General features: G+C 35.2%; 116 protein-coding genes and 9 pseudogenes. 34 read left to right on the top strand and 91 right to left on the bottom strand.

All coding sequences use genetic code 11. The annotated features are described in order from the left end of the window. Positions 1–52 precede the first annotated feature (52 nt). Positions 53–2,152, bottom strand: a complete 2,100-nt coding sequence (locus tag U860_RS0107970) for a vWA domain-containing protein (protein WP_025148098.1) — start codon at positions 2,150–2,152, stop codon at positions 53–55. Between the two features lie 273 nt (positions 2,153–2,425). Beyond that, complete coding sequence (locus U860_RS0107965) at positions 2,426–2,761, bottom strand: hypothetical protein (protein WP_002172863.1); 336 nt, start codon at positions 2,759–2,761, stop codon at positions 2,426–2,428. A gap of 136 nt (positions 2,762–2,897) precedes the next feature. On the opposite strand from U860_RS0107965, the gene U860_RS0107955 reads away from it, so the two are divergent. Then, the gene (locus U860_RS0107955) at positions 2,898–3,254 is read left to right on the top strand and encodes a hypothetical protein (protein ID WP_025148097.1); all 357 of its coding nucleotides are present in this window, start codon (positions 2,898–2,900) and stop codon (positions 3,252–3,254) included. A 39-nt stretch (positions 3,255–3,293) separates the two neighbouring features. Here U860_RS0107955 and U860_RS0107950 read toward each other — a convergent pair whose 3' ends face one another. The 10 genes from U860_RS0107950 to U860_RS0107905 form a co-directional block, all read right to left on the bottom strand. Then, on the bottom strand, positions 3,294–4,013 hold the full coding sequence (locus tag U860_RS0107950; protein ID WP_025148096.1) for a class I SAM-dependent methyltransferase: 720 nt from the start codon (positions 4,011–4,013) through the stop codon (positions 3,294–3,296). A 115-nt stretch (positions 4,014–4,128) separates the two neighbouring features. Then, complete coding sequence (locus tag U860_RS0107945) at positions 4,129–5,832, bottom strand: peptide ABC transporter substrate-binding protein (protein ID WP_025148095.1); 1,704 nt, start codon at positions 5,830–5,832, stop codon at positions 4,129–4,131. A gap of 307 nt (positions 5,833–6,139) precedes the next feature. Further along, positions 6,140–7,843 (bottom strand): peptide ABC transporter substrate-binding protein, encoded by a 1,704-nt coding sequence (locus tag U860_RS0107940; protein WP_025148094.1) that lies wholly within the window; start codon positions 7,841–7,843, stop codon positions 6,140–6,142. A 403-nt stretch (positions 7,844–8,246) separates the two neighbouring features. Then, positions 8,247–9,956, bottom strand: a complete 1,710-nt coding sequence (locus U860_RS0107935; protein ID WP_025148093.1) for a peptide ABC transporter substrate-binding protein — start codon at positions 9,954–9,956, stop codon at positions 8,247–8,249. A 349-nt stretch (positions 9,957–10,305) separates the two neighbouring features. Further along, positions 10,306–11,568: a dicarboxylate/amino acid:cation symporter gene (locus tag U860_RS0107930; RefSeq protein ID WP_025148092.1), complete on the bottom strand. Its 1,263-nt coding sequence runs from the start codon at positions 11,566–11,568 to the stop codon at positions 10,306–10,308. A gap of 204 nt (positions 11,569–11,772) precedes the next feature. After that, positions 11,773–12,810: an LCP family protein gene (locus U860_RS0107925; RefSeq protein ID WP_025148091.1), complete on the bottom strand. Its 1,038-nt coding sequence runs from the start codon at positions 12,808–12,810 to the stop codon at positions 11,773–11,775. A 17-nt stretch (positions 12,811–12,827) separates the two neighbouring features. After that, entirely contained in the window at positions 12,828–13,826 is a 999-nt protein-coding gene (locus tag U860_RS0107920; protein ID WP_025148090.1) for a hypothetical protein, read from the bottom strand. Positions 13,827–13,838: 12 nt separating this feature from the next. After that, positions 13,839–14,372 (bottom strand): sigma-70 family RNA polymerase sigma factor, encoded by a 534-nt coding sequence (locus U860_RS0107915; RefSeq protein ID WP_025148089.1) that lies wholly within the window; start codon positions 14,370–14,372, stop codon positions 13,839–13,841. Positions 14,373–14,578: 206 nt separating this feature from the next. Continuing rightward, positions 14,579–15,385: an ABC transporter permease subunit gene (locus U860_RS0107910; RefSeq protein WP_025148088.1), complete on the bottom strand. Its 807-nt coding sequence runs from the start codon at positions 15,383–15,385 to the stop codon at positions 14,579–14,581. Beyond that, the gene (locus U860_RS0107905; protein WP_025148087.1) at positions 15,378–16,271 is read right to left on the bottom strand and encodes an ATP-binding cassette domain-containing protein; all 894 of its coding nucleotides are present in this window, start codon (positions 16,269–16,271) and stop codon (positions 15,378–15,380) included. Before U860_RS0107905 ends, U860_RS0107910 begins: the two co-directional genes overlap by 8 nt. A 155-nt stretch (positions 16,272–16,426) precedes the next feature. Here U860_RS0107905 and U860_RS0107900 point away from each other — a divergent pair, with 155 nt between their 5' ends. Further along, a complete protein-coding gene (locus U860_RS0107900) occupies positions 16,427–17,029 on the top strand; it encodes a TetR/AcrR family transcriptional regulator (protein ID WP_232298954.1) in 603 nt (200 codons plus the stop codon). Positions 17,030–17,055: 26 nt separating this feature from the next. Here U860_RS0107900 and U860_RS0107895 read toward each other — a convergent pair whose 3' ends face one another. From U860_RS0107895 to U860_RS0107860, 8 genes are all read right to left on the bottom strand, one after another. Continuing rightward, the gene (locus U860_RS0107895; protein WP_002172876.1) at positions 17,056–18,087 is read right to left on the bottom strand and encodes an oxidoreductase; all 1,032 of its coding nucleotides are present in this window, start codon (positions 18,085–18,087) and stop codon (positions 17,056–17,058) included. A 224-nt stretch (positions 18,088–18,311) separates the two neighbouring features. Further along, positions 18,312–20,735: a DNA topoisomerase IV subunit A gene (gene parC / locus U860_RS0107890; RefSeq protein WP_025148086.1), complete on the bottom strand. Its 2,424-nt coding sequence runs from the start codon at positions 20,733–20,735 to the stop codon at positions 18,312–18,314. A 1-nt stretch (position 20,736) separates the two neighbouring features. Then, positions 20,737–22,701: a DNA topoisomerase IV subunit B gene (parE, locus tag U860_RS0107885; RefSeq protein WP_025148085.1), complete on the bottom strand. Its 1,965-nt coding sequence runs from the start codon at positions 22,699–22,701 to the stop codon at positions 20,737–20,739. A gap of 375 nt (positions 22,702–23,076) precedes the next feature. After that, positions 23,077–23,490, bottom strand: a complete 414-nt coding sequence (locus U860_RS0107880) for a CoA-binding protein (protein WP_025148084.1) — start codon at positions 23,488–23,490, stop codon at positions 23,077–23,079. A 79-nt stretch (positions 23,491–23,569) separates the two neighbouring features. Then, on the bottom strand, positions 23,570–24,811 hold the full coding sequence (locus U860_RS0107875) for a trypsin-like peptidase domain-containing protein (protein WP_025148083.1): 1,242 nt from the start codon (positions 24,809–24,811) through the stop codon (positions 23,570–23,572). Positions 24,812–25,014: 203 nt separating this feature from the next. After that, a complete protein-coding gene (locus tag U860_RS0107870; RefSeq protein ID WP_002172881.1) occupies positions 25,015–25,692 on the bottom strand; it encodes a response regulator transcription factor in 678 nt (225 codons plus the stop codon). 18 nt (positions 25,693–25,710) lie between these two features. After that, the gene (nrdG, locus tag U860_RS0107865; protein WP_025148082.1) at positions 25,711–26,163 is read right to left on the bottom strand and encodes an anaerobic ribonucleoside-triphosphate reductase activating protein; all 453 of its coding nucleotides are present in this window, start codon (positions 26,161–26,163) and stop codon (positions 25,711–25,713) included. Further along, positions 26,160–28,016: an anaerobic ribonucleoside triphosphate reductase gene (locus U860_RS0107860; protein ID WP_025148081.1), complete on the bottom strand. Its 1,857-nt coding sequence runs from the start codon at positions 28,014–28,016 to the stop codon at positions 26,160–26,162. Before U860_RS0107860 ends, nrdG begins: the two co-directional genes overlap by 4 nt. A gap of 225 nt (positions 28,017–28,241) precedes the next feature. On the opposite strand from U860_RS0107860, the gene plsY reads away from it, so the two are divergent. Next, positions 28,242–28,838 carry a glycerol-3-phosphate 1-O-acyltransferase PlsY gene (gene plsY / locus U860_RS0107855; RefSeq protein WP_025148080.1) on the top strand — a complete coding sequence of 199 codons (597 nt, stop codon included), beginning with the start codon at positions 28,242–28,244 and terminating at the stop codon, positions 28,836–28,838. A gap of 108 nt (positions 28,839–28,946) precedes the next feature. Further along, a complete protein-coding gene (locus tag U860_RS0107850) occupies positions 28,947–29,237 on the top strand; it encodes a HesB/YadR/YfhF family protein (RefSeq protein ID WP_025148079.1) in 291 nt (96 codons plus the stop codon). 27 nt (positions 29,238–29,264) lie between these two features. Here the strand turns inward: U860_RS0107850 and U860_RS0107845 are convergent, their stop codons facing one another. Beyond that, complete coding sequence (locus U860_RS0107845) at positions 29,265–29,684, bottom strand: thioesterase family protein (protein ID WP_002172886.1); 420 nt, start codon at positions 29,682–29,684, stop codon at positions 29,265–29,267. Between the two features lie 109 nt (positions 29,685–29,793). Between U860_RS0107845 and U860_RS0107840 the strand changes: the two genes are divergently transcribed. Beyond that, on the top strand, positions 29,794–31,086 hold the full coding sequence (locus U860_RS0107840; protein ID WP_025148078.1) for a glycosyl hydrolase family 18 protein: 1,293 nt from the start codon (positions 29,794–29,796) through the stop codon (positions 31,084–31,086). Between the two features lie 31 nt (positions 31,087–31,117). Here the strand turns inward: U860_RS0107840 and tlp are convergent, their stop codons facing one another. From tlp to U860_RS0107815, 5 genes are all read right to left on the bottom strand, one after another. After that, on the bottom strand, positions 31,118–31,315 hold the full coding sequence (gene tlp, locus U860_RS0107835) for a small acid-soluble spore protein Tlp (protein ID WP_025148077.1): 198 nt from the start codon (positions 31,313–31,315) through the stop codon (positions 31,118–31,120). A 92-nt stretch (positions 31,316–31,407) separates the two neighbouring features. Then, a complete protein-coding gene (gene sspN, locus U860_RS0107830) occupies positions 31,408–31,542 on the bottom strand; it encodes an acid-soluble spore protein SspN (protein ID WP_000527988.1) in 135 nt (44 codons plus the stop codon). 43 nt (positions 31,543–31,585) lie between these two features. Next, positions 31,586–31,729 (bottom strand): FbpB family small basic protein, encoded by a 144-nt coding sequence (locus U860_RS31285; protein WP_001254699.1) that lies wholly within the window; start codon positions 31,727–31,729, stop codon positions 31,586–31,588. Between the two features lie 131 nt (positions 31,730–31,860). Beyond that, positions 31,861–32,820, bottom strand: a complete 960-nt coding sequence (locus U860_RS0107820) for a 3'-5' exonuclease (RefSeq protein ID WP_025148076.1) — start codon at positions 32,818–32,820, stop codon at positions 31,861–31,863. A 119-nt stretch (positions 32,821–32,939) separates the two neighbouring features. Then, on the bottom strand, positions 32,940–33,515 hold the full coding sequence (locus tag U860_RS0107815) for a redoxin domain-containing protein (protein WP_025148075.1): 576 nt from the start codon (positions 33,513–33,515) through the stop codon (positions 32,940–32,942). 482 nt (positions 33,516–33,997) lie between these two features. Between U860_RS0107815 and U860_RS0107810 the strand changes: the two genes are divergently transcribed. Together U860_RS0107810 and U860_RS0107805 are read left to right on the top strand one after the other, a co-directional pair. Beyond that, positions 33,998–34,213: a hypothetical protein gene (locus tag U860_RS0107810; protein ID WP_025148074.1), complete on the top strand. Its 216-nt coding sequence runs from the start codon at positions 33,998–34,000 to the stop codon at positions 34,211–34,213. Between the two features lie 21 nt (positions 34,214–34,234). Next, the gene (locus U860_RS0107805; RefSeq protein ID WP_025148073.1) at positions 34,235–34,558 is read left to right on the top strand and encodes a YmzC family protein; all 324 of its coding nucleotides are present in this window, start codon (positions 34,235–34,237) and stop codon (positions 34,556–34,558) included. Between the two features lie 11 nt (positions 34,559–34,569). Here the strand turns inward: U860_RS0107805 and U860_RS0107800 are convergent, their stop codons facing one another. Together U860_RS0107800 and acnA are read right to left on the bottom strand one after the other, a co-directional pair. Next, positions 34,570–36,297, bottom strand: a complete 1,728-nt coding sequence (locus U860_RS0107800) for an ABC transporter ATP-binding protein (protein ID WP_081806649.1) — start codon at positions 36,295–36,297, stop codon at positions 34,570–34,572. Positions 36,298–36,365: 68 nt separating this feature from the next. Continuing rightward, positions 36,366–39,089, bottom strand: a complete 2,724-nt coding sequence (acnA, locus tag U860_RS0107795) for an aconitate hydratase AcnA (RefSeq protein ID WP_025148071.1) — start codon at positions 39,087–39,089, stop codon at positions 36,366–36,368. Between the two features lie 278 nt (positions 39,090–39,367). On the opposite strand from acnA, the gene sspO reads away from it, so the two are divergent. Continuing rightward, positions 39,368–39,517, top strand: coding sequence for a small acid-soluble spore protein O (sspO, locus tag U860_RS0107790; protein WP_025148070.1), 150 nt, complete (start codon positions 39,368–39,370; stop codon positions 39,515–39,517). A gap of 36 nt (positions 39,518–39,553) precedes the next feature. Here sspO and pdaB read toward each other — a convergent pair whose 3' ends face one another. Together pdaB and U860_RS0107780 are read right to left on the bottom strand one after the other, a co-directional pair. Beyond that, entirely contained in the window at positions 39,554–40,279 is a 726-nt protein-coding gene (gene pdaB, locus U860_RS0107785; RefSeq protein ID WP_115610297.1) for a polysaccharide deacetylase family sporulation protein PdaB, read from the bottom strand. 47 nt (positions 40,280–40,326) lie between these two features. Continuing rightward, the gene (locus U860_RS0107780) at positions 40,327–40,590 is read right to left on the bottom strand and encodes a hypothetical protein (RefSeq protein ID WP_025148068.1); all 264 of its coding nucleotides are present in this window, start codon (positions 40,588–40,590) and stop codon (positions 40,327–40,329) included. A gap of 121 nt (positions 40,591–40,711) precedes the next feature. On the opposite strand from U860_RS0107780, the gene U860_RS0107775 reads away from it, so the two are divergent. Beyond that, the gene (locus U860_RS0107775; protein ID WP_025148067.1) at positions 40,712–40,855 is read left to right on the top strand and encodes a small acid-soluble spore protein P; all 144 of its coding nucleotides are present in this window, start codon (positions 40,712–40,714) and stop codon (positions 40,853–40,855) included. Positions 40,856–40,976: 121 nt separating this feature from the next. Next, on the top strand, positions 40,977–41,357 hold the full coding sequence (locus U860_RS0107770; RefSeq protein WP_002172898.1) for an Hsp20 family protein: 381 nt from the start codon (positions 40,977–40,979) through the stop codon (positions 41,355–41,357). A 58-nt stretch (positions 41,358–41,415) separates the two neighbouring features. Here U860_RS0107770 and U860_RS0107765 read toward each other — a convergent pair whose 3' ends face one another. Both U860_RS0107765 and U860_RS0107760 read right to left on the bottom strand, forming a co-directional pair. Next, a complete protein-coding gene (locus U860_RS0107765) occupies positions 41,416–42,654 on the bottom strand; it encodes an MFS transporter (RefSeq protein ID WP_002172899.1) in 1,239 nt (412 codons plus the stop codon). 84 nt (positions 42,655–42,738) lie between these two features. Next, a complete protein-coding gene (locus tag U860_RS0107760) occupies positions 42,739–43,131 on the bottom strand; it encodes a hypothetical protein (RefSeq protein ID WP_002172900.1) in 393 nt (130 codons plus the stop codon). A 136-nt stretch (positions 43,132–43,267) separates the two neighbouring features. Here U860_RS0107760 and U860_RS0107755 point away from each other — a divergent pair, with 136 nt between their 5' ends. Continuing rightward, on the top strand, positions 43,268–44,470 hold the full coding sequence (locus tag U860_RS0107755; RefSeq protein ID WP_162790994.1) for a DHHA1 domain-containing protein: 1,203 nt from the start codon (positions 43,268–43,270) through the stop codon (positions 44,468–44,470). 214 nt (positions 44,471–44,684) lie between these two features. Here the strand turns inward: U860_RS0107755 and U860_RS0107750 are convergent, their stop codons facing one another. Next, a complete protein-coding gene (locus tag U860_RS0107750; RefSeq protein WP_025148065.1) occupies positions 44,685–45,128 on the bottom strand; it encodes an NUDIX hydrolase in 444 nt (147 codons plus the stop codon). A gap of 104 nt (positions 45,129–45,232) precedes the next feature. Between U860_RS0107750 and U860_RS0107745 the strand changes: the two genes are divergently transcribed. Next, the gene (locus tag U860_RS0107745) at positions 45,233–45,805 is read left to right on the top strand and encodes a DUF6434 domain-containing protein (protein WP_025148064.1); all 573 of its coding nucleotides are present in this window, start codon (positions 45,233–45,235) and stop codon (positions 45,803–45,805) included. Positions 45,806–45,821: 16 nt separating this feature from the next. Here U860_RS0107745 and U860_RS0107740 read toward each other — a convergent pair whose 3' ends face one another. The 7 genes and pseudogenes from U860_RS0107740 to U860_RS0107710 all read right to left on the bottom strand — a co-directional run bounded on the left by U860_RS0107740 (position 45,822) and on the right by U860_RS0107710 (position 52,736). Further along, positions 45,822–46,919, bottom strand: coding sequence for an acetyl-CoA C-acyltransferase (locus tag U860_RS0107740; protein WP_025148063.1), 1,098 nt, complete (start codon positions 46,917–46,919; stop codon positions 45,822–45,824). Beyond that, positions 46,912–48,375 carry an acyl-CoA synthetase gene (locus U860_RS0107735; protein ID WP_025148062.1) on the bottom strand — a complete coding sequence of 488 codons (1,464 nt, stop codon included), beginning with the start codon at positions 48,373–48,375 and terminating at the stop codon, positions 46,912–46,914. Before U860_RS0107735 ends, U860_RS0107740 begins: the two co-directional genes overlap by 8 nt. 65 nt (positions 48,376–48,440) lie before the next feature. After that, positions 48,441–49,016: a biotin transporter BioY gene (locus U860_RS0107730; RefSeq protein ID WP_025148061.1), complete on the bottom strand. Its 576-nt coding sequence runs from the start codon at positions 49,014–49,016 to the stop codon at positions 48,441–48,443. A 123-nt stretch (positions 49,017–49,139) separates the two neighbouring features. Next, complete coding sequence (locus U860_RS0107725) at positions 49,140–50,753, bottom strand: long-chain fatty acid--CoA ligase (RefSeq protein WP_025148060.1); 1,614 nt, start codon at positions 50,751–50,753, stop codon at positions 49,140–49,142. A 169-nt stretch (positions 50,754–50,922) separates the two neighbouring features. Further along, on the bottom strand, positions 50,923–51,711 hold the full coding sequence (locus tag U860_RS0107720) for a helix-turn-helix transcriptional regulator (protein ID WP_025148059.1): 789 nt from the start codon (positions 51,709–51,711) through the stop codon (positions 50,923–50,925). Positions 51,712–51,988: 277 nt separating this feature from the next. Next, positions 51,989–52,536: pseudogene (locus tag U860_RS31280) on the bottom strand (GNAT family protein). Continuing rightward, the gene (locus tag U860_RS0107710; protein ID WP_025148058.1) at positions 52,533–52,736 is read right to left on the bottom strand and encodes a hypothetical protein; all 204 of its coding nucleotides are present in this window, start codon (positions 52,734–52,736) and stop codon (positions 52,533–52,535) included. Before U860_RS0107710 ends, U860_RS31280 begins: the two are co-directional and overlap by 4 nt. Before the next feature lie 152 nt (positions 52,737–52,888). Here U860_RS0107710 and U860_RS0107705 point away from each other — a divergent pair, with 152 nt between their 5' ends. Then, positions 52,889–53,701 carry a GNAT family N-acetyltransferase gene (locus U860_RS0107705; RefSeq protein ID WP_025148057.1) on the top strand — a complete coding sequence of 271 codons (813 nt, stop codon included), beginning with the start codon at positions 52,889–52,891 and terminating at the stop codon, positions 53,699–53,701. 171 nt (positions 53,702–53,872) lie between these two features. After that, positions 53,873–54,085, top strand: coding sequence for a CsbD family protein (locus U860_RS0107700; RefSeq protein ID WP_025148056.1), 213 nt, complete (start codon positions 53,873–53,875; stop codon positions 54,083–54,085). Positions 54,086–54,107: 22 nt separating this feature from the next. Here U860_RS0107700 and U860_RS0107695 read toward each other — a convergent pair whose 3' ends face one another. From U860_RS0107695 to U860_RS0107685, 3 genes are read right to left on the bottom strand one after another with little or no spacing between them, the layout of a single operon-like run. Continuing rightward, entirely contained in the window at positions 54,108–54,359 is a 252-nt protein-coding gene (locus U860_RS0107695; RefSeq protein WP_002018980.1) for a DUF2164 domain-containing protein, read from the bottom strand. Positions 54,360–54,376: 17 nt separating this feature from the next. Continuing rightward, positions 54,377–54,829, bottom strand: a complete 453-nt coding sequence (locus U860_RS0107690) for a peptidoglycan recognition family protein (RefSeq protein ID WP_025148055.1) — start codon at positions 54,827–54,829, stop codon at positions 54,377–54,379. Positions 54,830–54,844: 15 nt separating this feature from the next. Next, complete coding sequence (locus U860_RS0107685) at positions 54,845–55,648, bottom strand: protein phosphatase 2C domain-containing protein (RefSeq protein ID WP_025148054.1); 804 nt, start codon at positions 55,646–55,648, stop codon at positions 54,845–54,847. A gap of 145 nt (positions 55,649–55,793) precedes the next feature. On the opposite strand from U860_RS0107685, the gene U860_RS0107680 reads away from it, so the two are divergent. Beyond that, entirely contained in the window at positions 55,794–56,603 is an 810-nt protein-coding gene (locus U860_RS0107680; protein WP_025148053.1) for a YitT family protein, read from the top strand. A gap of 20 nt (positions 56,604–56,623) precedes the next feature. Here U860_RS0107680 and U860_RS0107675 read toward each other — a convergent pair whose 3' ends face one another. Then, positions 56,624–56,995, bottom strand: a complete 372-nt coding sequence (locus U860_RS0107675) for a VOC family protein (RefSeq protein WP_025148052.1) — start codon at positions 56,993–56,995, stop codon at positions 56,624–56,626. A 235-nt stretch (positions 56,996–57,230) separates the two neighbouring features. Between U860_RS0107675 and U860_RS0107670 the strand changes: the two genes are divergently transcribed. After that, positions 57,231–58,763, top strand: a complete 1,533-nt coding sequence (locus tag U860_RS0107670; RefSeq protein ID WP_025148051.1) for a BA3702 family sensor histidine kinase — start codon at positions 57,231–57,233, stop codon at positions 58,761–58,763. A gap of 143 nt (positions 58,764–58,906) precedes the next feature. Here the strand turns inward: U860_RS0107670 and U860_RS0107665 are convergent, their stop codons facing one another. The 10 genes from U860_RS0107665 to hutP form a co-directional block, all read right to left on the bottom strand. Further along, on the bottom strand, positions 58,907–59,698 hold the full coding sequence (locus U860_RS0107665) for a phosphotransferase (RefSeq protein WP_025148050.1): 792 nt from the start codon (positions 59,696–59,698) through the stop codon (positions 58,907–58,909). A 206-nt stretch (positions 59,699–59,904) separates the two neighbouring features. Next, a complete protein-coding gene (locus U860_RS0107660; RefSeq protein ID WP_025148049.1) occupies positions 59,905–60,522 on the bottom strand; it encodes an alpha/beta hydrolase in 618 nt (205 codons plus the stop codon). A 32-nt stretch (positions 60,523–60,554) separates the two neighbouring features. Then, entirely contained in the window at positions 60,555–61,493 is a 939-nt protein-coding gene (locus U860_RS0107655) for a ring-cleaving dioxygenase (RefSeq protein ID WP_029952901.1), read from the bottom strand. Positions 61,494–61,995: 502 nt separating this feature from the next. Then, positions 61,996–63,570, bottom strand: coding sequence for an FMN-binding glutamate synthase family protein (locus U860_RS0107650; protein ID WP_025148047.1), 1,575 nt, complete (start codon positions 63,568–63,570; stop codon positions 61,996–61,998). Between the two features lie 71 nt (positions 63,571–63,641). Then, positions 63,642–64,769 (bottom strand): alkene reductase, encoded by a 1,128-nt coding sequence (locus tag U860_RS0107645; RefSeq protein WP_025148046.1) that lies wholly within the window; start codon positions 64,767–64,769, stop codon positions 63,642–63,644. Between the two features lie 135 nt (positions 64,770–64,904). After that, positions 64,905–65,876, bottom strand: coding sequence for a formimidoylglutamase (gene hutG, locus U860_RS0107640; protein WP_025148045.1), 972 nt, complete (start codon positions 65,874–65,876; stop codon positions 64,905–64,907). Then, positions 65,855–67,126, bottom strand: coding sequence for an imidazolonepropionase (hutI, locus tag U860_RS0107635; RefSeq protein WP_002172924.1), 1,272 nt, complete (start codon positions 67,124–67,126; stop codon positions 65,855–65,857). Before hutI ends, hutG begins: the two co-directional genes overlap by 22 nt. A 12-nt stretch (positions 67,127–67,138) precedes the next feature. Beyond that, positions 67,139–68,797 carry a urocanate hydratase gene (gene hutU / locus U860_RS0107630; RefSeq protein ID WP_025148044.1) on the bottom strand — a complete coding sequence of 553 codons (1,659 nt, stop codon included), beginning with the start codon at positions 68,795–68,797 and terminating at the stop codon, positions 67,139–67,141. Positions 68,798–68,820: 23 nt separating this feature from the next. Continuing rightward, positions 68,821–70,338: a histidine ammonia-lyase gene (gene hutH, locus U860_RS0107625; RefSeq protein WP_025148043.1), complete on the bottom strand. Its 1,518-nt coding sequence runs from the start codon at positions 70,336–70,338 to the stop codon at positions 68,821–68,823. Between the two features lie 103 nt (positions 70,339–70,441). Then, positions 70,442–70,882 (bottom strand): hut operon transcriptional regulator HutP, encoded by a 441-nt coding sequence (gene hutP, locus U860_RS0107620; RefSeq protein WP_000926516.1) that lies wholly within the window; start codon positions 70,880–70,882, stop codon positions 70,442–70,444. 196 nt (positions 70,883–71,078) lie between these two features. Between hutP and U860_RS0107615 the strand changes: the two genes are divergently transcribed. After that, complete coding sequence (locus U860_RS0107615) at positions 71,079–72,026, top strand: class I SAM-dependent methyltransferase (protein ID WP_025148042.1); 948 nt, start codon at positions 71,079–71,081, stop codon at positions 72,024–72,026. A 13-nt stretch (positions 72,027–72,039) separates the two neighbouring features. Here U860_RS0107615 and U860_RS0107610 read toward each other — a convergent pair whose 3' ends face one another. Together U860_RS0107610 and U860_RS0107605 are read right to left on the bottom strand one after the other, a co-directional pair. Beyond that, positions 72,040–72,612: a DJ-1/PfpI family protein gene (locus U860_RS0107610; RefSeq protein WP_025148041.1), complete on the bottom strand. Its 573-nt coding sequence runs from the start codon at positions 72,610–72,612 to the stop codon at positions 72,040–72,042. Continuing rightward, a complete protein-coding gene (locus tag U860_RS0107605; RefSeq protein WP_115610296.1) occupies positions 72,609–73,196 on the bottom strand; it encodes an AAA family ATPase in 588 nt (195 codons plus the stop codon). The genes U860_RS0107610 and U860_RS0107605 overlap by 4 nt, the downstream gene beginning before the upstream one ends. Positions 73,197–73,446: 250 nt before the next feature. Between U860_RS0107605 and U860_RS0107600 the strand changes: the two genes are divergently transcribed. Continuing rightward, on the top strand, positions 73,447–73,743 hold the full coding sequence (locus U860_RS0107600; protein ID WP_025148039.1) for a hypothetical protein: 297 nt from the start codon (positions 73,447–73,449) through the stop codon (positions 73,741–73,743). A gap of 108 nt (positions 73,744–73,851) precedes the next feature. Then, entirely contained in the window at positions 73,852–74,283 is a 432-nt protein-coding gene (locus U860_RS0107595; RefSeq protein WP_025148038.1) for a DUF2621 domain-containing protein, read from the top strand. 71 nt (positions 74,284–74,354) lie between these two features. On the opposite strand, the gene U860_RS0107590 is transcribed toward U860_RS0107595, so the two are convergent. Continuing rightward, positions 74,355–74,861: a cytochrome c biogenesis protein CcdC gene (locus U860_RS0107590; protein WP_001028639.1), complete on the bottom strand. Its 507-nt coding sequence runs from the start codon at positions 74,859–74,861 to the stop codon at positions 74,355–74,357. 91 nt (positions 74,862–74,952) lie between these two features. Beyond that, positions 74,953–75,660 carry a cytochrome c-type biogenesis protein CcdA gene (ccdA, locus tag U860_RS0107585; protein WP_025148037.1) on the bottom strand — a complete coding sequence of 236 codons (708 nt, stop codon included), beginning with the start codon at positions 75,658–75,660 and terminating at the stop codon, positions 74,953–74,955. A 491-nt stretch (positions 75,661–76,151) separates the two neighbouring features. Here ccdA and U860_RS0107580 point away from each other — a divergent pair, with 491 nt between their 5' ends. Continuing rightward, a complete protein-coding gene (locus U860_RS0107580) occupies positions 76,152–77,060 on the top strand; it encodes a DMT family transporter (protein ID WP_025148036.1) in 909 nt (302 codons plus the stop codon). 92 nt (positions 77,061–77,152) lie between these two features. Further along, the gene (locus U860_RS0107575) at positions 77,153–78,313 is read left to right on the top strand and encodes a M20 peptidase aminoacylase family protein (RefSeq protein WP_025148035.1); all 1,161 of its coding nucleotides are present in this window, start codon (positions 77,153–77,155) and stop codon (positions 78,311–78,313) included. Between the two features lie 21 nt (positions 78,314–78,334). Here U860_RS0107575 and U860_RS0107570 read toward each other — a convergent pair whose 3' ends face one another. From U860_RS0107570 to alsR, 4 genes are all read right to left on the bottom strand, one after another. Then, on the bottom strand, positions 78,335–79,282 hold the full coding sequence (locus U860_RS0107570) for an ABC transporter permease subunit (RefSeq protein ID WP_025148034.1): 948 nt from the start codon (positions 79,280–79,282) through the stop codon (positions 78,335–78,337). After that, positions 79,275–80,186, bottom strand: a complete 912-nt coding sequence (locus U860_RS0107565; RefSeq protein WP_025148033.1) for an ABC transporter ATP-binding protein — start codon at positions 80,184–80,186, stop codon at positions 79,275–79,277. Before U860_RS0107565 ends, U860_RS0107570 begins: the two co-directional genes overlap by 8 nt. Positions 80,187–80,279: 93 nt before the next feature. Further along, complete coding sequence (locus U860_RS0107555) at positions 80,280–80,855, bottom strand: FtsX-like permease family protein (RefSeq protein ID WP_025148032.1); 576 nt, start codon at positions 80,853–80,855, stop codon at positions 80,280–80,282. A 261-nt stretch (positions 80,856–81,116) separates the two neighbouring features. Beyond that, entirely contained in the window at positions 81,117–82,025 is a 909-nt protein-coding gene (alsR, locus tag U860_RS0107550) for an acetoin biosynthesis transcriptional regulator AlsR (RefSeq protein WP_025148031.1), read from the bottom strand. A 152-nt stretch (positions 82,026–82,177) separates the two neighbouring features. Between alsR and U860_RS0107545 the strand changes: the two genes are divergently transcribed. Then, entirely contained in the window at positions 82,178–82,543 is a 366-nt protein-coding gene (locus U860_RS0107545) for a CidA/LrgA family holin-like protein (protein ID WP_025148030.1), read from the top strand. Further along, entirely contained in the window at positions 82,540–83,217 is a 678-nt protein-coding gene (locus tag U860_RS0107540; protein ID WP_002172940.1) for an LrgB family protein, read from the top strand. Before U860_RS0107545 ends, U860_RS0107540 begins: the two co-directional genes overlap by 4 nt. 13 nt (positions 83,218–83,230) lie before the next feature. Here the strand turns inward: U860_RS0107540 and U860_RS0107535 are convergent, their stop codons facing one another. Next, positions 83,231–83,644, bottom strand: coding sequence for an NUDIX domain-containing protein (locus U860_RS0107535; protein WP_025148029.1), 414 nt, complete (start codon positions 83,642–83,644; stop codon positions 83,231–83,233). A gap of 141 nt (positions 83,645–83,785) precedes the next feature. Between U860_RS0107535 and U860_RS0107530 the strand changes: the two genes are divergently transcribed. After that, a complete protein-coding gene (locus U860_RS0107530; protein ID WP_025148028.1) occupies positions 83,786–83,986 on the top strand; it encodes a DUF3903 domain-containing protein in 201 nt (66 codons plus the stop codon). A gap of 323 nt (positions 83,987–84,309) precedes the next feature. Here the strand turns inward: U860_RS0107530 and U860_RS0107525 are convergent, their stop codons facing one another. The 15 genes from U860_RS0107525 to U860_RS0107455 form a co-directional block, all read right to left on the bottom strand. Continuing rightward, entirely contained in the window at positions 84,310–85,062 is a 753-nt protein-coding gene (locus U860_RS0107525) for a sulfite exporter TauE/SafE family protein (protein ID WP_025148027.1), read from the bottom strand. Between the two features lie 108 nt (positions 85,063–85,170). Beyond that, positions 85,171–85,317, bottom strand: coding sequence for a BC1881 family protein (locus U860_RS31275; RefSeq protein WP_002172944.1), 147 nt, complete (start codon positions 85,315–85,317; stop codon positions 85,171–85,173). A gap of 166 nt (positions 85,318–85,483) precedes the next feature. Continuing rightward, the gene (locus U860_RS0107515; RefSeq protein WP_025148026.1) at positions 85,484–87,211 is read right to left on the bottom strand and encodes an S-layer homology domain-containing protein; all 1,728 of its coding nucleotides are present in this window, start codon (positions 87,209–87,211) and stop codon (positions 85,484–85,486) included. A gap of 220 nt (positions 87,212–87,431) precedes the next feature. After that, a complete protein-coding gene (locus U860_RS0107510; protein ID WP_025148025.1) occupies positions 87,432–88,001 on the bottom strand; it encodes a hypothetical protein in 570 nt (189 codons plus the stop codon). A 172-nt stretch (positions 88,002–88,173) separates the two neighbouring features. Then, complete coding sequence (locus U860_RS0107505; protein ID WP_025148024.1) at positions 88,174–89,208, bottom strand: nuclease-related domain-containing protein; 1,035 nt, start codon at positions 89,206–89,208, stop codon at positions 88,174–88,176. Positions 89,209–89,426: 218 nt separating this feature from the next. Next, a complete protein-coding gene (locus U860_RS0107500) occupies positions 89,427–90,473 on the bottom strand; it encodes a GH25 family lysozyme (RefSeq protein WP_025148023.1) in 1,047 nt (348 codons plus the stop codon). A 152-nt stretch (positions 90,474–90,625) separates the two neighbouring features. Next, positions 90,626–92,389 (bottom strand): ABC transporter ATP-binding protein, encoded by a 1,764-nt coding sequence (locus U860_RS0107495; RefSeq protein ID WP_025148022.1) that lies wholly within the window; start codon positions 92,387–92,389, stop codon positions 90,626–90,628. After that, positions 92,389–94,140 carry an ABC transporter transmembrane domain-containing protein gene (locus tag U860_RS0107490; RefSeq protein WP_025148021.1) on the bottom strand — a complete coding sequence of 584 codons (1,752 nt, stop codon included), beginning with the start codon at positions 94,138–94,140 and terminating at the stop codon, positions 92,389–92,391. Before U860_RS0107490 ends, U860_RS0107495 begins: the two co-directional genes overlap by 1 nt. Positions 94,141–94,265: 125 nt before the next feature. Then, the gene (locus tag U860_RS0107485; RefSeq protein WP_002172951.1) at positions 94,266–94,487 is read right to left on the bottom strand and encodes a YneF family protein; all 222 of its coding nucleotides are present in this window, start codon (positions 94,485–94,487) and stop codon (positions 94,266–94,268) included. A 78-nt stretch (positions 94,488–94,565) separates the two neighbouring features. After that, the gene (gene sirA, locus U860_RS0107480) at positions 94,566–95,006 is read right to left on the bottom strand and encodes a sporulation inhibitor of replication protein SirA (protein ID WP_025148020.1); all 441 of its coding nucleotides are present in this window, start codon (positions 95,004–95,006) and stop codon (positions 94,566–94,568) included. Between the two features lie 156 nt (positions 95,007–95,162). Next, a complete protein-coding gene (tkt, locus tag U860_RS0107475; protein ID WP_025148019.1) occupies positions 95,163–97,163 on the bottom strand; it encodes a transketolase in 2,001 nt (666 codons plus the stop codon). Positions 97,164–97,488: 325 nt separating this feature from the next. Continuing rightward, complete coding sequence (gene phnE, locus U860_RS0107470; protein WP_025148018.1) at positions 97,489–98,292, bottom strand: phosphonate ABC transporter, permease protein PhnE; 804 nt, start codon at positions 98,290–98,292, stop codon at positions 97,489–97,491. Beyond that, positions 98,292–99,086 (bottom strand): phosphonate ABC transporter, permease protein PhnE, encoded by a 795-nt coding sequence (gene phnE / locus U860_RS0107465; protein WP_025148017.1) that lies wholly within the window; start codon positions 99,084–99,086, stop codon positions 98,292–98,294. Before phnE (U860_RS0107465) ends, phnE (U860_RS0107470) begins: the two co-directional genes overlap by 1 nt. Continuing rightward, complete coding sequence (gene phnC / locus U860_RS0107460) at positions 99,083–99,856, bottom strand: phosphonate ABC transporter ATP-binding protein (RefSeq protein WP_025148016.1); 774 nt, start codon at positions 99,854–99,856, stop codon at positions 99,083–99,085. The genes phnE (U860_RS0107465) and phnC overlap by 4 nt, the downstream gene beginning before the upstream one ends. Before the next feature lie 116 nt (positions 99,857–99,972). Continuing rightward, positions 99,973–100,911: a phosphate/phosphite/phosphonate ABC transporter substrate-binding protein gene (locus U860_RS0107455; protein ID WP_025148015.1), complete on the bottom strand. Its 939-nt coding sequence runs from the start codon at positions 100,909–100,911 to the stop codon at positions 99,973–99,975. 184 nt (positions 100,912–101,095) lie between these two features. On the opposite strand from U860_RS0107455, the gene U860_RS0107450 reads away from it, so the two are divergent. Then, positions 101,096–102,679: a bifunctional metallophosphatase/5'-nucleotidase gene (locus tag U860_RS0107450; RefSeq protein ID WP_025148014.1), complete on the top strand. Its 1,584-nt coding sequence runs from the start codon at positions 101,096–101,098 to the stop codon at positions 102,677–102,679. 46 nt (positions 102,680–102,725) lie between these two features. Here the strand turns inward: U860_RS0107450 and U860_RS0107445 are convergent, their stop codons facing one another. Then, positions 102,726–102,965: a DUF896 domain-containing protein gene (locus tag U860_RS0107445; RefSeq protein ID WP_025148013.1), complete on the bottom strand. Its 240-nt coding sequence runs from the start codon at positions 102,963–102,965 to the stop codon at positions 102,726–102,728. Positions 102,966–103,010: 45 nt separating this feature from the next. Continuing rightward, positions 103,011–103,667: a recombinase family protein gene (locus U860_RS0107440; protein WP_025148012.1), complete on the bottom strand. Its 657-nt coding sequence runs from the start codon at positions 103,665–103,667 to the stop codon at positions 103,011–103,013. A 141-nt stretch (positions 103,668–103,808) separates the two neighbouring features. Here U860_RS0107440 and lexA point away from each other — a divergent pair, with 141 nt between their 5' ends. Continuing rightward, on the top strand, positions 103,809–104,429 hold the full coding sequence (lexA, locus tag U860_RS0107435; RefSeq protein ID WP_025148011.1) for a transcriptional repressor LexA: 621 nt from the start codon (positions 103,809–103,811) through the stop codon (positions 104,427–104,429). An 86-nt stretch (positions 104,430–104,515) separates the two neighbouring features. Here lexA and U860_RS0107430 read toward each other — a convergent pair whose 3' ends face one another. From U860_RS0107430 to U860_RS36800, 7 genes and pseudogenes are all read right to left on the bottom strand, one after another. Beyond that, on the bottom strand, positions 104,516–105,322 hold the full coding sequence (locus tag U860_RS0107430; RefSeq protein ID WP_025148010.1) for a DUF4097 family beta strand repeat-containing protein: 807 nt from the start codon (positions 105,320–105,322) through the stop codon (positions 104,516–104,518). Next, a complete protein-coding gene (locus U860_RS0107425; RefSeq protein ID WP_025148009.1) occupies positions 105,323–105,865 on the bottom strand; it encodes a DUF1700 domain-containing protein in 543 nt (180 codons plus the stop codon). Beyond that, entirely contained in the window at positions 105,858–106,181 is a 324-nt protein-coding gene (locus tag U860_RS0107420) for a PadR family transcriptional regulator (RefSeq protein ID WP_025148008.1), read from the bottom strand. The genes U860_RS0107425 and U860_RS0107420 overlap by 8 nt, the downstream gene beginning before the upstream one ends. Positions 106,182–106,409: 228 nt before the next feature. Beyond that, a pseudogene (locus U860_RS32950) lies at positions 106,410–106,778 on the bottom strand (ATP-binding cassette domain-containing protein); the annotation flags it as partial. A 481-nt stretch (positions 106,779–107,259) separates the two neighbouring features. Further along, positions 107,260–107,409: a Phr family secreted Rap phosphatase inhibitor gene (locus tag U860_RS32945; protein ID WP_000721300.1), complete on the bottom strand. Its 150-nt coding sequence runs from the start codon at positions 107,407–107,409 to the stop codon at positions 107,260–107,262. Continuing rightward, on the bottom strand, positions 107,406–108,494 hold the full coding sequence (locus U860_RS0107400; RefSeq protein WP_025148007.1) for a tetratricopeptide repeat protein: 1,089 nt from the start codon (positions 108,492–108,494) through the stop codon (positions 107,406–107,408). The genes U860_RS32945 and U860_RS0107400 overlap by 4 nt, the downstream gene beginning before the upstream one ends. A 389-nt stretch (positions 108,495–108,883) precedes the next feature. Beyond that, positions 108,884–109,202 (bottom strand): annotated as a pseudogene (locus U860_RS36800) (N-acetylmuramoyl-L-alanine amidase); the annotation flags it as partial. A gap of 26 nt (positions 109,203–109,228) precedes the next feature. Between U860_RS36800 and U860_RS0107395 the strand changes: the two are divergent. The 6 genes and pseudogenes from U860_RS0107395 to U860_RS0107375 form a co-directional block, all read left to right on the top strand. After that, positions 109,229–109,555: pseudogene (locus tag U860_RS0107395) on the top strand (helix-turn-helix domain-containing protein); the annotation flags it as partial. Positions 109,556–109,805: 250 nt separating this feature from the next. Continuing rightward, positions 109,806–110,285: a hypothetical protein gene (locus U860_RS0107390; protein ID WP_025148006.1), complete on the top strand. Its 480-nt coding sequence runs from the start codon at positions 109,806–109,808 to the stop codon at positions 110,283–110,285. 26 nt (positions 110,286–110,311) lie between these two features. Next, positions 110,312–111,319 carry a hypothetical protein gene (locus tag U860_RS0107385; protein ID WP_025148005.1) on the top strand — a complete coding sequence of 336 codons (1,008 nt, stop codon included), beginning with the start codon at positions 110,312–110,314 and terminating at the stop codon, positions 111,317–111,319. Positions 111,320–111,333: 14 nt separating this feature from the next. Then, positions 111,334–111,816, top strand: coding sequence for a hypothetical protein (locus U860_RS0107380; RefSeq protein ID WP_025148004.1), 483 nt, complete (start codon positions 111,334–111,336; stop codon positions 111,814–111,816). A 177-nt stretch (positions 111,817–111,993) separates the two neighbouring features. Beyond that, positions 111,994–112,242: pseudogene (locus U860_RS36980) on the top strand (hypothetical protein); the annotation flags it as partial. Continuing rightward, positions 112,187–112,669, top strand: coding sequence for an antitoxin YezG family protein (locus U860_RS0107375; protein WP_025148003.1), 483 nt, complete (start codon positions 112,187–112,189; stop codon positions 112,667–112,669). The pseudogene U860_RS36980 and the gene U860_RS0107375, both read left to right, overlap by 56 nt. Before the next feature lie 147 nt (positions 112,670–112,816). Here U860_RS0107375 and U860_RS36975 read toward each other — a convergent pair. After that, positions 112,817–112,984: pseudogene (locus U860_RS36975) on the bottom strand (N-acetylmuramoyl-L-alanine amidase); the annotation flags it as partial. Positions 112,985–113,066: 82 nt separating this feature from the next. Here U860_RS36975 and U860_RS0107370 point away from each other — a divergent pair. After that, positions 113,067–113,519 (top strand): YrhA family protein, encoded by a 453-nt coding sequence (locus U860_RS0107370; RefSeq protein ID WP_025148002.1) that lies wholly within the window; start codon positions 113,067–113,069, stop codon positions 113,517–113,519. Positions 113,520–113,595: 76 nt separating this feature from the next. Here the strand turns inward: U860_RS0107370 and U860_RS0107365 are convergent. After that, positions 113,596–113,967 (bottom strand): annotated as a pseudogene (locus tag U860_RS0107365) (N-acetylmuramoyl-L-alanine amidase); the annotation flags it as partial. Between the two features lie 25 nt (positions 113,968–113,992). On the opposite strand from U860_RS0107365, the gene U860_RS0107360 reads away from it, so the two are divergent. Continuing rightward, positions 113,993–114,475, top strand: coding sequence for a hypothetical protein (locus U860_RS0107360; protein WP_002192948.1), 483 nt, complete (start codon positions 113,993–113,995; stop codon positions 114,473–114,475). A 177-nt stretch (positions 114,476–114,652) separates the two neighbouring features. On the opposite strand, the pseudogene U860_RS36300 reads toward U860_RS0107360, so the two are convergent. Beyond that, a pseudogene (locus U860_RS36300) lies at positions 114,653–114,721 on the bottom strand (N-acetylmuramoyl-L-alanine amidase); the annotation flags it as partial. Positions 114,722–114,733: 12 nt separating this feature from the next. Then, positions 114,734–115,343, bottom strand: a pseudogene (locus tag U860_RS0107355) (N-acetylmuramoyl-L-alanine amidase); the annotation flags it as partial.

Raw genomic sequence — 115,343 nt, 5'->3', positions numbered from 1 at the left:
ATAGAAGGATTAAGAGAGCCGAGCCTCCACCGCCCCTCTTATACCCCATCTACTATTCACATTCATACCGGTAAATCTCCTTACCATATCCTCTATCAATTATTAAAATTTCATTTGGATACAATGTTTTATGCTCCATTCCCACTTCTTCCTCTGTAATAAACATCCCGTCAATAATCATCCCAACCACTTGCGATTCTTTCGCTACAAATATAGATTTCGATCCTTTTTTCGCTATTAATGTTACAGATTGCACAGTCTTTCTTTCTGCTCGAAATGGAATGCCAAAATAGTGTTTCCACCATTTATTTCTAAGTAACTCAGGTTCAGATTGGTAAAGCCAATCTTTCGCCACTTCTTGATCCCATTCGTAATATAATAATGCTTTCCGGTGAAACCTCGGACGAACAATCCATCCTAAAATAATAATTCCTACTATTAAAAGTAATAACGTGATAGGAATTACACATTTAAAAATGAGCGCATACTTCTCAAAAAACGGCGCATTTTCAATGTGAAGTGAAATCTTTTCTTTTACTTCTTGTAATTTTGAATCATTGATCGTGATGGTAGCTTCTACGGTGCCTGTATCTGTAAAATTGAATGTGTCGGAGTAATAGGGACGAGGATAAACGTAAATTTGATTACCATGCTGTTTTAATTCGTAGTTGATCGATTGATTAGATGTGACACCAGTAGATTTTAATAGTTTCTTTACAGCCTCTTCTGTCATCGGTTTATCATCTAACTGGGGCTGTAAAATAAATGGTTTACTATTTTCTAGATTTGTTACTTTTTCTTCATAATCTTTCGTAACAGTTTGAAGTGATAATTTCTGTTTTTCAGCTGTATCAATTTTGAATTCTTTCGTCTGCCTATAAAATCCCTTTATATTCATATGAACTTTCCCGCGTACTAACTCTTTTCCAACTTTTATTTCATAATAAAACACATGCCTTTTATCGTCCCACTTCATCGGATATTGTTTCCCGTCTATTTCTACTTCTGCTTCAAAATAAGAAGACTGAATTGGTAGCTCAGTAGGCTTTGCTTCAATAACTGCCGTTACACCTTCGTACATTTTCTCAACAGTTTTTCTATCTTTATCATCTTTGTCATACGTAGAAACAGTATAATTAAGTGCCGGTTCAACAAGTACTTGTAACCCTTCTTTCTCAATGTCTTGATCCACTTCTATCGTATATGTCCCTGGCTTAATCACTTCCTGATTCGCCGTACTTACATGCACTATATTTCCGAATAATTTAGCTTCTTCTGGCGCATGTATGGAAAAAGAAGATTGTAGCTGTAACGGTTTAGAGATTTGCACAACTTGATAGTTAGACAAAGAAGGCAATTGTCGTACAAGTGTCATACGCTTTAATGGAAACGGCGTTGTAATCTCCACTTTTTTTCCAGATATTTTCGTTTTCACAATCGATTCAACAGAAGAAAATGGATCGCGATTTGCAACTAATGCTGCCACTTGATTCACGCTTTTTACAATACCATCCTCTCCACTAGATGGCATCGTAACACCATTTATCTCTTTCTTCCATATTTCTTTAAAAGTATTTAGCTGCTCTTTTTCTTGCTGTCCTAAATCTTCTTCCATCGTTATTAAGACTGGATGTAAAGAAATCTTTTTTAAGTCCATTTCTTTCCTAAACTGTGCTAACTTCTGTGTAATTTGTTCTTTTCCGCCAACCTTATCTTTTTCTAAATCATTAAATGCCCCGTCAGTTAATACAATAAGCCAAAATTCACGTTTCCCATCTATATCCGCTTCCTTTTTTATTGATTGCATTGCCGTTTCTACTGCGCTAAACGGAGTATTTAAATACGTTTTCCACGCTCCAATTCCATCAATTTCTGTTTGCCTTTTATCCTTTGTTAAAGCAATATTTAGCGGATCGTTCGGTCGGCTCATTGGAACGTAAGAAAATTTATCTTTCTCGTCTAATAGTGCAACTAAACTTTGCAAAGCATAATTGGCATACTTCCAGCGATCGTTATTTCTCATGCTGCCCGAATCATCATATACAAGTGAAACGACCCTTTCCTTTGCCTCCTCTCCTTTTGCAAAAGTCCAAAAAGGATGTAACCATATAAATAGAAAAATCATGAATGTGGCACAAATTCGAATTTTCATGATGAGGCTTCGCCACCTTTGTAGACAAATTCCTATGTTTAAATTTATGAGAGGAAACAAGATATATGACTTGTATTTTAGGACAACAGTTCACAACAATAACATTATGTAATACGAGTTAAAATATTCCATTTTATATTTCGAGTTTTTTCCTTATTATATTTCCGAAATAACACATAGCTTTCATACTTTTCCCCTTATAAATTCCACCATTAAAGTTTGATTTTCTACTCAATACAAAAAATAAAGAGCACGCTACTACTAGCGCGCTCTTTATTTCTTCACATATACTTCAACAATCGGATTTTCCTTCTGATCTGCATGTAAACGTATATTCTCTTCACCCGCATTATAAATGCTAGCTAACAGCATAACCGTTAACAAATTAGGTATCTTCGCATCGCTTCCATATTTTCTTTCAAGTGCTTCCTTATATTCAAAATCTAAATCACCCTGCACATATGTATATACCTCAAAACCATCTTCCAAATTACAAACTACTGTATCTATAATATCCGCCCCGACTTGTTTCTTCATTTCACCTCGCAATGCTTCTATAAATTCTTCCCAAGGAACTTCGTACGTCTGAAATTGATCTGTAGATTTCATTTCATTTCCTCCTCACTATATATCCTTTTCATATATTTCCCCTTTCTTATAACAATTATAATAGGTAGGTCATTCATACAAGCCGCACTTGTCCCCCTTACATATCGTATTACTGTAATGCGAAGGAGGAAAGAACATGCATAGACAAAAATGTTATGACACATGCCAACGTTATTTCGGAAAAGTGGTTCGAATTGAAGATCTTGATGGTCGTATCCATTTAGGAAAAATAATAGACGTGACAAATGATTCTGTTTGGATCGAGCCAGTACAAAGGCGTTCACCTTTTGATACAGGATTTGGATACAATGACGCATATTCAGACGGTGGTTGTGATATTTGTGGCGGTCTTAGTAGATGTGACAGCTGCGGCTTCGGATTTGGCGATAGCTGGGGCGGCGGTGGTTGCGGCGGTGGTGGTTGTGGCTGGGGCTTTGAACTCGGATTTGGTTTTATTTTTGGAATTACTTTGGCTGCATTATTTTTCATCTAACATAGTAAAGAGTTGACTATCTTTAGCCAACTCTTTTTTCTATTTTTCACATATAAAAATACGATGTCCTAAAATATGTTGATACATAAGCAGTACTTGTTCGTGTTGCACCCACGCCTCATACAATTCTTCTGGAATAAACGGTGACACATTCCACTCCGGCTCTTCCATATGTCCTGCAACTGTTTCTGCAATGGTACCGCCACCCGCAATTGTAATTTTTTTAAAATTTGCTGCTTTAAATAAATGAATCCACTCATTCTCAGTTAATAATTCTTTCATCCCATATAATTGTACGATTTTTTCTTCCTCTTTTTTCTCAATATGGCTTTCGATAATCATTTCAATGACAACAAGCTTTCCATCCTGCTGCAATACACGATAACATTCCGGAATAACCTGTTCTTTATTCGTAAAAGCGAGTATAGATTCTCCGAGTACAAGCTCAAATGAATCACTTAAACATGGTAGCCATTCTACATTTCCTTGAATCAATTGTATATTCAATCCTTCAAACAACCATCTATCTTTCGCTTTTTGAATCATAATTTCATTTTTTTCAACCGCTGTTACTTTATAACCAAATGCTTTTGTCATATACGCCGCTGTTTTCCCCGTGCCGCAACCTATCTCAAGAACATTCGCTCCATGTCTAAGTGGCAATTGAGAGAGCAATTGTTTCGTTAGCGTGAAACCACCAGGATGGGCACTCCCTATTCCGTAATAAGCTAGAAAATCGATGTACGTATTTCGTTTCATGAGATTCTCCTTTAAATTTTCTATAATACATATATTCATCCATAAACAAATGGTGCGCGTAAAAAAAAGCATTCCCAAGTGCTATACCGCAACTTGAAAATGCTTTTTTCTTTTACTATTTCTCTTCTACATACGCCCATTTGAAACTATATTCCGGACTAATATTATGTTTCACAATTCCCTTTACATTTGGCTTCATAACATATGATCTACCACTTTGATATAAAGGTACGAGCGCTACATCTTCTTCAAGTAACAATTTCTCTGCCTTCCCTAACTCTGTCCAACGTTTTTTTGCATCAGCCATCCATTCTGTCTTACTTTTATTAATAATGTCATCATATTTTGAACTTGAGTAGCTCATCTGGTTCTGAGAATTTTTTGTTTCAAACATATCAAGATACGTCATTGGATCCGCATAATCTGGATTCCAGCCGCCATATGAAAAATCATAATCTTGGTCTGATTCTAATTTTAGTTTTTGCTTAAATGGCTGAAGTTTAATATTTACTGTTACACCTTTTAAATTCTTTTCAATTTGATCTTTTACATACTCCCCAACTTTTTTCGCATTACCAGTATCATAATTTAATAGCTCTATTGTCACTTGATCTTTTCCAAGTTCTTTTTTCGCTTCTTCCCAAGCTGCTGCTGCCTTTTTCGAGTCTTGTTTTAAACCGTTCTTGAATGTTTCTGCGAAATCTTTACCGTCTGGTCCACTTGCTAAACCTTTTGGTACTAAGTAATCAACTGGTTTTGAACCGTCATTTAAAATGACATTAGTTAAACCCTTTTTATCAATTGATAATGCAATTGCTTCACGTAATTTTTTGCTCTTTAACGGTGTATCTTGCCCACCACGTTTTTGATTTAAACGTAAGTAAAACGTACTTGTTTCCGAATATGCACCAAACTCCTCTTTATTGTTTCTATACTTATCAACAAATTCCCCTGATAAAAGTGCGAAATCAATTGCACTTGTATCATATAAATTCACTCTAGTAGCCCCTTCTTTTACTACACTATAATTAATTTCTTCTAATTTTACTGTCTTTTTGTCCCAATACTGATCATTTTTCTTTAATTTCCAGCCTTGCTCATGTTTCCAATCAGTTAGCACAAATGGACCATTATAAAGTGTTGTATCAGACTCTAAACCGAATTTCTTCCCTTGTTCTTTTACAAACTTTTCATTTAATGGATAGTATGAAGCGAATGCCATTAAATTCAAGAAATATGGTACTGGTCTTTCTAGTTCAACTTCAAGGGTGTAATCATCCACCGCTTTTACACCTAATGTAGAAACTTCTGCTTTCCCTTGATTAATTGCTTCTGCATTTTTAAGATAGTATGCAATAAATGCATACTCAGCAGCTGTGTTTGGGTCTACTAAGCGTTGCCATGCAAATACAAAATCTTTCGCTGTTACAGAATCACCATTTGACCATTTTGCATCTTTCCGTAATTTGAATGTATATTTTTTACCATCCTCACTTTTTGTACTAGATTCCGCTACAGCTGGGATTGGCTTATTATCTTTATCAAGACGATATAAACCTTCCATTGTGTTCCCTAAAATTTGTGAGCCAAGTGTATCTGTATTTTTTGAAGTATCCATCGTTGGAATTTCATTCGTTTCTGTACGATTCATTACTTGTTTTGCCGCATATTTAATATCAGATTTTTTCTCTTCCCCATTATTAGACGTCGTAGTCGTTTTCTTCTCCCCACCAGAAGATCCAGAACACGCTGTTAACGCCATACTCATCGCTAGCACTGGCGCTACAACCGCCGTAAACTTTTTCATCTTTTTCTTCATTCTTGTACCCTCCCCAATTATATGTACGTTACTAACTTTGAGAGATTTCTTTTTAAACTAAATTAATAGAAAATTCTTACTAATTATCATTCTACTAATTTTTCTTAATTTGTAAAGAGTTTTTATGAATATTCCGAATAATTAATTTATTCATCACGATAACTATCTATTACTACTATACGAATTCTCCCACATCTACTATATGTAAGTACCACTTTTCTTATTCTTCTCTATTTATTTAAATTTAATTGAATAGTAAAAGAGCGTTTTAAAAATAAATAATCTACTTTTAAAACGCTCTTTCTTATTATTTCCCTTCCGTTACATAAGCCCACTTAAAGCTATATTCTGGACTGATGTTATGTTTCACAATGCCTTTAACATTCGGTTTCATTACATAAGCTCTTCCTGTTTGATATAAAGGTACTAATCCAGCATCTTCTTCAAGGAATAATTTTTCTGCTTTTCCTAACGTTTCCCAACGCTTCTTCGCATCTCCCATTAATTCATTACCTGCTTTTCCTACCATTTCATCGTATTTTGGATTTGAATAACTCATTTGGTTGTATGGGCTCTTCGATTCAAACATATCAATAAATGTCATTGGATCTGCATAGTCAGGACTCCAACCTGCATAAGAAATTTCATAATCTTGCGCAGTCTCTAATTTTAACTTCTGTTTGAACGGCTGAATTTTCGTATTAATCGTTACACCTTTTAAATTTTTCTCAATTTGATCTTTAACATAATCAGCAATCTTTTTCGCAGTTCCATCATCATAGCTTAGTAATTCAATTGTAACTTGATCTTTTCCAAGTTCCTTTTTCGCTGCTTCCCAGGCTGCTGCGCCTTTTTTCGGATCATATTTCAGACCATTTTTAAATGTATCTTGGTAATCTTTACCGTCAGGTCCTGTTGCAAGCCCTTTCGGAACCAATTGATCCGTTGCTTTTGATCCATTATTTAAAATTACATTCGCCAATCCTTTTTTATCAACTGATAATGCAATTGCTTCACGAAGTTTTTTGCTCTTTAACGGTGTATCTTGTCCGTTACGCTTTTGATTTAAACGTAAGAAGAATGTACTTGATTCTGCATACTCACCGTATTCATCTTTATTCGATTTATATTTATCTACGAATTCTCCTGATAGTAATGTAAAGTCAATCGATCCTGTATCATATAAATTTACTTTTGTAGCTACTTCTTTTACAACACTGTAATTAATTTCTTCTAATTTCACAGTCTTGTTATCCCAATACTTATCATTTTTCTTCAACTGCCATCCTTGTTCATGTTTCCATGAAGACATAACGAACGGCCCGTTATACACTGTTGTATCCGCTTCCAAACCGTACTTATCTCCTTTTTCTTTTACGAATTTTTCATTTAACGGATAATATGACGGGAATGCTAGTAAATTTAAGAAGTACGGTACTGGTTTTTCTAATTCTACTTCTAGCGTGTAATCATCTACCGCCTTTGCTCCTAATTCAGTTGCAGGTTTTTCTCCTTTATTGATTGCTTCTGCATTTTTAAGATAGTAAGCGATAAATGCATATTCTGCAGCTGTGTTTTTATCAAGTAAGCGTTGCCATGCAAACACGAAATCTTTCGCTGTTACAGGATCACCATTCGACCATTTCGCATCTTTGCGCAGTTTAAATGTATATTTTTTGCCATCCTCACTTTTCGTACTAGATTCTGCCGCAGCCGGGATTGGCTTATTATCTTTATCAAGACGATATAAACCTTCCATCGTATTCCCTAAAATTTGTGCCCCTAACGTATCTGTAGATTTAGAAGTATCCATCGTCGGAATTTCTTGGTTTTCTGTACGATTTAAAACTTGCTTCGCAGCATATTTAATATCTGACTTTTTTTCGTCCCCACCACTAGACGTCGTAGTCGTTTTCTTCTCCCCGCCAGATCCAGAACACGCAGTCAACGCCATGCTCATTGCTAATACTGGCGCTACAACCGCCGTGAACTTTTTCATCTTTTTCTTCATTCTTGTACCCTCCCCAATTATATGTACGAAACTAATTTTGATAGACTTTCTAACAATTAGTTATCAGAAAATTCTTATTAATTAATATTCTACTAATTTTTCTTGTTTTGTAAAGTATTTTTGAAAATATTCTAAAAATTTATTTTTTTAATAGTAATTGTGTATTTTACAATTACTATTATACGAATTCCCCTCCATCTACCATATATAAGTACCCGTTTCCTTACGCTTATTCATTTGTTTAAATTTAATCTCATAATAAAAAAGCATTCCAAAAGTAAGTGTTTACTTTTGGAATGCTCTATCATTTTATCTTTCTATTGTGGGCAGTAAGATTCTCACTATAAAAATAAGCTAAGAAACTTGTATACACCCACTTAAAGATAGCGTTACTATTTAAAAATTATTTTCCATCTTTTTCAGTCATATATGCCCACTTGAAGCTATACTCAGGGCTAATATTATGGTGAACGATGCCTTTTGCATTTGGTTTTTGAACGTATGCATCACCACGTTGGTATAAAGGTACAAGCGCTACATCTTGCTCAAGAAGTAATTTCTCAGCTTTCCCTAGCTCTTCCCAACGTTTCTTCGCGTCACCCATTAATTCTCCACCAGCTTTTTTGATCATATCATCATACTTCGGATCAGAGAAGCTCATTTGGTTATGAGAATGCTTAGACTCGAACATATCTAAGAATGTCATTGGATCTGCGTAGTCAGGTCCCCAACCAGCATATGATAAATCATAATCTTGCTCTGTTTCTAATTTTAGTTTTTGTTTGAATGGTTGAAGTTTAATATTAACTGTTACACCTTTTAAGTTTTTCTCAATTTGATCTTTTACATATTCTCCAACTTTTTTCGCATTACCAGTATCGTAGTTTAATAGCTCAATTGTAACTTGATCTTTACCAAGTTCTTTTTTCGCTTCATCCCAAGCAGCTGCTGCTTTTTTCGCATCTGGCTTGATACCATTTTTAAATGTTTCTTGGAAGTCTTTACCGTCTGGTCCAGTTGCTAATCCTTTCGGTACTAAGAAGTCCGCTGGTTTAGATCCGTCATTTAAAATAACGTTTGCTAAATTCTTCTTATCGATTGAAAGTGCGATTGCTTCACGTAATTTTTGGCTCTTTAATGGTGTATCTTGTCCACCACGTTTTTGGTTCATACGTAAGAAGTAAGTACTTACTTGTGAATATGTTCCAAACTCATCTTTATTGTTTCTATATTTATCAACGAACTCACCTGATAAAAGTGCGGAATCAATTGCACCTGTATCATATAAGTTTACTCTTGTAGCTACTTCTTTTACTACACTATAGTTAATTTCATCTAATTTTACAGTCTTTTTATCCCAATATTGATCGTTCTTCTTTAGTTTCCAGCCTTGCTCATGTTTCCAATCAGTAAGAACGAACGGTCCATTATAAACTGTTGTATCAGATTCTAAACCGTATTTATCCCCTTTTTCTTTTACGAATTTCTCATTTAGTGGGTAGTACGATGGGAATGCAACTAAGTTTAAGAAGTACGGTACTGCTTGTTCTAATTCAACTTCTAAAGTATTGTCATCTACCGCCTTCACTCCTAATTCAGTTACAGGTTTTTCTCCTTTATTAACCGCTTCTGCATTTTTAATCGGGAATGCGATAAATGCATACTCAGCAGCTGTTTTTGGATCTAATAGACGTTGCCATGCAAATACGAAATCTTTCGCTGTTACAGGATCACCATTTGACCACTTTGCATCTTTACGCAGTTTAAATGTATATTTTTTACCATCGTCACTCTTCGTGCTTGACTCTGCTGCTGCTGGGATTGGTTTATTGTCTTTATCTAAACGATATAACCCTTCCATTGTGTTCCCTAAAATTTGAGAACCTAATGTATCTGTATTTTTCGAAGTATCCATTGTTGGAATTTCATTTGTTTCAGTACGATTTAACACTTGCTTTGCCGCTAACTTTTCTCCAGACTTACTATCTCCGCTAGAGCTAGAATTTGTACTTGTCTTCTTATCCCCACCTGTAGAACATGCTGTAAGTGCCATACTCATTGCTAAAACTGGTGCTACAACTGCTGTTAGTTTTTTCATTTTTTTCTTTTTCACTTTCTGTACCCTCCCTAATTCTTAACGATCTCATTTAAGAATTTTCTGATAATTCTGTTTTTCTTTATATATTTATCAGAAGATTCTTATTAACTATTATTCTACTAATTTTTCGAGTTTTGTAAAGTGCTATTATTGAAAATTTTTAAAAAATTATTTTTTTACAGTAATATTCATAAAAATTCCATATTCTTTTGAAATACTGTACATCATTGAATTATACGTATTGATTTAATAGTCTTTATGTCCCCAAGCCATAAAGAACCTGTAAATTATTGTTAATAAATAATGCATATCATCATAAACCTCTTTCCTACAAAAATAAAAAAAGTCAGCAAAGCTGACTTTTTTATCCGGCTATTCTCTCTCTCTTCATTTCTTCTAACACTCTCGTATACTTCTCATCATTGAATTCATTTTCACTTTTTGCAACAACTACAGTTGCAACACCGTTACCAATTAAATTAACGATTGCTCGCGCTTCTGACATAAAACGGTCAACCCCAAGTAAAAGCGCTAATCCTTCTAATGGGATAACATTCATCGCAGATAAAGTAGAAGCTAATACAATAAATCCTCCGCCCGTTACCGCTGCTGCCCCTTTCGATGTAACTAACAAAATAGCTATTATAGTTAATTGTTGGCCTAGTGAAAGATCGACATGAAAAACTTGCGCTAAAAATATTGTTGCCATAGATAAATAAATCGTTGTTCCATCTAAGTTAAAAGAGTAGCCGGTTGGAATAACTAAGCCTACTACTGGCTTTGAACATCCGAAGTCTTCCATCTTTGTCATCATACGCGGTAATACAGATTCTGATGAAGATGTTCCAAGAACGATTAATAGTTCTTCTTTAATATGCGCTAAGTATTTCCATAAGCTAAATTTATAAAGCTTACAAATAAAATTTAAAACGATAAAAACAAATAATGCCATTGTCGCATATACGCAAATCATCAATTTACCTAGTGGTATTAAAGTACTTATACCGTATTTTCCAATTGTAAACGCCATTCCACCAAACGCTCCAACCGGTGCTAGTTTCATAACAATCGATAAAATATTAAAAAATACTTTCGATAATCTTTCAAAAAAGTCGATAACAGGTTGACCGTTTTTTCCAAGCATCGTTAAACCTGCTCCAAATAAAATGGAGAAGAACAGCACCTGTAAAATATCACCTTTTGCGAATGCCTCGAACATATTAGAAGGTACAATATGTAAAAAGAAATCCATCCATTTCATTTCTTGCCCGCTTTGTACATATTGCGAAACATCACCGCCCTTTAGCTTTGAAGGATCTAACCCATCGCCAGGACGTACGACATTCGCTACGATAATACCAATGATAAGAGCAAAAGTTGTAACAATCTCAAAATATAATAACGCTTTCCCACCAACGCGTCCTACTTTTTTCATATTCCCCATACTTGCAATACCAAGCACAATTGTTAAAAAGATAATCGGTGCAATGACCATTTTAATCATATTAATGAACGTCTCACCAATTGGTTTCATTTGCTGTCCGACACTAGGCCAAATCGCTCCTACTGCAATACCACAAATAATTGCCACAATAACTTGGAATGTTAAATTCTTTACAATTTTCATTTTCAATACTCCCCTGTTTCTTTCATTTCTCCCATACTATTTCAATTAATGATAATCATTTATTCTATGTGATAGCCCCCTTGCTATTTAACTTGAACCCCTTTATTATGTTACACTATTATATAAAACTTTTAAATAGTATATAATATTTAAATGTAAATGTTATACTATTTAACAAAATAAAAAGCAGATATAACATCTGCTTTAATTTTCCTCAATTTGCTTCTCACTTAATCCAAGGTGGATTCTGAGTGTATTACTCAAATTTTGTAAGTCTGTTTTATTAGGATTATAGTAATATACACGTTGTCCATTTGGACCATTAGGTAAATATAAATCATCACCAGCTAGTTGAATCTTCTCAACAGAACAATCTAAACCATATTTATAAAAAGATAACATATCCTCCAATGCTAAATTTGTTTTAAAATCACCATCGACAGCCTCAACCATTTTCTCCAGTTTTGTAATAGACCCTATACTTTTTAATTTACTTAAAATCGCTTCAATGACAAGTTGTTGGCGCTGCCCCCTCATTGCATCACTATCAATATGACGAATTCTCGCCAAAGCAAGTGCTTCTTCTCCCGTTAATTTTTGAACCCCTTTTTTCAAGTGAATCGCATCAGGTTCATCTTTACTATTTTGTTCAGTAAATTCAACAGGGACATCTACTTCAACACCATCGAGCCCATCAACAATTTTAATAAATGACCCAAAATTAAATTTCACAAAATAATCTACCGGTACTTGCAGTAACTTTTCTACTGCCTCAACAGAAGCTTGTGGTCCTCCATCTTTTCCGTTTTTAACGAAACCACTTCCATATGCGTGTGTTATTTTATCTTTTTTCTTTTCGATTGGAACATATGTATATGTATCTCGTGGTATACTAGTTAACTTCACTGTCTTATCGTCTTTATTAAAAGTAGCTAACAATAATGCATCTGTATGAAATGCACCGTTATACTCCTTTTGACGTTCTTGATTTTCATCAATTCCCATAATTAAAATTGAAACGTTGTGTGTAATTGGCTTTACAGCTTTCTCGCGTAAATTTGATTTTTCACCACGCGCTAAATTCAAATTTGATTTTTGTACGAGATTAGAAGTCTTCATATATACATAGGTACCATATCCAACTCCGCCAAATAGTAATACTCCTAACAATACACTTATTATCGTTGTCTTTTTATATTTTCGTTTATTTTTCTTTTCTCTTGAAGGAGAGGTATTCTCCATATAATTCCCTCCGTTTTCTATTCATCTAATATGTTCTTCATTTTTTCATAATTAGCGCTATCCTTTTGAAATACATTCTCTTTCAATCCTTTATTTATTTGTATCCATTCAGTCGTAATTGAATATTGAATCATACCTTCGTGGAAACTAAGAAACTTCAACATAATCCCTGTATTTTTCTCTACAACCATTTCAAATTTCCCTCTCAAATCTTCAGATGTACTTACAGGCATTTCTATGTTTATTATCCCTTCTATTTTGTAGCAATCTAATCCAAGATACTTCGTCTCTCTATAATTCCAATCTTTATACCGAATTAACAAATCTGCAAAGTCTGATTGAATGCTATATTTGGCTTGCCCTACATACTCATCGTCGTATCGTTTTTTCTCACCTGATTTTCTAAGTAGCCTTTCAGTAGGGCTTAATTTTAATAGTTCATTATTTCTTTCTTTCGGGCTCCATCTCGTCTCTTTATACGTATTATTCTCATCATTAAACTCTTTTTTTCTGCCCTCGTTATATATAATCATTCTTTTTTTTGATAGTTTATCTTCTTTAGATGAAATACCACTTTGTTTCTCCGTATCAATCGCATATTTATATGTTGTAGCAATTCTTGTAGAGCTAGAGTATTCCTCGAATTGCCCTGAAACATTTTGGAAATGATCAATTGAATCAAGCATCTTTTGATGAATCTTTTCCTTATCTGGATAATTGACGTTCGACTTTATTTCTTCTTCATTCTCATAATCAGAAAATGCATTCTTCTTTACGTAATTAAACACCCCTCCATTTTGTGCAAAGCTCTGTATAGAAAACTCAGACATAGATACAATTGACAGCGTTAGAACAGCAGCACTAATAAACATCATATGTACTCTATAACTCTTTCTTTTTACAGGAAGATTATGAAGTGTATCATTAATTTTTTCGTTTAGTGCCTGTGGCAATACGGTATTATCCTTCTCTATTCTCTTTTTTAATTTTTCATCAAATGATTTTTCTTTATCCATTTTAACCACCTCCTACTCCATCTTTAATCGCTCTTCTAATTGTTCCCTTGCACGTGACAATCTTGATTTAACCGTGCCTTTTGGAATTTCTAAAAGCGCTGCAATACTTTCTTGATTCATATCTTCATAATAATAAAGTACGGTTACAGCTCTTAGTTCTTCCGTTAAAGACTGAATAGCATTACAAAGATCAATATCTTCATATCGATCGAACGCCACCATATTACTATCATGATCCTCAATTACAATTACTTTTCTATAAGAGCGAATTATATTGTTACACTCATTTATTAAAATTCTAATTAACCACGTTTGAAAAAACTCTTCCCTTTTCAATTTTTTTATATTTTCATAAGCTTTTAAAATTGTTGCCTGCATCGCATCCTCTATATTCGTCTCATCATGTAACATCGCCTTCGCAATGCGATACATCTTCACTTTTTCTGTATGTATAAGTGCCATGAAAGCCTCATGATCACCCTTTTTAGCTAAAGAAACATCCGTTTCTTCTTTTACAATCATCTTATATAAAGGAATTACTTTCACAATTGCTCCTCCTGTTTCAGCCTCTCTTCAAATTCAACTTTACACTTATTAGACGAAGTAGCCTATAAAAAGGTTCACTTTTTTGAATATTTTCACAAAATTAAAGGTAAGCATTCAATTTTGACTATCTACTTAGATATTACTCTAAAAAATATCCCTTTGAATTTACAAACAAAAAAGCCCACTTTCACAGTGGACTTTCTAATCTACAAAGGTAAATCCCTCTTCCTAAACACTACAATTGCTATTATAAAGAGACAGAACGCTCCGGCAGTCAAACCTATGCTTACTGGCCATATATGATACGTTCCTTCAGCAATTTCTTTCGGACGAAACAACGTAAATAATGATATATTTCTCATCCATTCTAACTTATCACTTAATTTCCCTATCATATCTAACATAAAAAATAAGATTGTTAAACTTGCTGAGTAGCTAAGTGCTTTTCTTTCATCATTACATATACAAGAAAATAAAAATGAATAGGCGCTAACTACTAAAAACACAAGCCCTCCGACTATATTTATTTTTAAAAATAACTCTTTATTTAAGTTATTATCTTTTAAAAACCATTCTGCACCTAATATACCCGCTACGTAAGTAACAAATACAATTATTAGTAGCCCCAATATGAGAACAGCCGCTTGTGTAATTGCAATTTCCACCCTAGATACAGGTGTTGCTAGCAAGTATGCCATCGCTCCTTTATCTACATGCCGAGCAATTAAATGTGTTGCAACCGTGACGCAAAAAATTGTTAAAATGATAATAAACAATAGGCTATAGTACTCACCAGCTAAAAAATCCATTACATTTTGAATTGGGCTTTCCATACCAACGATTTTTTTTACACTATCAGGCATAGCACTTATTAATTCATTTAAGCCTTTCGCTGAAACCATCGATGGAAATATCCAAATTAATAACCATAAATAAAGAGCTGCACCAGTAGCATAACTCCATATACTTTTTTGTGTTTCCTTCAAACTAGCTAAAAATAGTTGTTTATTCATGCTTTACCCCTTCTTTCTGATCGTAATAATGCATAAATAAATGTTCTAAATCCGTCGCTCTCGTTTGAAGTGCCGTTACATTATAGTTTGAAAGTATTTGTAAAACAGTTTGATAGTTTCCTTGCACAATAATTGATGCTGTTTTCCCTTTCACAGCCTCGAATTGTAAATTTGATTGTGTAAGTGACTGTACTTCATCTTGAGATGATACTGTTACATCTATTACTTGTCTTCGCATTCCTTGTAAATCGTGAATATCTTCAACCGTTACGAGACGTCCATCTTTAATAATAGCTACTCGGTCACATGTACGTTCAATTTCAGTGAAAATATGCGACGACATAAGAATCGTTTTCCCTCTTTGTTTTTCTTCTAATATTAAATCTATGAATATTTGCTGCATAAGTGGATCGAGCCCTGATGTTGGTTCATCTAAAATTAATACTTCTGGATCATGCATAAATGCAGCAACTATTCCTACTTTTTGTTTCATTCCTTTAGACATTTTTCGGATCGGTGTTTTCACATCAAATTGCAGACGCTCTATCAATTCATCGCGTCTCTTCGTTTCCTTTAACTCGCGCATACCTTGCATCAAATTTAAAAACTCTAGTCCATTCATTCCTTCAATAAAAGAAATTTCTCCTGGTAAATAACCAACTTCTCTTTGAATTTTCGCTGCCTCATCCCAGCAATCTAATCCAAAAATTGTTGCTCTACCAGCTGTCGGTTTTATAAATCCCATTAAATTACGAATAGTTGTTGATTTTCCAGCTCCATTTGGCCCTAAGTAACCGAATACTTCCCCTTCTTTCACTTCAAATGTAATATCAAACAAGCCTTTCCCATTTGAAAACTGTTTTGTAACATTTTGAACTGAAATCATAAACCCACCTCATTTTTTGAAATATTTGATTGATGATATTTCAAAGTTATTGTACTCCTCATCTTTCATATTCGCAACAACTTTTTGAAATATTTATATGTCCATATTTCAAAAATATTGTTTTCAATTATCTTTTCTTGTATATTTTAATTGAGGTGATTAAATTGAATGGCTTTGAAAAAGTGAAAGAAAAGAAAAAACGTGCCATTAAAGATGCGGCCTTCGAATTATTTTCTGAACGTGGATTTAATGAAGTGAAAATAGAACATATCGCGAAAGAAGCAAACGTCTCTCAAGTGACAATTTATAACCATTTCGGTAGTAAAGATGCCCTATTTAGAGAGTTAATTCAAGAATTTATACAAAGTGAGTTTCAATACTATACAGAGCTTGCTGATGAAAATTTGCCTTTTCACGAAATGATGCAAAAAATGATCGTAAGAAAGATGGAAACTGGCGGACTATTTCAACCTGATATGCTACTACAAGTGATGCAAAGAGACGAAGAACTTCGGAAATTTGTTTATAGCTATCAAAATGAAACTATACTCCCTTGGTTTTTAGAAATACTAGAAAAAGCGCAGCAAAAAAATGAAATTAATCCTCACCTTTCAAAAGAAATGATGCTACTTTACATTCAAATGTTTACTAAGTTAGATGATGACTTCGGAGCAAAGCTTCTTGAAGGAGATCGAGAAAAACATATACAAGATATAGTCACAATGTTCTTTTACGGGCTTTCCGTTCCCCAAAAATAAAAAAAGACACGAAATCGTGTCTTTTTTTATTTCACTGAAATTGCTCTGCCAGTTTCACTACTTTCAATTGCTAATTGAATAAGCTTAATAACTTCCAAACCTTCTTCAGCTGTTACTGGTGGCTCTGCACCATTTAATATACTATTTCCAATCTCTTTATAATACATTTCATAACAGCCGACTTCTGTTGGAATACGTTCTAACTTTTCTTCCGTTTCTAAAATAGCAAAGTTCGCTTCTTTATCTGTTCCATAACCACTATCGCCCGGCTTTATACCATTCTTTAATTGTTCTTCCTGCGAATCCATACCATATTTCACGATAGAACCTTTATCTCCATGAAGTGTAAAATGTGGGCCTGCTTGTTTTACGTAACTACTACTATGTAAAATAACGCGCTTTACTCCATAGTGAAGTACAACATGGAAATAATCATCTATCTCCGCACCTGGTCGTTGTTTTATTACATCTGCACTAATTGCATCTGGTTTACCAAATAGAGATAATGCTTGATCCATTAAATGTGAACCTAAGTCATATAAAATTCCTGACCCTGGTAAATTCTTTTCTCTCCAGCGATCACGTACATGTGGGCGAAAACGGTCAAAATGCGCTTCATATGCATATACGTTCCCTACTCTCTTTTCTTGTAATAATTTCTTTATCGTTAAAAAATCATTATCAAAACGACGATTGTGATACACACTTAAAACGACATTATGTTGCTTCGCTAATGAAATCAGTTCTTCGCCTTCTTCAATTGAAACAACGAATGGTTTTTCCACAACAACATGCTTACCGTGTAAAATTGCTTCTTTTACATATGGAAAATGAGTTGTATTCGGCGAAGTAATGACAACTAGGTCAATATCCGCTCGATTTACTAATTCATCAATTGTGCCAACAACTTCAGCATTTGGTAATGCTTGTTTCACTACTTCTTCTTTTGATGATAAAATAGCACGAATATCATATGCTTCTATCGTTTGTAATAACGGGATGTGAAATGTTGTACTAGAAAATCCAAATCCTACAATCCCTACACCTATTTTTTTCATGCTGCCCCTCCATTTATGAGAACGATTTCATTACATTATTATAACAAGATTATTTTCATATACATAATAATTTGCTTTAGAAAAAAGGAGTCATAAGGTAATCTTTTTCAAATATATCGACCGCAACTCCAAATATATCGTTTTACCGACACAAACTGACAATAACAGTAACGTATTAATAAGAAAAGGATGTTCCAAAATAACTTTTGGGACATCCTCTTCCTTTATTCCGGTCTTTTCTTCGTCCACGTTTCCACTACTTCACCAGTATCATTAACATCTAGTACTAAACTACCATTACTATACCGGTCTTTATTTCGAAACGCCTTCGGATCAATTTCTTCTACAATGTGTTTCTCTGTCTTCATGTAAACTAATTCATCATCTCGAACAATTTCAATACCGACAATGCGGTACGGATTACGTTTTAACTCTTTGAAAATAACAAGGCCTCGCTTCGCCCTCGTTGATTTCTCAATTTCTGATGCCTTTATACGTTTCACAGCACCTCGCTGCGTAATGAGAATAAGTTGATCTTTTTCACCATTTAACGGTTTACCAGAAGCAACATAGTCATCTTCTTTTAAATTAATTGCTTTCACACCAGCCGCCCTTACACCAACTGGACTTACTTCTTCTTCATTGAATACAAGTGCATATGCACCATGTGTTGCAAGAACAATATCACTTGTCCCATCTGTCGCAAATATATCAACAACTTCATCATCTTTTTTCAAGTTTACAGCAACAAACGCCCGTGAATAACGCTGAACTTTATATTGATTTAATTCTGTTTTCTTAATCATACCGTTTCGTGTAACAAATACGATAAATCGTTTTTCTTCCTCAAAGTTCGGTACGACTGTCGCCCAGATAATCATTTCATCCCGCTCGAGTGATACAAGATTCGCAACGTGTTGACCTAAATCTTTCCAACGAATTTCTGGCATTTCATATACAGGAAGATAAATATAATTTCCTTTGTTCGTAAATAAAAGAACGGTTTCTGTCGTGTTTGTATCGAAACGCTCAAGTAAGATGTCACCCTCTTTCATACCGAAGTCTTTCCCGTTCGATGCATTATGCGAACGCCAACCTGTTCGTTTCACATATCCTTCTTTCGTTACAGTAACGATGACATCTTCTTGCGGAATCATAACTTCCACATCGATTTTAATTTCTTCAATTTCCTCTTCAATTATCGCACGGCGATCATCACTATATGTTTTCTTTACTCTCTTCAAATCTGTTTTAATGACTTGAAGAAGTCTTTTTTCACTTTGTAAAATTGACTGTAACTCTATAATTTTCTTATTAAGTTCAGCTGCTTCTTGCTCTAACGCTGTAATATCTGTATTCGTTAAACGATATAGTTGCAGTGAAACAATTGCTTCTGACTGCGCCTCTGTAAATCCAAATTTCGCACTTAAATTATCTTTCGCATTACGCTTATCTTTAGACCCACGGATTGTTTCAATCACTTCATCTAAAATTGATAATGCTTTCTTTAAACCTTCTACAATATGTTGACGACTTTCTGCTTTTCTTAATTCATATTGCGAACGTCTCGTAACAACTTCTTTCTGATGCCCAATATATGCATCCAAAATCTTAGGTAATGTCATAAGTGTTGGACGACGATTATTTATCGCTACCATATTAAAGTTGTATGGAATTTGTAAATCTGTATTTTTATATAAATAATTTAAAATACCTTCAGCATTCGCTTCTTTTTTTAATTCTACAACGATGCGAAGACCTGTACGGTCTGTCTCATCACGCACTTCAGCAATTCCATCTAGCTTTTTATCTAGACGTAATTCATCCATTTTCTTAACAAGGTTCGCTTTATTTACCTCGTACGGAATTTCTGTAATAACGATTTGTTGCTTCCCGCCACGAATCGTTTCAACTTCTGCTTTTCCGCGAATAATAATTTTGCCTTTCCCTGTTTCATACGCTTTTTTAATGCCATCTATTCCTTGAATAATACCACCTGTAGGGAAATCTGGTCCTTTAATAACTGTTAACAAGTCATCCACAGAACTATTCGGTTGATCGATACGCATCATTGTAGCATCAATTACTTCTCCAAGATGATGCGGTGGAATTTCTGTTGCATAACCAGCGGAAATCCCTGTAGAACCGTTCACTAATAAGTTCGGGAACATTGCCGGTAATACAACTGGTTCTTCACTCGTATCATCAAAGTTTGACACAAATTCTACTGTTTCTTTATCGAGATCACGTAATAACTCTGATGCGATTGGTGATAAACGGGCTTCTGTATAACGCATTGCCGCTGCTGGATCCCCATCAACACTACCGTTATTTCCGTGCATTTCAACTAAAACATTACGTACTTTCCAAGTTTGACTTAAACGTACCATCGCCTCATATACAGAGGAATCACCATGTGGATGGTAATTACCAATAACGTTACCAACTGTTTTAGCTGATTTACGAAACGCTTTATCATGTACGTTTCCTTCTACATACATAGAGTATAAAATACGTCTTTGTACCGGTTTTAAACCGTCACGCGCATCTGGAAGCGCGCGGTCTTGAATTATATATTTACTATAACGTGCAAAGCGGTCACCTAACACGTCTTCAAGCGGGAGGTCATGAAACTTCTCTGCCTGCATGTTATTCCACCTCCGTCTCCATAATCATTTCGTTTTCTAAAATATTTCCTTCTTCTTGCATACCAAATTGTACATTACGCTCAATCCATTTACGACGCGGTTCTACTTTATCACCCATCAATGTAGTCACACGGCGCTCCGCTCTTGCTGCATCATCAATTTTCACTCGGATTAATGTACGCGTTTCAGGGTTCATCGTCGTTTCCCATAACTGATCCGCATTCATTTCACCAAGTCCTTTATAGCGCTGCAACATATAGCCTTTACCGACCTTTTTCGTTACACCATCTAATTCTTCATCAGACCATGCATATTCAATCACTTCACTTTTCCCTTTTCCTTTACTTACTTTATATAAAGGTGGAAGTGCGATAAATACTTTACCAGCTTCGATAAGTGGTTTCATATATCTGTAGAAGAAAGTTAATAACAATACTTGAATATGAGCTCCATCTGTATCGGCATCGGTCATAATAACAACTTTATCGTAGTTAATATCTTCAACAGTGAACTCATTTCCTACGCCGCCACCAATTGCATAAATAATTGTGTTAATCTCTTCATTCTTAAAAATGTCAGCAAGCTTTGCTTTTTCCGTGTTAATTACTTTACCACGTAATGGTAGCACCGCTTGGAAACGACGATCTCGCCCTTGCTTTGCTGAACCACCAGCCGAGTCACCCTCTACTAAATACAATTCGTTTTTCTGAGGATTACGTGATTGTGCAGGTGTTAACTTCCCGCTTAAAGTACCTTCTGATTTTTTCTTCTTCTTACCAGTACGTGCTTCTTCTCTCGCTTTACGAGCAGCCTCACGTGCTTGCGCTGCTTTAACTGCCTTTCTCACAAGAAGTGTAGCTACATCCGGATTTTCTTCTAAAAAGTAAGCTAAATGCTCAGATACAATGGCATCAATTGAAGAACGCGCTTCACTTGTACCCAGTTTCCCTTTCGTTTGCCCTTCAAACTGAAGTACTTCTTCTGGTACACGTACAGAAACGATAGCCGCTACACCTTCACGAATATCTGTACCTTCTAAGTTTTTATCTTTTTCTTTTAATAGTGAAACTTTACGAGCATACTCATTAAACACACGTGTCATCGCTGTTTTAAATCCAGCTTCGTGTGTTCCACCGTCTTTTGTACGTACGTTATTTACAAACGAAAGAATGTTTTCTGAGTAGCCATCGTTAAATTGAAATGCTAGCTCTGCTTCAATTCCATTTTGTTCACCATTAAAATATACAACCGGATGAATTGAATCTTTTTCTTCGTTTAAGTATGAAACGAAAGCTTCAATTCCTGTTTCATAATGAAAGACATCTTCTAAATCATTTCGTTCATCTTTTATTGAGATCTTCATCCCTTTTAATAAGAATGCAGATTCACGTAATCTTTCACATAATGTTTCATAATTGTAATTTGTTGTGCTGAAAATTGTTGTATCTGGCTTAAAATGCATTGTCGTACCAGATTCTTTCGTTTTTCCGATTTTCTCTAACGTCGCTGCAGGAATACCACCATTTTCAAAGCGTTGTTCATAAATATTACCATCACGCTTAATCGTTACTACTAACCATTCTGATAAGGCGTTTACAACTGATGCCCCAACACCGTGTAAGCCACCACTCGTTTTATAACCTCCTTGGCCAAACTTACCACCAGCATGAAGTACAGTTAAAATAACTTCAGGTGTCGGTTTCCCAAGTTTATGCATTCCTGTAGGCATTCCTCGCCCTTTATCAATAACACTAATACTATTATCTTTATGTATTACGACAGAAATTTCATCGCCAAATCCCGCTAACGCTTCGTCAACGGAGTTATCTACTATTTCATATACTAAATGATGCAATCCACGGCTATCCGTACTCCCGATATACATACCCGGGCGTTTTCGAACGGCTTCAAGTCCTTCTAACACTTGAATTGCATCTTCATTATATTGGAACTGATGCTTTGCCAAACTCCTTGCCCCTTTCCTAATCAAATCAGAACATATGTTTCTATTATAGAATAACGCCTCGACTATAGTTTTGGCAAGTTATCTTATCTCTTTTATATACCATTTTCAATAGAAAAATCCTTGTTTTTTTCACAAGGATTCCTCTAGGCTACTATTTCAGAAAAATAATCGTTTGTCAACGAGAAATGGATATGTATTCCAAGATTACACATTCCAAACCTTAATCATGATCCAAATGATCAATATCCAAAACGGGATAACAAGTAACAATCCCCAAAAACAGCCTTTAAAAAATCTCATGATGAACACCTCGTTCATCGGCCCTATTCATACTTATATAGGGCTGAATCAATCTTTCTATCTTTAAAATCTATACTATTTTGTCATCGCATGCTCTACTTTAATACAACGATCCATTATTACAGTATAGCCTTTTTCTTGTAAAAGTTTATATGTATCTTCATCTTGTACTCCTAATTGTGCCCAGAAAACATCTGCATCAATCTCTACAAACTCTTTTGCAACATCCATTAAAAATTCTGAGCGACGAAATACATTTACGATATCAACATGTTCTTTAATATCAGTCAGTGAAGAAACGGCCTTTTCTCCAAGCACTTCATCTACTGTTGGGTTTACTGGAATAATGCGGTACCCAGCATCTTGCATTGCTTTTGATACCATATATGATGTACGTTCTGGCTTATCTGATAATCCAACAACTGCAATCGTTTTGCTTTTCTTCAATACTTCACCAATTTCCGGACGAGTTGGGTTTTCAATTGTCATAATTAATCCCTCCTATACCTTTAGTATATCCGATAAAGAAAGTCTCTTTCAACATGAAAGAGACTTTCTTTAATTCCGGTTATTGATTCTTTGTAGCTGAATTATCTGCTAATGTAGCTGTTTTCGTCATTTTTTGACCGTTGCGGTAGAATGTAACCTCTACTTTTTCGCCTACTTTTTTCTTTTCATATAAATATTTACGGAATTGAAGTGAATTTTCTACTTTTTGATCATCTAATGCTACTACAATATCATATTGCTCTAAACCAGCTTTTTCTGCCGGAGATATTGGATAAATTTTACCTAATACAACTCCATTTGTTACTTCTTTTGGCACTTTTAATTGATTTACTGCATAAGCTTGCACATCTTCTAATGAAACTACACCGACTCCAAGTGCTGGACGTTTCACTACTCCATCTTTTTCAAGTGATTCAATAACTGGTTTTGCGATGTTAATTGGGATTGCAAAACCAATACCCTCTACTGATTGTTGTGCTATTTTACTTGAGTTAATACCGATTACCTCACCGTTTTGGTTAAATAATGCACCGCCACTATTACCAGGGTTAATCGCTGCATCTGTTTGAATAACTTGTGCTTGCCAATCCGGACGTTTATCACCATCAATATCAACTGGAATTTCACGCTCTTTACTACTGATGATACCTTCCGTTACACTTCCATCAAATCCTAATGGGTTACCGATTGCAATTGCTTTCTCACCCGCACGAATTTTACTTGAATCACCTAAACTTGCAACTTTATTCACATTAGATCCATCAATCTCTACAACTGCTAAGTCTAACCAAGGGTCCTTACCAACTAATTTCGCATCAACTTGCTTTCCGTCGCTCAGTTTAACAGCAAGTTTATTTGCACCATCTACTACGTGGTTATTCGTTACAATATATGCTTTATTTCCTGATTTTTTATAAATAACACCTGAGCCTGTACCAGCTGTTTCTTCTTGACCTGTCGGTTGCATTGCGAATGGATCGACGCTTTGCTGCATATTAATTACTCCTACAACAACATCCTTCGCACCTTCAATCATACCTGGTAAATCAGTTTCATTTTTCGCTTTATTTACAACTGGAACTACAGTTCCTTCTACTTGTTTATTAGAATTAAATGACGAAACAGCTGCACCATTATTTTGCACCCATGGCATGTACGGTGCTGCAAAACTAATTGAAACAGCTCCAACTACAGCTCCAACTAAACCTGTGAAAAAATATCCTTTTTTACTACCTGATTTTTTCATTTCTCTCATTTCACTTTGCTCTTCATTTAAATTCGGTCCGTCGTAATATCCCATGTTTTCTTTCCCCTCTCTGGTGAATTCGTACTTTTAGTATAGTCACATTTTGTGTCCTTCTTGTGAACTCATCGTGAAATCCAATTAAAAAAATACTCCTATCTACCATTGTAGACAAGAAAAGTATTTTTTGTACATTCCACCTACAAAGGAGAGTGTAAATTTGCTATATTCCCAAGCTAAAGTGCATAGTAACTTAAAGATTATTCTTCAAATTTGTAACCTACTCGAATGACAGTACCGATATGCTTTGCTTTATCTCCAAGCTTATTTCGTAGTTTTTTAATATGTGTATCAACCGTTCGATCATCACCGTAGTAGTCATATCCCCATAACTGATCTAATAAATGTTGGCGTGACAACACAATTCCCTTGTTCTCCATTAAATAAACGAGAAGCTCAAACTCCTTATGTGTCAATATAATTTCTTCTCCATCTACTAAAACTGTTCTAGATAATCGATTCACTTCTATTCCAGCTAAAGACATAGCATTTTCTTCAGCTACTCCTACCGCGCCATCTGCACGTTTCAATAACGTCTTCGCGCGAGCTACTAACACTTTCGGGCTAAAAGGTTTTGTTACATACTCATCTGCACCTAGTTCAAATCCTAGTAATGTATCATCCTCATCAGAACGTGCAGTCAGCATAATAATTGGTACCGCTGACTCTTTTCTAATTCGTCTACAAACCGACCAACCATCTATTTCTGGTAACATAATATCTAACATAATTAAATCAATTGTATGTTCAGCAAATAATTCTAGCGCTTTTTTTCCATCTTCCGCTTCGATTACTTCAAAGCCCTCATTACGAAAATAATCACTAACGATTTCACGTAATCTTCTTTCATCTTCAACAAGCAATACTGTTTTATTCATCTGACCTATCCCGCCTTTTTACTCTTGCAATCGAATAATACGTTGATTGGAGCTTCCGCGAAATGGAAGTGTTAAATCTTTTTTCTCGAGTTCAAACCTTCCATCGACCAGAACGTCCCCATAATGTAACAACTCTATCATATCATTATTTTGGGCACTCTGTATCTCTTCTAACGTATAACCTGTATAAATCCATAAGTTTTTTTTCAAATCTTTCACTGCTTTTGCTACTTTTTTCACTTCAGCGGCTTGAAAAAATGGATCTCCACCTGAAAATGTTACATCGGTTAATGGATTTTTTTCAATCTCTTTCACAATTTCTTCTACCGTCATTTCAGTTCCGTTGCAAACATTCCAAGATTTCGGATTATGACAACCGATACAACGATGCGGACAGCCCGCAAAAAACACGACTGTCCGCAACCCTTCTCCATCTACTACACTATCATGAATGATATTCATAACTTTCATTTATGCTTCACCCGATCCATCTCTTCACTACGTTTCGCACTATTCCACTTCGACATATCTCCTACAAGATATCCTGTTATACGGCGAATTCTTTCTATTTCATGCTCATCTTCATTTCCGCAGTTCGGACATGCATTCCCGATAATGCCATGATAACTACAACACTTACAACGATCAACAGGGTGGTTAATTGAACCGTACCCTACTCCATACTCTGCCATCGCTTGTACAATTTGTTTTAACGCCTTTTGATTATGCACAGCTGCACCATCAAGTTCAATATACGTAATATGTCCACCATTACAAAGAGCATGGAACGGACCTTCTAAACGAATTTTATCTATCGCTTGCACGTTGTAATACACAGGTATATGGAATGAATTTGTATAATAGTTATGATTTGTCACACCACTAATTACACCAAATCCTTCTCTATCTTTTTTCACAAACTTTCCTGATAGCCCTTCTGCTGGCGTTGCAATTACAGAGAAATTGAGTTGATGCTCTTCCGTCGCCTTATCCATTCTCTCCCTCATAAAGGAAATGATTTCATATCCAATCTTCCACGATTCTTCATCTTCTCCATGGTGCTTCCCAGTTAAAGCTACTAAGCATTCCGCAAGACCGATAAAACCAATACTTAACGTCCCTTGTTTTAAAATCGGTGCCACAGTATCCTCAGGGTGTAATGTTTCTCCACCACGCCATACACCTTGTGAATATAAGAACTGAAAATCTCTTGCTCTCTTTGTACATTGATAAGCGAATCTCTCTAATAATTGCTTAATCCCTAAATCTAAGTAATAGCTTAGTGCTTCAAAAAACGCTTCTTTTGAACCGCTGATTAGCGCTAATTTCACTAAATTAATAGAAGTAAACGATAAATTGCCTCTTCCGATTGCTGTTTCTTCCCCATGGATATTAGACATAACACGGGTACGACATCCCATATAACATACTTCACTTTCAGGTCGACCATCATAATGCACAGCATTAAACGGAGCATCTAAAAACGAAAAGTTAGGGAATAATCGCTCAGCTGTCGTTTCCAACGCTAATTCAAATAAATCATAGTTCGGATCACATTCTTCAAAGTTCACACCTTTTTTCATTTTTAAAATTTGAATAGGGAAAATTGGTGTTTCCCCTTTTCCAAGTCCAGCTTGCGTCGCCTTTAAAAGTTGTTTAATTAAAAGTCTTCCCTCTTTCGATGTGTCTGTTCCGTAATTAATTGAAATAAACGGTACTTGTCCCCCGCCCCTACTATGCATACTATTCGAATTATGAACGAAAGCTTCGCATGCCTGATACGTATCATTTTCAGTTTCTTTCCATGCAAATTCCTCTATTTGTTCTTTCGTAAGCGGATATGACTGTAATCGTTTTTTATGTCTCTCTACTGTTTTTCTCACATATGGAGCTAAATCAATATCAAAGAGTGCAAACGATTGACCACCGTGTTGCATATTTTGATTCGCCTGAAAAATAATTGAAGAAAGCGCCAACGCACTTTTAATATCTTGTGGTTGTCTCATATGTCCATGTCCAGTATGAAAACCGTTAGCAAGCATTTGTGCTAACGGAATTTGTGAACAAGTCGTCGTTCCTGTCGCATAAAAATCTAAATCATGTGGATATAATATATTTTGATCTATCGCTTTTTTCACTTGATCTGATAGTAAATTTTCGACTGCATAATATTTTGCACTCTCAGATGCGAACGTTCCCATTACGCCCATTGGAGATCGGCCATCTACATTTGCATTTTCCTGCATTAAATCTTGTTCATTGCCGTGGACAATTGTCTCAAACATTTTCATTAATTCTTCTCCACGTTTATTTTTTTGTAACATTTATAACCCTCCATCAATATATTGTTGTCTTTTAATTAGAATGTTACAACATATAGTCTTATTGTTTCTGTGAGAAATGTAACATTCCTGTGAAATTTTTTTCACGAAATAATGAATTTTTCATTTACAAAAAAGAAATGTGCTCTTTACAAATGTATGGTACAATATACGGGAAAAACTCTTTTTACCCTTTATCAACACATTTGAATAAAGGAGACTGAACTTATGGTTACTACATATCTTTTATTTATCGTTGCCTACTTACTTGGCTCGATTCCATTTGCACTAGTCGTTGGAAAAATCGGTTATGGAATCGACATTCGTGAGCATGGAAGCGGTAATCTAGGCGGAACAAATACATTCCGCACACTAGGGAAAAAAGCAGGTTTTATCGTTACAATTGCTGACATTTTAAAAGGTACATTAGCAACAAGTCTACCGATTATTTTCGGGTTAGATATTCACCCACTATGGTTCGGATTAGCAGCGGTTCTTGGACATGTATATCCAATCTTCGCAAAATTCCGCGGGGGGAAAGCAGTTGCAACTTCTGCTGGGGTACTATTATGCTACTCACCAGTTGTTTTTGTAATATTAGCTGTTGTCTTTTTCAGCCTTTTATTTACAACAAGATACGTATCACTTTCTTCTATGGTAACAGCTGTCGCTGCTGTTATTGCATCCATTGTTAGCGGGGATAAAATCTTCATTATTGCGATGTGTTTATTAGCAGGTATGGTTATTTATAAACACCGTGCAAATATCGGACGAATTATAAATAAAACTGAACCAAAAGCAAACTTTTCAAAAAAGCAAAAATAAGATCGTAACCCACATAACGCAAAAAGAAAACGTGAAGCATATTAATAGCGTCTTTTTGCGTTATTTTTTATACTTAAGAAAAAGCAATATAATTTGGAGGAACTATACATGAATCTTTCCGTAACAAAAGAAGCAGCACAATGGTATAAAGACGAGTTAAACTTACAATCAGGTGAAACACTACGCTTTTTCGTACAATACGGTGGTTGCAGTACTGTGCAAAAAGGACTTTCTTTAGGAATTCGTAAAGATGACCCTGCACATCCTGCTGTTCAAATTCAAGAAGAAGGTATTAATTTCTTTATTGAAGGCGATGATGAGTGGTTCTTCGATGGACATAATTTATTAGTTACACTTAATGACGGTGATGATTTCCCTCAATTTAATTATGAAAAATAAAAAAGCGTGGCTACTGCCACGCTTTTTTTATTTCTTTTTAATTTCCTCATATTTCGCATACCACTCAGGATATAGTTTTTTAAATGATACAGGGCGGAACCCTTCTTTTTTCGCACAAATATTCGTTGTACTTGCCGTAATACAAAGCTCACCATCGCCGTTATAAATTTCATATCCATATACAACACGAAGTGGACTCACAGTATCAATCCATGTTTTCACAATGGCCTTTTCTCCATAACGCATCGCTTTACGGTATGAGATTTGCAAGTCTAATACAGGAGAGATAACTCCCTCTTTCTCCATTTCAACATATGAAAATCCTAATTCTTGTATAAGTTTCGTGCGTCCAAGTTCCAGCCACACTAAATAGTTTGAATGGTAAACAACACCCATTTGGTCTGTTTCCGCATAGCGGATTTCAATTTCATGTTCTGCTACAAACATTTCTATTCGCCTTCTTTCACTTCTGCTGCCTTGCATACATTTAATCATAATACAGTGGAATCAAAAATAAAATAAAAACAGTGAATCTTTTATCGAAAGGGGCAAGCACATGATTCAAATCGTAACTGTTCGTAGCGGTGATAGTGTAAATAGTTTAGCTTCAAAATATGGATCTACACCTGAAGAGATTGTAAAAGACAATGGTCTAAATCCAGCCGAAACACTCGTTGTTGGTCAGGCACTTATCGTTAATACGAAAGGCAATAATTATTATGTACAGCCTGGTGACAGCCTGCATCGAATTTCTCAAACATATAACGTTCCTCTCGCTAGTTTAGCTAAAGTTAATAACCTTTCATTAAAATCTATTCTCCATGTCGGACAACAATTATATATACCAAAAGGGACAAAAAGAGCAGCAGAATCCATCGCTTATTTACAACCTTCAACAATTCCAATAAAAGAAAGTTTAGTAAGTGCTACACGTGCTATCAACCCATTTTTAACCTATTTAGCCTATTTTAGTTTTGAAGCAAAAAGAGACGGTACTTTAAAAGAACCAACCGAAACAGCTAAAATCGCTAACCTTGCAACGCAAGGTAAAACCATCCCTATGCTCGTTATTACAAATATCGAAAATGGAAATTTCAGTGCCGATCTGGCATCTGTTCTTTTACGCGACGCAACCATCCAAAATAAATTTATTACAAACATTTTGCAAACAGCTGAAAAATATGGCATGCGAGACATTCATTTTGATTTCGAGAATGTGGCGCCCGAAGATCGTGAAGCATATAATCGTTTTTTACGAAATGTGAAAACACGCTTACCTAACGGGTACACATTAAGTACAACTCTCGTACCAAAAACAAGCTCCACTCAAAAAGGAAAATTTTTTGCAGCCCATGATTATAAAGCACAAGGGCAAATTGTTGATTTCGTCGTTATTATGACATACGACTGGGGTTGGCAAGGTGGGCCACCGATGGCAATTTCTCCTATTGGTCCTGTGAAAGAGGTACTTCAATATGCAAAATCTCAAATGCCTCCACAAAAAATTATGATGGGGCAAAATTTATACGGATTCGATTGGAAACTACCGTTCAAACAAGGGAATCCACCCGCAAAAGCAGTTAGCTCTGTCGCAGCTGTTGCACTAGCTCGTAAATACAATGTTCCTATCCGCTATGATTTCACAGCTCAAGCTCCACATTTTAATTACTTTGACGAAAACGGCGTACAACACGAAGTATGGTTTGAAGATTCACGGTCCGTACAAAGTAAATTTAATTTAATGAAAGAGCAAGGTATAGGCGGCATTAGCTATTGGAAAATTGGTCTACCATTCCCACAAAATTGGCGTTTACTCGTTGAAAACTTTACAATCACGAAAAAGGGCTGACTTTCGTCAGCCCCTTTTTTTGTACATTCTGTTAAGATTCATCTTTTATTTCACTTTTAAATGAATCAATACTTTCTAAACGTCTTTGATTTTTCGCTTCAATGGCAGCACGATCTTTTTCATTAGAAAGTTCCGCTGTTTCTTTTGCTTCATTAAAATTATCAATCGTATTTTGTACCATTTCTTGTAATTTTTCAGCGTTGTCACTTCGATTGTCTGGATTCGGCATGTTATTCCCTCCTAATTATATATACTATCTTAAATTACCTATACTCCTTCAAATTTATACATAAAAAGGAGAATGCAACATTCTCCTTTTCTTTAACCGTTATCTACAATCGGCTGTTTGCCAGTTTGGTCTTGCATTTGCTTCCCTTTATTTCCACCAGCTTTTTTCGATTGTGTTCCAATTTGGTTTGGTGCAAAGTCTTTTGAATTCTTTTTCGGATTACCCATTACTATCGCCTCCTTAATACTAGTATCGTACTAGTGTTAAGAATTATTCAGCCTGCTTAAAAAGTTTCATTTCATAACGTTTTTCAATTCGCTCTTCAATTCGATCGATTGCATCACGATCGCTTAATAATTGTTGTTTATTTTCATTTACAAGTTCTTCAAACGACTTGCGGCGACTTCTTCTCATGTTGCTCACCCTTTCTCCTTCGCTTTCTTACTACATAGTATGAGCAAATGAAAAACTCTTTAATCAGATTTGTAAGAAAATTTTATGTTTTGATAAAAAATCCCATGCGCATATTTTACGCATGGGATTTTTTACACCATCATATTTAAATACTTTTTAATTTCTTCATCTGCATTTACTTTATTTGCTCTATATTCGTCCAGCGCTCGTAATACCGAATCGTATTCTTCTACAATGTAGCTCTCTAACTTCAAAATGTCCTCTACACTGTCAATCATAATTCTCGTGTTGCCAATCTCACTTTTCAATGCTGCCTCACATGTTAAGCTCGTACAAATTTCTCTTACATCGTCTTCCATTTTTTCTGTTAACACATATTTTTTTCGCCCTTTTACCTTTAACCTTATAATTGGATAAAAAGCCTTTATATCTAAATAACTCCCGACATTCATACAACGAATCCATTCAATATCACGTTTATTTCGCACAAGTATTCCTTTTACCGCTTCAAATACCGCAGTGTCATCCAGTACTTCTTTCTTTGCTTCTTTCTTTGCTTTTCTCTTTCCTTCTTCTTCAACTAATGCACATCTTTGATAAACAGCTGCACATGTAATACAATCGTCAAATGCATTATGAGAACTTAAGCGAATTCCAAGCATTCGTTTTAACGTTTCCAGTTTATGATTAGGCGCATGCTTCATATATTTTTTCGCTAAAAAGACAGTATCAATAACGTTATTTTTAGGCTCAGGTAGTCCAAGCATATTTACATTACTCTTTAAAAAACGCATATCAAAAGAAGCATTATGTGCCACAATAATATTTGTATCTAGAAATGCTAAAAATAAAGGTAATACTTCTTCAATTGTTGGTGCGTCTGAAACACGATAATTTGTAATACCTGTTAAGCTCGTAATTCGGCTTGGAATTGGACGCTCTGGATTCACATACGATACAAATTGATCAATCAGTTCATGATTACGGTACTTCACAGCTGCTACTTGGATAATTTTATCATTATAGGGATTAAACCCTGTCGTTTCAAAATCAATTACAACATAATCTAATGGTAAGGATACATTCCCCAATCCATACACTCCCTCATCTGTTATTAACGGTTATCTTTCTTTTATCATATCACGAAGTCATCACTCCATGAAAAAGAAAAGGCAGAAATGGCCAATATCCATCTCTGCCTTTTTACTTATTATTTCAATTTCGCAATCCGTTTTTCCATCTCTTTTTGTGTCATCGGTCCGATAAACTTATCTTGGATGACACCTTTTGTATCTATAAAATAAGACGTTGGGATTGTAATTACTTTATACGCTGTCGTCACATCAATGTTCTTGTCCAATAAAATAGGAAAAGTAATTCCTTTTTCCTTAGCAAAATTGCTTACCTTCTCTTCTCCCCCACCTTTTTCTGAAGGAGTATAATTTATAGCTAAAATTTCTACGTTTTCTTTATGTTCTTTATAAAAGGCCTCCATATCAGGCATTTCTTGCTGACATGGCCCACACCACGTTGCCCAAAAGTTTAAAATAACTTTCTTCCCTTTTAAATCGGATAATTTTATATTCGTTCCATCTATCTTTGTTAATTCAAAATCTGGTGCGCTCTTTCCAATTTCAATACCGTTCCTTGCGATAATCTCTTTCATAGCAGCTTCACTTTTTTCTTGCTTCCCTTGTACTGCCTGATCCTTTTTACCAAACTGTTCATACGCTGCATATCCCGCTAAACAAAGTAACACTACAATAATGGTAAGTTTCCGCCACATATTATATCACCCTTACGTGTTTATCTTCTTGTAACATAATTACCTAAATACTCTATACCTTATTTTAGCTTATACGGACAAGCTTGGAAATATTCACATTCAAAATAGTTAGAATATTTATAGCGGAGATAAAATATTTTCCTTTTTATCATATAATTAGAAATACATACAAAACCTGCGAGGTGATATGTATTTTACAACTACTTATCAACCCATTTACTTTTGTTTTCTTCACTTTACCCTTACTATGTATTTTTTTAGTTGCTTACTATACAAATTCAAATGGGCTGCTATTATTATTTCTTTTACTGTTCCACTTATATTTTTTATTATCGTCTCTGGATTTGATATATACCTAGCTTTACAAAACTTAGATGCTTGGATTGTTTATGGTGCTGTTTATTCTGTACTTTCCTATATAACAGCAGCGCTAATACGAAGAAAACTGCACATATAGAACTTTCAAAAAGGGAGGTGTTTTTATGAATTTATTCGAAAAAATACTATTATATATTCTTAGTTTTATATTTTCCCCAATCGGAATTATCACTTGGATTATCTCGCTCTTCAGTAAAGATCCTGAAAAAAAGAAAGTTGGACGTATTTGTCTCTATATCGCTTTAATCTCATTTATCCTTTTAGCAGGCCTCGGTATTCTTAGTTTCTTCACAATGACTATCACCACTACTACACAATAGTTACAGAAAGGATGATTTTTTTTGGGAGAACACCCTATTAGTAAAGAACTTCGCTATATACGAATATGTTTAGTTATTTTAGTAATCGTTCTTTTATTTTTCAACGGTGGAAGAGTCGTTGAAATTTCTACAAATCATGATTCCATAGAAAATGCTTCCACCAGTAATATGACACAGATTGCTGAAAATACATTTGCTATTCAAGAATATAATCCATCACTAAGTAGCGAACATACGATCAAAATTTTCAAATATAACCCAGATACAAATCAACTTACTTTAGTCAAAGAATTTAGTACTAGCGATCCTGAGTCTTATACGTATCAACTTAATAAGACTGAATAAAGATAAGAGCGCTACGTAGCTCTTATCTTTTTTGTTTGCATCTCTTTGAACAATGAGTTGCAATTTAATAATTCTCTAGGATTCCCACATTCCACAATAACTCCATTCTTCATTACAATAACCCGATCAGCTATCATCGCCCTTTCTACATCATGTGTCGTCACAATTTTCGTTACGTTTTCTCCCAACCCTTCAATCATATTCCAAACAGCTTGTTGATTACCTGGATCCAATCCAGCAGTCGGTTCATCTAAAATAACAATATTCGGCTCTGTTACAATCGCCCGCAGTAACGCAAGACGCTTTCTTTCTCCTCCCGAAAACTCTTCTCCACTTTTGTGCAGTACAGTATGGATTCCTTCTGATAAGTTTTTTAAGATTGTCTTCATATTTACAAGTTCGATACTTTTTTTAAACTGTTTTTCTATAATATCTTCTTGAAAATGTATATTCTCTTTTACTGTCGCCCGAAAAAAACGTGGTTCCTGCCATACAGTAGTCATACGAGCTTTCTTACCGTAATAAGCAACCATACCACTTGAAGGCTTATATAATCCTGTTAATAACTTTAATAAGGTTGTTTTTCCAGCACCACTTTCTCCCACAATGATAACAAGTTCACCAGGAGAAATTTGCAAATCAATATTTTTAATTCTATACTTCTCCTCACCGTTCTCTTGAAATGAAACATTTTTCAACTTCATTCCCATCGCTCTTTCTACATTTCTATCTTCAGCTCGTATATCTAAAAAGCAAAAAACTCGATTTGCCGATGCAACAGCAACTTGTGTCATCATTAATAAATCACTCGCATAACGAACAGGGAAAAATAACGTCTCAATTGTAGCTAATATCGCAACGAGTGATCCAACTTCCATATCCCCTTTCATTATTTTTTGTGCTCCTATAATAAGAACAACTATATATGCTCCTGTTTCTATTACCGTTCCTACTATCCCAATACAATGTTGTATCATAGTCTTTTTTACTTCCGTTTTATAAGACTTTGTTGTCACTCCTTTAAATAAGCCAATTGCCCAGCTCTCTTTTTGTAAACTACGCAAATCTTGTATACCCCTTACAAACTGTGACATCATCTCTACAACACTTGAATGATTTTTTTGAGCAATACTCGCTACATTTCTCACCTTTTTCGTCGTAACTATCGGAACAATCGTACTTAAAAATAAAAACGGAGTAACCCACCATATAAACTGTATATCGATATGCTGAAGCGCTATTAATGCCCCAATAAATTGCGCGATTGCATGAATGTATTCAATTAATATAGATCCATATAACCTTACCCAACTCGGAATATCAGAAATGACTAATGTTTCTAATTCTCCTTGTTTTACCTTCTCACTTTCTTCAAATGGTAATGACAAAAAGTGACGTAATAAATCTATACGCTTCTCTCGTAATATACGTTGACTCGCTTTTGTACTTATATAACCAAACAAAAGTGTATTCGTCCACATCAAAAACCAACTACCTGCAAATAATGCAATGTACATATACGCCCATTCTAACTCTCGCTGAATAAGGTTATCTACAATTAACCCCATTAAAAGAGGTCTAGATAAATTTAAAATAGCAGCTATTATCCCACTACATATCGCAGTAATTAACAACAGCTTTTCTTGCAACAGCGGCAACACAATTTTTCTATACTCATTCATCGTCATTCCTCCAAATTTGCATAATAAAAGGAAAAGGATGAAACCAAGTGGTTTCATCCCTTTCCTCTGTACATAAAGTAAGGAAGCTAACATATGTCAGCTTCCTTATCATTCATTACAATTATTTAGTTCGATACTTTAGACTCTTCGATTTTCTCACGAAGAACCATTTGTAAAATACCACCGTGACGGTAGTAGTCAATTTCAACTTCACTATCGAAACGAGCTACTACTTCGAATTGTTTTTCTTTGCCTTCTGCATCGATTGCAACTACTTTTACAAGATCGCGTGGTCTAACCGTTTTGTCAATTTGAATTTCAAATGACTCATTACCAACAAGACCTAATGTTTCAGCGCTTTCGCCATCTTTAAATTGTAATGGTAATACGCCCATTAACACTAAGTTACTGCGGTGAATACGCTCGAAGCTTTCCGCGATTACCGCTTTAATACCTAATAAGTTTGTACCTTTCGCAGCCCAGTCACGAGAACTTCCCATACCGTAATCTTTACCAGCAACAACTAGAAGGCCTGTGCCATCTTCTTTATATTTCATAGCAGCATCATAGATAGATGTTACTTCACCAGTTGGCCAATATGTTGTATATCCGCCTTCAGTTCCTGGTGCGATTTGGTTTTTAATACGGATGTTTGCGAATGTACCACGCATCATAACTTCATGGTTACCACGACGAGAACCGTAAGAGTTAAAGTCAACTGGTTGTACGCCGTTTTCTAATAAATAGCGTCCAGCTGGTGTATGCTTACCAATTGAACCTGCTGGTGAAATGTGGTCTGTCGTTACAGAATCACCAAATTTACCAACTACGCGTAAACCTGATAACGTTTCAACTTCACCTGGCTCTTTAGATAATCCTTCAAAGAATGGTGGGTTTTGAATGTATGTTGAATCATTATCCCAAGTATATAAAGCTTCATTAGAAGTTTGGATTTCATTCCAGCGCTCATTGCTGTTAAATACTTGCGCATATTCTTTTTTGAACAATTCAGATGTAACAACACTTTGAACTACATCTTCAATTTCTTTAGCTGATGGCCAAATATCATTGAAGTAAATAGAGTTGCCATTTGCATCTTTACCGATTGCATCATTTTTCAGATCAATATCAACAGTACCTGCAAGTGCATATGCCACAACAAGTGGTGGTGATGCTAAGTAGTTTGCTTTTACAAGTGGATGAATACGACCTTCAAAGTTACGGTTACCAGATAAAACAGATGTTACTAGTAAATCGTTTGCTGCGATCGCTTCTTCTAATTCCTCTGCTAATGGACCAGAGTTACCGATACAAGTCGTACAGCCGTAACCAACTGTTTGGAAGCCTAATTGATCTAAATACGTTGTTAAACCAGACTTATCTAAGTACTCTGTAACAACTTTAGATCCTGGCGCTAACGATGTTTTTACGTAACCAGGTACTTTAAGTCCTTTTTCAATTGCTTTCTTCGCAACTAAACCTGCTCCAATTAATACGTATGGATTTGACGTATTTGTACAGCTTGTAATCGCAGCAATTGCAATTCCGCCTGTTTTCATCGTTACTTCTTGATTTTTTAATGTAACTTTCACTTCTTTATCAAACTCTTGCTCATTGAATCCAAGTCCTTGTGTTCCAACTGGTGCTACAACAGCTTTATGGAACTCCTCTTTCATATTTGAAAGCGGGATTAAATCTTGCGGACGTTTCGGTCCAGAAAGGTTAGATTCAATTGTATTTAAATCAATTTCAACAAGATCAGTGTAGATTGGATCTTTACTGTCCGCTGTATAGAATAAGCCATTTGCTTTACAATATTCTTCAACAACGCGAATTTGCTCTTCATCTCTACCTGTTAAACGTAAGTATTCTAATGAAATGTCGTCGATTGGGAAGAATCCACAAGTTGCACCGTATTCTGGTGCCATATTTGAAATTGTTGCACGGTCAGCTAAAGGCATGCTCTTTAGTCCATTACCGAAGAACTCAACAAATTTACCAACTACACCTTTTTGACGTAGCACTTGTGTTACTTTTAATGCAACGTCAGTTGCTGTTGTACCACTTGGAAGTGTACCAGTTAATTTCACACCGATTACTTCAGGTACTGGGAAATATGAAGGCTGTCCAAGCATTCCTGCTTCTGCTTCAATACCACCAACGCCCCATCCAAGAACACCGATACCATTAATCATTGTTGTATGAGAGTCCGTTCCAACTAATGAATCTGGGTATGCTACTAAGTCACCTTCAGCATTTTTCACCGCATGAACAACTGGTGCTAAATATTCAAGGTTTACTTGGTGTACAATACCTGTTGCTGGTGGAACTGCACGGTAGTTATCAAATGATTTTTGTGCCCAGCTTAAAAATTTATAACGTTCTTCATTACGTTTAAACTCTAAGTCCATGTTGAATGCAAGTGAGTCTGCCGTACCCGCTCTATCAACCTGTACAGAGTGGTCAATTACAAGGTCTACAGTAATTTCAGGATTAATTTTATCAGGATCCCCGCCCATGTCTGCCATTGCTTTACGAAGCGAAGCCAAATCTACAACAGCTGGAACACCTGTGAAGTCTTGTAAGATTACACGAGATGGTTTAAATGGAACATCGATATCTTGAACATCTTTCGTTCCCCATTTCGCTAAATTTGTAACATGCTCTTCTGTAATTACGCGTCCGTCTACTTGACGAAGTACAGATTCAAGTAAAACTTTAACGGAATATGGTAATTGAGATACGTTGCCAACCCCTGCGTTTTCAAGCGCTTTCAATTGATAATAATGATACGTCTTTCCATCTAATTCAAAAGTTGCACGTGATTGAAATGGATTATGTTTGACCATTATGTTTCCCCCCTGTTAAACGTGACTAATTTGTCTGAATATAAAATGTAGACAAACTTTTCAATACCTTACGATAATATCTTATTACAACTTTCTAAATAAGTAAATAATAAGAAACTTATAGATTATAATAAGTTTTCTTTATCTTTCTAAATTTGAATAGTGTCCATGCTCCTTATAAATACTATTATTGTAAAGTAAAGCACTCTACTTTACGTTCATATATGTTATGAGCAACTCATGTTTCATCTATAAAAACATTATAGAGGTGAGAAAAAATGGGTAAACGAAAAGCAAATCATACTATTTCAGGAATGAATGCAGCATCTGCGCAAGGACAAGGAACTGGTTATAACGAAGAATTTGCAAATGAGCCTTTAACAGCTGCGCAGCGACAAAATAATAAGAAGCGAAAAAAGAATCAGTAACGAAAAATCCCAAAAGGTTCACCTTTTGGGATTTTTTTAATGCTTATAACGTAATAGCTCCGAAACCTTCACAAATCGATATCCTTGCTTTTTAAGCTCTGGTAAAATTTTTGCCAATGCCGCCACTGTTTGACTACGATCATTCCCCCCGTCGTGCAACAGTACAATATCTCCGCTTTTAGCATTTTTCACAACATGATTCACGATAGATTCTGTACCAGGGTTTGCCCAATCACGAGGATCTTGATGCCATGACCATAAAACAATTTGATAACCAGCTTCTTTTGCTGTTGTAAATACAGCGTCATTAATATATCCACCTGGTGGACGGAACAATAAAGGTTCTTTTACCCATTCTTTAAAATATTTTTTCCCATCTAAAATGTCATTTTTTAACTTTTCATCTGAAGAACTATTTGCATACAAATGATTCATCGTATGATTTCCGATTTCATGCCCCTCTTTTAGCACTCGCTTTACTAAGTATGGATTACGCTGAACTCGAAAGCCAATCATAAAAAAAGTCGCTTCCGCTTTATATTGACGTAATAAATCTAATACTTGCGGTGTATAAGTTGGATCCGGTCCATCATCAAATGTAATCGCAATGATTTTCTCATTATTAGGTACTTCCCATGTTACATAACCAGTCGGTTCTAACTCTTTCCTTAACAACATTTTCGCTTCCACTTTGTCCACTTGAAATATATGTACTGCACACATTAAGGAAAAAATTAAAATAAAAATTTTTCGTTTCAGCATAGTAGCGCTAAGAGTAATGGGGTTGTTGAATTCACAACAACCTTCCTTTACTTTTCTAATTGATCTACATTCTGCATAATATTTTGGAGATTACTTTCATATTCCTCAAGTTGTGGACGTTGTGTTTCTGATGCTACTTCAAGTGCATTTTGAATCTGTTCGTACGCCTCCTGAACTTCTTGGCGTAATTCTTTTAAATCATGACCGTAATTCGGATCATTTTTCACAATATTATTAAATACATTTTCCGCTTGAACAAATCCTTGCTGCGCGGCCTGAAAAGCTTGTTGCTTATTTTTATGATATGGCATAATACTTTCCCCTTTCTATATTAGTTAGTCCTACTTATCTTTACCCTTTTCTCTAAAAACATTCTCGTATAAATTCGCAAACTTCTCTCATTCTAAATAAAAAGAGGGGGTGTAAAATACAATGGGTAAAAACAATAATCAATCTAATCGTCAAAACGAGAAGAAAGGGTACCCTTCTGGGCAGCCTGAACCTTTAAGCGGGTCTCATAAAGTAAAAAACCGTAACCATTCACGCCAAAAAAATCATGCACATCATGATATGTAAAAAAACATTCACACTAGCTATATTTATCACATACACTGTTTATATTTTTCATTTATTCTTCACCCCTACTTCATTCATGCATAACATAGTATGAATTGAGCTTTTACGGAGGGTGTCGTACATGGGCAAGAAAAAGAAGAATTGTCTTTTTCATGTTGATGGTTTTGAAGAATGGATGGATCAATTTTGTTCCGATTCTTATAGTAACTTTAGTTTTCCAAATCAAATTCATATTGACCTTTGTGAAACAGAACAAGAATACATTTTGGAAACAGATGTACCAAATGTAACTGAACAGAATGTACTCATAAAAAAGATGGAGACAGGCCTAAACATTTGCATACTTCATAACAATGCTTCTTTACAGCGAATAATTCCCTTACCTGCTAATATTATTTACAAGAAGATGCTAGCCTGTTTAGAAAATGGATTTTTAACCATTCATATTTCCAAAAATGAAGTTGCTAATAAGCATGAAAAGAAAGTCTTTTTTTCGCATTAAGGATCGATATAAATACAAACAGAAGCCCGATCAAATTTTTAGTTTGCTCGGGCTTCTGTTATTTCGCATGTATTTCTATTTTAGAATTTCTAATATATCTTTTTTTCAATAAACCTTTTGTAACTAAAAGGACTGGAAATGCTACAGTTGAAAATATGGCTAATATAAAAAATACTAAAAAACCATTTTGATATCCATAGTAATCGAGGAGTATCCCGCCAAACCAAGGACCAATTACTCCACCAATTCCAGAGAAGCCCATCGCTCCAAAATATGTACCCTTTAGATTTGAAACAGCTATATCATCTATAAATACATCTGTCATTGAGAACATTAGAACTTCTCCAACTGTAAAAATAATTGTACAGATGGCAGCACCTAGTATGGATTCTACTATTCCAAATCCAAACAATCCCCCGCTCACAAACAACGTTCCGACTATAATAGACGCTAATGGCGTATACCTTTTACACATTTTAATAACAGGGTATTGAATGGCCACTACTACGATTGCATTTAAAGTTAGCATATATGAAAATAACTTTACTCCATCTTGAAATATATGTGCGTTTGCAAAGTATTGAGATACTGTCGTCGTTAAATGTGAAAAGCCACAATTACTCAAGATAATACCGACTAACGCAACTAAAAATACTATGTCTTTTCGTAAAATACGAATTGCATTTAACATCGTGACGGGCTTTTCTGTATTTATTTTCTTCTTTTCAAGTGGGTACTTCTTAAATTGCAACGCTAATATCGCTGTATATAGAATGTATACTCCAGCGGCTACTAAAAACGGAATTGTTGATTTGGCACTTCCAATTTGTAATCCAACAAGTGGACCAATCGCTACCCCAACATTTATTGCACCGTACCGTAAGTTATAAACGAGTAAACGATACTCTGGTTTCGTTAAATCTGATAATAACGCTCTTGATGTTGGTTCAAAAAATGAACGACACAATCCATTCAAAGCGTTTAATAGAAAAAAACTCAAAACATGATCTGCAACTGAAAATCCTATAAATACAAAAATCCAAACAATCATGGACCATATTATTATTATATTTCGGCCAAATCGGTCCGATAAATTCCCCCCAATAAAACTAGCAAACACTCCAACAAGTGCACTCGTTCCAATAATAGCACCAGTCATTCCAGCCGATACGTCTTTAACGGTTGTTAAATAAATCGCTAAAAAAGGAATACTCATTGAAGTGGCGAATCTCGCAAATAAAGTCCCTATAATAATTGTCATGCCTAGCGGATGAATCTGTTGTAACTTCCCCTTCATCTTTAGATCTACTCTCCCTTTTTCTACATCAAAAAAGAAAGCAAAGGATCTGCTTTCTTTTTCCTTTTTCTATACTTGAGATGTTTACACCCGAGCTGTTCTCGTTATGTCCATATCAATTCCATATGTAAACTGTAATTCTTTACAAACATCTTTAATTAAAATTACAACATTATACTTTTCATTAAATTCTAATACAATGCTTTCTACTTCTTCATATGTATACTTATATTCGCCAGTAATTACACTTTTTAAATCAAAGCATTCATTAATACATAACTGGACAAGTAATTGATCATACTTCTCTATCACATCTTCTTTTTTCCAAAGTAACTCTTTTACATATAACCGATCAAATTTCACACTTTCTCGATTACATTCCGTTAAAATCCGGGTCATTTCATTTAATTCTCGATATAATTCAGAAATATTTCTGTTTAAACTAAGCAGTTTATCTACGCCGTTATCATATAGCATTTCATTCCACCCCCGCATTTTCTTTTTCTTATTATAGCAAGAAAATTCTAAAAATAGTTTCTTTCTTCTGAAATATTAGGAAACTTATTTCGATTGCTTTACAATGAAACTAGTGAACACGAAAGGGGAAAACAAATTGGAACAAAAATTATATTACAACGACGCTTATCAGCAAGTCTTTACAACTAAAGTTATAAAACAGGATATTGATTCAGCAGGAAACTTGTACGTTGTTTTAAATGAAACTGCATTTTATCCAACAGGTGGCGGACAACCACATGACACTGGAACTTTAAATGACATTCCGGTAACTAATGTCGAAGAGGTAGATGGAGAAATTCGTCATTTCATAGTAGAACAACTACATACAAAAGAAGTAGACGGGAAAATAGATTGGCAACGTCGTTTTGACCATATGCAACAACATACAGCTCAGCACATTTTATCTGCTGCTTTTTGGGATCATTTTAACATACCAACAATTGGGTTCCATCTTGGAAAAGAAACAGTGACAATTGATTTAGAAACGGCTAACCTTTCTACAGAGACCATTGGAAAGGCAGTACAAATTGCTAATCAAATTGTCTTTGAAAATCACCCTATTCGTATTGAATGGATGACCTTAGAAGAAGCGCAAAAATTACCCCTTCGTAAAGAGCCAACTATGACAGAAAATATACGCGTTGTTATCATCGAAAACTATGACTACAACGGTTGCGGTGGAACACATCCGAAACATACAGGTGAAGTAGGCCCTATTCAAGTACTTAGTTGGGAGCGCAACAAAGGTGGTATACGTTTAACGTTTATCGCTGGTTGGCGCACACTTAAATTAATTAGGCAGCACCAACAAATTATTAAAGATGTTTCTAAACAATTGAACAGTAGCGAAACTGATATTCCAACAAAGGTAGCACAGCTTCTTACCTCTCAAAAAGAAAACGAAAAAGCTATACAAACAATGAATGAAAAACTATTATTTGTAGAAGCAAATGAATTATTACAACAATCAGAAGAACTACATACTGGAACACTTATCTCTAAAGTATTTACAGATCGCTCAATGCCAGAAATCGCAAAACTGTCTGCTATCATTACAGAACAACAAGAACAGGCAATTACATACTTCGTCATTGAAAACGAAGAAAAACTACAATGCATCCTTACTTGTGGTAAGGCAGTGACACTCGATATGAATACACTTTTAAAAGATGCCCTCCCTTCTATTGAAGGAAAAGGCGGAGGAAATAAAAAGAGTGCTCGTGGCGGTGGGAAAGCAATTATGACTGGAGATGAGCTTTTAAATCAACTTGTTTCTTCTTTACAATCTGCAGTGTAGATTATTTTATGAATGGGATGTCATTGAACTGGATGACATCCCATTCTCTTTTCTGCTTCGTACATAGTAATACAGTAAATAAAATTATATGAACGATTTTTCTAATATATCAACGATTCTATAAGAAATACCAATTTACCCTCAAAATACAACAACAATCGCAACTTATATAGTAAGAGGAGTCTGTTCCAAAATAACAGCCTCCTCTGTATGTTTACAAACCAATATTTTGTTTTAATCCTTGATAACTCCCTGCGTTTAGAAATCCTTCAGACACAAGTTTAATGAAAACCCCTGAAAAACCATAATTACTTAGTTTCTCTATCCCTACCATTTGTACATCATGAATTGGATTGTGATCAAATTCATTAGAAGGAAGCGGAAGTTCCCCTGTAACCCTTTCAAGTAGAAAAGTAATATGTAATAAAGATGGTATAGTACCTGGTTTATCACAAACATAAAGTAATTTCTTAATCTTAGTTTCTAATCCTGTTTCTTCTCGCATTTCTCGAATCATCGCTTCTTCTAACATTTCACCATTCTCTACTCTTCCTCCAGGTAAAGACCAATTCCGATTAGCGACTTTTTGTTTTACTAATAATACTTTTTCATCTTCAATTAAAATTCCCGTAACACGAACTTGCATTAAATTAGTCATACTCTCTCTCCTACTCCTATTAAATTTACAAATTAACCCTTCCACAAAAAGAACATACGTTTTATAATTAAAGGAAATTATGGAAGAAAGAAGTTGTTACATTCATGCGTCCACCTTTAACAAAAGCTATACCACTCGAAGATTTTCAAAATTATTATTGGTTAAAAGCAGAACTGCAAACATTTTGTCGTGAGCATGATTTACCCTCAAACGGCTCTAAAACTGAGATTTCTGAACGTATTACACACTTTTTGACTACAGGTAAAATATTAAAGAATTGTTCTAATCAAAAAAAGAGTAAAAACTCCCTCTCCTATAAAGATCTTTCTCTTCAAACGATTATTACTGAAAACCACCGCTGTAGCGAAGATGTCCGTGCTTTTTTTAAAGAAAAAATTGGAGCAAACTTCCGCTTTACAGTAGCCCTTCAAAAGTTTTTTAAAGAGAATGCAGGAAAAACATATGAGGATGCTGTAACGTTTTGGTATGAAGAACACGAACGTAAAAAAGACCCTGCATATAAAACAAACATCGGTGCCCAGTTTGAATACAATCGTTTTACTCGTGCTTTTTTCGAAGATCCATGCAACAAAGGAAAATCAAAAGCTGATGCTATCGCTGCTTGGAATGAAATAAAATCAAGACCAGGCAGTAATGCTTACGTCCAAAAAAAGTAGAAAGCTAGTTTCCTTGCTAGCCTTCTACCTTTTCAAATAAGAGAGCAAGCCCTATTCCTCCACCAATTCCCAACGTCGCTATTACATATTTCACATTCTCTCTTCGCGCTTCATAAAACAAGCGTGTTACAAGCATAGCCCCAGACGCACCGTACGGATGACCAAGTGCAATTGCACCACCATTTATATTGAGCTTCTCATATGGAATTTGTAATTCCTTTGCACAAGCAACAATTTTCGAAGCGAACGCTTCATTCATCTCAATACAATCAATATCTTCTATTACTAAATTCATTTCTCTGAGTAGTTTTTGTACTGCGAATATCGGACCAGTTCCTGGGAGATTCGGGTCCACTCCAACTACAGCACTGTGAACGAACCGAAGAACAGGCTTATATCCTAATTTTCGAGCCTGCTGTTCTTCCATTACAAGAACTGCACATGCCCCGTCATTTACACCACACGAATTTCCTGCTGTCACAGTACCATTTTGTAAAAATACAGGCTTTGTTCTCTTAATTATTCTTTCATAATTCATTTCTCTCTTTATTGGCTCGTCCAACATTCCATTAAAATCCCCAGATAATATTTCCTCTTGTAAATATCCTTTTTCTAATGCTTGCAGCGTCCGTTTATAACTAAGACAAGCGTATTCATCTTGCATTTCTTTTGTTATGTTATACCGCTCTGCAACATACTCAGCCGCCAATCCCATATCAGGGTCTCCAATTGTTTCAGGTGAAAACCGCGCTCTATTTTGAAAAGGTGACGTACTTGTACTCTCTACTCCTCCAGCAATATAGCAATTACCGGCACCACCCCCGATAAGATGACACGCAATACGAATTGATTCCAATCCAGCACCACATTGCCGGTCAATCGTTACACCAGGTATATGATAACCAAGTCCAGCTTCTAATGCAGATAATCTCGCAACATTACCTCCTGGTCCAACGACATTACCTAATATGACATCATCTATTTCACTCTCAATCCCTTTACTTAAAAAAGTAAGAAGCGGTGCAGCTAATTGCTGAACTTCATAATCTTTGAACATCCCATTCTTTTTGCCAATAGGCGTCCTTTTCGCTTCTACAATAACCGCTCTATTCATATATTCTCTCCCGTTTTTCGAATATACTTTTTGCTGCAATGCGAGCTACTTTCCCGCTACTCGTATAAGGTATTTCATCTACAAAACACCATTCTTTAGGTATTTTAAAAGATGATAGTCGTTGTAAGCAGTAGCTCTTTAATTGTTGCTTTGTAGCACTTCCTTTGACTATTGCGACAGGCTTTTCACCCCAATAACTATCTTTTATACCGACAACAACAACTTCTTCAACAGCTGGATGCGTATATAACACACTCTCTATCTCTTCTGGGTAAATATTAATCCCTCCAAATAGAATCATATTTTTCTCTCTACCAACTATATATATAAAGCCTTCCTCATCTTGATAGCCTACATCATGCACTGTCATCCAACCATCTTTGGTCAATTGTGGGATTATAGCTCCATCCGATACATAGCCCATAAAAAACTGATCACTTTTTACATAAACAGTTCCTACCTCGCCTACCTGTATTTCTTCTCCTGCTTCATTACCTATTCGAACTTGTACATTATGACAAGGTTTCCCTACTGAATTCGGCTTTCTTTCACTCTCTTCATTGACCAATGCTGTTACAAAACTTAGCTCAGACGCACCATAAAATTCATATCTTTTTGCATAAGGAAACATATTCTTAATCTTTTCTTTCGCTTCAGCTTCCCATTTCGCTCCTGACGAAATAATTTTCATTTCACTTTCAATTACTTTATTTTCTTTATACAAAGACTCAAGCATTGTTGGGACTGTATACATTACGGAAATATTCTCAGTTTCTAACTTGCACAACACTTGATCTGGAATAAACTTTCTCATAACGTGTACCGTTTGCCCTAAATACAATGCACTTATTGCACCATATAAGAAAAGAGAATGAACAAGTGTTCCAGCTATTAAAATAGACTCTGTCTTTTTCATATGAAAGTCATGTACATTACAATGAAAACTATGGACCCATGATTGTTGCGCACGTAAAAATGCTTTTGCTTTTCCTGTTGACCCTGATGTAAATCCCATATAAAAGGGAGCGTTTTGTACATTTTCTACAGGATGATATGCAGGAAGATATTTCTCTATTATTTCTTTCCATTCATCAATCTCAACTACTCTTTCTTCTTCCCCCGGTATATCATTTAACTTATACTGTTCCGTCACAATAATATCCGGGTTACTAATTGCTATTCTTTCCTCAAGCTCACCCTGTTTCCACTTTATATCTAACGGTACACAAATCCAACCTGCCATCGCTGCTCCGGCAAATATTTGTAAAAATTCAATACGATTTTCTAAAACTATTGCTACTGTTTTATTCTTCGATTCTTTTTCATTCAACCAGTTTGCTACTTTACAAACTGACTCGAACCAATCTTTATATGTTAAAACTCTATCATTTTCTTTAATCGCTATTTTATTCGGCTGTAAAGAAACATATTTTTTGTATTCTTTTGTAATTCCCATTGGAGACTTCCTTTCTTTACAAAATAACAAAAAGAAACACGCGATTAACGTGTTTCTCCTCTTTCTTATCCCGCATTTGTAAATTTTCCATTTTTCAAAGCAGGCGTAATAATATGTTTCAATGAACGATGTAATTTTGTCACGAGAATTGCTGCTATAATCGCTTTTATGCAATCACCTGGTAAAAACACGACACTTACTTTCATCGTTTGCCATATGGAAATATCCATTACGAAAGCTTGTACAATAATACCAAATACATAAACAACGAAAATACCACCAATTATATTTATGCATAATACTTTTATAATAGAAACTTCACGTAAACGCTCAATTAAATAGCCAATTACAAATGCACCAACAATATAACCAAGTAAATATCCTGCACTTGGACCAACAAATACCCCTGGACCTCCACGTCCACCCGCAAGTAGTGGTACTCCAGCTCCTACAATAAGTAAGAAAATAAGCTGACTTAGTGCACCAAGGCGTGATCCTAACAGTCCACCCGCAAGCATAACTCCAAGTGACTGTAATGTAATAGGAACTGGTGTAATAGAAAGAGCAATTGGAGGTATTAACCCTAGCACTCCCATAATTGAACTAAATAAAGCGACGAAAACTAAGTTTTTTGTATTCATGTTTGCTTCTCCTATTTGTAAACTTAAAAATGATTTTAGATAACATATTACAGGTGTTATATTATCTTTCTATTAATCATTTGTCAACCTCAGCATGACGAAAGTTTACAAATGAGATTCTATTTATTTTTCTTTATGCAAATGCTCAAGCTCTTTCCTAAGTGCCTGTTTTAAAAACTTCCCAACAGATGTTTTCGGTATTTCTTCCATAAATACAATATCGTCTGGCAACCACCATTTTGCAAACTGCGGTTTTAAAAACTCATATAGTTCCTCTTTTGTAACAGTGCTATTTTTCTTTTGAACAACACAGGCAACTGGACGCTCTTGCCACTGCGGATGAGGTACTGCAACAACAGCCGCTTCAAATATAGCATCATGTGCCATTAAAGCATTTTCAAGATCAACTGAGGAAATCCACTCTCCCCCGCTTTTAATAACATCCTTCGTACGATCAACAATTTTTACGCAACCTTCCTCATCGACTGTAACGACATCGCCAGTATATAACCATCCATCACGGAACCCTTCCACCGTACGCTCATCGTTATAATAGCTTGCAGCGATCCAAGGTGCTCGTAAACATAGTTCTCCCATTTCAATGCCATCCCACTTCACTTCACCCTCTGCACCAACTACCTTCATCTCTACACCAGGGACAAGATATCCTTGCTTCGAACGAATCTCAAGTTGTTCTTCATACGCCAAATCTGTTTCATAGCTTTTTAAACGTGCAAGCGTTACAAGTGGACTTGTTTCAGTCATGCCATATGCATGTACGAAAGGAACATTATATTTTTGCTCAAATGCTTTAATAACACTTTTCGGTGCAGCTGCACCTCCGCATAGTATTCTCGTAATACTAGTTAAATCGTAACTATTATTTTCTAACTCTTGTAAAACACCGAGCCAAATTGTCGGCACACCCGCAGCTATCGTTACTTTTTCTGTTTGAATCATTTCTAATAGAATTTTCGGGGTAAACATCGGTCCCGGAAGAACTTGTTTTGCCCCAAACCAAGTAGCTGCAAAAGGAAGTCCCCAAGCATTCACATGAAACATTGGTACAATGGCCATCGCTGCATCACTTTCCGATAAAGCTGTCGTATCTGCTAATCCGAGTGCCATACAGTGCAGCACTGTACTACGATGTGTATAAACAACACCTTTTGGATTTCCTGTAGTCGCTGACGTATAACACATACCAGCAGGTGTATTTTCATCAATATCTTTTACAAATTGGAATTTCGGATCGCCTTCTGCTAAAAGCTTCTCATAATGGAATACGGGATGAAGCGTAGTTTTTGGGAGTTCATCTTTATCAGTCATAATAATGTAAGCTTGTACAGTGGATAATTCAGATTGGATATTCTCAACGAGCGGTACTAGATCTTCATCAATAAGTAAAATACGGTCTTCTGCATGCTGAATAATATATGATATATGTTGAGGAGATAAACGAATATTAATTGTGTGCAAAACGGAAGCAATGCCTGGAATAGCAAAATATGCTTCCACATGTCGATGATGATTCCACGCTAACGTTCCGATGCGCTCACCTTCTTTAATTCCAAGATTTTTTAGCGCACTTGAAAGTCTTCTCGTCCTTTCTCCTAACTGCTTATACGTTAATGTTGTAACTGTATCATGTGTTCGAGAAACGATTTCTTTCTTCGGGAAAAGTTTTTCTGCTCTTTCCATCATAGAACTAATTGTTAGCGGTACATTCATCATCATATGGTTTACAGCCTCCCTTTAAAGCGTTTTCATTTCTGTATATTATAACAGAATTCCACAAATAATTACGATATTTTTCTGTATTTTCTGAATTATTTCTTTGGAAATAATTCAGAAACAAAAAAACATGTCTTGAAAGTAAATTATTCAAAACATGTTCCTCTCCTATTTAAAAACTATCTACCTTTTTCCTTACTTTCTTTTTCAATTTAAAAATGAAACGATTGCTATATTCTTTATTTTCTACTAAAATTCTGTACGTTTCTAACACTCCGAAAACACGAACAAAAAGATAGAATGCGATAGCAATAAGTACAACGCAGTACGGATAATACTGCACTAATTCCCCTGAAGTAATACGCTTTTTCTCAAACAAAAATGGAATTGCCCCTGCTGCTATGAAACAAAACCCAACGATCACTACTGCAGCATATTTCTTCTTAATAGTCGTATATCTTTTTGTCAATTCTTTTAGGAAGTTTTGATCAAATAGTAGTTCTTCCTTTTTCAATACATTGTATCGACTCTCTTCTATAGTTACAGGTACCATCATTGCTCCAATTCCAAGGACAGCAATAATAATTACAAGAAATGTAGACATTGTTACATCTTCCTTAAATAATAAATACGGTATCGTCGATAGAATGAGCAAACTAAATCCTAACGCGATATATTTAGATATTTTTTGTCCATACACTATATAGCCTTCTGCCATCTCCTTATTTACGTAATATCCATGTTCCTTTTCATTACTTTGCTCAGCAGTTTCTTTTAATAAGTAATCAAGAGATACTTCAAATACATTTCCAATCATTATTAGTTTTTCAGTTTCAGGAAAGCCTTGGCCATTTTCCCATTTGCTAACCGCTTGCCTTGTTGTGTTTAATTTCTCAGCTAACGCTTCTTGAGAAAGACCCTTTTCCTTTCTTAATTTAAAAAGTTTCTCACCAAATCCCATATGTGTATCCCCCTTTGTTTTCTTAACTAAATTGTATGTAAACATTGCTCTTATCTCTATCTTCCTACGGTTGCACTTTGTCAACTTACGGTTGCGATTATGTTATATAAGGTGCTTATATACGATTTAACTGTCTATCTTGTATGTTTACAACCTCACCAAAAATTAGCCTCTATAGTGACCAATTATAACAATTAAAGGGAATATTTGTTATAATCAACAAAAAAAAATCTCCCCTAAACAATTTAATTTAAAGGAGGTTTCCATATAAAACTTTCTATTTATTTATATATTGCGTTCTCGATATACTATATCTTTTCGTATTACGATACTTACCTTTAACGAACAAATCCTCTTTAATCGTACACTCATACTCCATATTCAATCGTTTCATTAATCTCTCAGATGCTTCATTTTCTGAATTACATCCCGCTTCAATGCTATATTAAAACCATAGCTAAAAAAAGCTAACGCAGCCTCGATAGCTAATCCTCTTCCCCAATATTTTCGTGATAAAGCGTATGCAATCTCCGATTTATGTTCAGTTGAATTATATTTTATAAATCCACACGTCCCTATGAGCTTTTGTTCCTCTTTTAATACTATTCCAAGGAGAGCTACTTTTTCTTTCTCATATTGACTCACAATTTCTTCTAAAAATATTTTCTTATCATGTAACGATTGATGGGTATCCCATATAGTATAAGTTGTCAATTCGTTGTCTGAGGCGTATTCATATATATGTAAAGTATCACTCATATCAATCTTCCTTAATAGAAGACGACTTGTATGCAGAGTTGGATATAGCCACTTCTCAACAATCATAACGGCTTTTGTTTAAACTTTTCATAATTTCGTACTTTTAATAAAAGGATATGACCACAATCCGTACAAACGTAAGCATCTACCGGAGATGATGTAAACATCGTCTCTTTTTTCCGTATTTGTGCATAACCGACAAACTCACCTTCTCCTATATTATGAGAACCGCAATTAGAGCATGTCTGCGCGTCGTTCTTCCTCATGAGAGCACCACCTTTAATCTATTTCTACTCCCTTCGACAGTGCACTTCCAATTCCCTTCCAAAAAACCTGTTGTTCTCTTAAATTGCAACAGGAATCCTAGCACAAAAATCGTATTTATACTATGTATTATATTTATTGATGGAGGAATTTTATGACTACTATTATGACACTCGATACAGCTAAAGAAATTGAAAGCGCAGAAATTGACATGTTATCTTCTAGATTAGAAGCCTTACAATTGATAACCGGAAATCCAATGCAAGTACAAATGAAAAAGTTTGGGAGTGCCACTGCCTTTTCATCAAAAGTAATTGCTGGTCCTGCTTTTAACACAGTAAAAGGCATTACATTTACAAATACAAATGGGATAGATGAAATCATCTCTTATTATCGTTCACTACAAATTCCTTGCCGTTTTGAAATTACACCAGCTCAAGCCACAACTGAACTATTTCAATACTTATCTCAAAAAGGTTTTTACCAATCCAGCTTCCATACCGCTTTATATAGTATACCGAGACAAGACTCATCACTTCTTCCTTCTGACATTTCAGTACGTTTACTGAAAGAAAATGAGTTTCATACTTTTGCAGATATTTATGTACGTGGATTTAATATGCCGTCCTTTACAAAAGATGGCGTCCATCAAAATAACGAAGTTCTTTACAATCAACCAGGTTGGCATTTTTTCATAGCCGAAGTTCAAAATATTCCAGCAAGTATCGGTGTCCTATATATAAATAAAGATGTCGCATCATTAGCTACTTCTGCTACATTGCCAGAATTTCAACGTAAAGGTTGTCATACTGCATTAATTCAAAAACGAATTGAGACAGCGATTGAATCAAATTGCAATTTAATAGTTGGACAAGCTCGATTTGGTAGCAGTAGTCAAAATAATATGGAACGCGCTCATTTGAAAATCGCTTATACAAAATCAATATGGACTGCGAAATACTTATAATTAACTTTCTTTTTCTTACCATTACGAATGTATACATTTTATGACAATTCCATTTCTACCCTATTAATCATTTGAATATTCAAACTTCATTTGTTACGCTATTACTAGATACATCATTCAACTTGCTATATGAAAAGAGAATTCTAATCAAACTACATGGAGGAGAAATGTATGACAAAGCATGAGCATGGTTTAAAAGAAAAAGTAGAAGGTACCATTGATAAAGTAAAAGGCGAAGTAAAGGAAGTTGTCGGGAAAGTAACAGACAATAAGAAATTACAAGCTGAAGGAAAATGGGATAAGATAAAAGGTACTGCCAAAATTACTGTCGGTAATGTCAAAGAAAAAGTACATGAATATAAAGAGCATAAAGAAAATAAATAAAAAAGAGCCAAATGGCTCTTTTTTATTTACCTTCGCTCTTCTCTAACACATACAAATCTTCTTCAATATTAGATAGTTTTTCAGTTACAAGTTTTCTTGCATCTCCAATTGCTTGATTGTATGCAAATGGTCCTACTAACTTTATCATTTCTTCTATTAAACGTTCTGCTTGGAAACGTCCAATCTCATCTAAATCTTCTTCAACGAAAAACTGCTGGATTTGTGCTACAAGCTCTTCTTTTTTATCAGTCGGTATTTTTATGTTCATCATCATTCGTTACTCCTCTATATTTAAGATAATACTTTTCTTAACTCTACCATAGAAAAGCGATTTCCTGGACAAGTTTTTGTAACTCCTTCTAATTCACGATGACCAAGTATATTTTCTTTACTTATAGAAAATTGATTCATTAATGTCTTGCATAAAGAATATAGTGAATCCATTTGCGCAGTAGTAGGATCGTATGTATCAAAATTTCCCGTCATACATATTCCAATTGTATCACTATTATTATCTTTCGCATGTGCTCCAATATGTAAACCTCGTCCTTCGACTACAGTTCCATCTTCTTCAATAAAATAATTGTAGCCAATTCCGCTCCACCCTCTTACTTTTTGATGAAATTCGTGAGTTTTATACACATCCCATCCAACTTCTGACGTATGGTGGATAATAAGTTTATTTACTTTTTCTAAAGGAACTAACTCATCTTGAAATGTTATATTTGCACATTTAATTTCCATATGAACGTCCTCCTCTTAAAAATCGATCATAATAACTGTTTTATCATCTGGTCTTATTCTGTTTTCCCCTTCTAACTCTTCAATGATTGCTACATATTCTTTTATACTATTCTTTCTTATATATGCTACAGTTTGTTCTAGTGGCCAATCTGGGTGGAACAATCCGTCCGAACAAATAAAGATCCCACTTACTTCAGCTACCTGTAATTCCCCATGTTGTAAATAGGTCATTGCTTCCTTCATACCATTTGCAACTGAGTAGCCATTTGGCATATTCGCAAGATAACGATTGTATTTTAACTGCTCTCGAACATCTTGAAAAACGTGTTCTTCCGGTACAGATAGCCCTTTTTTACGGTCTTCTTCTCTTTTCTTTTTTGCGCGTTTACTAATTCCTTTAACTGTATCTTTCGTTAATACTTGCATCGTTCCCTCTTGATGTATCGCAACAATCATACAATCACCTAGCTGCGCATATTCAAGTTTCTCTCCATTTACTCGAACTGCTGCAATACATGTACACCACAAATGATCTTTTTTTCTCGTATCAACCTTATATTCCAGCATCTTGTTCTGCAATAATTCATTCGCTTTTGCAACTTCAACTTGTAAACTGGTATTCTCCCGTAACGAAGTAAAATGACTTGCAAATAAATGCGAAGCGATGTGTGCTCCATTATGTCCTTCTTCATCACAAAATGGGACAAGTGGCGTTGCGCCATCACATACACCGTAAACTATATTATCTTCATTACAAAAAAATGAATCCTCACATTCTTGTTTTAAAGGACTTTTCTTTTGATACGTTGTTATCTTCATTTTTTTGTATCCCCTTCCAAATTATCAAATACTCAAACTTTTCGAATTAATCTAATTTCCCAAAATAAACTGTTTTCCCCTAAAACTTTTAATTTCATATATAATCTTGAAATAATATGATTATTTAATGAAGGACGGGAAAAAGATGGTCAGATTTCTTGGTGTTATTTTTGGTTCTATTATTATTGCAATTGCCTTTAATCTTTTCCTTATCCCCCATAAAATTTTAAGTAGTGGAATTGGCGGAATTGCTATTATTTTAGGAATTGTAACCCCTGTAAACACAGGTATTATTAACTTCGTATTGAACTTACCAATCCTCATTTTAGGATACATAGGTCTTGGAAAAAAAGTAATTTTTAACACAGTTGTCTCTGTAATTGTATTATCTGTTGCACTATATTATATTCCTGTAAAAGTCGTAGCAACAGATCCACTTTTATCATCTGTATTTGGAGGTGTTATCGCCGGAGCTGGTATTGGCCTTGTCTTTAACTGCCATGGTTCAACTGGTGGTTTTGATATTATCGGTATGTTGTTATCTCGTAAAAGAGATATTAAACTTGGCGGTTTCCTTATTCTGTTAAACACAGTTGTTGTTGTCATTGCAGGATTTTTCTTCACCTGGGATGTAGCACTAACAAGCTTACTTTCAATTTATGTAACTGGTAAAGTAATTGATGCCGTTCATACGAAACATCGTAAAGTTACACTTATGATTGTAACAAATCAAGCTGAAGAAATGAAAAAGAAACTCCTTTCTACTGTTGTACGTGGAATTACACTTCTTGACGGCGAAGGTGCTTATTCAAACGAGAAAAAACGTGTACTTATGACTGTCGTTTCACGTGAAGAGTTGGCAAGTATGAAACTAACTATATCTGAAATTGATCCTCATGCATTCGTTAATATTACAGAAACTGTTGAAGTATTAGGATTGTTTAGAAAAGCGTAAAAAACTAGGTGGAACTCCACCTAGTTTTTATTTTGCATAAATTCAATTCTATTTCCAAATGGATCTGATACGTAAAATCTAATTACATCTGGGCGTGCATTATCATCTATTACCTCAATACCTTGTTGTATTAATTCTTGTTTAAATTCGTCAATTTTAAAAACATAAAAAGCTGGATGCGCCTTTTTAGCTGGTATAAAGTTTTGCTCGACTCCGATATGAATTTCTTGATTTCCACACTTAAACCAACATCCGCCACGCTTCTTTAACTCTTCTGGCTTCGGAATTTCCTCCATACCAATTTTATTACCATAAAATTCTCGTGCTTCTTCCTCACATCCTACAGGTGCCGCCACTTGTACATGATCAATTCCTTGAATATAACTTTTCATTTTTCTCCCCCTCTTCTATTCTAATGTTATAACGAAAACACATTCATGTAACTTACAGAAAATTAATAAAGCATTATAAGATTCTCTTATTACTACCTTTTATACCTTCTACTAATAATAAAAAAAGAAATTTTATTATGTAATTTCCATTTTTTATAGAAATACATGTCACACCTATATTATAGTTATTAATAGATCCATCTTTTTTAGATGCTAATTGTACGGAGGAAATATTATGAGTCGTAAAAAATATTCATCTACTCAAAAAAAGCGTCATCCGAATGTATCTGGACGCTGGCGAAACCATATACAAAGTCGTTCTTTAGCAGAAATGTACGCCTCTCTTTTTGAACATAATCCTGATAGTATTATTTCATTGAGTTTAGAAGGAGTTATTTTACATATTAATCCCTCTGCTGAAAGAATATTAGGTTACACTTCTAACGAATTAGAGCGTAAAACAATCACTTCTATTTTAGAAGCACATATTTCTGATCAAGTGCTACAATACATAAAAAATACTGCAGCTAATGATCAAAAAGAGTATATTATCTCTATTTATCATAAAGACGGATATTTACTAGATGTCGTAACAAAATTAGTTCCTATTTTTGTTGAAAACCGTTTAACAGGTGTATACGCCATTATGAAACCTCTTGAAAAATCAGATAGAATTGAGAAAGTATTAAAAGATAGTGAGAAACGATTGCGCACATTAATGAATTCAATGCCTGCGTTTGTTATATTTAAAGATCATGAAGGACGCTGGCTTGAAGCGAATGACTATGCACTTTCTTGCTTCGCTTTCCATAATGTACCCTATCATGGAAAGAAAGATAGGGAACTCATTCAATATAACGAAGCGTACCGAAAAGCTTTTTTACATTGTGAAGAAGTTGATGAACTAACATGGCAAAAAGGACAAATTCTTCACGGTGAAGAATTTATTATACATAGAGATGATTTCGACCTAATTTTAAGTATTTCAAAAGTCCCACTCTTCCACCCTGATGGCTCCCGCAAAGGTCTTATAGTGATGGGAAGGGATGTTACCGAACTAAAGGAAACTGAAAAATTATTACGAAAATCCGAAAAGCTTGCAGTAGTAGGACAACTGACAGCTGGAATTGCGCATGAAATTAGAAACCCGCTAACTTCATTGAAAGGATTTTTAACATTATTACATCCAGAGATAAATGAGGAAAATAAATGGTATGTAGACGTTATGCTGAGTGAAATTTCACAAATGGAATCCATAACAAGCCAATTTATGGCGATGTCTAAACCACAAGTGCTTTCTATTGATACTTGCAACATACAAACATTAATTGAAGAAGTAGTAACTTTTATTTTACCAACTGCTATTATGCATAGCGTTCATATCATTATGGACCATTTTAATCATACTTCTGACATTCAATGTGACAGTAATCAATTAAAACAAGTTTTTATTAACATATTAAAAAATGCCATCGAGGCGATGCCAAATGGCGGTAACATCTTCATTCAAACAACATCGTTAGAAAATGATTTTATTTCAATACGCGTTATCGATGAAGGATGTGGAATACCCGAAGAGCGCATGTCACGTCTTGGAGAACCTTTTTATAGCTTAAAAGAAAAAGGAACTGGTCTCGGCTTAATGATATGCTATAAAATCATCCAAGAGCATCACGGAAAATTATTCATTTCAAGTGAATTAAACAAAGGAACAACTGTTGATATCCAATTACCAATCGCTGCATCTCAGCCTGTAACAAACTCTTAAATATGCTATATCAATATAATAAAAGGCACCTACTAATTGTTATAAGTATTTCAGTTATTATGGAAAACATCTAAAATAACACGCTAAAAAGCTCAAAGTCCCTATATGACTCTGAGCTTTATTTTTGTATAAAACGCATTTCATTACATCCATTCTCTTCCATGTTCACGAATGAATTTAATATCGGTTTCATAATGTTCAAGGTGTCCTTCATCTATCATTTTTTGAAAGTTCATGTCGCCTTCTTTAGCTTTTCTTTTCATGTATTTACATAACCCTTCTAATCGGAGCAATACCAGCTCCAAATAATCTTCTTCCATATCATCACCGTATGATTCAAAAAACAATTTAACTCTTTGCTTTATACGATCAGCATGCTGTAATGAATTATAATAAACTGCCTCACCTGTTTCTGTATAATAAACTCTACTTAAAGGGACACAAGTGTAAAGAGTATACGCTATGTCCCAAAGTCTTGGACCCGGAGCAGCAACATCAAAATCGATAATACCTACTGGTTTTTCGTTATTAAAAATAATGTTGTATATTGCAAAATCATTGTGGCATACAACCTCTATTTTATTTGGAGTATTATCCATCGGTTTCCAATCATCTAATAACGGAAAGTCACTCACAGCATCATGATAAAGACGGAGCATCTTCGCTATCTCTTTTAAAACATCATTAGACCTCATGTATTCTTTTAAAGGATAATTACCAGCTTCTCCTTCAAAAAATGATAATATCTCTCTATCTTTTTCATCAATCCCTAAAAACTTTGGTGCATAACTAAACCCTTTGTTTTCCAAATGGTTTAATAGTTTATGAATTTTGGTACTGCCCTGCTTTAATTCTCGTCGAACAGTATCTTTCGAACGATATACGTTTGAGACATTCCCTCCCGTTAACATTTCTTCATTTTCGTAGTTTGACATCTAATACTTCCCTCCATTATTAAAAAATCGACACTCTTAAAACAAATTGCCGATTTTTCTACACTCCTGCTCATTAACACAACAGGAACCCCTTTGCTTTTCTTCATATTTTAACATAACTTTCCTGTTCTTTTTAACACCCTGAATAGCAACAAAAAAATCGAGTATAAAATCTTTATGATTTCACACTCGATTTAGCCTATTATTTATGCATGTGGAAACACTCTTTCATACCACTCTGTTGCTTTTTCTACTTCATTAATCGTTAATTGATGCCCTCTATTCTCCCAGTGCATTGTTACACTAGCATTCGCATTTTCTAGTAACGCCTTTAATTCCTCTGACTCTGCTGATGGACAAATCGGATCATTTGTTCCAGCAGCAATAAACACTTTTTTCTCTACTAAATTAGGCAGTTCTATCCCTCTTCTCGGTACCATTGGGTGGTGAAGAATGGCACCTTTTAATGCATTTTCGTAATGGAATAATAAACTCGCTGCAATATTTGCTCCATTTGAGTACCCAACAGCTACAATATTATCTCTATCAAATCCATATGTTTTTGCTGCTTCATTCAAAAATTCATTCAATTCCTTCGTACGGAAAACGAGATCCTCTTCATCAAAAATACCTTCTGCTAATCTACGGAAGAAACGAGGCATTCCATTTTCTAACACATTCCCACGAACACTTAATACAGAAGCTTCTGGATCAATTCTTTCGGCAAGCGGTAATAAATCTAATTCATTTCCACCCGTACCATGTAGCAATAATAGAATTGGTTTTGACGCATCTTTTCCTTTTTGAAAAACATGTTTCATCATTATCCTTTATCCCCTTTCAATCACTTATATAATTAGTCTAATTCTCTTACTTCAATTGGTAATAGTACTTGTTCAATCTGTTTTCTATGTGGTTCATATCGCTCAGGAAGCATTAATTCTTCACCCATCGTTGCTTGAGTTTCATCATGTGCAAATCCTGGAGGATCCGTTGCAATTTCAAATAAAATTTCCCCGTGCTCTCTAAAATAAATGGCATTAAAATAATTTCGATCTTGAACAGGAGTAACACCATATCCGAAGCGTGAAACATGTTCTTTCCAGTCTAATTGATCAGCATCATTAATAGCTCTCCATGCAATATGGTGCACCGTACCAACACCCATTTGCCCGCGTCCAATAGAATTTAACTTTAAATCAATTACATTTCCAATTTCAGCTGAAGAACGGAATCGAACAAACTCTCCCTCTTCTCCAACTTTTTCAAGTCCCATTACATGTTCTAACAGTTCGGCAGTTTTTTGAGGCTGTGCAGATAAAAGGACAGCACCACCAAATCCTTTAATCGCAACTTCTGGCGTAACTCCTCCAAAACTCCAATTATTCGCTTCTCCTTCTTCTCTTTCAACAATCTCTAGATGCAAACCATGCGGGTCATCAAATTCTAAATACTGTTCTCCAAAGCGCGTCATTTTTGTATATGAAATATCGAAGTGCTCCAATCTCTTTTCCCAAAATCCTATAGTACCTTTAGGTACAACGTATGAAGTTATTCCTACTTGCCCATCTCCTATGACACCTTGTTGAGCACCTGCCCAAGGGAAAAATGTAATAATTGTTCCTGGCTTTCCTCCTTCATCCCCAAAGTAAAGGTGATACGTACCTGGATCATCAAAATTCACTGTTTGTTTTACTAAACGCAAACCTAATACACCTGCATAGAAATCTACATTTTCTTGTGGATGACCTACGATTGCTGTAATATGATGAATCCCCATTGTTTTCTTTTCCATTTCGCCCACTCCTTTTTTTATTTCATTTTTAAAGAACTGCTATACGCTAAAATTCATTATTCATTTTGTCCATTTGATTAAGTTCAATCCATAATGTCATTTTATCTCGAATTTGAGATATCCCTTAAAAACTCACACATTCCACCTTATTTAAAATTATCTCGAATTCGAGATAATTAACAAAAAAAACTACAGTTCCTACAATATGCTTAGTTTACTATTATATAAAATATCGGTTTTATTATTTAGAATACCTTCGAAATTATCTTGAATTCGAGATTTATTATAATCTAATTATTTTTCATTGTCAATGAGGATCCCGTTTAATTTTTTCATCAAAAATATTTTTCTGACAACTGCTGTATATTATAAAAGGTACAAACGACAAGCGGAAATATTCGAGCAATATTTTTCTAGCTTCCCTATATTCCTATAATCAAAAAAGCCATACAAATGTATGACTTTTGACCAACATTTTTTATTTAGCTACATCCTTACACATTTACTTCTCGCTTACGTCGGGAAACAATTCCAAAAGAGAAATCACCCTCCCAGTCTCATCTTTAAACACAATATGCTCTCTCGTTAAATGGCGCGGACTCTTTACTCCCGCTGCCGCCGCTAATGAAAACAAACTATATCTCATACTAATTATATAGTTCATTACTCGCCATTTCTTCTCATACGGATCTAACGCTTTTTGATAGTGAGGATTCGTCGTCGCAACACCTGATGGACATTGTCCTGAATTACATTGAAGTGCCATAATACAGCCGCTTGCCATCATAAATCCACGGGCTGAATTTACAGCATCTGCTCCAATTGCTAAAGCGATTGCCACTTTATCTGGTGTGATTAATTTCCCAGAGGCAAACACCTTTAATTTATCCCGGACCCCATAATGATTCGCTGTATCAATAAATGTAATTAATGCTGGAATAAGCGGCAGCCCCATACTATCTGCCATCGATTTATACGTTGCACCTGATCCACCTTCTGAACCATCGATTGTAATAAAATCTGGATAGATGTTTAATTCTTTCATTGTTTTCAATAAGTCTTCCAACGGCTCCTGTTGACCAATTACAATTTTCATACCGACTGGTTTACCGCCGTTTTCTTGCAAATTTCGAATAAAATATAAAGCCTCTGCCGCATTATTAATAAATGAAAATCGATTTGGCGAATTAATCGTCTCTCCTTCTCGTACTTTCCGAACGGAAGCAATTTTCTCATTTACCTTCTGTCCTTCTAAATGACCACCACGTATTTTTGCTCCTTGCCCAAATTTCAATTCAAATGCTTTAATATTACTTTCTCTCGCTTTTTCAATAAATTCCTTCATTGAAAAATTACCATCCTCATCACGATATCCGAATAACCCCGGACCAATTTGTGCGATAATATTTGCACCTGTATGTAAATGTTCTGGAATCACGCCCCCTTCCCCAGTATTAATCCATGAACCACCTGCCATTTTCGCTCCAAACCCAGTTGATAAAATATAATTTTCTCCAATTGCACCGTAAGAAGTCGCTGATGCACCGAACATGCCATGTAGTTTCCATGGATATTTACGATTTTCACCGACTATAATTGCATCATCTTCTTCGTATAACCAAAGGTTTGTTGTATCCGCTGTCAATTTCTCTCTTCTTGAAAATAATCCCTCTTTTTGAATCACATACTTTTTTCCCTCACGCTCTTGCGTTAGATTCACACTTAATTCATCTGTTAATGTTGGAAATAATGTATTAGCAATATAATAGCCAGAAGTATCAAAATCTCGTTTTGATCCAAAACCAAGTATTTCAGAACGATATTTTGCTAAAAACATAACACTTTGAAAATCGTAACGTGAAAAAGGTCTTCCATCAGTATCATGGTCAAACCAATATTGCCGGAATTCCGGTCCTATCTTTTCAAGTAAATAGCGCATCCTTCCTAAATATGGATGCAATTTTAATATAGAATGATGCGTCCGTTTTTTAATAAAAAATGTAATGATAAAAAAAATAATCAGAAGTAGCATCAAAAAGAGCAATATACTAATAATAACGAGTAGCGCTTCATTCATTCTGCTTCCCCCTATATATGAAGTTCCATAATAAAAAGAGAACACTCGATGTGTTCTCTTTTTATCCTTATTCACACTAACGTAGCAAGATGCTCTTTCGCATCATATTCGACTAAACTTTCAGCATTTTTAATTCGATGAACAAAATCTGGGTTCGCAATTAACGGTCTTCCAAATGCCGCTACATCAATTGTTCCCTCTTGCAATGCTTCTTCTGCCTCTTTCGGATTCAAATTCCCTACTCCTACGATAGTACCATCCCAATATTTTCTTACTAATTGATGAAAATTCTTTCCGTCAGCAATAACTGCTGTATAATTCATCGTTGACGGATGGATCATTGTTAATCCAACTTCTTTGAACATATTTACAAAATCCTCAATCGCAAGTTCTGGATTTTCCCACATATAAGTAGGGTTATCACCTTTAAAGGCAGAGAAGCGAAGAAGTGTTTTATCAGCTCCAACTGCTTCTATAACAGCCTCTGTTACTTCTTTCATAAATGATAGCCTTTGCTTTAAGCCTCCGCCATATTTATCTGTTCGCTTATTCGCGAATTCATAAGTGAATTGATCAATTAAATATCCGTGTGCACCGTGAATTTCAACACCATCGAATCCAGCTTCAATCGCATTTTTCGCAGCTTGTGCGTATTGACCGATAACTTCTTTTATTTCTTCTATTGTCATTGCTTCTGGTGTATCAAACGGTTTTCGGAAACGAGGAACATTTCCCTCTGCAGCAATTGCTGACGGTGCTTGCGGCAATTGGCCACCAATTATTTCATGATGACTCATGCGTCCGACATGCCATATTTGCGCAATAATCGTTCCGCCTTCTTTATGTACTGCCTCTGTAACAGGCTTCCAAGAATTCACTTGCTCTTTCGTATAAATACCTGGTACTCCTGGATTCCCTTTTGCTCTTGGGCTAATGACGATTCCCTCTGTAATAATTAATCCAACCCCATCAGCAGCACGTTTTCGGTAATACTCTACTACGTCAGCACCAACTACTCCCGTCTCATTATTTGCAAAACATCTCGTCATCGGTGCCATCGCTATGCGATTACGAAGAGACCAAGATCCAATTTGAACCGGATCAAATAACTTCGTTTCTTCAACGTTTTCAAAAGCTCCCCAATTATTTATATTTGTTCCTGCATAAATATTTGCTGCTTTATTGTTTGAACTTGCCATTTTTCTTCCCCCTTATAAAAAACTTACTATAATCGCATCATACTTACTTTTAAATAGTAACGTCAATTTATACGCTCTTATCTAGAAATATTCGCATATAGAAAAAAACCCCTCTAACAATAGAGAGGTTCCTCCTTATATACGAATCTCTTTCTCAATCGTTTCTCGCGCTAAAAGAAAACTCATAATAACTTGTGCTGCTACTCGGCTCGTCATATCTCTAAAATCAAGAGTTGGATCAATCTCTACAATATCCATCCCTTGAACGAGCTGCTCTTTTCCAAGGAATTCAATCGCATCAAGTAAAGTCGTACTATCCATTCCTCCAGGGCCGATTGCTGGACAACCTGGCGCAAACGCTTGGTCTAATACGTCCATATCAAGAGAAATATAAATAGAGGTCACGCCTTGTTTTCTTAATACTTCAATACTTTCTGTAATAATATCTTTTATTTCTCGCTCTCTTACATCTTTCATTGTATACACAGTCACGCCATGCTCTTTTGCATATTCATGGTACGCCCGTGCATTTGAAAAATTACGAATCCCAATTTGAACGAGTTGTTTTCCTGTAATGACATCATTTTCTAGTAAACTACGGAACGGTGTACCATTTGATGGGCCACCATCATCTAAATTACGTAAATCATGATGGGCATCAAATTGAATAATACCGATCTTTCCTTTACTATTTGCAAAACCACTTATACTCGGAAAACTAATAGAATGGTCACCACCAAGAACGATTGGTATCATTTTCGGATTCACTTTCGTTAAGTGACCAACTGTTTTCGCGATTCGATTATGACTTTCTTTTATATCTGTAACATGCATCGTAATATCACCGCAATCATACAGGACACTTTCTTTCATGTCGTGTTCTTCTGTAATTGCATATGTGCTATATGCATCTAACATTGAACGAATCGTTTTCGGTGCAAAACATGCCCCTGAATGACTAATGGATGGTTTAGAAAGAGGTGCTCCAATTAAGGCAGCACCGAATATTTCTACGCCTTCCTCCCAATCTTTAATCATTTCGCTCCATTTCGTCACTTCACGATCGATAAACTTTGCATTCTTCTTTAAATAGTGGCCGTGCTCCACGATTGTTCACCTCTTGTATATGCGATATTACCATTCTTCCATACTGTATTTACATGACTAACGCCGTAATGGTACGGTACGTAAGCATAATTATAAGCATCCCATAAAACTAAATCTGCCTTACGACCAACTCTAATTTTCCCAGCTACATCACCACGATTAATTGCGTGAGCAGAGTTAACTGTTACCGCATTCCAAACTTCTTCTGGTGTCATTTTCAGTTTCAGCATCGCAATGCTCATAATAAGCTGAATGTTTTCAGTTGGACAGCTACCTGGATTAAAGTCTGTAGCTAAAGCAACCGCAACACCTTCATCAATCATTTTGCGTCCACGTGCGAAACTTTCTTTATTTAAATAAAAAGTTGTTCCTGGTAATAATGTTGCTACTGTATTAGAATTTGCAAGCATTTCAATTCCTTTATCAGAAGCGCCAACTAAATGGTCCGCTGATGCTGCACCAATTTCAGCCGCTGCTTCAGCACCACCTAGAGGGTCGATTTCATCTGCATGAATTTTCACATCAAAGCCAAGTTCTTTCGCTTTTAATAAAAATTCTTTTGATTCTTCTACAGAGAACACGCCTGTTTCACAGAAAATATCAACGAACTCAGCTAATTGCTTCTCTTTCATTTCTGGTAATAAATCTAGCATCCATTGTAAAAATTCTTTTGATTTTCCTTTGTACTCTTTCGGAACTGCATGAGCACCTAAAAATGTTGAAACTAAATCGATTGGATGCTCTTTTTGTAATTGTGCAGTTGCCTCTAATTGTTTCCATTCCGTCTCATCATCTAATCCGTAACCACTTTTCGCTTCTACAGTTGTCACACCGAAAGATAGCATACGGTCTAAATGAAATTTAGCTTTTTGAACAAGTTCTTCTTTCGATGCCTGTTTCGTTGCATTTACAGTCGCAAGAATACCTCCGCCTTGTTCTAAAATTTCTAAGTACGGAACTCCTTGTAATTTCAGCGCAATTTCATTTTCACGAGATCCACCAAATACAAGATGCGTATGCGGATCAACAAGACCAGGAGAAACCATTTTCCCGCCGCAATCAATAACCTCTTTCGCTTGTAATCCTTTTGCTTCTTCCGCTGTTCCAACGAAAGTAATTACGCCGTTTTCAATTCCAACAGCACCGTTTTCAATAACAGGAAGCGTGTTCATCGCTTCCCGTCTTAACAAGCCATCTTCTTGATCCATTGTTAGTAATTGACCGATATTTATTAGTAAAGTGTCCAGCATGTTTCTTCCCCCTTATTTCATCATTGGAATGTTAACGCCTTTTTCTTTCGCTGTTTCAACAGCTAAGTCATATCCTGCATCAACGTGACGAACAACACCCATACCAGGGTCAGAAGTTAATACGCGTTCAATACGTTTTGCTGCTGCTTCAGTTCCATCTGCAACAATAACCATTCCAGCATGAAGTGAATAACCCATACCAACGCCACCACCGTGGTGAACAGATACCCAGCTCGCACCGTTTACACTGTTAATTAATGCATTTAAAATTGGCCAGTCTGCTACTGCATCACTACCGTCTTTCATCGCTTCTGTTTCACGGTTTGGAGATGCTACAGATCCGCAATCTAAATGGTCACGACCGATAACGATCGGTGCCGATAATTCACCATTTGCCACCATTTCATTAATGATGCGACCAAATTTTGCACGCTCTCCGTAACCAAGCCAACAAATACGTGATGGAAGACCTTGGAACTCAACTTGCTGACGAGCCATACGAATCCAATTACATAAATGCTCATTATCCGCGAACTCGCGTAAAATAACTTCGTCTGTTTTATAAATATCTTCTGGGTCACCAGAAAGAGCTACCCAGCGGAATGGTCCTTTTCCTTCACAGAATAACGGACGGATAAATGCTGGAACGAATCCTGGGAAATCGAAAGCATTTTTTAATCCTTCATCGAAAGCAACTTGGCGAATGTTATTTCCATAATCAAATGTAATCGCGCCCCTCTCTTGCATTGCAAGCATTGCTTCCACATGTTTTTTCATACTTTCTTTTGATAATTGTACGTAACGTTCTGGATCTTCTTCACGAAGTTTCGCTGCTTCTTCTAATGTGTAACCTACTGGAATATAACCGTTTAATGGATCATGAGCAGATGTTTGATCCGTAACTAAATCTGGCGTAATATTGCGCTTCACTAGTTCTGGTAAAATCTCTGCTGCATTTCCTAACAATCCAATTGAAATTGGTTCTTTCTTCTCTTTATACTCGTTCGCAACAGTTAACGCTTCTTCTAAAGATTCTGTATACATATCACAATATCTCTTTTCGATACGACGATCGATGCTGCGCTTATCAACATCAATAGCAATTACAACACCGCCGTTCATCGTTACAGCAAGAGGTTGTGCACCACCCATACCACCTAAGCCAGCAGTAAGTGTTAATGTACCTTTTAATGAACCATCGAAATGTTGACGTGCCGCTTCACCAAATGTTTCATATGTTCCTTGTAAAATCCCTTGTGTTCCAATGTAAATCCAGCTACCCGCTGTCATTTGTCCGTACATCATAAGGCCTTTTTTCTCTAGTTCACGGAAGTGATCCCAGTTCGCCCACTTCGGTACTAAGTTTGAATTCGCTAAAAGAACGCGAGGTGCATCTTCATGTGATTTAAAAATTGCAACTGGTTTTCCTGATTGAACAAGTAACGTTTCATCACTTTCTAACGTTTTTAATGAATCTACAATTGCATTGTAGCTTTCCCAGTTACGAGCTGCACGGCCAATTCCGCCATATACAACTAATTCTTCTGGTTTTTCAGCTACTTCAGGGTCTAAATTGTTCATTAACATTCGAAGTGCAGCTTCTTGAACCCATCCTTTCGTTTGTAACTCAGTACCTCTTTGCGCACGAATTGTTTGTTTTACTTTTTCCATTTCAATCTCTCCCTTTTCTCGTTTTATATTGCTGCGTTTACATCTAATCTTTCTTTTATTGAATAGTTCGCTTTTAACCAATGCGCGATATTTTCAATATCCGTTGAGAATATGCGGTCATTTGTAATAGAAGGCACTTGCTGACGGCCTTGATGATAGAACGCTTTCGTCACTGTACTCATGTTTTCAATACCACGATACTCTGCTGCTTGCATCGCACAAATCATCTCAATTGAAAGAACACGTCTTACATTTTGAATAATTTGATGCGCATGACGAGAAGCGATTGTTCCCATACTTACGTGATCTTCTTGGTTAGCTGACGATGGAATTGAATCTACACTCGCCGGATGTGCTAACGTTTTATTTTCAGAAACGAGCGAAGCCGCTGCATATTGCATAATCATTGCACCAGATTGAAGTCCTGGTTCTGGACTTAAAAATGGTGGTAAGTCATTTAATTGCGGATTTACTAGGCGCTCAATTCGGCGCTCTGAAATATTTGCAAGTTCCGCCATTCCTACTTTTAAGAAATCCATCGCAAATGCAATCGGTTGTCCGTGGAAGTTACCACCTGAAATTACTTTTTCCCCACCATCAAAAATAAGTGGATTATCTGTCGCTGCATTCATTTCGATTTCTAATTTTTCTTTCACATAATTTAAAACTTGCCAAGAAGCACCGTGCACTTGCGGGATACAGCGAAGTGAATATGCATCTTGTACACGAAGTTCCCCTTGTTTTGTCACAAGTTTACTATCATGAAGAACGTCACGAATTCTACTTGCTACTTCCACTTGCTCTTTATACCCACGTGCTTTATGAACATTCTCATCAAATGCATCAATAATGCCGCGTAATCCCTCAATTGTCATAGAAGCAATTAATTCTGCTTGATAAGCCGTTGCTTCTGCTTCCATATAAGAAAGAACTCCTTGCGCTGTCATCGCTTGCGTACCATTGATTAACGCAAGACCTTCTTTCGCTTCTAATTCAATAGGTTCAAGCCCCTCTTCTGTAAGAGCAACCATCGCATGAACTCGTTTTCCCTTGTAGAACACTTCACCTTCACCTAATAAAACGAGAGCAAGATGAGATAAAGGTGCCAAATCACCGCTCGCTCCTAGTGACCCTTGTTGCGGAACGACTGGATGAATTTTGCGATTTACAAACTCAAGAAGCATATTTACAACAAGTGGTCTAACGCCAGATACTCCTTTTAACATCGTATTAGCTCGTAAAATTAACATACCGCGTGATACTTCTTCTGGGAATGGATCACCTATCCCGCACGCATGTGATTGAATTAAATTGTGCTGAAGTGCCTTTACATCATCTTTTTGAATAAGCACATCACTAAACTTTCCAAATCCAGTTGTAATACCGTAAACAACTTTTCCATCTTCTACAATTTTCTCAACTACTTCGCGGCACTCCGCTACCTTTTGCATACTATTTGGGCAAGCTGTTACACCTTCACCTTCAAGTAACAACCTCTTCATTTCTTCAACTGTCAATGTGTGTCCTGTTAACGTAATCATCATTTTTCCTCCTTAAAAAAAGCAAAAGGGGACCTTACCTTTTTAAGACAGACTTCTGTCCTAAAAAGCAAGGCCCCCTTCTAACTAATAGACTATGGGCAAATCATATGTGATTAATTCCTAAACCAATCGCCTCATGCTCAGATCCTTTTACAGGCGCACCAATCGTTCCATAAAGCGCAACAGCAACCCATTCGCCTTCTTTTTTCCCGTCGTATGGTGTACCGCGCACTATTGCAAAACGAAGTCCCACTGTACGAAGAACGTCTGCTAACTGAATTTGACCTCTCGTCACTCCGTACAAAGCTTCCATTATTGCATGATAAAGTGCATGTGTTTCTCTGTAAACGTCTGTTTCAATAACTTGGTTGCTCTTAGCCGCTGTTTCCATTGCTGCTACAACTTTTTGCGAATTCATCGAACCCACTTTCCCCGTACAATATTTCCAACCTTTTGGAATAGATAATACAGGGCTTTCATTCTCATCCGCAAGTGCCAACAGCATGGCCATCCGACCAATTCGATGTGTTCCTTGAAGAAGCATGTGACTCTCTCATTTCTTTTGAATTGTTTGAATATTACTTAATTTAAGAATATATGAAAACGTTTAAATCGTCAATAGTTTAAATGATGATTCAAATAATTTTTTAATTTTCTCCAATTTGTGTACACAAATTATTTACACAAATTTTTCAAGCGTGCTATAGTCGCACTAACAGATGCAAAGGAGCGAGATTTCAGTGGCGAAGCGAAAAGATATTCATTTTCGAATTGAAGAAAAATTACTTGAAAGATTTGAAGCGGCACTCCATTACGAAGGTTTAAATAAAACAGACGTATTAACACATGCGATCCAGCAATTTTGCACGAAGGTGGAATATGAAAAAATGAATGATGTAAAACGCCAATACAACGTAAGCAACCATTTACAAACACGTATCGATACGCATAAACATTTTGAAAAGAAACGAGTGAATATAGATGAAGTCGTCATTGAACATTTCCAACTCCAAGGGAAAGAAAAAATATTAGAGGTCGGGTGCGCTAACGGAAAATTTCTTTCCCTTTTGCAAACGAATGGTCATACAGGACATCTAACCGGTTTTGATCAATCGGAAACTATGCTTTCTGAAGCTGCAATAAAGAATAGCATAATTGAATGGAAACTGGGTGATGCTAGCAAACTTCCTTTCGAAGATAATTGTTATGACTGGATAGTCGCAAGGCATATATTATATCACATGAAAGATGTCGAAAAAACAATTCAAGGATTCCATAAAGTAATTCGTCCCGGCGGCGGCCTTTTAGCTACAACAAATTCTAAAGTTTCATTACCTCGTATAGATGAAATGTGTAACAAAATGTTAGTTGCATTTGATTTACCAAAAACATCACCATCCGCAGCTCCATTTTGTTTAGAAAATGGTAAAGAGCTATTACAATCTGTTTTTCCAACTGTTGAAGAAACAATTATTCATAATGCACTTATTTTTCATCATGCCACTCCAATCGTAAACTATATTTCTAGCATGTTTCCGTCTCTGAATATACCTGATAATATATACCTTCACGCCGAAATGAAGGACTGGTTGAAAAAAGAAATAGAAAATGAATTAACTCTTCATGACGGTATATGGAGCGATCCGAAAACATTAGCGATTTATAGATGTAAAAAGGAAAAAAGCTAGCATTTGCTAGCTTTTACACATTTTCCGCTAAAAGTTTCTCCATCATTATATTGCCATTTCCACAATAAAAATTTGTATTATGTTCATTCGCTACCCCAAAATAAGAGGCAATCGCTATTCCAAATGGTACAAATGCATGTCCTTGTGCTGTAATAATATTTGAGTGCTGTACAACTTCTGTATACACAAAATTTTCTACTGGAAAACAATCTAATTTTTGATAATCTATCGTTACTGTATAAGAGATTTCTTTAAATAATCCTGCTTTTGCTAACGCATACGGTCCAGCGCAAATTGCTGCCACTAATTTTTCTTGTTCATGAAATTGACGAATAACTGAAAAGAGCAGTTCTGCATCTTTCAAATGTACTTCGTCTCCTCCTGGAATAAGAATCCCCTCAAACTCTTCCACACACACTTCATTTAATTCTATATGCGGCTGTACTTGTAAGCCTGTTTCACTTATAATCAATTCTTTTGTTAAGCCCGTTGTAATGATCTCATATTTATTTTTTAGTAATGCTGTAGCTACCGTAATTTCAAACTCCGCGAATGTTGGGTATACGAATAAAAGTATTTTTTTCATATTCCTTTCTCCCTTAACCATTCCATAAAATATGCTTCTAATTCGTTCACTGATAATGTATTCGTGTCCACATAAGTTACAGGAAATTTTTTATACCATTCTTTTTCGGTTTCTACTAATTTAAATTGTTCCTCAAATGTACTTCGATTTCTTGTTATATCATTCTTTTTTCTATCATATACATTCTCTTTTGAAACATCTAAATAAAAAATTGCATCCGAACGACATTCTCTTAATTTATATAATTCATCTTTTAATTCGGTTTCTATATCCCATTCTTCTCCTATAATCGTCGAATAAAATAGTGTATAAAATTCAATGTCTTCCGGCCCACGATCAAAAATCATGACCGAACCTTTCACATTTTGAAATTCCTTTATTTTTGCTTCAATAAACATTTTTTGATTTGTAATAAACCCTTCTTTTGAGTTCATATCTAAATTCAATTCTTTTCGTTTTTCTACAATTGGATATGGATTTTCATATATAACCGAAAGCCCATATTGCTCTAACCTTTTAGCCAATGTTGTTTTTCCACTTGCCATCGGTCCTTGAAGTGAAATTACATAAGTCATACCTCTCATTCCTTTTCCCTCATAGTAAACTAATTTTATAATATATAGAATTTTGAAAACTATCAACAAAATACTTATCATCTTGTTTCCTATTCCCATCTGACTTATAATGAAAAATAGAAATGATTATGAACGCATTTATATGTAAGCTTGGATTTCCAAGCTTACATTATTTTTTGCTTCCACTTTTCTTATAAAAAGAGTATACTAGCATAGAACGTATGTTCTTAATGATTACATACAGTAAGGAGATAGAACAATGGTATACGACACAAAAGCAATTTCTTGGAATGAATCTTTAAAGCAACTTCAACGCCAATATACAAACAAACAAGTTGACCGAAAAGAATTTGAAGATGTTGAACTGATGGAATTCTTCCGCGATAACGACTACATTTCTTTACCTACACATATAAGCGGCTTATCAACAACACGTTTTACTTCTTACTCTATTTTCACAACTGAAGATAAAGATCGTAAAGTTGGCACACTTATTATTGAATACATTGAAGACGATAATAATAATTTATGTGTTGAACAACTATACTTCGTTTAAACTATAACGCTTGGTCAAACTGACCAAGCGTTCTTGCTTTCTATGAATCTCACTGCTTATAATATAAATAATAGAAAACTACTGCTTTCATTAAAGGAGGGCATGCAATTGCTTGAAGGTTGGTTTAGTTGGTTTATAGTCGTTTGGACTGTTGTATTATTAGGACTTATGTCTATTGGTGGATATTTTATGTTCAGAAAATTCCTAAAACGTTTACCGAAAGAAGACGGTATGTCCATTTTAGATTGGGAAGAGCACTATATTAATAAAACTAGACATTTATGGGATGACGAACAAAAACAATTATTAGAAGAACTAGTGAGTCCCGTTCCTGAACTATTTCGTGATGTTGCTAAATCAAAAATTGCTGGTAAAATTGGCGAACTTGCATTACAAGAAAATGCACCTAGAATTACACAAGATTTAATTATTAAAGGATATATCGTTGCTACACCAAAGCGTGACCATAAATTTTTAGTTAAAAAACTGCAGGAAAAAGAGATTGATTATTCTAACTATAAATCTTTACTCGCAAAGTAACTTCACATTATTTTCGATAAAAAAGACAGCGCCTTTGACGCTGTCTTTTTTATTTTATACATATACAGTTTTCAAGTTAGCTTCATATCTTTCTCGTTATAAAAACCATCTTCTTTTTCCATTTCCTTCTGTAATTTCGTAAAGGAACGGTACATTGCAATTCTCCATGAAACAATCATTGCGAACGCTAGTAAGAAGAACATGCCGCTAAGTTGTCCTAAATCAAGAGATTGACTTAAATACGTTTTAAACACGATACGCACTACAAGTAATCCAATTAAAATAAATACAAATGCTTTTGAACGTTTCAAATAAATCTCTTGCCCGCGTATTTCAAACTTAGATGTTTTAATAAGAAAAATAGAGAAAAACAAACCGACACCAATTGCTTCTAACATTTCTGCCGGAGTTAATCGAAATTCAGGAAAAACATACATCAATGCTCCCGTGCTCATAAAAAACGGTGGGAGTATAATTTTTTTCAAAGTTGCAGGTTTCTTAGCTGCTTTTAAACGAATAAACATCGCACCAACGGCCATACAAACAGCAACGATACTTGATAACACGACTATGTTCATATTTTCTCATCCTTTTTTTGTGGCTATACGCAAAATATAATTTCATTATATGCTTTTCCGTTAGTATTTCCAACATTTTCACGGAATAATACTAGAAACCGGTAAAACCACCAAATAAACTTGAGAAATATACGATAATTTTCGTCATCCAGTTAAAGTACAGGAACACCCCCATGACAATCATAATGTATCCTCCGACTTTCATGAATGTCATGCTATTTTTTTTAATCCAAGACATTTTCGTAATAAAGAATGAAAGCAGGAAAAATGGGATAGCAAATCCAAGTATGTAAGCGATCATGTAAACCATTGCTGATTCTGGATTTGTTGCAGCTAATCCAATTACAGACACTAATATGGGCCCTGTACAAGGTGTCCATCCTGCAGCAAATGCTAATCCAATTAGAACTGAACCAAAATAACCACTCGGACGGTTTTTAAAAGTAAATTTACGATCTTGCATTAAAAATTTCGGCTTAAACACACCGACAATAATAAGTCCGAACACGATGATAAATATACCACCTAACTGTCTAATTAAATCTTTATAGTCCGTAAAGATTCCTCCGATAAAACTTGTACCAAATCCAATTGCAATAAATATAATTGAAAATCCAAGTAAGAAAAACGCTGTATGTATCATACTTCTTTTGCGAAGCATTGCATTTTCTTCTTTCAATTCAGAAACCGACATACCTGTTATGTATGATAAAAATGCCGGATAAAGCGGTAAGCAACATGGGGAAATAAATGATAAAAACCCTGCGCCAAACGCTAAAAATATACTAATATCTTGCATTATTCCACTCCTCTCCTCCTCAATATTGTAGCAAAAACAAATAAAAATGCTATGGACAATTCATGAACTAACTTTTCCAACATGACAATGAGTAAAACTACCCTTTCACACACTTTCTAATAAAACGTTTTCATTTCCTTCTATTATATAGAAAAATCTCAATCGAATTTTGAAACTCTTTCTAATTGTTACTAACATAACAAAGGTTCCATAGTTTCTCAAATCATTAGCACATTGCGATTGATTACACACATATTGACATTAAAAAATATTTTTTAAAAATGCTGTCTTTATACAATACAAAGCTGATTTTACAATACTTCCATTATTATTAATTTCAAGATTATGCATAAATATCATACTTTTATTATTATTCTATAAAATATCACACTTTTCTTTTATTTGACCCTACATTTTTAATTTTGTATACTTCCCTCTAGTTATATATGTCCGTTACGGAATAGTTTCATATAGATGGGGAGGAATTTTTCATGCTTCGTTATTCTCTTTTAGTTTTATTAGGAGCGTGTAGTTATGGGGTTTTAGCTATTTTTGTTAAACTTGCATATGCAGAAGGATTTTCACTTGGAGAGGTAATTGGTAGCCAGTATTTGTTTGGTTGGATTATTTTACTTGCTATTACACTTCTATTTTCTAGACATCGTGTTCCACTAAAACAAATGTTAATTTTATTCGTCGCAGGAACGTCTGCAAGTTTTACTGGAATTTTTTATTACGCTTCTTTAAAAACTGTACCAGCTTCTATTGCAATTATACTTTTATTCCAGTTCGTTTGGGTTGGGATTATCATTGAGGCAGTCGCAACGAAAACATTGCCTTCAAAAGAAAAAGTAATTTCGGTTATTTTCTTACTTGCAGGTACATTTTTATCAAGCGGGTTATTAGAAAAATCAGCAGGTGATTTCGATACGACTGGAATCATTTTAGGTTTATTATCTGCTATTACATTTGCAACATACATTTTCGTAAGTGGTAAAGTTGCTGTTGAAGTACCTTCATTACCACGTGGTGTTCTTTTAATGACTGGTGCTTTAACTTTAGTTATGATCGTATTCCCGCCAACATTTCTTTTTAGCGGGGCAATTTCTCAAGGCCTTTGGAAATACGGCTTAGGATTAGGAACATTTAGTATCGTTATTCCGTCCATTGCCTTTACAATCGGCATTCCAAAAATCGGCTCTGGTCTAGCGACTATTCTTGGTGCAGCCGAACTACCTGTTACAACAATTATGTCTGTATTCGTTTTAAAAGAAGCTGTGCTTTCTTCACAATGGTTCGGTGTATCACTTATTTTAATCGGTATCACAATCCCGCAAATTGCATATGCAATGCGTGGACGTTATAGAAAACAGCATACTCATAAAAAAGTTGCCGCATAAACGAGAGAGGATTTTCATTTGAGAATCCTCTCTTTTATTATTGTGTTATATAATGAATACAAATATTTCATTTAAGAAAGAGGGTATAATAAGTGGCATCCATTCCAAATCAATTAACAGAAAAACTTATTTCTATTCGTCGACATTTACACGAATACCCAGAACTATCGTACGAAGAATTTGAAACGACAAAAGCGATAAAAAATTGGTTAGAAGAAGCTAATATTACTATTATTGATTCCAATTTAGAAACAGGAATTATCGCTGAAATTTCTGGTAATAAAAACGGTCCAGTTGTAGCTCTTCGTGCAGATATTGATGCCCTTCCTATCCAGGAAGAAACAGACCTTCCATACACTTCAAAAATACACGGTAAAATGCATGCTTGTGGGCATGATTTTCATACAGCTGCTATGTTGGGGGCAGCTTACTTATTAAAAGAAAAAGAATCTTCCCTTAACGGAACTGTTCGCTTTATATTCCAAGCTGCTGAAGAAAGTGGAAACGGAGCATGTAAAGTTGTTGAAGCTGGACATTTAAAGAATGTACAAGCCATCTTTGGTATGCATAATAAACCTGATTTACCAGTAGGTACAATCGGTATTAAAGAAGGTCCACTGATGGCTGGAGTAGATCGATTTGAAATTGAAATCCACGGCGTTGGAACACATGCTGCTGTACCTGATGCGGGCGTGGATCCTATCGTTGCATCCTCTCAAATCGTTATGGCACTGCAAACAATTGTAAGCCGCAATATTAGCTCTTCTCATAACGCCGTCGTAAGTGTAACAAACATTCATTCAGGGAATACGTGGAACGTTATTCCTGAAAAAGCTACGTTAGAAGGAACTGTTCGTACATTCCAAGCTGAAACACGCGAAAAGATTCCGGCATTAATGGAACGTATTATTAAAGGCGTTTCTGATGCACTAGGTGTAAAAACAGAATTCCGGTTTTATCCAGGCCCTCCTGCTGTTCAAAACGATAAAGTACTCACTGCTTTATCTATCCAGATTGCAGATCAAATGAATCTAAACGTTATCTCTCCTAACCCATCCATGGCAGGAGAAGATTTTTCTTTCTACCAACAAGAAACACCAGGTTCATTCGTCTTTATGGGAACAAATGGTACACATGAATGGCATCATCCTGCTTTTACAGTAGATGAAAAAGCATTGCCTATTAGTGCAGAGTATTTCGCCTTATTAGCCGAAGAAGCTATTCATCAATTATCACAAACAAAAAGCCGTTAAGTTCTCCCTAACGGCTTTTGCTTATGCTGTTAAATCTCGTTTTAAAAATACAGTATAGGAAATCCCTAAAAATACAAAAAGGTATAGCAATAACATACAAGAAGCAAATGGGAATGTTACCCCATTAATAAGGCTTCCACTCTTCAAAATCCCATATAAATCTGTATTCGCTGGCAATAAATATTTCGCCCATTCATATCTCGCCGCTGGAATTAGTGCTATTCCTCCTGATAAAGCCAGAAATAAAGAAATACCGATTGCTCCTCCACTTGATCTCGTTAAAACGGAAAGCATAAAGGCAAATGCCGCATACACAAGAGTTGGTAACCAAGATAAAATGTAATATTTACTTGCTTCCACGAAAATGTTTTGTTTTATAATATTTCCATCTTGAACGATAAATTCAGTCCAGGATGGTTGTTGGAATTTATAAATAATCAATCCGCATAACGTTGAAAAGATCATATTAAATATAAATAATAATGCCGCAAATATAACGATCGCCAAAAATTTCGATGTTAAAATTTTAAATCTACTCGCTGGACGAATCGTTAAAAATTTATATGTTCCCCAGCTATATTCATTCGCAAAAATTGTACTCGCATACACAAGAATAAACGGAAGTAAAATAGGAAAAACAATAAAACCAGTATCTCTCATGAAAGAAAGTGGAGAACTACTTGCTGGCGCTGTATTCGTATCTAAATACTTCATCTTAAGTTGATATTCTTTTACAAGCTCGTCCCCTGAATTTTCTGCTAAAATATCCTCTTTTTTCATACCAAGTTTTTTCTGAATTTCTACAGTTCGTTCTGTATAATCAGCTTTCCACTCCGGTGTTTCCGACTCTAAATACTTGACCGTAACCCATCCTAATCCAATAATTAACACCGCAATAACTGCATAAGGAATAATCGTTCGCTTTCGCTTAAATATTTTATACAGCTCGTTATAAACTAAATTAAACAATATCTTTTCCTCCTGTTAATTCTAAAAACTGCTCTTCTAGCGTTTTTCTTTCTTCATATACACGATAAACTTGAATGTTTTTCTCCATCAATGTACGAAGAATATTTGGGATTTCTTCATCTTTCACGTTTATAATTAATTCATTATCTTTTACTAAAACATCGTATTCTAAAATTTCTGCTGCTTTATTCGCATCATCTACACATATATGTATTTTTTCTGTTTCTACATTTTTATCACTTTGAATATTTTGCGTTGCGACGTATTCTCCATGCTGAATAATAATAACCCTGTCACACATTAATTCAACTTCTGAAAGTAAGTGACTAGATACAAGAACAGCTTTTCCTTGTTCATGTGCAATTTTCTTTATGTACATCCGCATTTCATGTATACCACTCGGATCTAATCCGTTCGTTGGTTCGTCTAGTATTAACACATCTGGATCGTGTATAAGTGCCTGAGCAATTCCTAAACGTTGTCTCATACCAAGTGAATATGCTTTTACTTTACGGTCAATAACTTGTCCCATTCCTAACAATTGCACAACTTCATTGATACGCCCTTCAGTCACATTACCATTCATTCGTCCGAAATATGTTAAATTTTCATAGCCACTTAAGAAAGGATAAAATTCTGGTGTCTCAATTACAGCTCCAATTTTCGTAGCAGTTTTTTCAAACTGTTGTTTTACAGATTGACCATCAATCCATACTTCTCCTTCTGTCATACGAATCATTCCGACCATCATTCGCATTAACGTCGTTTTCCCAGCACCATTTGGTCCTAATAAGCCAACTACTTCACCTTTTTTCACTTCAAAACTAATATTTTCTACTAACGTCTTTGAACCAATACGCTTTGTTAATCGATCAACTTTTACGATCGCTTGCTCATTTATCATTCCATACAACCTTTCTTCGCAGCTCTTTTTTCAGTTCTTTCCACTGTATCATGATTAATAACATGTGTAAAATGAAGAAAAAGCCATGATTTCTCATGCCTTTCTCCTCGTTTCGTGTGACTTTTCACCCTTTAGCCTTTGTATAAATCTACAACATTGCCACATTGATATTTTAATGACGATTATCATAACAACTGCTGTTACCACTATCGCATACATCGTAATCGGAGCATTTGTTACTCCTTGGATTCCTACTGCTTTCATAAAAATAATAGTAAATAATTTCAAAAATAACATACCATGAATTAATCCAAAAACAAAAGCTCCTCCGTAAGTTAATAATTGCTCCTGACATATTAAACAAAACATTTCTTTTCTCGTCATATTCACCACTTTATACGATTTAAACTCCTCTCTTCTTACCTGTAAAAGAGAGGCTGTCATTTTATAAGTAATGAAAATACACACAAAAACTACAAATAAAAACATTGCATAAAACCACTTTACAAATATAGGTGTATATCCCGCTTTACTTACTACAGCTTCATTGAATCGGAATGATATCATAGAAAAACAAATCATTGTATTCATAGCAATCCACATAAATTGTTTTAACCTTTTGGTAGCAAATGTTTGTATATTTTTTCTCGCCAACCGAAATAAAGACATAAATTTCTTCCCCTACCTTACTTCATAACATACGTATTCTATACTACTAGTGTATAAAAATATGACATTTTAAACATCGCACTACAATCGGAATCTTTACTAGGCCTTTAGTCCTAGAAAACGGACATGTTTACCTCTTTACAGTTGAGCATAAAAAAGAAACAAAAAGCGAAAATGCACTTTAATTGCATTTCCGCCTTTTGTTTAACGAGGTGAATCTTTATATAACTTAATTATCATGAATGCCCTATACTCCATCAATTACTCAACTCTCGCATCTTCCACTTCAATCCTTTTTTTCTCTCTTGCAATTTTTAAGAACTCTAACAGCTCTGGATTACTATTCATTTTTTTGTAAGCTACCGACATTTCTGCTACAAAATTAGAGTCGCATAGTTCCTTATATACCACTTCTGTTTTATACAACTTATTTGCTGATACAGGTATTACCGTAATTCCAATACCTGCTGCTACAAGACCCATGACAGTTTGATACTCCGTTGCTTCTTGTACAATTCGTGGACTAAAGCCTACATCGCGGCAAAGCGATAAAATTGTATCATATAACGCCGGCCATACCGGTCTCGTAATAAATACGAACGGTTCATCTCTTAAATCTTCGATATGTATTTTATCCTTTTCAGCAAGCGGATGTGCCTTCGGTAAACATAACGTACACGAAAGTTTTTGAATTGGTTCTAACTCAAGTAATTGCGTTGGAATTGGTGGACGTAAAAATCCAATATCAATTCGATTATCATGAAGTGCATGCACCTGATCCGGTGTTGACAATTCATGCAATGCAACAGACACTCTCGGAAATTTCTTTCTATACTCCCTGACGATAGACGGTAAAATATCATATATCGCCGCACCTACAAAACCAATTGAAAGTGATCCCACTTCTCCCCTTTGTGCACTTTGTGCAACTTCTACTGCTTTTTCGATTTGTTCAAACGCTTTTTTCACTTCTTTTAAAAACATTTCTCCCGCTTCTGTTAATTCAACCTTTCTCTTCGTTCTTGAAAATAACATAACTCCCATTTCTTTTTCTAATTGCTGAATTTGTTGACTAAGTGGTGGTTGTGTCATTTGTAAACGAGCAGCTGCTCGTCCAAAGTGTAACTCTTCTGCCACTACAACAAAATATTGCAAATGCCGTAATTCCATTTCGGACACCCTTTTCACTTTCGATTAATACATCTAATATATTAATAACACATAATTTATATATTAGACAAACATTTTGAATGAACGTATAGTAGAAATTGTTAATTCTTTTTTACAATTTTCATGTAAAAAAAGAAAGAGGTGGTTACTGTATGAAATGGTGGAAGTTAAGCGGACAAATATTATTATTATTTTGTTTCGCTTGGGCAGGTGAATGGATTGCAAAACAGGCACACCTCCCAGTTCCAGGAAGTATAATCGGTATTTTTTTATTATTAATCTCATTAAAATTTAACATAGTGAAAAAAGAATGGATACAAGACGGTGCAGACTTTTTACTAAAAGAACTTATTTTATTTTTCATCCCTTCTGCAGTCGCTGTCATTCGTTACAAAGATACGTTATCACAATATGGAATCGATCTCATTTTAATTATCGTGATTAGTACACTTTGCGTCACTCTCGTAACAGGACTTTTAACAGAATTGCTATTAAAGCGGAAAGGATCAACGCAATGATCGGCTTTCTTTGTTTACTATTAACACTATTCACATATTGGGTATCTAAAAAAATGTATCAACGCTGGAATTGGAGCTTACTTTCTCCTCTTCTTGTATGCCCAATCATTTTAATTGCCTTATTACTCGGATTAGATACACCTTATGAAACATATGAATCTGGCGGTCAGTGGCTAACTGAATTGTTAAAACCTGCAACGGTTGCTTTCGCATGGCCAATCTATAAATACTTTGATCTATTAAAAAAACATGGAACTGCTATTTTAATTAATGTCATTGTCGGTTCTTTTCTATCAGTTATTACTTCAGCACTACTAGCTAATTTTTTTCAAATTGATTCATCAATAGAACATAGTTTAGCACCACATATTGTAACGACGCCTATTGCAATGGCTATTTCAGAAATGATTGGTGGCATGTCACAATTAACAGCAGTTTTTGTCGTATTAACTGCCTTAACTGGGGCATTACTTGGCCCTTCTCTCATACGCATATGCCGTATTAAAACAGCGCTCGCAAAAGGTATAATGCTAGGTACTAGCGCAAATGGAACCGGAACATCAAAAGCATTTGAAATCGGTCCTGTAGAAGGAACAATTGCAAGTTTATCAATGCTTTTAACAGCCGGAGCTAGCTTAGTTATCGTTCCACTTTTTTTATCTTGGTTACACTAAAAAAGGCAAGTGTTTAAACACTTGCCTTTTTATTTATATATTTATTTAAAAGCTCATGATCCTCTGGAAAAGATAAAGATAATTCTTTCACTTCATCTATTCCTTTCCAATCTATTTCATGTATTAGCTCATCGGGATCTTGTATTTTCATGTTACCGCCTATTAACTTTACGATATAGTAATGCACATGAACTGGTACCCCATATGTTATCCCTTTCTTTTCACATAGTTGTTCTATAATTTCCACTTCATAACCCGTTTCTTCCCACACTTCGCGAACACAACACTCTTCAAGTGTTTCTCCCTCTTCTTGTCCTCCACTTGGCACAGACCATCGTTTCTCTTCATCTACTTTTCCTTGTAGTACCATTAAAAATTCATTCTTTTCATTCATACATATAGCTGCCGTCCCAATCCATCTTTTCATCCTATCTCCCCCCATACTAAATTTCGATCTTTCTTTATATTTATCCTTGAGAAAAGAGGAAAAAAGTAAAAAGATGCCGAAAGATTACATCAACTTCATGAGCAGTCCCTTCTTAGAAATTCAATATGGAAGGATGAAAATATGATTTCTAAATATGTTGTGGAGTGTGTCTTTTGTGAAGAAAATCGAAAACCTCGGCAAGCCATTGTCACAGTGTCCGCCACTTCTCAGCTACTGGCAATTCAAAAGGTACGAGCTGAGTGCAAACACCGCTTCGGAAAAACTTTATTATTGCAAACAGAAATTAAAGAAGAATTACTTATTGAACCAAAAGAAAGCTGACCATAAATTGGCCAGCTTTCTTATCCGATCATATTTTCACATGAAGATTAGGGGCATCCTCTTTAAGGATCGGGATTTTCCCATTATGTGCGTTCCATAATGGTCATCGAACAATATATTTCTATACAATAAACTATTGAATAGAATAGGGCAAAACTTGTTCGCATTTTTAGAAAAGGGATAGGGATATAATTCAAGTAATACTTCGAATACTCGAACTTTACACTCATTATATTAAAACAAATCCTTTTATATGGGAAATATGAATTACTTACATAATTCATTCGTAAAACATATTAATAGTTTTCTATATATACTTCTCACTAGACTAACAACATACATCCAGCTAATATCGGTGTCATAATCATCGAAAACCTTAGTAGCACGCGAGGTGCATAATTTGTAAACTTAGCTCCTATATATGCTCCTAACATTGTCCCAATTAAAACTTGTACTAATAATACATAATCTAAATACCCTTCCGAACTATATCCAAATCCCCCTCCAATTGCGATTGGTAATATAACAAGCATTGTCGTCCCTACAGATTGCCGAATCGTTAAACCTAATAGAACCATTAATCCGAGTTGGATAAAGGGTGCTGAACCAATCCCAAATGAACCAGCTAACATTCCAGTAACCAGTCCGAGACATATACATTTAATCAAGTTATCATTCGAAAGTTCTTTATGCCCTTTTAAAGACGACTGCTCCCTGTTTTGAAACATAATCAAACGAATAAACATAAAAATTGCAGATAAAAATAACATCCCCGCTGTAAACCAGTGTAGAAGATTCGCTGGTATTAGCGAACCAAACTTTGAACCAATAAAGGAACCAATTGCTCCGAATCCCCCAACAATCCCGCCTATTACAAGCACAACATTCCCTTCTCGGTAATGACTTACTACTCCGGATAATGTCGTAAATGCCATAGCAGTTAAAGATGTTGCAAGCGCAACATGAATAGGGATATGGAATACTAAAGTAAGTATCGCGATGATAAATCCTGCTCCTCCCGCTCCAACAAATCCTAATAAAACACCCATTAATAACATCGTTGTAATAATTGCCACATAATCCCCCTCCAGTACTCCAATTATCTAATATATCCTCTCTTTCATACAAATAAAAAGCATCCTAAACGGATGCTCTTACTACTTTTCTTTATTGATAATATGTACTTAATCTTGATTAATTAAAATAACAGCTGGACCAGAGACAACTACTCCTGCCACTTCTATCTTTTCAAATTCATTCACTGTAATAGATATAACCCCTTCTCTTTCCATCAATTCCTTACTCAGGACATCAGTCGGTATCTTTTTCACCGTCTTACCTCCTTTTCATTTTATACAATATTACAAAAGACTACCCAATGCATCTAAATATATGCATCACCTCCGCTTTCATTCCTTATTCCAGTCAAAATTCAGATCCCCTTTCTATAAAATATTGAAAAATAAAAAAGCACTCGCTAAAGCGAATGCCTTTCTATTATTTACTCTCTATTACTTTTAACATTCTATTAATAAATGCTGCTGATTCTCCACGTGTTGCGGAACCTTTCGGCATAAACTCATTGTTCTCATTTCCTTTTACAATTCCAAGCCCATAAACACGTTGAACAGCTTGCTTATCATACGCTAAATTTTGATCCGTGAATGGTAATTGAACTAAATTACCATTAATATTTTTGTATTGTAACGCTCGATCAATCATAATGACAGCTTCATCACGTTTAATCGTATCATTCGGTGCAAATAGGTCGTTTCCTCGTCCACTTATAATCCCAGCACTAGCTGCACGATTAATACCATCTACTAGCGATGGATGCGCTGTGTTTAAATCTTTGAAATTCGATTTCCCCTCTGGTAATTGTAATGATCTTGAAACTAAATTCGCAAATTCCCCGCGTGTTACAAGACGCTCAGGCCAATAAGAACCATTTCCATCTCCAACCATAATACCTCTTTTATTTAATTCACGAATATCCGCTTCATACCAACCGCCTGTAATATCATCTTTATGATTTGCATCATAATAAGCTTTTGTTCCCTGTAAGAATGGTTCCCATGCATTATTCTTTATCATAATAGCCGGACAATTTTTCCCGCTCCAAAATTGATGTTTTTTCACATTTTCTAAAGGAATATTTAATTCCCCCATTAAATAAGCCGCTAGTTTGCGAGCATTTTCCACAGCTTTATTATAATCACCATCTTGGTTGACAGCAATTTCAATAGCAATTGATTCTCTATTACCAGTTCCTTCTGCTCCATCTCCAGCATGCCAGCCATTTTCATTTAATGGTAGATGTTGATAAATTTCTTTATCATCTACTGTAAAATGCCAAGATGCCGAACGATCAGTCGTTCCTGTTGCTTGACTGTATAAATATTGTGCATGGTTTCTAGCATTTGCTCCAACACTATAATTATCTGTCTCATGAATTGTAATGTATTTAGGTTTCATCGCATAGCCTGGACGAATATTTTCATTTCCTGTCGGTACAATCATTTCCTTTAATGGTACACCGTAAATATCCGTTGTTTTCTCTGCTGATGGTGCTGCATACATAACCGCTTCACGTTTCTTACGAGTTGGGGTTGTGCTTTGAATAAGAGATGCTTTTGTACCCTCAAATTTCGCTGAAGGTGAATAGATCCATTTCACCTCATTATCTATTTGGACTTGGAACCACTCTCCAGCTTGTCCAATAGCAATAATTGTTTGCGGCTGTAATACTTTCTCTTCTTTATATGAATTGAATGGTGCGGAATATGTAGCTGTTTCTTCATTAATTACTAACTGTTCGTTTGATAAGTGATAAATTCCCTTAACCTCTACATTTCCTTCACTATTTTGTATCCAGCCAGCTCCAGATGATGTTTCAACATAGTAAGCGTTTCCTTTTCTTTTCTCAGCTTTCACTACTTGATTTGAAATCTGAACACCTGTCGCTTTTTGTAAATCAGCAGAATCATATAAAGGTGTTGAACTTATTATATGTACAAGAAAATCTCCTTGCGCTTCATTTGTTATTCCTTTGTCCTCTCCACGCCCATCTTCATCTTTCATATGGGTTTCAATACTTTTTAAAGCTTGCTCGTCAGTTGAGATTGTTACGGTCTTTTCTACTGTGTCAGCATAGGAAGAACTTGGAATCGTTACCAAACTAAATACAATTGATGCAGCTAAAACATTATAAAATCCTTTTTTCATACTAATTATTTAACACGCTTATATCAAAATTCGTGTTAACTTCCCTCCCTAATCTAAAAATTTAATCCTATCTAGTAAACTTCTAAACTAGATAACCATTTACAATATAACAAACTCTACCTCATTCGTATAGATAGGAATGACTACTATTTGCCTACTTTTTCTATATTGGAATATAGAAAAGAAGCTATAAAAGGTATAGCTTCTTCCTCTCACTATTTCAATCTCGTTGCACCTTATAGTCTATAACCCTACCATCTCTATCAAATTGCAACACAAGACATTCACTATCTATAGAAATGAAACCACGTTCATTCCCAAGATAATACAAAGTAGTAATTCCCTCTTCCAAGCTTCTTGTTTCCGTAGGGGCCCCCAACAATTTTATAATTTCATCATTGGATTTCCCTATCAATTTATACCGCTGTAATAGGTCATCTACCATATGTACCCGTTTTTCTTCATAATTTAACCACCGATTCTGATTAAAGTTTGAAGTATATTCATTTATACTTAATTGTACAGTGCACACTATTAATGGAATGAGACCCACCATCATTACTGTGAACAGTTGTTTCTGATCTTTATTACGCCTTTCCGAAACATGTAAGATAGACTTTTGAATAATAACTAATAAAATAAACGGTATTCCTATTACCAAAACACTCATTACGCTCAATGACACATGAACCATATCAATAACGATAATAAACGCAATGTACATTAATATATACAAACAAAAATAAATGTACAATATCCCCCACAATATAGAACTTTTACCTTTCTCCACCCAGCACACCTACTTATCCCGATATTTACGCTCAGTATGACTCACACCTCAAAATTCGGCCGTACAGCAAAGAAATTAAGTGGAAATTAGTTTGCCCGTAAAAGCCCAATTGGTATAACTAATTGTCAGCGTAGGATGGATACCCTCACTGACTAAAGTCTCACTTTACTTTTCACTTCGTAACATAATTCATCTGGCCAATTATATCTCTAATCTTTTGTAGTTCTTGTGCTGTATATATTATTTTACCTGTTAAAATTTCATTTCTGAAAAACGTTACAATTTGCTCTCTATCTTTTAATCTTGGCAATTTTTCATTAGAAAGATCAATAACTTCTTTGCCACTCTCATTTTCAAAATATACAACCGGTTTCACTTTTCCCTTTACAATATCTACTTGTATTCCTTCCAAATAATTATATACAGTTTGAGCTAATTTTTTCGCTTTATATGCTGGATTCCCTTCATTTCTTACTTGCAAAGTTAATGAAGTTCCATCCGTAATAAATTCAAATGTCTCTTCTTTTTCAATTTCATATTGATACTTGCCGATTTCATCAATCATAAATGAATATATACCCGCATTTTCTCTCGTTAAGCCATGGATTAATTTCCCTGTCCATTCTTTCGTCTCAATTAGATAAATGCCAGTTTTGCATAAGATGAGGTGATGGATTCGATTATCGTTTATTTCACGTTTATTTCTATATTTATTACTTCTCATAAAAACGTTCGGTATAATATGAAACTCATCTTCTAGTATGATTCCTTGTTCAACAAAACCTCGTTTCATATAATGTAATGTTTCATGTGTATTCAATTCAGCACTATTTTTGGCATACTCTCGTAAATCTGCAATTAAATTTTGAAACATATGTAGTTCATTACTATGCCTATCTTGCATTTCACTGCGTTCTTTACTATGTTGAACAGCTAGTTGATTTTTCATCATACGCATATTTTCAAGTTCTCTAGCTGTACTCACTTGTAAATCATTATATTTTTTCTGTTCCATATTCTTTAAAGTACTTTGTTGTTCTTTATGCTCTGTAATCGTAGCTGCAATTTCACTTTCATACGTTTCAATCGCTTGTTTCTTTTCAAATTCTACTTGCTGACTCTCTGATTCTAACTGTTTATTTTTATAAAACAGTACAAACACTGCAGCTAATAATATTAAAATTCCACCTATTAGCACATATTCCATGTTTTTTCTCCTTTATTTCATTTCCGATTATTTTTATAAATATATCGATTATATTATACTATGCTTTTAATATACACTTTATAAAAATTATATTTTTTTATAAAAAGACACCTCAAGTAAGATACCTTTTTATAGTAAGACTGCTGATAAAAAACAATTGGTACTGGTCAATTGTTCAATAATCAGTGTGGACAATCCTCATCAATTAAGGTTTCACTTTATTGCACACCATATTGAATATAACTTGAATCATAGTATACCCATTGATTTGTCCCTAAGCAAAGCCATCCATCTTGCTTACTCCATACTCGATAGGATTCACCATGATGTAACTGTCTTATAACATTCCCGTTTAATGACGGAGCGTCTCGCAGATTCACATTATCGCCAGTAATAGTTGCCACATAATGTTTATACTGAATATAACTTGAATCATTATATACCCACTGATTTATCCCTAAACAGAGCCATCCATCTTGTTCACCCCAAACTTCATATGATTCACCACGATTCAATTGGCGAATTACACTAGACTGTAAAGATGGTCCACTTCGCAAATTTACATTATCTCCATTAATTACAGCAACTCCGTATACTGGAGTTGCATTATTAGGTGGAGAAACATTACCTCCACCACTTGCTCCATTTCCTTGTAAAGCTTCTAATGAAACAGCTGCTGATACATCACAATTTCCTACACCTGAAATTTGACCAGAACCTGTGTACTGCCATGCTGTCCACTCTGTCCATCCACCAGCATCAGCAGGCGGTGTACTAGAATATCTGGAAATCCAAAGTGGAATGTCACTTAACCCGTTAATTCCGAATTCATTAATATACCAAACTCCTGTATATAACATTACATTTTTCCCAGTAGCTTGTTTCACATAATTTACGAAACTTCTTGCCCAATTCGATATAGTCGCACCCGTTAAACTACTATTGCTAGAATTCGTTGGCGATTCTAAATCTAAAACAGGAATTAAGTCCGTCTGATTACTCTGTAATATATTCACAAAATATTTCGCTTCTGAAATTGCATCATTTTTTTCTAGGTGCGCAAAATGATATGCACCGATTAATACATTCGCATTTCTCGCAGCTTGTACATTTTGAACGAAAGTAGGGTCAATATAGTTCACACCTTCCGTCGCTTTTGCGTACGCCGCTGGAATGCCAGATGACTTTACAGCATTCCAATCAATGTTTCCTTCCCAATGAGACACATCAATAAACGTAATATTTGAACTGGATCTATTTTGCATATAAAAGCTCCTATCAAATTTTTTTATTCCGTATACAATATGTACAACTTCAGTTATAGGACACGACGTTTAAGAAAAAAGTGGCATCGAAACTACACCGTCCACCAGAAACTCCATTAATACACTTTTAACACCTCAAAAAAGCCTTGTAATTACAAGGCCTTTTGTAAACTCCCTTTATTTTGTAGTAAGTACATATTGTAGTAAAGTCCTTGTTTACTAAGTAACTCCTGATGTGTTCCTCTTTCTATGATTTCCCCTTCATGCATAACAAATATTTGATCCGCATCTTGGATTGTAGACAATCTGTGTGCAATCGCTATCGTTGTTCTACCTTTTCTCATTTGCTGTAATGCCGTTTGGATAGCCTCCTCTGTTTCTGTATCAATATTTGCCGTTGCTTCATCTAATACTAATACTTTCGGATTAGTTGCTATCGTTCTAGCAAAAGCAATTAATTGCCTTTGACCACTAGAAAATGCAGCTCCTCTTTCGACTACTTCTGTATCATATTGCTCTGGTAATTTTTCAATAAACGTATTCGCTTGCACAAATCGTGCTGCTTCTTCTATCTCTTCATCCATAATTTCTTCATTATACATACGAATATTTTGCTTTACATTTCCCGCAAATAAAAATGCATCTTGTAACACAAGACCAATTTTCTTCCGAATTTCTTGTTCTCCAAACTTCTCTAAATCCACTCCATCTATTACAATATTCCCTGATTTAATATTGTAAAACCTCATTAATAAATTCATAATTGTACTCTTACCACTACCAGTGTGTCCAACGAAAGCAACCGTTTGCCCTGGCTTTACGTGAAAAGATACATTTTTTAATACGTCACGCTTCCCATCATATGAAAAGGTAACATCTTTAAATTGAATTTCTCCTTTATCTACTCGTGGATTTTCACTCCCCATTTGAACAGGAGCTAAATCTTTATCATCCATTAAATGAAATACACGCGATGATGAAACGAGCGCTTGCTGGAAGAAAGATAATTTCATCATCATCTCATTTACGGGCTGGAAGAAACGGTGAATATAGTTAACGAAAGCATATAAAACTCCTACTTCAACAGGACTCTTTAAAGCGTCGATTCCAAATAACCCAAGAACTAACGCAATTGCTACAATATGAACAAGATCTGTTGCTGGGCGTAAAAGTAATGCATCTAATTTTAATGTACGACGTCCAGCACTATAATGCTTGTTGTTCACTTCTTCAAACTCTTTTCTCATCCGCTTTTCTTGTCGAAATACTTGAACAATATTCATCCCCTGGATGGACTCATTTAACTTCGCGTTTAATATACTTAGTTGATTACGTACCTCTAAATAAAAAGCTGCACTTTTCCGACGATACAGTACCATAATCGCAAACATAATTGGAATTAATATGAGAGAAAATAGCGCTAATTTTACATCTAATAAAAACATCGCTACTAAAATCCCTACTAAAAAGACTACATTTTTCACGAATGTTGATAGTACACTAACATAAAAATCCTTAATCGCTTCCGTATCATTCGTTATGCGAGATACGAGCGTACCAATCGGCGTACGATCAAAGAAACTTAATGACAACTTTTGAACGTGTTCATACACTTCAACTCGCATATCTTGGACAATCTTAAAAGCGATATTTTGAAAGTACAATAGGTCTAAATAAGTAAATAATACTTTTAGTAAGTGAGCAATAATATACACTACAAATAGAGTAACAAGTGCCGATTGTTCAAAGTTGCGTGGTACTAAGTATTCATCAAGAAATTGTTTAATTAAAAAAGGACCCATCATTTCAGTTACAGTTGCACCAACTAGAAATATAAATGCTAGTGACAATAGCCCTTTATATGGCCTCATATAAGAAAGCAATCTCCTTAAATCGCTCCGCTTTTTCTCAGCCATCATACGCCTCCTTTCTCTACTAACGCCTCTAACTGCTGGCTTTCGTACATTTCTCTATACCAACCATTTTCTTTCATTAGTTGCTCATGTGTTCCTCGCTGCACAACCATACCTTCATCAATAACAAGAATAAGATTTGCATGCTGAATCGCACTTAAACGGTGCGCAGTAATAATCGTCGTTTTTTCTGCTCTTTCTCGTTTCAATGCAGTTAAAATCGTTTCTTCTGTTTTTGCATCTACAGCCGATAAACAATCATCTAAAATTAAAATTTCAGCATTCGTTAATAACGCACGCGCAATGGAGATTCGCTGTTTTTGGCCTCCTGATAGCGAAACCCCTCTTTCACCTACTACCGTGTCATATCCCTCTGGAAATTGAATAATATCATTATGAATACAAGCAATCTCAGCAGCACGGGTAATTTCTTTATATGTAGCATCGGCCTTTCCAAACGCAATGTTCTCCCCAATACTCGCTGAAAATAAAAAATGATCTTGCGGCACATATGAAATTGCAGAGCGTACACCGTGAAGTGTTAAATCTCGAATATCCCGCTCACCAACTTTTAATTCACCATTAAAATGGTCATACTCACGAATTAAACATTTTAACAACGTCGTCTTCCCTGCACCAGTACGTCCTACAATTCCTAACGTTTCACCTTTTCTTAAGTTAAAATAAATATCCTTTAAGTTTAATAGTTCATTTTTCTTATAAGAAAACGAATCAACAGCGAATGAAACATCACCACTTGCTATAGTATGTATAGCATTTTCCCTATTCACTACATCTGAAGTTTGTGAAAGTATTTTCTCCACACGATCAAACGAAGCGCGTCCACGCTCCATAATATTAAACAGCCACCCAAAGGCTAACATTGGCCATACAAGAGTCCCTAAGTATGTTGTAAATGTTACTAGTTCCCCTACAGTTAATTCGCCCCGTACTACTAATAGTGATCCGTAACAAACTGCGATCAAAAACGAAAATCCGACAATAAGTGCAATCGTTGGGTCGAATAACGAGTCAATACGTGCGACTAACATATTTTTATGTACGACATCTTCCGATTTCTTCCTAAACGCTTGTAAATCCTCTTTCTCTTGTCCGAGCGAGCGAATTACCTTCATCCCACTCATACTCTCTTGTACTTTATCATTGATTTCAGAAAACGATTGCTGCGCTTTATGAAATCTTCTATGCAATAAAGTTCCATAATAATTTGTAGAGATCGCTACAATTGGCATTGGAATTAAACTTAATAACGTCAACTTCCAGCTAATTGTAAACCCCATCGCTACGAGTACACATCCTCCAACTGCTAATGAGTCAACAAGTGTTAAAACACCCGATCCAGCAGTTTGCTGAATCGCCTGAATATCATTCGTCGCATGTGCCATTAAATCGCCCGTACGACGTGATTGATAGAAAGTTGGGCTCATCTTTGTAAAATGTTCATATAAATTTTTTCGTAATTGACGGGCTAGTTTTAACGATGATCCAAATATCATAATTCGCCATAAGTAGCGTAATATGTACATCGTAATGCCTACAACTACTAGCAGAATGACCCATTTCAACAATTTTTCAGACGTTAATGTTCCATTATTAATTTCATCTACTACAATCCCTAGTACTTTGGGTGCTACAAGTTCAAGAAGCGCGACGCCAAATAACATAATAATTCCGATTATGTATGCTCGTTTTTCTTGTTTAAAAAACCAAGATAAATTTAAAAACACTTTCATATTTATCCTCCTCCCTTAAAATGAGCGATGTTTTCAGTTTAACAAAAATACAGAATTTTTAAAAGTTTTAAAAATTTTTCAAAATCCAAAAGGAAAGGGCACTCAGTAAGAGTGCCCTTTAGCGCTTATTTCGTTTGTTGCTTGTTCATCGCGCTCATCATTTGATTGATTTTCTTTTGGGAAGGTTTTTGTCCCATTTGCATCATCATCATTTTTAACATTTGTTCGTTAATTGGTGGATTTTTTTGTAAGTAATTCATCATGTATTTGCGTGCAATGAAAAATCCTAATGCCACGCCTGCTACTAGTGCTACTACGCCCACTAGAACACCTAACCAAATTGACATATATTTTCCTCCTTCATGTTGTCTACCTTACAGTGTACTAAAACCATTTCAATAAGACAAGATACTATTCGACATTTTTTACACATATGTCCGTACTTGTTTGAGAGGATTTAACCAACCATACTTTTTATTCTCATAATCCATCGCTAAAAATGTTAACTCACACTTTCTAAGCACCTCAAAGAAAGTTGTTTCCATGGATACATTTCCAGAAGTATTCATTCGAATATATTGTGATTTCACCATTATTTCGCCATATTCCGCTCCCGTATAAAGCGTATGCGTATGTTGTGTTCTATCATATTTACCAAGAACCCTCAAAGCTTGTTCTAATTTATGATGAATTTTCATTACTTGTAACGGCATTGTTATATACATCATTTGCTTATATAACACCTTTTTCTCCGAAAGGGAACCAGATTCTGAAAATCGAGCAAATAAATCAAAAAACAAATATTCACGACCAAAGTAAGCTTTCGCAATATCCTCTTGAATTAAATACAATTCATACGTTTTCATTTTTTCCCTCCCGATCTGGACAACCTTTTGCCTACATTATATAAAAGAAAATTTGCAATGATTGTCTGACTATGGAGAGAGAAAAAACTTTTTCTGTCGAAAAAACTCAATTACATAGAAAAATCTCCCCATGCTGGAGAGATTTTTCTAAAATCATTAAAGTATTTCTTTTACTTTACGAACAACGTTCTCTACAGTAAATCCATACTCTTCCATAATCTTCTCACCAGGAGCAGAAGCACCGAATGTATCGATACCTAGTACATCTCCATCAAGACCTACGTAACGGTGCCATCCGATTGTAGCACCCATTTCAATTGCGAAACGTTTCGTTACTGCTTTTGGTAATACAGATTCTTTGTACTCAGCAGTTTGAGCTTCAAAGCGATCCATAGATGGCATGCTAACAACAGCTGCATCAACGCCGTCTGCTGCTAGAGCTTTTTGCGCTTCGATTGCTAAGCTTACTTCAGATCCAGTTGCAATTAAGATTACATCAGCAGTTTCTTTCTTACTTGCAGAAACTACATATGCACCTTTTGCCACTTTTTCATAAGTATCGTCTTTTGCGCCTTCTAATGTTGGAAGATCTTGACGAGTTAACACTAATGCAGTTGGTGTTTTTGGAGATTCTAAAGCTAATCTCCAAGCTGCAACAGATTCGTTACCGTCAGCTGGACGAATAACAGAAACATTTGGCATTGCACGAAGTGCTGCTAATTGTTCGATTGGTTCATGTGTTGGACCATCTTCACCAACAGCAATACTGTCGTGTGTGAATACATACGTTACAGGCAATTGCATTAATGCTGCAAGGCGAATTGCTGGACGTAAGTAATCAGAGAATACGAAGAACGTACCACCGTAAGTTTTTAAACCGCCATGTAGTGCAATACCGTTCATTGCTGCACCCATCGCAAACTCACGAACACCGTACCAAATGTTTTTACCGCTGTAATCAGCTCTTGTGAAGTCTTTTTCGTTATTCATGTATGTTTTGTTAGAACCAGCAAGGTCAGCAGATCCACCGAAGAATGATGGTACAGACTCTGCAATAGCATTAATTACAGCACCTGAAGAATTACGTGTTGCTGCTTTTGATCCTAATTCATAAGTTGGTAAGTTTTGCTCCCAACCTTCTGGAAGAAGACCATTCATTGCTGCTTGCAACTCGTTTGCTAATTCTGGATATGCTTGTGCATATTCACCTAACATTGTGTTCCACTCAGCTTGTGCAGTTTCACCAACATCTTGTACTGTTTTACGGAAGTTGTCATATACTTCTTCTGATACATGGAAATCTTGTTCAGCAGTCCAAGCATATGCTTCTTTCGTTAATTTTGTTTCGTCTACACCAAGTGGAGAACCGTGTGAAGCTGATTTTCCTGATTTGTTTGGAGAACCGAAACCAATTGTCGTTCTTACTTCAATTAGCGTTGGGCGTTTTTCGTCAGCTTTCGCTGCTTCAATTGCTTTTGCGATTGCTTCAATATCGTTTCCATCCTCAACACGGATTACTTGCCAACCGTATGCTTTGTAACGATCTTCTACACTTTCAGAGAATGAACGATTTAAATCGCCATCTAAAGAAATGTCATTAGAATCGTATAACACTACAAGACGACCTAATCCTAAGTGTGCAGCTAATGAAGATGCTTCAGCAGAAACGCCTTCCATTAAATCGCCGTCACCGCAAATAGCGTACGTAAAATGATCAACTACATTGTACGCATCACGGTTATATTTTGCTGCTAAATGTCTTTCAGCCATCGCCATACCAACAGCAGTTGCAATACCTTGCCCAAGTGGACCAGTTGTTGCGTCTACACCTGCTGTGTGACCATACTCAGGATGTCCTGGAGTTTTGCTTCCCCATTGACGGAAGTTCTTTAAATCATCCATCGTTACATCGTAACCAGATAGGTGAAGTAGGCTGTATAATAACATTGAACCATGACCTGCAGATAATACGAAACGATCACGGTTAAACCACGTTGGGTTATTTGGATTGTGTTTCATAAATTGAGTCCATAATGTATAAGCCATTGGTGCTGCACCCATTGGCATTCCTGGGTGACCAGAGTTTGCTTTTTCAATCGCATCAATGGATAATGTGCGAATCGTGTTGATAGAAAGTTGTTCGATTGAATGTGACATGCTATTCTTCCCTTCGCTTATATTAGTAAACGTTTTATACATTTATATGATAGCTTCCCACGCAAGATTATACAACATGTATCGACAAATATGTTGATGTTTTTTTGATTTTTTATAAAAAAATCAATGATTCCGGCAATGTATGGGCATTCAATATGACATACTTTTTCATTATTTTTATTTTAGGAAGAAAGGGAATTATCTGTATTTTTATACAAAACACTACATCCACAAATGTGAAATATACCCGTGTTATTAAATACTATCCAAATTATTTCTCTTATTATGCAAAAAAAGCACCTTGTGTGGGTGCTTCAAAAAACACTTATACGATTCTCTTTCGAATCGAACTCGAAATAAAATCAATAATAATTACCATCAAAATAATACCTAGTAAAATAATACCTACACGAGACCAATTTCGTGAGCTTAGTGCAAAAATTAAGGGTGTACCAATTCCGCCTGCTCCAATAACTCCTAAAATTGAAGCGGATCGTACATTAATTTCAAACCTATATAACGTATATGACAAGAAATCCGGTAATACTTGTGGTAATACTGCATGCCAAAGTATTTGAAAACGATTCGCTCCTGTTGCAATCAACGCTTCCGTCGGCCCTTTATCTATATTTTCAATCCCTTCCGAATACAGTTTCCCTAACATTCCAATAGAATGCAGTCCTAAAGCTAATACACCCGCAAAAGAACCTGGACCAACAGCCTTTATAAATAATAGCGCCATAACTAACTCCGGAAATGTACGAATAAAACTTAGTACAAATTTCCCTGTTCCAGAAGTCACTTTTTCCGTACTCATATTTGTTGCTGCCCAAAATGCAAATGGGACAGATAAAAATGCTGATATAAATGTACCTAATATTGCGATTGCTAACGTATCAATTAAACCATGCAATAAGTCTTCGCCATCCGGTAATGACACGTACGACCAATCCGGATGTAACACCCCTGTCATGATCGCTTTTGTAATTTCGCCAGCTGTATCCTTTATTCCTTCTAGCGGTACTCCGGAAAATGCCCATATATAGAGAACTGCAAGTGCAATAAAAATAATCCAACGATATAAACTCGGTTTCCTTGGTTTCGGTACCACCATCTTCGATTCACTCATCATAATTTCTCCCGTAACAATGTACTTATATAATCAATTCCCAATACAACAACGAGTGTATAAATAATAATAGAAGCAGTTTGTTGATATTGTAAAAACCCAAGCGTTCGATCATAATATAATCCAATTCCGCCTGCTCCAACTAACCCTAAAACAGCGGCTGCACGTACATTCACCTCAAATGTATACAGAACATAAGAAACGAAGTGTGCCTTCACCTGTGGGATTACTGCATATACAATCCACTGCACCTTATTTGCTCCTACAGCGGTCATTGCTTCTAATGGACCTGGATCAATCGATTCGATTGATTCATATAATAACTTCGCAACAAGTCCAATAGAGAAAAAAGTAAGCGCCAAAATACCTGGAAGTGGTCCAATTCCAAAAATCGCTACAAAAATAGCTGCTAATAATAAATCTGGTATCGTTCGAATTAAATTTAAAACGAATCGAGCTGGACCATATAAAGCCATATTTGAAAACACATTACTCGCCGCGAATAATGCAAGTGGAATAGCTAAAATGGCACCTAAAGTCGTTCCAATAATAGCCATACGAATTGTGTCTAATATCGCCGTTGTAATTACCTGAAAATAGCCCCAATCTGGTGGTACCATCTCCTTCAGCAAATCCATCATATTTGGAAAGCCAGTTACAAGTTTCGAAAATGATGCATCTACCTGTACACTGCTACTCCACAATAATAAAATGATAATAGCAGCAGTTAACATATGCTTCAGTTTACTAGGGGGTTTCGGTATCGTTTTCGAATGTATAGTCACATCATTCATTTGACTGCCACCTCTAACAATTCACTGCTCTGAATGGAGTTCCCATAAATCTCAGCAAATTTTTCATCCGTTGCCTCTACTACAGGTCCATTAAATACAATTTCACCTGCATGTAACCCAATAATACGCGTCGCATACTCTCTAGCCAAATCAATAGAATGTAAGTTTACAATCATTGTAATTCCAAAATCTTGATTAATTTTCTTTAAATCATCCATTACCTGCTTCGTAGTAAGCGGATCTAAAGAAGCGACTGGCTCATCAGCTAAAATAATTTTTGCCTCTTGCGCAAGTGCCCTTGCAATTGATACACGTTGCTGTTGACCTCCTGATAACTCATCAGCCCGCGCATATGCTTTCTCTAAGATGTTCACTCGTCCCAAGGCTTGAAAAGCAAGCTCTACATCTTCTTTAGGAAATAGCCCGAGCGTTGTACGTAATGTAGAATGATATCCAACACGTCCGGCTAATACATTTTTTAAAACAGTAGATCTCTTCACAAGATTGAAACTTTGAAAAATCATACCAATGTCTCGTCGCATACGTCGTAACTCTTTTCCTTTCGCAACAGTAATAGATTCTCCATCAATAATAATTTCTCCACCTGTAATTTCATGAAGTCGATTAATCGATCTGAGAAGTGTTGATTTTCCAGCCCCAGATAACCCTACCATAACGACAAACTCGCCTTTTTGAATTTCCATATTAATATTATTCAATCCTTTTGTACCGTTCGGATAAACTTTGGAAACATTTCGAAACTCAATCACGCCTTTTACCTACTTTCTACTTAATAATAAAAATCGAAAAATGGCCCACTAACTGAAAACACACACAATTCCAGTTAGTCGCCATTTTCACTGAACCTGTAAAATATCCGTATGTATTATTGCGTTTTTACTTTCTTTCCATAATCACGAACGATATCAAATTTACTATCATCAGATCTAATATATCCTTCATGCGAATATATTTCTTTAATAATTTTTTGTCCCTCTTCACTCTTTCCAATTTCTATAAATGCGTCTTGTAATTTTTTACTCCATTCAGCATCTAAGTCGGAGCGTACAGAAATAGTATCGTTAGGAATCTTTTCTGTGAATTTCACAATTTTTGTTTGATCAAACACATTAGGATAGTCTTTTTTTACAATATTACGAGCATCTTGGAATACAACCGCAGCATCTACATCCCCATTCAATAGAGCGATAATAGATTGATCATGACCTTTTAATGTAACAGGTTTCACATCTTTTAATGGATCTATCCCTTCTTTCAGCAATACAGCTGCAGGCCACACATATCCTGCTGAAGATGTTACATCTTGATACCCGATTTTTTTACCTTTTAAATCTTTTACACTATTAATGTTAGAATCTTTCTTTACAACAAACTCAGACTTATAATAATCTACCAAGTCTTTTGTTGGAGCTCCTGTTGCATCATCTACTCCAAATCGTTGTGCTTGTAAAATTACATTTGCGGCCTTTTTTTCATGCGCTAATACATATGCCGTTGGAGGCAAGAAACCTACATCTACTTGTTTTGATGCCATCGCTTCTACAATCGTATTGTAATTCGTCGAAATACTAACTTTTACAGGGATATTCAGCTTATCACTTAACAGTTTTTCTAGTGGTTTTGCTTTTGCTTCTAACGTATCAGCATTTTGCGATGGAACAAATTGAACATTTAAAGTCTTTGGTACATAACCTTTTTTCGTATCTTCACTTTTATTTGTACTTGATTCCTTCGCCCCACAACCACTTAATAATCCCGCTGCTAATACAACCGATGTACCCATTGCAAAAACTTTTTTCAACATGTTAAATCCTCCATTTCCCTTGTTATAAATTTACTTTTTGTAAACACGTAGAAATATATCACATATTTTCCCATACAATTATTTATTTACAGAATTTTTACACATTCTAAACATTCCAATCAAACTTCATTTCACATATCTGATATGATTAATCGTAAGATAACAATAGAAAAGGTGGATTATGTTGAATCAAAATCGATTTGTAACTATTAACATCTTATTAACGAGCGATATACATGGTAATGTTTATCCAATTCACTATCAAAATAACTTACCAGCAGACGTGGGACTATCCAAAATTTCGACACTCATTAAAAAAGAGCGTTCTACAAATGAACATGTGATTTTAATTGATAACGGTGATTTCATCCAAGGAACTCCTTTCACTTATCATTATGCTACTTATGAAAAAGATAAAGAGAACCCAATGGCCTTATTAGCCAATTATCTAGATTATGATGCTGCAATTATCGGAAATCATGAATTTAATTACGGAATGGACATATTAAACAATGCTATTTCAACTGCCAATACCCCTTATTTATCAGCTAATATTTTAAATAAAAACAGAAAAAAACCGTATTTTGGAAAACCATATATCATAAAGCAAATTGAGCCGAATATAAAAATTGCTATTTTAGGGGTAACAACGCATTACATCCCAAATTGGGAGCAACCTCATCATATTGAAGATTTACTATTTGAAGATGCACTGGAAACAACAAAAAAGTGGGTTTCTTACATCCGCGAAAACGATAAACCTGACTTACTCGTCGTCGCTTACCATGGAGGATTTGAACGTGATTTACAAACAGGAGAACCTACTGAAGCTTTAACAGGTGAAAATCAAGGTTATGCGATGTGTCATGAAATTGATGGCATAGATATTTTACTAACAGGTCATCAACATCGAACGATTGCAAATACAAAAGTGAATGGTGTTACAATTTTACAAGTTGGCTGTAATGGACAATCGTTAGGAAAAGTGGAAGTTACATTTGAAAGAAATAATAATGAGTGGGTTACGAAAGAATGTCATTCTGAAATACTATCTGTACAGGGGATTCAGGAAGATGAAGCTATCCTTTCACTTGTGTATGATTACGAGGATAAAACACAAAAGTGGCTTGATCAGCCTATTGGGTTTATTAATGGAGACATGCAAATTTCTGATGCTCTGCAAACACGTCTACAAGACCATCCCTTTATTGAATTTATTAATAAAATACAGATGGATGTAGCAGAAGTTTCTATTTCTTGTACAAGTTTATTTCACAATGAATCTCCTGGTTTTCCCGAACATGTCACAATGCGTAACATCGTTTCTAATTATATTTATCCAAATACATTAAAAGTTATTCGAGTGACTGGAGCAGATATAAAAGAAGCTCTTGAGCTCTCCGCCACTTATTTCGCACTAAATGTAGACGGAAATATCATTGTAAACCATGCATACTTAGAACCGAAACCGCAGCACTATAATTACGATATGTGGGAAGGAATTTCATACGTATTAAACATTTCAAAACCATTTGGCGAAAGAGTTACTTTTTTAGAATATGATGGACTTCCAATCAACATGAAGCAAGAATACGATGTCGTTATGAATAATTATCGTGCAGGTGGTGGCGGAAACTTCCTTATGTATCAAAATAAGCCCATTATAAAAGACATACCAATAGATATGTCTGAACTTATCGCTAACTATATATTGAAGCATAAAACGATAGAAGCAACAACAAATCATAACTGGAAAGTTATTAAATAGCGAATCTGTCTATTAATATCAAAAAAAGATGGGCTACGCCCATCTTTTAATTTAATTTTGCATTATCTTGCTTTTTTAAAGCTTTTAATTTCGCCGGTGTAACATCAGTGCCTTCTTCGTTAACGACTTTAATTCCTTTTAATTCGTTTAACATATTTTGACGAAATCCTTTTAAATATTGTTCACGTAGCGATTGGCGCTCACGTTGTTCTTCTTCAGTTAAGCCTTCAGCTTTTGCTTTTTTCGCTAAGAAGTTAATGCGTTCAATGAGTTCGTGACTTAGCATCTCGAATCCCCCTTCTACTCAAAACTGATTATTATCATACAATAGTTAGTCTTCTTTATCAAGCGATTGCTTTGTATATTCGACATATCTTCGATGCACAGTTGCTTTTGAAACATTATGACCGAAACCACGAAGTGTTGCTGCAATCTCTTCGAAAGTTAATTCATTCCTACGCAAACGTACAATTTCCTCAATAGGTACTTCTTTTTTCTCGCGTCCTACACTTAAATGACGATTTTTCAAATTATTCTCTGGACGAAATCCTTTCTCCACCGCTCTTTGCATGCCACGTTTAATTTTCAAATTGTGGATTTTTCTTTGATACTCCTCAACAATCCCAATTATATCTAACACCATAGAATCAGAATCCGAAAGCTGTAATTCACCATTATGCGTGTGCGTATAAACTTTTATTCCCTCTTTATGTAAACAATGCATTAATGCAATCTTCGCATTCCCTCTACCAAGGCGCGTTTCATCTTGTATAAGAAGCACATCAACTTGTTCATCTCGAATTGTATCTAGCACTTCTAATATGCCATCACGTTCAATTGTATAACCACTAGCCTGCTCTTCAATTACTTTTATAACATTCATTTGATAGCGCTCAGCTAAATGCAATAATTCATCTTTTTGACGCAATAATGATGTTTCCTGCGCTTCTTTTGTTGTGCTCACACGTGCATAAATAATTGCATTCATTTTGAACCCCTCTTTCTCACTATATTTTCCCTCTAGTGTATCATAAATTCGCCTTCCGTTCGAACTTATGTTTGTAGAATGTTTTTTCACATGTTATACTTATTAATAAGAAAAATGAAAGAAAACGAGGTGTTAGAAAACATGGAAAAGTTAACGAAACGCCAGCAAGACATTCTCGACTTTATTAAGCTAAAAGTACAAGAAAAAGGGTATCCACCTTCCGTACGTGAAATCGGTCAAGCAGTCGGCCTTGCTTCTAGTTCTACAGTGCACGGACATTTATCACGATTAGAAGAAAAGGGATATATTCGACGCGATCCAACAAAACCACGAGCAATTGAAATTTTAGGTGAAGACCGAACGGACACTGAAACACAATCTGTTATTCAAGTTCCAATCGTCGGAAAAGTTACTGCTGGTTTACCAATTACAGCAGTTGAAAGTGTAGAAGAACACTTCCCACTTCCAGCTAGCATTGTTGCTGGAGCAGACCAAGTGTTTATGTTACGTATTTCTGGGGACAGTATGATTGAAGCTGGTATTTTTGATGGTGATTTAGTCGTTGTTCGCCAACAACAGTCTGCATACAATGGTGAAATTGTAGTTGCCTTAACCGAAGACAATGAAGCAACTGTTAAACGTTTCTATAAAGAAAAAGACCATTTCCGTCTTCAACCGGAAAACTCTTCATTAGAACCTATCATTTTAAAACAAGTGTCAGTTATCGGAAAAGTAATTGGCGTATATCGCGATTTACATTAAAAATAATAAAAAGAAGATAATTACCTTATTTATATAAGTAATTATCTTCTTTTTGTATTTTGATAGATTTCCGTACATTCTATTCCTTATTTACGAGCTTCAATCGTAACATCTCCGGCAGAAGTTTTCCCACTAATCTTTGTACTTCCATTACCAATTGTTATATTTTTATTTTCCTCATTAAAAATTGTCACGTCTCCAGCAGTGCTTCGCCCGGTTATAACTGCGTCTTTCGGTTTTTCCAATAAAGTAATATCTACATCACCAGCAGTTGAGCTTGCCTCTAGATCATATTTAGAATCATGATCAATAACATCCACATCACCACTAGCTGTTTTTGCTGTTACTTTCCCAATCACTTTCTTTACATTCACGCTACCAGCTTTTGAAGATCCATCTACACTCTTAGCAGTTATATGTCCCAGATCCACATCTCCACCAAGTGTCCCAGCACTTACGTAGTCACTTTTCACATCACTTATTTCTATTTGCCCAGCGGATGAATTTACTTTTATCTCTTGATAAGAACGTTCAGGTATAAATATAGTCAATATAGGCGTTTGAAAATTGAAAGTAAAAAATGAGAAATCAAATGAAACACCTTTCTCTATTTCTCCTTGAATCTTTAATGTGTCACCATCCTCAGCTATACGAATCTTCTGTTTACGTAAATCTCCTGATTGCTTTACATAAAAAGAGGAATCAGGAGATTTTTGGACAACAATATCTCCTGCATCTAACTTAACTTCTACATTTTTTAGCGTTTCATTTTTAATTACGTCTTCTTTATTTCCTTTTTCTGCAGTTTGTACTGCTTTTTCATATGTTTGTGAAATCCCTATTACTCCAATAATGATACAAGCGATAGCTACTAATAATAGTTTTTTCATCATTTACTCCCCTTTTATCATTTTGAAGTTCCATATTACATATCGTACGCATAATCTTTTAAACCACTTCGTACTATAAAAAGCTACAATACATAACAACAAACCAACTCCAACAAACGTGATACTAACGAATAAATCAATCCATAAAAAAGTGCCCATAAACACTTTTAGAATAACAAAAAATGGTGTCACTACACTAGAAATCCCCGCAACCCAAAGAGAAAATATAGTAGCAATAATTGCAATTAATGGGCCTAACACAATAATAAAATTAAACAAACTAAGTCCAATCGCCGCCATGACAGCTCTTGTCACATTTGAAGTCGATGGATCTTTTTTCATTTCATCAAAGCGATACATCGCTAATAATTCTTTTGCAATCACTTTCGGAGAACCAAGTCCTTTTATTATTTCCGATTCAGTTTTCCCCTCTTCTACCCCAAACTGAAAGTGCTCTTCATAATCGAATAAAATGTCTTTCCTCTCTTCTTCCGGTAACTTTCTAAGCTGATTCGATAATTCCCGAAGGAACTGTTCTTTATTCATCCCAATTCACCCCTTCAATAATTTCTTGTACGCCTTTCGCAAAATCACGCCACTCTGTTACTAATAAATGAAGTTGCGTCTCACCTTGCTCAGTTAGTTCATAATATTTACGGGGCGGCCCTTCCGTAGATTCTTTTAAATATGTTTGAAAATATCCCTCTTTCGTTAAACGACGCAATAACGGATATACTGATCCTTCTGATATTAAAAACTTATTAGAGATTTGTTGAACTAGTTCATAGCCATAACAATCTTTACGTTTTACAAGAGCCAATACACACAGTTCTAACACACCTTTTTTAAACTGAACGTTCAAGGACAATCCTCCTTCCTTATTTTAGTACTGTTTAATACACGGTACTTGATTTATCCATAATATACCACTTAGTACTGTTCATTGCAAGGTACTGAACTATATTTATCCCCTAAATTTAGAAAATGCACAAATGAAAGCCCGAATAAGACCCTGTTGTAACAGGCCATTATTCGGGCTTTCATTCAATTTTAATTACATTAATACAAGACTTCATTCACTTTTTCTCCTCTAAGAACCAACTTCCATTTGTGAGCCCAATAAATTTCGAAACACACCTTTTCTCTCTTTAGCCAATTGATTAAATTCACCTTTTTGAACAATTTCACCTTTTCCTAAAACAATAACTTGATCTGCATTATGTATCGTACATAAACGATGCGCAATAACAATAATAGTCATCGTTCCTTTCAATCTTTCTTATGCTGATTGAATTTTCACTTCATTTTCAGTATCTAACGCACTAGTAGCTTCATCTAATATTAAAATGGACGGTTTCCTTAAAATTGCACGCGCTAGTACAAGTCGTTGGCGTTCACCACCTGAAAGCCTCACTCCACGATCTCCAATAAGAGTATCAAGCCCTTTTGGAAGCATTCGCTACAATTTACTGTAAATAAATGACGAAAAAGCCCTGATACCGTAGTATCAGGGCTTTTTTCTCTCTTAGTATAGAGACATATATTGATCGCGTTCCCATTGGTGAACTTGCGTTCTAAATATATCCTCTGAATTCATCAAGTTTTAAATTGAACCAGAAACACTGATTTATCAAGGTTTTATAAAAGTGATGTTTCCTAGTGATTCATCACTTTTTTTATTTTTGTGGGTGAATTGTGGGTGGGTTTGTGGGTGCCCCCCACAAAATAAAACAAACATAAATAGGTTAGGCTTGTTTTATTTTTTCATCTGTTCTTTCCTATTTAAAATATCCTCTAAAAAAATTCGTTACAGTTCAATAATTTTTCACAATTGAACAAGGCAAGATGTTGTCATCATCCTGCCTTGTTTATTTTATCTACTTTACTGCTTATTGATTATTTATTTCTTTAATAACTGATGGGGGTAATTTTTTTATTTATTAGATTCCTGTACCATGTTCTGAATATGAAATAATATTCTCTTGTTTCAGTGTAGGTGCTGCACTTTTTTCAATACTAGGACTATTTAAACCAAACGATAATACTGCAATACCGATTAAACCCATTAATGTAATTTTAATCTTTTTCATTTTAAACGCCCCTTTTCTTTTAATAAAGTTCTCGCTTCATGGCTTGAGTGATAATACTCACACGCCTTATCCTTTGCACCCACATTATACCATTTACCTGCTAATAGTTCGGTATAAATTTGAATGTCTTTCCACAATTCTTGTTCTTTAAAATACGAAAGCGATCCATTTACAATTTCTTCCAACTTCTCTATAGATTCATTATTATTTATACACTCCAAAATATTTAAGTGATAACTATATTCTTGATTACAATCCTTCAAGCCCTCTTTAATATAAAAAGTTGCATCATTATGCTGTTTTAATTTAATATGTTCCCGAGCCAATAGGAATATTACCCTTCTTTGATAATGCAATTTTGTATGTTGACACGCTTTATATACTTCTTCTAAATGACGTATAGCTGAATCTGATAAGTTTTGTTCGGCATACAGTACGCCTAAATTACTACGAACTTTTAAAACTAGCGATTGTTCATCAAGTTTTTGAAACATATTTAGAGCAGAAATTAGATATTCCTCTGCTAATTCAAATTGTTCTAAAGTAATACAAGCCATACCTAATGTATTTTCACACGCTCCCTTTTTAGTCTCATAGCCTTCATGGCTTGAAAAATAATCGAGAGCCTTTGTAGCATAATTAATAGCTAAAGTAGGTTGTGAAATATAATATTTATATAGCGCAACACGATAATTGTACTCTGCTTTTTCTTTTTCATCGGACATCATATCTAATAAATCACTTGCAGATTCAAGATGTTTTTCTGCACTATTGTAGTTTCCAACTTCTGTTGCATAAATAAATTTAAAGAAGTGATAGTAATATTTTAGTAAACCATCTGGCATACCTTTTATGTATTCTAACCCTTCTAGCCCTTTTTCAAAATTCCCCTTTAACATTTGATACCTAAATCTTAACAGGGAGTAATAAATAAAAGAATCTGCATTTTCTTTAACCTTATTAAATATATTATCTGCTTCAATTTTTAAAATACTTGCCTTCTCTATATGCTGAGCAAGCATTTCGTGATACCATTCTTCTAATAGCTCATACCCCTTGCTAGTAGTAGAAATTTTTGTTTCCATTTAAATCCCCCTTTTCTAAGAGTATTATCTAAATATTATAACAAATCACCCTATCAAAACGCATATCATAACAATTACTATTTATTGATAAATTTTTATCTGATTATTCAGTTTATATTTAATTATAACACCATCATTCACTTTGAAAAAGAAGCTTCTTTTTCATTTGAATTTATGAAAATACAATGTTTACACCCTTGGTATGAAGTTGATATGATTTATTTAGTTTAAGGGGACGATAATATGAAGGTTATAAGATCTATATTTAACGGATTTCGATTAATAAGTAAAATCATAAATCCTATATTAAAAGCATTGTCTAAAAGTAAATTCTAAACATCTTAACAATAAAAAAAGCCGAATCTTTAATTGGAATCGGCTTTTTTATTTTATGGTACCTCTACATATGTTGAACTAGCTGTAATATAGAAGATACTACATTTAGAGTTTTTCACTTTATATTGCGGTGAACCATTCACCAATACTTTATCAATAATTGTAAACCCTAATCCTGCATCAACTGTACCTACAACATCTTTATTCTACCATGATGGGGATTCATAGAAACGTAAATTGGTCCACTCTAGAAATAACCCTTTTACCAGCTACAGTAGAAATTTCCGTCCCATTGTAACGGATGTATGAGGAATCATAATAAATCCATTGGTTACCACCAAGATTTAACCAGTTTCCTAATTTCCCCCATACAGCAACAAGAATAACACTATACCTAGGAAAACATTAAAGAAGCTGATTCCGTAGCTCACTGGGTACCAAAATGTTTTATTTCTTTAGTTCGCTCTTTTTACAGTGACTCAAAGACAATTCAAGAACTGTGGAAGGTCGTAAGACAGTGTAATAAAATCGTTAACCATACGACGGGTGATAAAGCATTCACTAAAGACCAGGAGCTTACTATCGGCTTACAAGCTATCAAAGAGTTTGTTATGAAAATTAAATCTGGAGCAAAAATGAAGAAGGGTAAATTCGCTTATTTCAACGGGATTGTAAACAACTTAATGGACAAGTTCTACTTTGATAAAGAGTTTATGAGAGCGTAAAAAAAGCTCCCAAACATCGATGAACCAATAAGGGGGTTTTTTAAAAAGCATATGGAGCGGGATTTTCTACAACCGTCATACATTTTTTCATATTGTTAAAACACTCAAAATTTCTCTTAAGGATGGAAAATCTTTATATCTTATTTATATAATTTATGTTACGGTATAATATGTTAATTAATTACAATATTTTCTAAAAGGAGGATACATAATAAAAGCAAAGAAACTAGTAAGTTTAGCACTTCCAATCATGTTATTAGGGGGTTGCGGAACAGACAAAGCAGACAGCGAAGAAAAGAAAGCAGACGTGAAAGTAGAACAAAAGTCAGATGATAAATCAGTGAAAGTAAAAGCCGATAAAGACGTAAAAGAAACGAAATCAGTAAAAGCAGATGATAAACAAGCAGAAGAGTATGTATCTACTGTCCTACATTTCATGCAGGATCCTGGTAAACCTCAGTATTCTTCAGAGGAACGTTCAGCGTTACTAAAAGAAAACTGTAAAAAGTTAAAAGAATTAACTCCTCCTTCTAGCTTTGTAGAAGAACACAAACAGTTAGTTACAGCAATAGACATTTTAGAAGACTCATTTAAAATGGAAGAAGCAGGTAAGACTGAATTAGCGAATGCGGTGTCGAAGGGTGCTATTGACCAATTCGATAATACACTTAAACAGATTGAAGCAAAAGCAGAAACTATGGGATTATTTAACACATCTAAACAAAAGTAGAATCTAAGTAAGAGGGGTAGTCAATCATGAAAGCAAAGAAACTCGTAACGTTAGCAATTCCAGTTATGTTATTAGTAGGTTGTGGGACAGATAAAGTAGACTCAAAAGCAAAGGATAAAGTAGAGTCTAAAGCAGAAACAAAAGAGAAGTTATCGAAAGACATTTATCCAGTACGTATGACTAGCTTATCATCTGAGTTAATGGGGAAAATCACGAATATAGTAGAAGTAGCAATGAATAAAGAAAAGGATGAGAAGACTTTAAAGAAAGAAGTCCTAAAACAAGAATCTGAGTTACAAACAATCATTGCTAAGTTTGATAAAATTGAACCACCAAAAGAGTATGCAGAATCACATAAAGACATACTAAAAGCAGTTGATTGTTATAGTACAGCTTACTCAAAACAAGCTAAGTATTTTAAAGCAAACGAGAAGGATATAGACCCTGATAAGAAACAGGAAATCACGGAGTTAATCGAACGAGGTAATAAGTATTGGATATCAGGATTCCAACCTGTTCAAGACGAAACATCTAGAGTAGACGCTGTAAATGCAAATAAAGCTGTAAAGGATAAACAGAGTGCATTGGGTAATACAAACCCTGACACAATAAAAAGAACAGATGATGCTCCTAAGTCAAACGATGTATCTAATTTAGAAGAAGTTACGAAGTATAAGCAAGACATCATAGACAGTTCGAATGCAATAGCAGATACAATGCACTCAATTGAAGGAATAGCAGGTTCAGACATCAAGGCTTATATACAGAAGAAAGGTGAAATCCAACTAAGTGTAGGTGGAGCAAAAGCAAATGCTAAGAAACTAAAGGACTTGAAAGCACCTTCTGGATTTGAGGGAGAACAAAACAAGATAAAACAATCCATGCAATACTATGAAGATGCTTTCCAACTTCTATTTGATGCAATAGAGCAAGAAGACCAAGCTAAACTTCATCAGTCAATGGGTAAAACACATATAGGTGCAAAGATATTTGATGAAGCAATAAAGGGTATTGCAGATAAATCACAACAATAAAGGGGTATATGTAAATGAAACGTAAATTGTTAGCTTTAGCAATTCCAATGTTATTAGTAACTGGGGTAGGTTGTGAATCAAACGATAAGAAAGTAGACAGTAAAGTTGAAGCTAAACAAGAAAAGAAAACAGACTATAAGATGGATTTAGCTTATCTGATGAAAGATATATCAGAACAGTCTATAGTCATGAATGACGTATTAATGAGTAAGAAACCAGTGGAAGAAAAGAAGAAAGAATTTGATGAAGTTTCTAAGGAGTTACTTGCAATATCTGACAAAGCAAAGAAATTAGAACCTGGTAAAAAGTATAAAGACGTACAAGAAACTATGAATACAGGTATGGGTTTATTAGAAGAATCCCTTAAATTAATTGGAGACGGATTAGAATTAAAAGACCGAAATTTAATGACTCAAGGGAATGAAACAGTAATAAAGGCTTCTAAGAAGATAACAGAAGCACATCAGATGTTGAAAGACATGGGAGAAAGTTATTAAACTTATAAGGAGGTGAACAGAATGCAAACTTATGGTTGGTGGGATTTATTCACAGAAGGTTGGATGGGTAAATAATTAAATAGACAAGTAAACTTGTAGACTGGTAGTTTAACTAATAAGACTGTCAGTCTATGAGTTTTCAAATAGAAAATAGGGATAGAAATAAAGCGAAAGGCACTAACACTTGCTATCGTATTTGTTATTCCAACATTTAGTCTTTTTCTTATATTATTCGCTATTTACTACATAATTAAATCTCTTACAACTAAAACATACTTAGTGAAGAATGTAGCAACTGGAGAGAAGTTTCATGTGGATAAACAAGACTTCAAACAGTACAAGAAGAATTTCAAGAAGACAGAAAAACAAGGTGGAAACAAAAGAAATGGAAATCATCTATCAAGAAATAGGTACAAAAATAGATGAAATTATACCTGGGGAATGGAACGAGATTTATCTATACGCTGAATTATCAGAATATTCAACAGAAGCGTATTTCTTCTTTACTACTCCTAAAAAAGATGGTTTTATTTATTCTAATAATATTCCAAAAGTATATGATGTAGATGAGGGGATTTATGATGACTTATTATTCGAACTATACGATGCATTAGAGAAATTACGTGAAGAATTTAAGGAAAACGAACAAGAATTATGGACAAACTTAACATTAATTCTATATGATTCAGGAAAATTCAAAATAGAATATGATTATACAGATGTGTTATCCCCTGAACATAACCCTACAGAAAGGGAAATAATATGGAAATACAAATATCTTGGTATTACTCCCGATAATGAAAATGATAAGGTTCGTTTAGCGAATTATCTTAAAAATATAGAAGATAAATAATATTGATAATTGTGTTTCATGTTACCCTCTATGAATTAACATTCATAGAGGGGTTTTTTATAAGATTCAATGGTTAAAGATAAATAATTCTCATACTTAATTATATTTCCTTTATTATGCAGCCAATTCATAAGAGCCGGCTATTAATCATTTCGCAAAAACATAAGCTGAATTTGCTGTAATGTAGAAAGTTTGCTCAAGTGAATTATGTACTTTATATTGCGACGAACCATTAACATATACCCTTGCATCAATAGTAAACCCTAATCCTACATCTACAGAACCGGCTCCATCTTTATCCTGTCAAGATGGAGATAGTGCAGACATAAGCTGGCCTATACCAAAATATAATATCTACCCTAAAGGAGAATAAATATACTTAGAAAGAGGTTTTTATATGTGGAAAAATCTAATTTTAGAAATTGAAAAGATAGAGAAAAGCTTTAACGATAAACTGAATACACCTGCAACAGATACTGAAGTTCATAGATTAAGAGACCGCGTGAAAGAGAAATTTAATGTTGACTTACCGAGTGAATATGAGGAGTTTCTTAAAACTATAAATGGGTTAGATTTTAATGGACTGGTGATTTATGAAGTTGATCCTTCTTTACTAGACACAGAAAGGGACGAACTAATTAGTGGGCTTATAGACACAAATGGGATTTGGTATGAAAATGAATTTCAAAAAGAGTATCTTTTCTTTGGAGATTCAAATATTGCGTGGTTTTGTAAAAACTTATCTGATGGTACTTATTTAGAACTTGATAAACCATCTGGAACAGTGATGAACACATATAATGATTTCAATACAATGCTTGAAGAAGCATTGAAAACAGCACTTCTTTAATATGGGGTATCAATATGAATAAGGTTACTTGGATTGGAATAAGTAAAAAAAGCCGTCATAATGACGGCTCTTGTTTTTACTTAATAGTTACATGTTCCTCACGAATCCAACGATTACCACCAATATCTATTGCGTCGCCAACTCTTCCCCAAATACGATAAGGAGTAGAACCGTCAATATTTCCAACATGGTTAATACATTCTGGCTCACTATGAACTGCAATCCCCCAACCTACAGGATATTTAGAATGCGCATAGAACCATTTCACATCAAAATGTTTTAGGTAAGCCCACTGCTTTTCATTCCCAAGGCAGATCATGTCTTTTTCTCCACCACCCCAGTATCCTTTCTGGATTAAGTAAGGGATTTTTTGTGTGATACGTCCAGCAAAAATAGGATCAGCAGGATTTTCATATAGATTCACACCATAACCATCATCACATTTATTATAACAAATGAGAGGCAGGAAAATTATGATATATCAAAATGAGAAGATTCGTAGAAAAAAAGCATTAATCAGTGCCAAAAAAGTCTTTAGCCAATTTTCAAATTTAGAACTTATTGAATTTGAAAATCCCGATTCTGAATGGATAAAACTGTTCGACACAGCATTGAAACAGTTTCGTAATATAGACTCTAATCCAACATTTCACATTCCTATTGGTGATGTTAAAAGTAAGTATATTTTATGGATTGAAAGTTCTTTAGGTTCTTTAAGTTTTTCAAATCATAAAACAGAATATTTTATATTAGTTCCTAATTGTTTAGAGCCGGTATGGGCAAATGTTAGAATATTGAATTTCACAAAATCTATTGAGGAACTTTGGGACATTTCTGAAACTAATGAATTTATAATTGCTGATAAGAGTACAGGGCAAATTGCACAAATATTTTCTGAAGAAGAATGTTATGAAATTCACTTTAAGCGCTGCAACACAGACCTAATTGACTCTTAAAAAAATTAATTTGTAAATTAATATTAGTATTAGGAATTTAAGCCTTGATTAGCTAAATGTTTTTCAAACTTTCTGAATAGATGAGTATAGCAACTTGTGTAAAGTGATTGAGCAAGCAGTAAAAAATATGTTATACAAAAGAGCACCCCTTAATTAGTGAGTGCTCTTTTGTAACTCCTACTTCACATATACAAAGGCTTCATTTGCTGTTACATAGTATGTTTTACCTTTGTTGTTGTGTACTTTTGAAACCACCTATTACTTAATAATTACATGTTCCTCACGAATCCAACGATTACCACCAATATCAATATGCCCATCTTGTCTATTAAACAATTGATATGGCTTACTTCCATCCACAAAACCAGTGTCATTGCCGTTCGGTCCATCGTAAGTTCGGATTTGATACCCTGACCAATATTTAGTGTATGCATAGAACCATTGGACATCAAAATGTTTTAGGTAAGCCCACTGTTTTTCATTTCCAAGGCAGATCATATTTTTTTCTCCACCACCCCAGTATCCTTTATGGATTAAGTAAGGGATTTTTTGTGTAATACGTCCTGCAAAAATAGGATCAGCAGGATTTTCATATAGATTCACACCATAACCATCATCGTATTTAGATGTTGCATGTCCAATTCCCTCTTTTTGAATAGGCTGAATTGGATCAATTGGGTTAATTGGATTTAGTTCATTACCACCAATAAACCAAGATAATGGCTTGTCTCCATTTAGAACATTTAAGTCAACTTTTCCTACACCATCAAGCCAACCGCCTGTTTCTCCATCTGCATATTGCCATAGATCACACGCATAGGCAGGTTTATTACTTCCATAACGAGGGATCCATAAAAAGTCTGCTTTC

The organism is Bacillus sp. H1a (assembly GCF_000633475.1).
In the GTDB taxonomy this organism is placed as follows: Bacteria; Bacillota; Bacilli; order Bacillales; family Bacillaceae_G; genus Bacillus_A; species Bacillus_A paramycoides.
This window is presented reverse-complemented; position numbering and strand designations above follow the sequence as displayed.

Bases quoted from the DNA above. Each gene is read 5' to 3' on its own strand.
- hutU (WP_025148044.1), bottom strand. From the start codon at position 68,797: ATGGAAAAAGTAAAACAAACAATTCGTGCGCAAAGAGGTACTGAGTTA.
- U860_RS0107815 (WP_025148075.1), bottom strand. From the start codon at position 33,515: ATGTGGCGGAAACTTACCATTATTGTAGTGTTACTTTGTTTAGCGGGA.
- alsR (WP_025148031.1), bottom strand. From the start codon at position 82,025: ATGGAATTACGGCATTTGCAATATTTTGTTGTAGTGGCAGAAGAGTTA.
- U860_RS0107700 (WP_025148056.1), top strand. From the start codon at position 53,873: ATGACAAAGCATGAGCATGGTTTAAAAGAAAAAGTAGAAGGTACCATT.
- U860_RS0107565 (WP_025148033.1), bottom strand. From the start codon at position 80,186: ATGATAAATGAGCAAGCGATCGTAAAAGTTGATCGATTAACAAAGCGT.
- U860_RS0107645 (WP_025148046.1), bottom strand. From the start codon at position 64,769: ATGGCAAGTTCAAACAATAAAGCAGCAAATATTTATGCAGGAACAAAT.
- U860_RS0107800 (WP_081806649.1), bottom strand. From the start codon at position 36,297: ATGAAACCACTTGGTTTCATCCTTTTCCTTTTATTATGCAAATTTGGA.
- U860_RS0107400 (WP_025148007.1), bottom strand. From the start codon at position 108,494: ATGGAAACAAAAATTTCTACTACTAGCAAGGGGTATGAGCTATTAGAA.
- hutI (WP_002172924.1), bottom strand. From the start codon at position 67,126: ATGCTGGACACTTTACTAATAAATATCGGTCAATTACTAACAATGGAT.
- U860_RS0107690 (WP_025148055.1), bottom strand. From the start codon at position 54,829: ATGGAAATTAAATGTGCAAATATAACATTTCAAGATGAGTTAGTTCCT.
- pdaB (WP_115610297.1), bottom strand. From the start codon at position 40,279: ATGCTGAAACGAAAAATTTTTATTTTAATTTTTTCCTTAATGTGTGCA.
- ccdA (WP_025148037.1), bottom strand. From the start codon at position 75,660: ATGCAAGATATTAGTATATTTTTAGCGTTTGGCGCAGGGTTTTTATCA.
- plsY (WP_025148080.1), top strand. From the start codon at position 28,242: ATGGTTACTACATATCTTTTATTTATCGTTGCCTACTTACTTGGCTCG.
- U860_RS0107860 (WP_025148081.1), bottom strand. From the start codon at position 28,016: ATGTTACAAAAAAATAAACGTGGAGAAGAATTAATGAAAATGTTTGAG.
- U860_RS0107725 (WP_025148060.1), bottom strand. From the start codon at position 50,753: ATGATGATGAATGTACCGCTAACAATTAGTTCTATGATGGAAAGAGCA.
- sirA (WP_025148020.1), bottom strand. From the start codon at position 95,006: ATGAAAACGTATGAATTGTATTTAATTCAAGAGGATATTGCGAAAGCT.
- parC (WP_025148086.1), bottom strand. From the start codon at position 20,735: ATGCAGGCAGAGAAGTTTCATGACCTCCCGCTTGAAGACGTGTTAGGT.
- U860_RS0107515 (WP_025148026.1), bottom strand. From the start codon at position 87,211: ATGAAAAAAGGATTTTATAATGTTTTAGCTGCATCAATTGTATTTAGT.
- U860_RS0107905 (WP_025148087.1), bottom strand. From the start codon at position 16,271: ATGATTTCAGTTCAAAATGTTACAAAACAGTTTTCAAATGGGAAAGGC.
- U860_RS0107740 (WP_025148063.1), bottom strand. From the start codon at position 46,919: ATGAATAGAGCGGTTATTGTAGAAGCGAAAAGGACGCCTATTGGCAAA.
- acnA (WP_025148071.1), bottom strand. From the start codon at position 39,089: ATGGTCAAACATAATCCATTTCAATCACGTGCAACTTTTGAATTAGAT.
- U860_RS0107385 (WP_025148005.1), top strand. From the start codon at position 110,312: ATGAAAGCAAAGAAACTCGTAACGTTAGCAATTCCAGTTATGTTATTA.
- U860_RS0107605 (WP_115610296.1), bottom strand. From the start codon at position 73,196: ATGAGAGGTATGACTTATGTAATTTCACTTCAAGGACCGATGGCAAGT.
- U860_RS0107485 (WP_002172951.1), bottom strand. From the start codon at position 94,487: ATGTCAATTTGGTTAGGTGTTCTAGTGGGCGTAGTAGCACTAGTAGCA.
- U860_RS0107500 (WP_025148023.1), bottom strand. From the start codon at position 90,473: ATGCAAAATAGATCCAGTTCAAATATTACGTTTATTGATGTGTCTCAT.
- U860_RS0107840 (WP_025148078.1), top strand. From the start codon at position 29,794: ATGATTCAAATCGTAACTGTTCGTAGCGGTGATAGTGTAAATAGTTTA.
- U860_RS0107530 (WP_025148028.1), top strand. From the start codon at position 83,786: ATGATTTCTAAATATGTTGTGGAGTGTGTCTTTTGTGAAGAAAATCGA.
- U860_RS0107695 (WP_002018980.1), bottom strand. From the start codon at position 54,359: ATGATGATGAACATAAAAATACCGACTGATAAAAAAGAAGAGCTTGTA.
- U860_RS0107910 (WP_025148088.1), bottom strand. From the start codon at position 15,385: ATGAATAAACAACTATTTTTAGCTAGTTTGAAGGAAACACAAAAAAGT.
- U860_RS0107380 (WP_025148004.1), top strand. From the start codon at position 111,334: ATGAAACGTAAATTGTTAGCTTTAGCAATTCCAATGTTATTAGTAACT.
- U860_RS0107955 (WP_025148097.1), top strand. From the start codon at position 2,898: ATGCATAGACAAAAATGTTATGACACATGCCAACGTTATTTCGGAAAA.
- U860_RS0107490 (WP_025148021.1), bottom strand. From the start codon at position 94,140: ATGAAAGTGTTTTTAAATTTATCTTGGTTTTTTAAACAAGAAAAACGA.
- U860_RS0107545 (WP_025148030.1), top strand. From the start codon at position 82,178: ATGAAATGGTGGAAGTTAAGCGGACAAATATTATTATTATTTTGTTTC.
- U860_RS0107390 (WP_025148006.1), top strand. From the start codon at position 109,806: ATGTTATTAGGGGGTTGCGGAACAGACAAAGCAGACAGCGAAGAAAAG.
- U860_RS0107965 (WP_002172863.1), bottom strand. From the start codon at position 2,761: ATGAAATCTACAGATCAATTTCAGACGTACGAAGTTCCTTGGGAAGAA.
- U860_RS0107360 (WP_002192948.1), top strand. From the start codon at position 113,993: ATGATATATCAAAATGAGAAGATTCGTAGAAAAAAAGCATTAATCAGT.
- tkt (WP_025148019.1), bottom strand. From the start codon at position 97,163: ATGTCACATTCAATCGAACAACTTTCTATCAACACGATTCGCACATTA.
- U860_RS0107765 (WP_002172899.1), bottom strand. From the start codon at position 42,654: ATGAAGGGGAAGTTACAACAGATTCATCCGCTAGGCATGACAATTATT.
- U860_RS0107655 (WP_029952901.1), bottom strand. From the start codon at position 61,493: ATGGAAAAGAAAACAATGGGGATTCATCATATTACAGCAATCGTAGGT.
- lexA (WP_025148011.1), top strand. From the start codon at position 103,809: ATGGAAAAGTTAACGAAACGCCAGCAAGACATTCTCGACTTTATTAAG.
- U860_RS0107685 (WP_025148054.1), bottom strand. From the start codon at position 55,648: ATGAAGATAACAACGTATCAAAAGAAAAGTCCTTTAAAACAAGAATGT.
- U860_RS31285 (WP_001254699.1), bottom strand. From the start codon at position 31,729: ATGAGAAGAAGTCGCCGCAAGTCGTTTGAAGAACTTGTAAATGAAAAT.
- U860_RS0107720 (WP_025148059.1), bottom strand. From the start codon at position 51,711: ATGGGATTTGGTGAGAAACTTTTTAAATTAAGAAAGGAAAAGGGTCTT.
- hutH (WP_025148043.1), bottom strand. From the start codon at position 70,338: ATGATTACGTTAACAGGACACACATTGACAGTTGAAGAAATGAAGAGG.
- hutP (WP_000926516.1), bottom strand. From the start codon at position 70,882: ATGCTTCTTCAAGGAACACATCGAATTGGTCGGATGGCCATGCTGTTG.
- U860_RS0107845 (WP_002172886.1), bottom strand. From the start codon at position 29,684: ATGTTTGTAGCAGAACATGAAATTGAAATCCGCTATGCGGAAACAGAC.
- U860_RS0107680 (WP_025148053.1), top strand. From the start codon at position 55,794: ATGGTCAGATTTCTTGGTGTTATTTTTGGTTCTATTATTATTGCAATT.
- U860_RS0107895 (WP_002172876.1), bottom strand. From the start codon at position 18,087: ATGAAAAAAATAGGTGTAGGGATTGTAGGATTTGGATTTTCTAGTACA.
- U860_RS0107760 (WP_002172900.1), bottom strand. From the start codon at position 43,131: ATGCTATATGATAACGGCGTAGATAAACTGCTTAGTTTAAACAGAAAT.
- sspN (WP_000527988.1), bottom strand. From the start codon at position 31,542: ATGGGTAATCCGAAAAAGAATTCAAAAGACTTTGCACCAAACCAAATT.
- U860_RS0107970 (WP_025148098.1), bottom strand. From the start codon at position 2,152: ATGAAAATTCGAATTTGTGCCACATTCATGATTTTTCTATTTATATGG.
- U860_RS0107920 (WP_025148090.1), bottom strand. From the start codon at position 13,826: ATGGATAAAGAAAAATCATTTGATGAAAAATTAAAAAAGAGAATAGAG.
- U860_RS0107495 (WP_025148022.1), bottom strand. From the start codon at position 92,389: ATGGCTGAGAAAAAGCGGAGCGATTTAAGGAGATTGCTTTCTTATATG.
- U860_RS0107710 (WP_025148058.1), bottom strand. From the start codon at position 52,736: ATGAGGAAGAACGACGCGCAGACATGCTCTAATTGCGGTTCTCATAAT.
- U860_RS0107440 (WP_025148012.1), bottom strand. From the start codon at position 103,667: ATGAATGCAATTATTTATGCACGTGTGAGCACAACAAAAGAAGCGCAG.
- U860_RS0107770 (WP_002172898.1), top strand. From the start codon at position 40,977: ATGGGCAAGAAAAAGAAGAATTGTCTTTTTCATGTTGATGGTTTTGAA.
- U860_RS0107555 (WP_025148032.1), bottom strand. From the start codon at position 80,855: ATGTCTTTATTTCGGTTGGCGAGAAAAAATATACAAACATTTGCTACC.
- U860_RS0107930 (WP_025148092.1), bottom strand. From the start codon at position 11,568: ATGAAAATTGTAAAGAATTTAACATTCCAAGTTATTGTGGCAATTATT.
- U860_RS0107445 (WP_025148013.1), bottom strand. From the start codon at position 102,965: ATGCTAAGTCACGAACTCATTGAACGCATTAACTTCTTAGCGAAAAAA.
- tlp (WP_025148077.1), bottom strand. From the start codon at position 31,315: ATGCCGAATCCAGACAATCGAAGTGACAACGCTGAAAAATTACAAGAA.
- sspO (WP_025148070.1), top strand. From the start codon at position 39,368: ATGGGTAAACGAAAAGCAAATCATACTATTTCAGGAATGAATGCAGCA.
- U860_RS0107370 (WP_025148002.1), top strand. From the start codon at position 113,067: ATGTGGAAAAATCTAATTTTAGAAATTGAAAAGATAGAGAAAAGCTTT.
- U860_RS0107610 (WP_025148041.1), bottom strand. From the start codon at position 72,612: ATGAAAAAAATACTTTTATTCGTATACCCAACATTCGCGGAGTTTGAA.
- U860_RS0107810 (WP_025148074.1), top strand. From the start codon at position 33,998: ATGAATTTATTCGAAAAAATACTATTATATATTCTTAGTTTTATATTT.
- U860_RS0107705 (WP_025148057.1), top strand. From the start codon at position 52,889: ATGACTACTATTATGACACTCGATACAGCTAAAGAAATTGAAAGCGCA.
- U860_RS0107940 (WP_025148094.1), bottom strand. From the start codon at position 7,843: ATGAAGAAAAAGATGAAAAAGTTCACGGCGGTTGTAGCGCCAGTATTA.
- U860_RS0107535 (WP_025148029.1), bottom strand. From the start codon at position 83,644: ATGAAAAGATGGATTGGGACGGCAGCTATATGTATGAATGAAAAGAAT.
- U860_RS0107870 (WP_002172881.1), bottom strand. From the start codon at position 25,692: ATGAATAAAACAGTATTGCTTGTTGAAGATGAAAGAAGATTACGTGAA.
- U860_RS0107875 (WP_025148083.1), bottom strand. From the start codon at position 24,811: ATGGGATATTACGACGGACCGAATTTAAATGAAGAGCAAAGTGAAATG.
- U860_RS0107925 (WP_025148091.1), bottom strand. From the start codon at position 12,810: ATGGAGAATACCTCTCCTTCAAGAGAAAAGAAAAATAAACGAAAATAT.
- U860_RS32945 (WP_000721300.1), bottom strand. From the start codon at position 107,409: ATGAAAAAGATTAAAATTACATTAATGGGTTTAATCGGTATTGCAGTA.
- U860_RS0107950 (WP_025148096.1), bottom strand. From the start codon at position 4,013: ATGAAACGAAATACGTACATCGATTTTCTAGCTTATTACGGAATAGGG.
- U860_RS0107745 (WP_025148064.1), top strand. From the start codon at position 45,233: ATGCGTCCACCTTTAACAAAAGCTATACCACTCGAAGATTTTCAAAAT.
- U860_RS0107650 (WP_025148047.1), bottom strand. From the start codon at position 63,570: ATGAATGAAGCGCTACTCGTTATTATTAGTATATTGCTCTTTTTGATG.
- U860_RS0107730 (WP_025148061.1), bottom strand. From the start codon at position 49,016: ATGAATACAAAAAACTTAGTTTTCGTCGCTTTATTTAGTTCAATTATG.
- U860_RS0107780 (WP_025148068.1), bottom strand. From the start codon at position 40,590: ATGCCATATCATAAAAATAAGCAACAAGCTTTTCAGGCCGCGCAGCAA.
- U860_RS0107880 (WP_025148084.1), bottom strand. From the start codon at position 23,490: ATGACAATTGAAAACCCAACTCGTCCGGAAATTGGTGAAGTATTGAAG.
- U860_RS0107945 (WP_025148095.1), bottom strand. From the start codon at position 5,832: ATGAAGAAAAAGATGAAAAAGTTTACGGCGGTTGTAGCGCCAGTGCTA.
- U860_RS0107665 (WP_025148050.1), bottom strand. From the start codon at position 59,698: ATGTCAAACTACGAAAATGAAGAAATGTTAACGGGAGGGAATGTCTCA.
- U860_RS0107670 (WP_025148051.1), top strand. From the start codon at position 57,231: ATGAGTCGTAAAAAATATTCATCTACTCAAAAAAAGCGTCATCCGAAT.
- phnE (WP_025148017.1), bottom strand. From the start codon at position 99,086: ATGAATGATGTGACTATACATTCGAAAACGATACCGAAACCCCCTAGT.
- U860_RS0107600 (WP_025148039.1), top strand. From the start codon at position 73,447: ATGGTATACGACACAAAAGCAATTTCTTGGAATGAATCTTTAAAGCAA.
- U860_RS0107660 (WP_025148049.1), bottom strand. From the start codon at position 60,522: ATGATGAAACATGTTTTTCAAAAAGGAAAAGATGCGTCAAAACCAATT.
- U860_RS0107580 (WP_025148036.1), top strand. From the start codon at position 76,152: ATGCTTCGTTATTCTCTTTTAGTTTTATTAGGAGCGTGTAGTTATGGG.
- U860_RS0107775 (WP_025148067.1), top strand. From the start codon at position 40,712: ATGGGTAAAAACAATAATCAATCTAATCGTCAAAACGAGAAGAAAGGG.
- U860_RS0107850 (WP_025148079.1), top strand. From the start codon at position 28,947: ATGAATCTTTCCGTAACAAAAGAAGCAGCACAATGGTATAAAGACGAG.
- U860_RS0107540 (WP_002172940.1), top strand. From the start codon at position 82,540: ATGATCGGCTTTCTTTGTTTACTATTAACACTATTCACATATTGGGTA.
- U860_RS0107425 (WP_025148009.1), bottom strand. From the start codon at position 105,865: ATGAATAAAGAACAGTTCCTTCGGGAATTATCGAATCAGCTTAGAAAG.
- U860_RS0107750 (WP_025148065.1), bottom strand. From the start codon at position 45,128: ATGACTAATTTAATGCAAGTTCGTGTTACGGGAATTTTAATTGAAGAT.
- nrdG (WP_025148082.1), bottom strand. From the start codon at position 26,163: ATGAAAGTTATGAATATCATTCATGATAGTGTAGTAGATGGAGAAGGG.
- U860_RS0107455 (WP_025148015.1), bottom strand. From the start codon at position 100,911: ATGTTGAAAAAAGTTTTTGCAATGGGTACATCGGTTGTATTAGCAGCG.
- phnE (WP_025148018.1), bottom strand. From the start codon at position 98,292: ATGAGTGAATCGAAGATGGTGGTACCGAAACCAAGGAAACCGAGTTTA.
- U860_RS0107590 (WP_001028639.1), bottom strand. From the start codon at position 74,861: ATGAACATAGTCGTGTTATCAAGTATCGTTGCTGTTTGTATGGCCGTT.
- U860_RS0107505 (WP_025148024.1), bottom strand. From the start codon at position 89,208: ATGGAATATGTGCTAATAGGTGGAATTTTAATATTATTAGCTGCAGTG.
- U860_RS0107735 (WP_025148062.1), bottom strand. From the start codon at position 48,375: ATGGGAATTACAAAAGAATACAAAAAATATGTTTCTTTACAGCCGAAT.
- U860_RS0107430 (WP_025148010.1), bottom strand. From the start codon at position 105,322: ATGATGAAAAAACTATTATTAGTAGCTATCGCTTGTATCATTATTGGA.
- U860_RS0107675 (WP_025148052.1), bottom strand. From the start codon at position 56,995: ATGAAAAGTTATATTCAAGGAATTGATCATGTACAAGTGGCGGCACCT.